At 63.0% G+C, this 111,194-nt stretch carries 108 protein-coding genes (1 of these 108 cut by a window edge); 56 read left to right on the plus strand and 52 right to left on the minus strand.

Annotated elements, in window-relative coordinates; translation table 11 throughout:
- From trmA to JOE27_RS20390, 3 genes are all read right to left on the minus strand, one after another.
- On the minus strand, positions 1–107 hold the 5' portion of the coding sequence (gene trmA, locus JOE27_RS20380; protein WP_125923831.1) for a tRNA (uridine(54)-C5)-methyltransferase TrmA. 979 nt of this gene lie to the left of the window's left edge; only the first 107 of its 1,086 coding nucleotides appear in the window; the start codon lies at positions 105–107; the stop codon falls past the left edge of the window.
- The gene (locus JOE27_RS20385) at positions 104–1,399 is read right to left on the minus strand and encodes an NCS2 family permease (protein WP_046784711.1); all 1,296 of its coding nucleotides are present in this window, start codon (positions 1,397–1,399) and stop codon (positions 104–106) included. The genes trmA and JOE27_RS20385 overlap by 4 nt, the downstream gene beginning before the upstream one ends.
- A gap of 154 nt (positions 1,400–1,553) precedes the next feature.
- Positions 1,554–2,774 carry an MFS transporter gene (locus tag JOE27_RS20390; protein WP_125923832.1) on the minus strand — a complete coding sequence of 407 codons (1,221 nt, stop codon included), beginning with the start codon at positions 2,772–2,774 and terminating at the stop codon, positions 1,554–1,556.
- A 346-nt stretch (positions 2,775–3,120) separates the two neighbouring features.
- On the opposite strand from JOE27_RS20390, the gene JOE27_RS20395 reads away from it, so the two are divergent.
- The 3 genes from JOE27_RS20395 to JOE27_RS20405 are packed head-to-tail and all read left to right on the plus strand — an operon-like array spanning position 3,121 to position 5,731.
- Positions 3,121–4,557, plus strand: a complete 1,437-nt coding sequence (locus JOE27_RS20395; RefSeq protein WP_046784713.1) for a cytochrome ubiquinol oxidase subunit I — start codon at positions 3,121–3,123, stop codon at positions 4,555–4,557.
- 3 nt (positions 4,558–4,560) lie between these two features.
- Complete coding sequence (gene cydB, locus JOE27_RS20400) at positions 4,561–5,568, plus strand: cytochrome d ubiquinol oxidase subunit II (protein ID WP_012312717.1); 1,008 nt, start codon at positions 4,561–4,563, stop codon at positions 5,566–5,568.
- Positions 5,569–5,575: 7 nt separating this feature from the next.
- Positions 5,576–5,731: a DUF2474 domain-containing protein gene (locus tag JOE27_RS20405; RefSeq protein ID WP_080765861.1), complete on the plus strand. Its 156-nt coding sequence runs from the start codon at positions 5,576–5,578 to the stop codon at positions 5,729–5,731.
- 32 nt (positions 5,732–5,763) lie between these two features.
- Here JOE27_RS20405 and JOE27_RS20410 read toward each other — a convergent pair whose 3' ends face one another.
- Positions 5,764–6,888, minus strand: coding sequence for a methyltransferase (locus tag JOE27_RS20410; RefSeq protein WP_046784714.1), 1,125 nt, complete (start codon positions 6,886–6,888; stop codon positions 5,764–5,766).
- Positions 6,889–6,980: 92 nt separating this feature from the next.
- Positions 6,981–7,691, minus strand: coding sequence for an autoinducer binding domain-containing protein (locus JOE27_RS20415; RefSeq protein WP_046784715.1), 711 nt, complete (start codon positions 7,689–7,691; stop codon positions 6,981–6,983).
- 212 nt (positions 7,692–7,903) lie between these two features.
- Between JOE27_RS20415 and JOE27_RS20420 the strand changes: the two genes are divergently transcribed.
- On the plus strand, positions 7,904–8,680 hold the full coding sequence (locus JOE27_RS20420; RefSeq protein WP_204919669.1) for a ferredoxin--NADP reductase: 777 nt from the start codon (positions 7,904–7,906) through the stop codon (positions 8,678–8,680).
- 62 nt (positions 8,681–8,742) lie between these two features.
- On the opposite strand, the gene mscL is transcribed toward JOE27_RS20420, so the two are convergent.
- Entirely contained in the window at positions 8,743–9,162 is a 420-nt protein-coding gene (mscL, locus tag JOE27_RS20425; RefSeq protein ID WP_204919671.1) for a large-conductance mechanosensitive channel protein MscL, read from the minus strand.
- Positions 9,163–9,338: 176 nt separating this feature from the next.
- Here mscL and radA point away from each other — a divergent pair, with 176 nt between their 5' ends.
- Complete coding sequence (gene radA, locus JOE27_RS20430; protein ID WP_042111159.1) at positions 9,339–10,706, plus strand: DNA repair protein RadA; 1,368 nt, start codon at positions 9,339–9,341, stop codon at positions 10,704–10,706.
- Positions 10,707–10,801: 95 nt separating this feature from the next.
- Here the strand turns inward: radA and JOE27_RS20435 are convergent, their stop codons facing one another.
- The 3 genes from JOE27_RS20435 to JOE27_RS20445 form a co-directional block, all read right to left on the minus strand.
- On the minus strand, positions 10,802–12,319 hold the full coding sequence (locus tag JOE27_RS20435; RefSeq protein WP_046784717.1) for a nucleobase:cation symporter-2 family protein: 1,518 nt from the start codon (positions 12,317–12,319) through the stop codon (positions 10,802–10,804).
- A gap of 263 nt (positions 12,320–12,582) precedes the next feature.
- Positions 12,583–12,948, minus strand: a complete 366-nt coding sequence (locus tag JOE27_RS20440) for a PilZ domain-containing protein (RefSeq protein WP_046784718.1) — start codon at positions 12,946–12,948, stop codon at positions 12,583–12,585.
- A gap of 103 nt (positions 12,949–13,051) precedes the next feature.
- Positions 13,052–13,687, minus strand: coding sequence for a lytic polysaccharide monooxygenase auxiliary activity family 9 protein (locus JOE27_RS20445; RefSeq protein ID WP_204919681.1), 636 nt, complete (start codon positions 13,685–13,687; stop codon positions 13,052–13,054).
- Between the two features lie 315 nt (positions 13,688–14,002).
- Between JOE27_RS20445 and JOE27_RS20450 the strand changes: the two genes are divergently transcribed.
- From JOE27_RS20450 to yjiA, 3 genes are all read left to right on the plus strand, one after another.
- Positions 14,003–16,069: a carbon starvation CstA family protein gene (locus JOE27_RS20450; RefSeq protein ID WP_046784720.1), complete on the plus strand. Its 2,067-nt coding sequence runs from the start codon at positions 14,003–14,005 to the stop codon at positions 16,067–16,069.
- A gap of 13 nt (positions 16,070–16,082) precedes the next feature.
- A complete protein-coding gene (locus JOE27_RS20455) occupies positions 16,083–16,280 on the plus strand; it encodes a YbdD/YjiX family protein (protein ID WP_008094130.1) in 198 nt (65 codons plus the stop codon).
- Positions 16,281–16,352: 72 nt separating this feature from the next.
- The gene (yjiA, locus tag JOE27_RS20460; RefSeq protein ID WP_204919686.1) at positions 16,353–17,330 is read left to right on the plus strand and encodes a GTPase; all 978 of its coding nucleotides are present in this window, start codon (positions 16,353–16,355) and stop codon (positions 17,328–17,330) included.
- Here yjiA and JOE27_RS20465 read toward each other — a convergent pair.
- Positions 17,266–18,777 carry a methylenetetrahydrofolate reductase C-terminal domain-containing protein gene (locus JOE27_RS20465; RefSeq protein ID WP_115273575.1) on the minus strand — a complete coding sequence of 504 codons (1,512 nt, stop codon included), beginning with the start codon at positions 18,775–18,777 and terminating at the stop codon, positions 17,266–17,268. The two genes, yjiA and JOE27_RS20465, sit on opposite strands and share 65 nt — an antisense overlap.
- 215 nt (positions 18,778–18,992) lie before the next feature.
- Here JOE27_RS20465 and metE point away from each other — a divergent pair, with 215 nt between their 5' ends.
- Positions 18,993–21,293 (plus strand): 5-methyltetrahydropteroyltriglutamate--homocysteine S-methyltransferase, encoded by a 2,301-nt coding sequence (metE, locus tag JOE27_RS20470; protein WP_204919688.1) that lies wholly within the window; start codon positions 18,993–18,995, stop codon positions 21,291–21,293.
- A 74-nt stretch (positions 21,294–21,367) separates the two neighbouring features.
- Here metE and JOE27_RS20475 read toward each other — a convergent pair whose 3' ends face one another.
- Positions 21,368–22,546, minus strand: coding sequence for an acetyl-CoA C-acetyltransferase (locus JOE27_RS20475; RefSeq protein WP_204919737.1), 1,179 nt, complete (start codon positions 22,544–22,546; stop codon positions 21,368–21,370).
- Positions 22,547–22,868: 322 nt separating this feature from the next.
- On the opposite strand from JOE27_RS20475, the gene fabV reads away from it, so the two are divergent.
- Complete coding sequence (gene fabV, locus JOE27_RS20480; RefSeq protein WP_204919739.1) at positions 22,869–24,068, plus strand: enoyl-ACP reductase FabV; 1,200 nt, start codon at positions 22,869–22,871, stop codon at positions 24,066–24,068.
- A gap of 88 nt (positions 24,069–24,156) precedes the next feature.
- A complete protein-coding gene (locus JOE27_RS20485; RefSeq protein WP_204919741.1) occupies positions 24,157–25,065 on the plus strand; it encodes an alpha/beta fold hydrolase in 909 nt (302 codons plus the stop codon).
- 24 nt (positions 25,066–25,089) lie between these two features.
- Here JOE27_RS20485 and JOE27_RS20490 read toward each other — a convergent pair whose 3' ends face one another.
- The 4 genes from JOE27_RS20490 to JOE27_RS20505 form a co-directional block, all read right to left on the minus strand.
- Positions 25,090–25,431 (minus strand): HopJ type III effector protein, encoded by a 342-nt coding sequence (locus JOE27_RS20490; RefSeq protein ID WP_204919744.1) that lies wholly within the window; start codon positions 25,429–25,431, stop codon positions 25,090–25,092.
- Positions 25,424–25,720 (minus strand): DUF1244 domain-containing protein, encoded by a 297-nt coding sequence (locus JOE27_RS20495; protein WP_012312735.1) that lies wholly within the window; start codon positions 25,718–25,720, stop codon positions 25,424–25,426. The genes JOE27_RS20490 and JOE27_RS20495 overlap by 8 nt, the downstream gene beginning before the upstream one ends.
- Before the next feature lie 9 nt (positions 25,721–25,729).
- Positions 25,730–26,422 (minus strand): dihydromonapterin reductase, encoded by a 693-nt coding sequence (folM, locus tag JOE27_RS20500; protein WP_115273580.1) that lies wholly within the window; start codon positions 26,420–26,422, stop codon positions 25,730–25,732.
- A gap of 77 nt (positions 26,423–26,499) precedes the next feature.
- On the minus strand, positions 26,500–27,060 hold the full coding sequence (locus JOE27_RS20505) for an antibiotic biosynthesis monooxygenase (protein ID WP_046784728.1): 561 nt from the start codon (positions 27,058–27,060) through the stop codon (positions 26,500–26,502).
- 220 nt (positions 27,061–27,280) lie between these two features.
- On the opposite strand from JOE27_RS20505, the gene JOE27_RS20510 reads away from it, so the two are divergent.
- Positions 27,281–28,213: a MerR family transcriptional regulator gene (locus JOE27_RS20510; RefSeq protein ID WP_119688280.1), complete on the plus strand. Its 933-nt coding sequence runs from the start codon at positions 27,281–27,283 to the stop codon at positions 28,211–28,213.
- On the opposite strand, the gene JOE27_RS20515 is transcribed toward JOE27_RS20510, so the two are convergent.
- The gene (locus JOE27_RS20515) at positions 28,198–28,815 is read right to left on the minus strand and encodes a hypothetical protein (protein WP_046784730.1); all 618 of its coding nucleotides are present in this window, start codon (positions 28,813–28,815) and stop codon (positions 28,198–28,200) included. The genes JOE27_RS20510 and JOE27_RS20515 overlap by 16 nt on opposite strands.
- Positions 28,816–28,861: 46 nt before the next feature.
- Positions 28,862–29,302, minus strand: a complete 441-nt coding sequence (locus JOE27_RS20520) for a PAS domain S-box protein (RefSeq protein WP_204920649.1) — start codon at positions 29,300–29,302, stop codon at positions 28,862–28,864.
- 102 nt (positions 29,303–29,404) lie between these two features.
- Between JOE27_RS20520 and JOE27_RS20525 the strand changes: the two genes are divergently transcribed.
- From JOE27_RS20525 to JOE27_RS20535, 3 genes are all read left to right on the plus strand, one after another.
- Positions 29,405–29,860 (plus strand): flavodoxin, encoded by a 456-nt coding sequence (locus JOE27_RS20525; RefSeq protein WP_046784732.1) that lies wholly within the window; start codon positions 29,405–29,407, stop codon positions 29,858–29,860.
- 206 nt (positions 29,861–30,066) lie between these two features.
- Complete coding sequence (locus JOE27_RS20530) at positions 30,067–30,972, plus strand: alpha/beta hydrolase (RefSeq protein ID WP_115273583.1); 906 nt, start codon at positions 30,067–30,069, stop codon at positions 30,970–30,972.
- A gap of 113 nt (positions 30,973–31,085) precedes the next feature.
- Positions 31,086–32,006, plus strand: coding sequence for an SDR family oxidoreductase (locus JOE27_RS20535; protein ID WP_204919746.1), 921 nt, complete (start codon positions 31,086–31,088; stop codon positions 32,004–32,006).
- A gap of 297 nt (positions 32,007–32,303) precedes the next feature.
- Here JOE27_RS20535 and JOE27_RS20540 read toward each other — a convergent pair whose 3' ends face one another.
- A complete protein-coding gene (locus tag JOE27_RS20540; protein ID WP_012312744.1) occupies positions 32,304–33,086 on the minus strand; it encodes an IclR family transcriptional regulator in 783 nt (260 codons plus the stop codon).
- A gap of 113 nt (positions 33,087–33,199) precedes the next feature.
- Here JOE27_RS20540 and hmgA point away from each other — a divergent pair, with 113 nt between their 5' ends.
- From hmgA to maiA, 3 genes are read left to right on the plus strand one after another with little or no spacing between them, the layout of a single operon-like run.
- Positions 33,200–34,501 carry a homogentisate 1,2-dioxygenase gene (gene hmgA, locus JOE27_RS20545; RefSeq protein ID WP_012312745.1) on the plus strand — a complete coding sequence of 434 codons (1,302 nt, stop codon included), beginning with the start codon at positions 33,200–33,202 and terminating at the stop codon, positions 34,499–34,501.
- Between the two features lie 3 nt (positions 34,502–34,504).
- The gene (gene fahA, locus JOE27_RS20550; RefSeq protein ID WP_204919754.1) at positions 34,505–35,797 is read left to right on the plus strand and encodes a fumarylacetoacetase; all 1,293 of its coding nucleotides are present in this window, start codon (positions 34,505–34,507) and stop codon (positions 35,795–35,797) included.
- Between the two features lie 12 nt (positions 35,798–35,809).
- A complete protein-coding gene (gene maiA, locus JOE27_RS20555; protein ID WP_174142302.1) occupies positions 35,810–36,442 on the plus strand; it encodes a maleylacetoacetate isomerase in 633 nt (210 codons plus the stop codon).
- Here maiA and JOE27_RS20560 read toward each other — a convergent pair.
- Complete coding sequence (locus JOE27_RS20560) at positions 36,436–37,242, minus strand: tetratricopeptide repeat protein (protein ID WP_046784738.1); 807 nt, start codon at positions 37,240–37,242, stop codon at positions 36,436–36,438. The genes maiA and JOE27_RS20560 overlap by 7 nt on opposite strands.
- A 125-nt stretch (positions 37,243–37,367) precedes the next feature.
- On the opposite strand from JOE27_RS20560, the gene JOE27_RS20565 reads away from it, so the two are divergent.
- Positions 37,368–38,387 carry a Glu/Leu/Phe/Val dehydrogenase dimerization domain-containing protein gene (locus JOE27_RS20565; RefSeq protein WP_046784739.1) on the plus strand — a complete coding sequence of 340 codons (1,020 nt, stop codon included), beginning with the start codon at positions 37,368–37,370 and terminating at the stop codon, positions 38,385–38,387.
- Positions 38,388–38,414: 27 nt separating this feature from the next.
- On the opposite strand, the gene JOE27_RS20570 is transcribed toward JOE27_RS20565, so the two are convergent.
- On the minus strand, positions 38,415–38,678 hold the full coding sequence (locus JOE27_RS20570) for a YebG family protein (RefSeq protein WP_046784740.1): 264 nt from the start codon (positions 38,676–38,678) through the stop codon (positions 38,415–38,417).
- Positions 38,679–38,906: 228 nt separating this feature from the next.
- On the opposite strand from JOE27_RS20570, the gene JOE27_RS20575 reads away from it, so the two are divergent.
- Positions 38,907–39,377, plus strand: a complete 471-nt coding sequence (locus JOE27_RS20575; protein ID WP_115273586.1) for a phosphate-starvation-inducible PsiE family protein — start codon at positions 38,907–38,909, stop codon at positions 39,375–39,377.
- Between the two features lie 3 nt (positions 39,378–39,380).
- Here the strand turns inward: JOE27_RS20575 and JOE27_RS20580 are convergent, their stop codons facing one another.
- A complete protein-coding gene (locus JOE27_RS20580; protein WP_046784955.1) occupies positions 39,381–39,671 on the minus strand; it encodes a DUF3509 domain-containing protein in 291 nt (96 codons plus the stop codon).
- A 173-nt stretch (positions 39,672–39,844) separates the two neighbouring features.
- On the opposite strand from JOE27_RS20580, the gene JOE27_RS20585 reads away from it, so the two are divergent.
- Positions 39,845–41,800 (plus strand): pilus assembly protein TadG-related protein, encoded by a 1,956-nt coding sequence (locus JOE27_RS20585; RefSeq protein WP_348632619.1) that lies wholly within the window; start codon positions 39,845–39,847, stop codon positions 41,798–41,800.
- Here JOE27_RS20585 and JOE27_RS20590 read toward each other — a convergent pair.
- Together JOE27_RS20590 and JOE27_RS20595 are read right to left on the minus strand one after the other, a co-directional pair.
- A complete protein-coding gene (locus JOE27_RS20590) occupies positions 41,785–44,430 on the minus strand; it encodes a PAS domain-containing sensor histidine kinase (protein WP_204919757.1) in 2,646 nt (881 codons plus the stop codon). The two genes, JOE27_RS20585 and JOE27_RS20590, sit on opposite strands and share 16 nt — an antisense overlap.
- Entirely contained in the window at positions 44,427–44,867 is a 441-nt protein-coding gene (locus tag JOE27_RS20595) for a TadE/TadG family type IV pilus assembly protein (protein ID WP_039603864.1), read from the minus strand. Before JOE27_RS20595 ends, JOE27_RS20590 begins: the two co-directional genes overlap by 4 nt.
- A 75-nt stretch (positions 44,868–44,942) precedes the next feature.
- Between JOE27_RS20595 and JOE27_RS20600 the strand changes: the two genes are divergently transcribed.
- Positions 44,943–45,377, plus strand: a complete 435-nt coding sequence (locus JOE27_RS20600; protein ID WP_119689119.1) for a prepilin peptidase — start codon at positions 44,943–44,945, stop codon at positions 45,375–45,377.
- Positions 45,378–45,392: 15 nt separating this feature from the next.
- Here the strand turns inward: JOE27_RS20600 and JOE27_RS20605 are convergent, their stop codons facing one another.
- From JOE27_RS20605 to cpaB, 8 genes are read right to left on the minus strand one after another with little or no spacing between them, the layout of a single operon-like run.
- A complete protein-coding gene (locus JOE27_RS20605; RefSeq protein ID WP_012312770.1) occupies positions 45,393–45,656 on the minus strand; it encodes a DUF3613 domain-containing protein in 264 nt (87 codons plus the stop codon).
- Positions 45,657–45,671: 15 nt separating this feature from the next.
- Positions 45,672–46,373, minus strand: a complete 702-nt coding sequence (locus JOE27_RS20610) for a tetratricopeptide repeat protein (RefSeq protein ID WP_046784779.1) — start codon at positions 46,371–46,373, stop codon at positions 45,672–45,674.
- A 10-nt stretch (positions 46,374–46,383) separates the two neighbouring features.
- Positions 46,384–47,271 carry a type II secretion system F family protein gene (locus JOE27_RS20615; RefSeq protein WP_115273589.1) on the minus strand — a complete coding sequence of 296 codons (888 nt, stop codon included), beginning with the start codon at positions 47,269–47,271 and terminating at the stop codon, positions 46,384–46,386.
- 2 nt (positions 47,272–47,273) lie between these two features.
- On the minus strand, positions 47,274–48,155 hold the full coding sequence (locus tag JOE27_RS20620) for a type II secretion system F family protein (protein WP_204919763.1): 882 nt from the start codon (positions 48,153–48,155) through the stop codon (positions 47,274–47,276).
- Positions 48,152–49,408: a CpaF family protein gene (locus JOE27_RS20625; RefSeq protein WP_204919765.1), complete on the minus strand. Its 1,257-nt coding sequence runs from the start codon at positions 49,406–49,408 to the stop codon at positions 48,152–48,154. The genes JOE27_RS20620 and JOE27_RS20625 overlap by 4 nt, the downstream gene beginning before the upstream one ends.
- A complete protein-coding gene (locus JOE27_RS20630) occupies positions 49,405–50,595 on the minus strand; it encodes a pilus assembly protein (RefSeq protein WP_046784783.1) in 1,191 nt (396 codons plus the stop codon). The genes JOE27_RS20625 and JOE27_RS20630 overlap by 4 nt, the downstream gene beginning before the upstream one ends.
- The gene (locus JOE27_RS20635; RefSeq protein WP_046784784.1) at positions 50,592–51,851 is read right to left on the minus strand and encodes a type II and III secretion system protein family protein; all 1,260 of its coding nucleotides are present in this window, start codon (positions 51,849–51,851) and stop codon (positions 50,592–50,594) included. Before JOE27_RS20635 ends, JOE27_RS20630 begins: the two co-directional genes overlap by 4 nt.
- A 17-nt stretch (positions 51,852–51,868) precedes the next feature.
- Positions 51,869–52,816, minus strand: a complete 948-nt coding sequence (gene cpaB, locus JOE27_RS20640; protein WP_204919767.1) for a Flp pilus assembly protein CpaB — start codon at positions 52,814–52,816, stop codon at positions 51,869–51,871.
- Between the two features lie 294 nt (positions 52,817–53,110).
- On the opposite strand from cpaB, the gene JOE27_RS20645 reads away from it, so the two are divergent.
- A complete protein-coding gene (locus JOE27_RS20645; RefSeq protein ID WP_046784786.1) occupies positions 53,111–53,290 on the plus strand; it encodes a Flp family type IVb pilin in 180 nt (59 codons plus the stop codon).
- Between the two features lie 48 nt (positions 53,291–53,338).
- Complete coding sequence (locus JOE27_RS20650; protein ID WP_115273593.1) at positions 53,339–53,749, plus strand: response regulator; 411 nt, start codon at positions 53,339–53,341, stop codon at positions 53,747–53,749.
- A 69-nt stretch (positions 53,750–53,818) separates the two neighbouring features.
- Here JOE27_RS20650 and JOE27_RS20655 read toward each other — a convergent pair whose 3' ends face one another.
- Complete coding sequence (locus JOE27_RS20655) at positions 53,819–54,166, minus strand: HPF/RaiA family ribosome-associated protein (protein ID WP_012312780.1); 348 nt, start codon at positions 54,164–54,166, stop codon at positions 53,819–53,821.
- A gap of 275 nt (positions 54,167–54,441) precedes the next feature.
- On the opposite strand from JOE27_RS20655, the gene JOE27_RS20660 reads away from it, so the two are divergent.
- The 6 genes from JOE27_RS20660 (at position 54,442) to JOE27_RS20685 (ending at position 60,682) form a co-directional block, all read left to right on the plus strand.
- The gene (locus JOE27_RS20660) at positions 54,442–54,747 is read left to right on the plus strand and encodes a DUF3649 domain-containing protein (RefSeq protein WP_046784788.1); all 306 of its coding nucleotides are present in this window, start codon (positions 54,442–54,444) and stop codon (positions 54,745–54,747) included.
- Positions 54,744–56,324: a PepSY-associated TM helix domain-containing protein gene (locus JOE27_RS20665; protein WP_204919769.1), complete on the plus strand. Its 1,581-nt coding sequence runs from the start codon at positions 54,744–54,746 to the stop codon at positions 56,322–56,324. Before JOE27_RS20660 ends, JOE27_RS20665 begins: the two co-directional genes overlap by 4 nt.
- Positions 56,318–56,644, plus strand: coding sequence for a DUF3325 domain-containing protein (locus JOE27_RS20670; protein ID WP_204919772.1), 327 nt, complete (start codon positions 56,318–56,320; stop codon positions 56,642–56,644). The genes JOE27_RS20665 and JOE27_RS20670 overlap by 7 nt, the downstream gene beginning before the upstream one ends.
- Positions 56,645–56,699: 55 nt before the next feature.
- The gene (locus tag JOE27_RS20675) at positions 56,700–57,197 is read left to right on the plus strand and encodes a sigma-70 family RNA polymerase sigma factor (protein WP_223255085.1); all 498 of its coding nucleotides are present in this window, start codon (positions 56,700–56,702) and stop codon (positions 57,195–57,197) included.
- Positions 57,194–58,174: a FecR domain-containing protein gene (locus JOE27_RS20680; protein ID WP_125923849.1), complete on the plus strand. Its 981-nt coding sequence runs from the start codon at positions 57,194–57,196 to the stop codon at positions 58,172–58,174. The genes JOE27_RS20675 and JOE27_RS20680 overlap by 4 nt, the downstream gene beginning before the upstream one ends.
- 117 nt (positions 58,175–58,291) lie before the next feature.
- Positions 58,292–60,682, plus strand: coding sequence for a TonB-dependent receptor (locus JOE27_RS20685; protein WP_204919774.1), 2,391 nt, complete (start codon positions 58,292–58,294; stop codon positions 60,680–60,682).
- Here the strand turns inward: JOE27_RS20685 and JOE27_RS20690 are convergent.
- On the minus strand, positions 60,679–61,554 hold the full coding sequence (locus JOE27_RS20690) for an AraC family transcriptional regulator (RefSeq protein ID WP_046784794.1): 876 nt from the start codon (positions 61,552–61,554) through the stop codon (positions 60,679–60,681). The two genes, JOE27_RS20685 and JOE27_RS20690, sit on opposite strands and share 4 nt — an antisense overlap.
- A 217-nt stretch (positions 61,555–61,771) precedes the next feature.
- On the opposite strand from JOE27_RS20690, the gene JOE27_RS20695 reads away from it, so the two are divergent.
- The 4 genes from JOE27_RS20695 to JOE27_RS20710 all read left to right on the plus strand — a co-directional run bounded on the left by JOE27_RS20695 (position 61,772) and on the right by JOE27_RS20710 (position 65,578).
- Entirely contained in the window at positions 61,772–62,668 is an 897-nt protein-coding gene (locus tag JOE27_RS20695) for a DMT family transporter (RefSeq protein WP_204919776.1), read from the plus strand.
- Positions 62,669–62,757: 89 nt separating this feature from the next.
- Positions 62,758–64,278 carry a glucosyltransferase domain-containing protein gene (locus JOE27_RS20700; RefSeq protein ID WP_204919777.1) on the plus strand — a complete coding sequence of 507 codons (1,521 nt, stop codon included), beginning with the start codon at positions 62,758–62,760 and terminating at the stop codon, positions 64,276–64,278.
- Positions 64,272–64,643 carry a GtrA family protein gene (locus JOE27_RS20705; RefSeq protein ID WP_046784797.1) on the plus strand — a complete coding sequence of 124 codons (372 nt, stop codon included), beginning with the start codon at positions 64,272–64,274 and terminating at the stop codon, positions 64,641–64,643. Before JOE27_RS20700 ends, JOE27_RS20705 begins: the two co-directional genes overlap by 7 nt.
- Positions 64,640–65,578, plus strand: coding sequence for a glycosyltransferase family 2 protein (locus JOE27_RS20710; protein ID WP_119688297.1), 939 nt, complete (start codon positions 64,640–64,642; stop codon positions 65,576–65,578). The genes JOE27_RS20705 and JOE27_RS20710 overlap by 4 nt, the downstream gene beginning before the upstream one ends.
- A gap of 40 nt (positions 65,579–65,618) precedes the next feature.
- On the opposite strand, the gene JOE27_RS20715 is transcribed toward JOE27_RS20710, so the two are convergent.
- Positions 65,619–66,593 carry a D-glycerate dehydrogenase gene (locus tag JOE27_RS20715; RefSeq protein WP_046784799.1) on the minus strand — a complete coding sequence of 325 codons (975 nt, stop codon included), beginning with the start codon at positions 66,591–66,593 and terminating at the stop codon, positions 65,619–65,621.
- Between the two features lie 101 nt (positions 66,594–66,694).
- Positions 66,695–67,642 (minus strand): LysR family transcriptional regulator, encoded by a 948-nt coding sequence (locus JOE27_RS20720; protein ID WP_046784800.1) that lies wholly within the window; start codon positions 67,640–67,642, stop codon positions 66,695–66,697.
- 178 nt (positions 67,643–67,820) lie between these two features.
- Between JOE27_RS20720 and JOE27_RS20725 the strand changes: the two genes are divergently transcribed.
- From JOE27_RS20725 to JOE27_RS20745, 5 genes are all read left to right on the plus strand, one after another.
- The gene (locus JOE27_RS20725) at positions 67,821–69,350 is read left to right on the plus strand and encodes an efflux transporter outer membrane subunit (RefSeq protein WP_204919795.1); all 1,530 of its coding nucleotides are present in this window, start codon (positions 67,821–67,823) and stop codon (positions 69,348–69,350) included.
- The gene (locus JOE27_RS20730; RefSeq protein ID WP_204919797.1) at positions 69,347–71,524 is read left to right on the plus strand and encodes an FUSC family protein; all 2,178 of its coding nucleotides are present in this window, start codon (positions 69,347–69,349) and stop codon (positions 71,522–71,524) included. The genes JOE27_RS20725 and JOE27_RS20730 overlap by 4 nt, the downstream gene beginning before the upstream one ends.
- 4 nt (positions 71,525–71,528) lie before the next feature.
- Positions 71,529–71,729, plus strand: coding sequence for a DUF1656 domain-containing protein (locus JOE27_RS20735; RefSeq protein ID WP_008097766.1), 201 nt, complete (start codon positions 71,529–71,531; stop codon positions 71,727–71,729).
- A 10-nt stretch (positions 71,730–71,739) separates the two neighbouring features.
- Entirely contained in the window at positions 71,740–72,597 is an 858-nt protein-coding gene (locus tag JOE27_RS20740) for an HlyD family secretion protein (RefSeq protein ID WP_115273604.1), read from the plus strand.
- A gap of 177 nt (positions 72,598–72,774) precedes the next feature.
- Positions 72,775–73,815, plus strand: coding sequence for a PDDEXK nuclease domain-containing protein (locus JOE27_RS20745; RefSeq protein WP_115273605.1), 1,041 nt, complete (start codon positions 72,775–72,777; stop codon positions 73,813–73,815).
- Between the two features lie 24 nt (positions 73,816–73,839).
- Here the strand turns inward: JOE27_RS20745 and JOE27_RS20750 are convergent, their stop codons facing one another.
- Positions 73,840–74,286 carry a universal stress protein gene (locus JOE27_RS20750; RefSeq protein ID WP_115273606.1) on the minus strand — a complete coding sequence of 149 codons (447 nt, stop codon included), beginning with the start codon at positions 74,284–74,286 and terminating at the stop codon, positions 73,840–73,842.
- Between the two features lie 267 nt (positions 74,287–74,553).
- Between JOE27_RS20750 and JOE27_RS20755 the strand changes: the two genes are divergently transcribed.
- The 5 genes from JOE27_RS20755 to JOE27_RS20775 all read left to right on the plus strand — a co-directional run bounded on the left by JOE27_RS20755 (position 74,554) and on the right by JOE27_RS20775 (position 80,103).
- A complete protein-coding gene (locus JOE27_RS20755) occupies positions 74,554–75,462 on the plus strand; it encodes a LysR family transcriptional regulator (protein WP_115273607.1) in 909 nt (302 codons plus the stop codon).
- A 135-nt stretch (positions 75,463–75,597) separates the two neighbouring features.
- A complete protein-coding gene (locus tag JOE27_RS20760) occupies positions 75,598–77,139 on the plus strand; it encodes an MFS transporter (protein ID WP_046784806.1) in 1,542 nt (513 codons plus the stop codon).
- A gap of 27 nt (positions 77,140–77,166) precedes the next feature.
- Entirely contained in the window at positions 77,167–78,228 is a 1,062-nt protein-coding gene (locus tag JOE27_RS20765) for an HlyD family secretion protein (RefSeq protein WP_115273609.1), read from the plus strand.
- Complete coding sequence (locus tag JOE27_RS20770; protein ID WP_204919799.1) at positions 78,225–79,676, plus strand: efflux transporter outer membrane subunit; 1,452 nt, start codon at positions 78,225–78,227, stop codon at positions 79,674–79,676. The genes JOE27_RS20765 and JOE27_RS20770 overlap by 4 nt, the downstream gene beginning before the upstream one ends.
- A gap of 16 nt (positions 79,677–79,692) precedes the next feature.
- The gene (locus JOE27_RS20775) at positions 79,693–80,103 is read left to right on the plus strand and encodes an SDR family NAD(P)-dependent oxidoreductase (protein ID WP_204919802.1); all 411 of its coding nucleotides are present in this window, start codon (positions 79,693–79,695) and stop codon (positions 80,101–80,103) included.
- Here JOE27_RS20775 and JOE27_RS20780 read toward each other — a convergent pair.
- From JOE27_RS20780 to JOE27_RS20845, 14 genes are all read right to left on the minus strand, one after another.
- The gene (locus tag JOE27_RS20780; protein ID WP_204919804.1) at positions 80,053–80,877 is read right to left on the minus strand and encodes an SDR family oxidoreductase; all 825 of its coding nucleotides are present in this window, start codon (positions 80,875–80,877) and stop codon (positions 80,053–80,055) included. The two genes, JOE27_RS20775 and JOE27_RS20780, sit on opposite strands and share 51 nt — an antisense overlap.
- Positions 80,878–81,026: 149 nt before the next feature.
- Positions 81,027–81,491, minus strand: coding sequence for a multidrug transporter (locus JOE27_RS20785; protein WP_204919806.1), 465 nt, complete (start codon positions 81,489–81,491; stop codon positions 81,027–81,029).
- Positions 81,492–81,643: 152 nt separating this feature from the next.
- Complete coding sequence (locus tag JOE27_RS20790) at positions 81,644–83,098, minus strand: mannose-1-phosphate guanylyltransferase/mannose-6-phosphate isomerase (RefSeq protein ID WP_204919808.1); 1,455 nt, start codon at positions 83,096–83,098, stop codon at positions 81,644–81,646.
- Positions 83,099–83,135: 37 nt separating this feature from the next.
- On the minus strand, positions 83,136–83,783 hold the full coding sequence (locus tag JOE27_RS20795; RefSeq protein ID WP_115273612.1) for an alginate O-acetyltransferase AlgF: 648 nt from the start codon (positions 83,781–83,783) through the stop codon (positions 83,136–83,138).
- A gap of 21 nt (positions 83,784–83,804) precedes the next feature.
- Positions 83,805–84,962 (minus strand): alginate O-acetyltransferase, encoded by a 1,158-nt coding sequence (locus JOE27_RS20800; RefSeq protein ID WP_046784812.1) that lies wholly within the window; start codon positions 84,960–84,962, stop codon positions 83,805–83,807.
- Positions 84,963–84,973: 11 nt separating this feature from the next.
- On the minus strand, positions 84,974–86,434 hold the full coding sequence (locus tag JOE27_RS20805) for an MBOAT family protein (RefSeq protein WP_012312809.1): 1,461 nt from the start codon (positions 86,432–86,434) through the stop codon (positions 84,974–84,976).
- A gap of 216 nt (positions 86,435–86,650) precedes the next feature.
- A complete protein-coding gene (locus JOE27_RS20810; protein ID WP_012312810.1) occupies positions 86,651–87,754 on the minus strand; it encodes a mannuronate-specific alginate lyase in 1,104 nt (367 codons plus the stop codon).
- A 7-nt stretch (positions 87,755–87,761) separates the two neighbouring features.
- A complete protein-coding gene (locus JOE27_RS20815; protein ID WP_204919810.1) occupies positions 87,762–89,201 on the minus strand; it encodes an alginate O-acetyltransferase in 1,440 nt (479 codons plus the stop codon).
- 13 nt (positions 89,202–89,214) lie between these two features.
- Entirely contained in the window at positions 89,215–90,774 is a 1,560-nt protein-coding gene (gene algG / locus JOE27_RS20820; protein ID WP_115273614.1) for a mannuronan 5-epimerase AlgG, read from the minus strand.
- 19 nt (positions 90,775–90,793) lie between these two features.
- A complete protein-coding gene (locus tag JOE27_RS20825; RefSeq protein WP_115273615.1) occupies positions 90,794–92,272 on the minus strand; it encodes an alginate export family protein in 1,479 nt (492 codons plus the stop codon).
- On the minus strand, positions 92,269–93,690 hold the full coding sequence (algK, locus tag JOE27_RS20830) for an alginate biosynthesis TPR repeat lipoprotein AlgK (RefSeq protein ID WP_204919819.1): 1,422 nt from the start codon (positions 93,688–93,690) through the stop codon (positions 92,269–92,271). The genes JOE27_RS20825 and algK overlap by 4 nt, the downstream gene beginning before the upstream one ends.
- A 12-nt stretch (positions 93,691–93,702) precedes the next feature.
- On the minus strand, positions 93,703–94,869 hold the full coding sequence (locus tag JOE27_RS20835; RefSeq protein ID WP_174142262.1) for an alginate biosynthesis protein Alg44: 1,167 nt from the start codon (positions 94,867–94,869) through the stop codon (positions 93,703–93,705).
- Positions 94,870–94,906: 37 nt separating this feature from the next.
- The gene (locus tag JOE27_RS20840) at positions 94,907–96,388 is read right to left on the minus strand and encodes a glycosyltransferase family 2 protein (protein ID WP_204919822.1); all 1,482 of its coding nucleotides are present in this window, start codon (positions 96,386–96,388) and stop codon (positions 94,907–94,909) included.
- A gap of 67 nt (positions 96,389–96,455) precedes the next feature.
- Positions 96,456–97,772 carry a UDP-glucose/GDP-mannose dehydrogenase family protein gene (locus JOE27_RS20845; RefSeq protein ID WP_204919824.1) on the minus strand — a complete coding sequence of 439 codons (1,317 nt, stop codon included), beginning with the start codon at positions 97,770–97,772 and terminating at the stop codon, positions 96,456–96,458.
- A gap of 341 nt (positions 97,773–98,113) precedes the next feature.
- On the opposite strand from JOE27_RS20845, the gene JOE27_RS20850 reads away from it, so the two are divergent.
- From JOE27_RS20850 to JOE27_RS20880, 7 genes are all read left to right on the plus strand, one after another.
- Complete coding sequence (locus tag JOE27_RS20850) at positions 98,114–98,638, plus strand: hypothetical protein (RefSeq protein ID WP_204919826.1); 525 nt, start codon at positions 98,114–98,116, stop codon at positions 98,636–98,638.
- A 60-nt stretch (positions 98,639–98,698) separates the two neighbouring features.
- Entirely contained in the window at positions 98,699–99,139 is a 441-nt protein-coding gene (locus JOE27_RS20855; protein ID WP_115273619.1) for a hypothetical protein, read from the plus strand.
- A 114-nt stretch (positions 99,140–99,253) separates the two neighbouring features.
- Entirely contained in the window at positions 99,254–100,048 is a 795-nt protein-coding gene (locus JOE27_RS20860) for a hypothetical protein (protein WP_052750401.1), read from the plus strand.
- On the plus strand, positions 100,045–100,710 hold the full coding sequence (locus tag JOE27_RS20865) for an ABC transporter ATP-binding protein (protein ID WP_119688306.1): 666 nt from the start codon (positions 100,045–100,047) through the stop codon (positions 100,708–100,710). The genes JOE27_RS20860 and JOE27_RS20865 overlap by 4 nt, the downstream gene beginning before the upstream one ends.
- Complete coding sequence (locus JOE27_RS20870) at positions 100,703–101,872, plus strand: ABC transporter permease (protein ID WP_204919828.1); 1,170 nt, start codon at positions 100,703–100,705, stop codon at positions 101,870–101,872. Before JOE27_RS20865 ends, JOE27_RS20870 begins: the two co-directional genes overlap by 8 nt.
- On the plus strand, positions 101,865–103,328 hold the full coding sequence (locus JOE27_RS20875) for a TolC family protein (protein WP_204919830.1): 1,464 nt from the start codon (positions 101,865–101,867) through the stop codon (positions 103,326–103,328). Before JOE27_RS20870 ends, JOE27_RS20875 begins: the two co-directional genes overlap by 8 nt.
- Positions 103,321–104,538: an HlyD family efflux transporter periplasmic adaptor subunit gene (locus JOE27_RS20880; RefSeq protein WP_204919832.1), complete on the plus strand. Its 1,218-nt coding sequence runs from the start codon at positions 103,321–103,323 to the stop codon at positions 104,536–104,538. The genes JOE27_RS20875 and JOE27_RS20880 overlap by 8 nt, the downstream gene beginning before the upstream one ends.
- A 68-nt stretch (positions 104,539–104,606) precedes the next feature.
- On the opposite strand, the gene yaaA is transcribed toward JOE27_RS20880, so the two are convergent.
- Positions 104,607–105,386 (minus strand): peroxide stress protein YaaA, encoded by a 780-nt coding sequence (gene yaaA, locus JOE27_RS20885; RefSeq protein WP_204919834.1) that lies wholly within the window; start codon positions 105,384–105,386, stop codon positions 104,607–104,609.
- 137 nt (positions 105,387–105,523) lie between these two features.
- Between yaaA and JOE27_RS20890 the strand changes: the two genes are divergently transcribed.
- The 5 genes from JOE27_RS20890 (at position 105,524) to moaE (ending at position 109,587) form a co-directional block, all read left to right on the plus strand.
- Positions 105,524–106,651, plus strand: coding sequence for a polysaccharide deacetylase family protein (locus tag JOE27_RS20890; protein ID WP_174142269.1), 1,128 nt, complete (start codon positions 105,524–105,526; stop codon positions 106,649–106,651).
- A 281-nt stretch (positions 106,652–106,932) separates the two neighbouring features.
- Complete coding sequence (locus tag JOE27_RS20895) at positions 106,933–108,327, plus strand: PhoH family protein (protein WP_046784825.1); 1,395 nt, start codon at positions 106,933–106,935, stop codon at positions 108,325–108,327.
- Positions 108,328–108,422: 95 nt separating this feature from the next.
- Positions 108,423–108,893 carry a cyclic pyranopterin monophosphate synthase MoaC gene (moaC, locus tag JOE27_RS20900; protein WP_012312827.1) on the plus strand — a complete coding sequence of 157 codons (471 nt, stop codon included), beginning with the start codon at positions 108,423–108,425 and terminating at the stop codon, positions 108,891–108,893.
- Complete coding sequence (moaD, locus tag JOE27_RS20905) at positions 108,893–109,138, plus strand: molybdopterin converting factor subunit 1 (RefSeq protein ID WP_012312828.1); 246 nt, start codon at positions 108,893–108,895, stop codon at positions 109,136–109,138. The genes moaC and moaD overlap by 1 nt, the downstream gene beginning before the upstream one ends.
- 2 nt (positions 109,139–109,140) lie before the next feature.
- Positions 109,141–109,587, plus strand: coding sequence for a molybdopterin synthase catalytic subunit MoaE (gene moaE / locus JOE27_RS20910; protein ID WP_046784826.1), 447 nt, complete (start codon positions 109,141–109,143; stop codon positions 109,585–109,587).
- A 136-nt stretch (positions 109,588–109,723) separates the two neighbouring features.
- Here the strand turns inward: moaE and rhlB are convergent, their stop codons facing one another.
- A complete protein-coding gene (rhlB, locus tag JOE27_RS20915) occupies positions 109,724–111,175 on the minus strand; it encodes an ATP-dependent RNA helicase RhlB (protein ID WP_125923868.1) in 1,452 nt (483 codons plus the stop codon).
- Positions 111,176–111,194 lie beyond the last annotated feature (19 nt).

Consider the following 111,194-nt stretch of genomic DNA (forward strand, 5'->3'; position numbering starts at 1 on the left):
AACACAGCGGGCTGCGGCGCACCGAAGGGGGCCAGCAGCTCGCGCAGGCGGGTAACCTTGGCCTGCAGTTGCGCGTCGTAGGCGCTAGGGTCGAAGGCAGCACTCATGCGTTGAACCAGCCCAGCTTGATGACGAACAGGATGGAAAGGATCACCAGTGCCGGGTTCAGGTCGCGGCGGCGGCCGGAAATCAGCTTGACGGCGGTCCAGCAGATGAAGCCGAAGGCGATGCCGTTGGCGATCGAGTAGGTCAGCGGCATGGCCAGGGCGGTGACCACCACCGGTGCGGCCTCGGTCACGTCGTCCCAGTTTATTTCCGCCAGGCCCGAAGCCATCAGCACGGCGACGAACAGCAGCGCCGGTGCGGTGGCAAAGGCCGGTACGCTACCGGCCAGCGGGGCGAAGAACAGCGCCAGCAGGAACAGCACGGCCACCACGATGGCGGTCAGGCCGGTGCGGCCACCGGCGCTCACGCCTGCTGCCGACTCGATGTAGCTTGTGGTGGTCGAGGTGCCCAGCAGCGAACCGGCCATGGCCGCAGTGCTGTCGGCGATCAGGGCACGGCCCATCTTCGGCATGTGGCCGTCCTTGCCCATCAGGCCGGCGCGCTTGGCCACGGCGATCAGGGTGCCGGAGTTGTCGAACAGGTCGACGAACAGGAAAGCGAAGATCACGCTGACCAGGCCTACGTCGAGTGCCCCGGCGATGTCCAGCTGCAGGAAGGTCGGTGCCAGCGAAGGGGGCATCGACACGATACCGCCGAACGGCGTGACGCCCATGGCGATCGCAGCGACCGTCACGGCGAGAATGCCAATCAGCACCGCGCCGCGCACCTTGAGCGCTTCAAGGCCCACGATCAGGAAGAAGCCCAGCGTGGCAAGGATCACCGACGGCTGCTTGAGGTCGCCCATGCCCACCAGGGTGGCCGGGTTATCGACGACGATGCCGGCGTTATGCAGGGCGATGAGCGCCAGAAACAGGCCAATGCCCGCGGCAATGGCCGAGCGCAGCGGCAGCGGGATGCTGTTTACGATCCACTCGCGGATGCGGAAGATCGACAGCAGGAAGAACATCACCGCCGAGAGGAACACCGCGCCCAACGCGACCTGCCAAGTGTGCCCCATGTGCAGGACCACGGTGTAGGTGAAGAACGCGTTCAAGCCCATGCCCGGCGCCAAGGCGATGGGGTAGTTGGCGATCAGGCCCATGGTCGCCGAGCCGATGGCGGCAGCCAGGCAGGTGGCGACGAAGATCGCGCCCTTGTCCATGCCGGTTTCGCCAAGAATGCTCGGGTTGACGAACAGGATGTAGGCCATGGCCAGGAAGGTGGTGACGCCCGCAAGAATCTCGGTGCGCACGTTGGTGTTGTGTGCTCTTAGTTGAAACAGCCTTTCCAGCATGCCCGCTCCCCGAGGCGCCCCCGGCGCCGTGAATGTATCGACCCCATCAGCAAAGCACAGACCGTAACGGCTGCCGTGGTTTTGCGTGGGGAGGAAAAAAGCCGCGCATCATACCAGCATGGCTGGCAGGGGCCTATGGCCGTTCAGGCCCCCGTCAACCATTGTGCAACCGATCCCGCGTGGCCAGTGTCGGGAACAACTTTATCCACACTCCGGTCACCACCAAGGTGCCGACGCCACCCAGCACCACCGCCGGCACCGTGCCGAACCAGTGCGCCGTGACCCCCGATTCGAATTCACCGAGCTGATTGGAGGCACCGATGAACAGGCCGTTGACTGCGCTTACCCGGCCACGCATCTCATCCGGCGTCTCCAGTTGCACGAACGCACCGCGTATCACCATGCTGATCATGTCTGCTGCACCCAGCACCACCAGTACCGCCAGCGAGAACCAGAATGAGGTCGACAGGCCAAAGGCGATAGTTGCCACGCCGAACACCCCGACTGCGGTGAACATGGTGCGGCCGACCTTGCGCTCCACCGGGAAGCGCGCCAGCCAGAACGACATCAACAGCGCGCCCACCGCTGGCGCCGACCGCAACAGGCCCAGGCCCCAAGGGCCGGTGAGCAGGATATCCTTGGCGAACACTGGTAGCAGTGCGGTGGCGCCACCCAGCAGTACGGCGAACAGGTCGAGGGAAATCGCCCCGAGAATGTCTGGCCGGCTGCGGATGAAACGCACGCCTGCCAGTAGCGACTCCAGGCTGGCGCGACCGCGTTGCGGCACTTGCTGGCGCGAATCCAGGGTCAGCATAAGCAGGCAGGCAATGGCATACAGGGCCACGGTCGGGCCATACACCCAGGTACTGCCGAAGGCATACAGGAGCCCACCCACGGCCGGGGCGACGATGGTCGCCGCCTGGGTGGCCGAGGCTGAGGCCGCTACGGCCCGAGGAAACAGCCCGGGCGGCACCACATTGGGCAGCAGCGCCTGGGTGGCGGGCATTTCGAACGAGCGGGTGGCTCCGAGCAGGAAGGCGAGGGCGAAGATCAGTTCGCGGCTGACGTTGTCGGTGGCGCTGCCCAAGGCCAGCACCAGGGCGATCAACCCCTGCAGCGTCTGGCACAGGGCCGCGACCTTGCGCCGGTCATAGCGGTCGGCGACGTGCCCGGTGTGCAGCATGAACAGCACCCGCGGCGCGAATTCGACGAGGCCAACCAGGCCCAGGTCGAGCACATTGCCGGTCAATTGGTAGAGGTGCCAGCCAATAGCAACGGTAAGCATCTGAAAACCGCTGGCGGTGAACACCCGGGCCAGCCAGAAGGCAATGAAAGGGCGGTGATGGCGCAACAACTGCGGTGCGGAATCGGACATCGGAAACCTGTGGCCTCGGCGCAGTAGAGGGGGGCGGCAGATTATCATCTGTTTGTAACAAACGGTTACTGTTTGCCGTTGTCGACACGGTTTCTTCGGCTCTGGAAGGGGGTGGGGCAACCGGTCACGCGGCAAACAACCGCACCGCCTGCCGGGCCATTCGGGACTATGCTTGCTATCAATCGTTGATCTGGATCAATCGTTCCAGAAACAACGATTTGGCCAGTGGGCTGAAATCCCTGCGATCGAACAGAACAATTCCAACGTGCCGCACTCGACACTAACGCGGGGGCAGTGGGCGACGGGCCACGAGCCCGGAAGCCGGATTACCTGAAGAGGAAGCACCATGTTCGGAATAGAAGCCCTCGAGCTCGCCCGAATTCAGTTTGCCTTTACCGTGTCGTTCCACATCCTGTTCCCGGCCATCACCATTGGCCTTGCGAGTTACCTGGCGGTTCTCGAAGGCCTTTGGCTGAGGACCCATGAGCAGGTCTACCGTGACCTTTACCATTTCTGGTCGAAGATCTTCGCCGTCAACTTCGGTATGGGGGTGGTTTCCGGCCTGGTCATGGCCTACCAGTTCGGTACCAACTGGAGTCGTTTTTCCGACTTCGCCGGCGCTGTCACGGGCCCCCTGCTCACTTATGAGGTGCTGACCGCGTTCTTCCTCGAGGCGGGCTTCCTCGGCGTCATGCTGTTTGGCTGGAACCGCGTGGGCCGCGGCCTGCATTTCTTCTCCACCGTGATGGTGGCATTGGGTACGCTGGTGTCGACCTTCTGGATCCTGGCGTCCAACAGCTGGATGCAGACCCCGCAAGGCCACGAGATCATCGACGGTCGGGTCGTCCCGGTGGACTGGCTGGCGATCATCTTCAACCCGTCGTTCCCCTACCGCCTGATGCACATGGCCACCGCCGCGTTCGTTGCCACCGCCTTCTTCGTTGGCGCCTCGGCGGCCTGGCACCTGCTGCGCGGGCGCGATAACCCGGCGGTGCGCAAGATGCTGTCGATGGCCATGTGGATGGCGCTGATCGTCGCCCCCATCCAGGCTGTGATCGGTGATTTCCACGGGCTTAACACCCTCAAGCATCAGCCGGTGAAAATTGCCGCAATCGAAGGCCACTGGGAGAACGTTCCTGGCGAGCCGACCCCGCTGATCCTGTTCGGCATCCCGGACATGGAAGCCGAAACCACCCGCTTCAAGGTTGAAATCCCGGCGCTCGGTAGCCTGATCCTTACCCACAGCCTGGATAAACAAGTGCCTGCGATGAAGGAGTTTCCGCCCGAGGACCGTCCCAATTCGACCATTGTCTTCTGGTCGTTCCGGGTCATGGTCGGGCTTGGTTTCCTGATGATCTTCGTTGGCCTGTGGAGCCTCTGGCTGCGCAAACGCGGCACCCTCTACACTTCACGCCCGTTCCTGTACCTGACACTGTGGATGGGCCCATCGGGCCTGATCGCCATTCTTGCCGGCTGGTTCACCACCGAGATCGGCCGCCAGCCGTGGGTGGTGTACGGCCTGATGCGTACCTCGGAGGGTGTCTCCAACCATAGCTACGCCCAGCTGGGCTTTACCCTGATTGCATTCGTGGTGGTGTACTTCGCGCTGTTCGGCACTGGCCTGGGCTACATGATGCGCCTTGTGCGCAAAGGGCCGAAAACGGGCGAGGGCGACGAGCACACCCCTGGCGGTCCCGGCCAGAAACGCACGCCGGCACGGCCGCTTTCCGCCGCCGATGAAGGCCGCAAGGCCACTGCCCCCAGCCTGAGCAAGGAGAACTGAGCCATGGGTATCGATCTTCCGCTGATCTGGGCCGTGATCATCATCTTCGGTGTCATGATGTACGTGGTGATGGACGGGTTCGATCTGGGCATCGGCATGCTCTTCCCGTTCGTCAAGGCTGAGCAGGACCGGGATGTGATGATGAACACCGTCGCCCCCGTATGGGACGGTAACGAAACCTGGCTGGTCCTGGGCGGCGCCGGTTTGTTCGGGGCCTTCCCGATGGCCTATTCGGTGGTGCTCGAAGCGCTTTATCTGCCGCTGATCCTCATGCTGATCGGCCTGATCTTCCGCGGAGTGGCCTTCGAGTTCCGTTTCAAGGCCAAGGATGACAAGCGCCACATCTGGGACAAGGCGTTCATCGGCGGTTCACTGGTGGCGACTTTCTTCCAGGGGGTCGCGCTGGGGGCATTCATCGAGGGCTTCAAGGTAGTGGACCGGCATTACGCCGGCGGCACGCTAGACTGGCTGACCCCGTTCAGCCTGTTCAGTGGCCTGGGCCTGATCGTCGCGTACACTTTGCTCGGGTGCACCTGGCTGATCATGAAGACCGAGGGGCCTCTGCAAGCGCAGATGCACAAGCTCGGCCGGCCGCTGGCCCTGGTGTTGCTGGTGGTGATCGGCATCGTCAGCCTGTGGACGCCGATCGCTTACCCACAGATTGCCGATCGCTGGTTCAGCATGCCCAACCTGATCTGGTTCATGCCGGTACCGCTTCTCGTGCTGGTAACGTTCTACGGTTTGTTCAAGGCAGTGGCGCGCAGTGCCAACTACACCCCGTTTTTGCTGACGTTGGTGCTGATCTTCCTTGGCTACAGCGGCCTGGGCATCAGCCTCTGGCCGTATATCATCCCGCCGTCGATCTCGATCTGGGATGCAGCTGCGCCGCCACAGAGCCAGGGCTTCATGCTGGTCGGCACATTGTTCATCCTGCCATTCATCCTGGGGTATACCTTCTGGAGCTATTACGTGTTCCGCGGCAAGGTCACCCACGAAGACGGCTATCACTAGGAGGCCCATCATGGCTGGCAAACATGGCCTTGAAGAGAAGAAACCCCTGTGGCAACGCCTGGGCTGGTTGTTGCTGATCTGGGCTTTGAGCGTGGCCGCCCTGGGCGTGGCGGCCTATGTGATGCGGCTGTTCATGAGCGCGGCGGGGCTGACCACGCATTGAGGGCCGTGGGGCTGCACTGAGCAGCCCCCGCTTCACTTGCGGGCTTTGAGGATCACGAACTTCGGTGTCGCGGCCACCTGTTCAACTCCCCGGAACAGGCGCGCCAGCTTGCTGTGATAGCCCAAGTGGCGATTACCGACGATATACAACGCACCGCCGACCACCAATGCCTCACGCGCCTGCTGGAACATGCGCCAGGCAAGGAAGTCGCCCACCACCTGCTGTTGATGGAACGGCGGGTTGCACAGCACCACATCCAGCGACTGCTTTTCCACCCCCGCCAGGCCATCGCCTGCCACTACCGTCACCGCGCGATCGCCCAGCGCAGCCTGCCAGTTTTCCTGCGCCGACTGCACCGCCATGTACGATTCATCCACCAGTGTGTAGTGCGCCTGGGGGTTGGCCAGCGCGCTGGCGATGGCCAGCACGCCGTTGCCGCAACCCAGGTCGGCGACACGTGCATTGCCCAAGTCGTGTGGCAGGTGTGGGAGGAAGGCCCGCGTGCCGATGTCCAGGCCGTCGCGGCAGAATACGTTGGCATGGTTGAGCAGTTCGAGCGCAGGTGAGTCGAGGCGGTAGCGGGTCGGGTACGGGGAGCTGGCGGCAGGGCGCTGGGCGAAGGTGGCCGTCAGCAGGCGCGCTTTTTTTTGCGCCAGCGAAGCCTGTACCGGGCCGATGTACTTCTCCAGCAGATCACCCGCAGCCCGTGGCAAGTGTTTGATCATGGCCGCAGCGATGACCTGTGCGCCGGGCGCCAGGTGGCCTTGCAACCTGATCAGTTGCTCTTCGAGCAGTGCAAGTGTTTTCGGCACGCGCACCAGTACGCGATCGAAGTGCCCCTGCCAATGCTCGCTGGCGGGCACGAAAGGTACGCTGTCGAATGCCTTGCCGTTACGCGCGAGGTTTTTTTCCAGGGCCATGTGGGCCAGGTGCGAGTCACCGCTGCTGACCACCGGCACGTGGTCGACCAGGCTGGCGGCCAGCGCGCCGAAGCTGTCATTGAGTACCAGCACCCTGCTCCCGGCCGCCAGTTGCTGAGCGTGCAACTGCTCGAGCAGGTATTCATCGGCGGCGTCAAAGGCCTGCAACGGGTCGTTGGCCTGGTCCGGCTGGCGGATCAGGTCGAGTTCGGCGTAGGGTGTGATCAACAGGGGCATGGCATCAGGCTCGGGCACGGGTCGCCCGTCACAGATCGTCACGGGCTTCGGTACGCGATTCTACAGGGCTTTGCCTCTGGTCGCAGGCCGGGTTATTGATCGATCAGGCCTCGCATCACGGCAATGGCGACGGCGCCTGCCTTGTTGGAAGCATTGGTCTTGGTAATCACGCTGCGGATATGGAAGTTCACTGTGCTTTGCGACAGTGACAGAATGCAGGCGACGTCGGCGGCGGTCTTGCCGGCGGCCGACCATTTCAGCACCTCGAGTTCCCGATCGCTCATCTTCAGCGGCGAACTCAACTTGGCCAGGTGATGCTCACAAATGGTGTCGTGCAGCGTATGGCACAGCCATTGTACTTGGCCGGCCTTGTCGTACAGCTCGTGGGTGTCGATCTTGCCACAGGGCCGTGCCACGCTGACTTGGGTCTCGTTGTGCCTGAGGTCATGCAGCGATTGTGTCCAGCCGTGGCGCAGGCCATGTTTGCAGGCCTGCTCACGAAAATCCGGCGCTTCGCGATACAACTCATCGGTCCACAGTACCGGCCCGGTCGACGTGTGACTCAATGCTGCTGCCGAGTCCTGCTTGTAGAACTCGTCGCGTTGATAACGCTCGATCCAGGCAAGCGGGTAGTTACTGTACAGGTAGAGCCTGGGTGCCTGGGCTGCAAGCTGAATGCGAAGCTTGAGCCCCATGAACTCCATGCCCAGGTCCTGTGCCAGGTGAACCGCGAGGTCGAACACCTTTTGCGGGGTACTTTCGTTGACCAAGCGGTCTAAATGCTCGTGATTCCAGTGAGGCATCAACCCTCTCCCTTGCGTCCAGAGGACCCAATCCGTTTGCATACCGGTGGGATTGTAGGAAAAGACCGAGCGTTTTGTTGGGATTTTTTTGTTAAGAATGTCTCATCATTCCAGGACAGCAGCCAGGCCGTGGCCTGTGACCCTACAATCGAACGGTTTTTATCCTGGCCGCTTTGCGCGACACTGTGCGCACGCTATTCACGGAGCCCGTCATGACCGCCAGTGCCGAAAAGTTTACCCGCCAGACCTTGCTGGACGTCCAGCCACTGACGCCTGGCCTGTTCAGCCTGCGGGTGACTCGCGATCCGGGGTTTCGCTTTCGGGCCGGGCAATTCGCCCGGCTTGGCGTGACCAAGGCCGATGGCAGCGTGGTCTGGCGTGCTTACTCGATGGTCAGTGCGCCGCATGACGAGTATTTAGACTTCTTCTCCATCGTGGTCCCGGGCGGGGAGTTCACCAGCGAGCTCAGCCGCCTTGGCGAGGGTGATTCACTGCTGATCGACCGCCAGGCATTTGGCTACCTGACCCTTGATCGCTTCGTCGGTGGCCGTGACCTGTGGCTGTTGGCGACCGGTACCGGCATTGCGCCGTTCATGTCGATCCTGCAGGACTTCGAGGCCTGGGAGCGTTTCGACAACATCAAACTGGTGTATTCGGTACGCGAGGCCAAGGAGCTGGCCTATGTGGATGAGATTGCCGGGCTTGAACAGCGTGATTACCTGGCAGAGTTTGCAGGCAAGCTGCAATTCATTCCCGTGGTTACCCGTGAGCAGTATCCGGACGCGCTGAATGCACGCATCACTACACTGATCGAGAATGGCGAGCTGGAAAAGGCGGCGGGGCTGGAACTGTCGCCTGAGCACTCACGGATCATGCTTTGCGGCAACCCGCAAATGATCGATGAGACCCGCAAGGTGCTCAAGGCGCGTGACCTGCAGTTGAGCTTGAGCAAGCGGCCTGGGCAGGTGGCGGTGGAGAACTACTGGTAGCTGCAAGCTGCAAGCTACAAGTGCTGCCCTTGAGCGGCCTTACGCTTGCAGCTTGCCACTTTTCAAGGCAGGCGATTCTGGTTCTGCGACTTGAGCAGGTCACGAATCTCGGTCAGCAGCGTTTCCTGAGGGGTCGGGGGCGGCGGGGCGCTTGGCGCAACGGCCTCTTCGCGTTTCAGGCGGTTGATCGCCTTGACACCCATGAAGATGGCGAAGGCCACGATCACGAAGTCGATCACGGTCTGGATGAACTTGCCGTAGGCCAGCACCACGGCCGGTATATCGCCCTCAGCCGCCTTCAAGGTAATGGCCAGGTCACTGAAGTCCACGCCTCCGATCAATATCCCCAGTGGCGGCATGATGATATCGCCGACGAATGAGGAGACTATCTTGCCGAATGCAGCGCCGATAATGATACCGACTGCCATGTCGACGACATTGCCCTTGACCGCGAAGGCCTTGAACTCACTGATCATTCCCATGTTCGATTCCCTTGTGACAAATGGTGATGTTTACGCAGTGTAAGCCACTGCATCGCTTCATGCGTGCCGTTCACGGGTAGTGACTGCGCTTGGAACGAATAGTTTTGTCGCATGCCGACGCGCTCGAGACACGTCTGCGTCGGCTATCATGGCGATTTTTCCAGGAGACCCTGCCCATGGCCAAGGCCAAGCGCTTGTATGGCTGCACCGAGTGCGGCGCTACCTTTCCCAAATGGGCCGGCCAGTGTGGCGAATGCGGGGCGTGGAACACCCTGGTCGAAACCATGATCGAGAGCGGCGGTGCGGCGGCACCCAGCGGTCGCGCCGGCTGGACCGGGCAACAGGCGCAGATCAAGACCCTGGCCGAAGTCAGCGTCGAGGAGATTCCGCGGTTCACCACCAGCAGCACCGAACTCGATCGTGTGCTGGGCGGCGGCCTGGTCGACGGTTCGGTGGTGTTGATTGGCGGCGACCCGGGCATCGGCAAATCGACCATTCTGCTGCAGACCTTGTGCAATATCGCCGTGGGCATGCCGGCGCTGTATGTCACCGGCGAAGAGTCGCAGCAGCAGGTGGCCATGCGCTCACGCCGCCTGGGGCTGCCCCAGGACCAGCTCAAAGTGATGACCGAGACCTGTATCGAAACGATCATCGCCACCGCGCGCCAGGAAAAGCCCCGGGTCATGGTCATCGATTCGATCCAGACCATCTTCACCGAGCAATTGCAATCAGCGCCCGGCGGTGTCGCCCAGGTGCGCGAAAGTGCGGCATTGCTGGTGCGCTATGCCAAGCAGAGTGGCACGGCGATCTTCTTGGTCGGCCATGTCACCAAGGAAGGCTCGCTGGCAGGCCCGCGGGTGCTGGAGCACATGGTCGACACCGTGTTGTATTTCGAGGGCGAGTCCGATGGCCGCTTGCGCTTGCTGCGCGCGGTGAAGAACCGCTTCGGTGCGGTCAATGAACTGGGGGTCTTCGGTATGACCGACCGTGGGCTCAAAGAGGTTTCCAACCCATCGGCGATCTTCCTCAACCGGGCTCAGGAAGAGGTACCGGGCAGCGTGGTCATGGCCACGTGGGAAGGTACCCGGCCGATGCTGGTAGAGGTACAGGCACTGGTCGATGACAGCCACCTGGCCAACCCGCGGCGTGTCACCCTGGGCCTGGACCAGAACCGGCTGGCCATGTTGCTGGCGGTGCTGCACCGCCATGGTGGTATTCCCACCCATGACCAGGACGTGTTTCTCAATGTCGTCGGCGGGGTGAAGGTCCTTGAAACCGCGTCGGACCTGGCCTTGTTGGCTGCGGTGATGTCCAGCCTGCGCAACCGGCCATTGGCCCACGGGCTGCTGGTATTTGGCGAGATTGGTTTGTCGGGCGAGGTGCGGCCGGTTCCCAGTGGCCAGGAACGCCTCAAAGAAGCGGCAAAACATGGCTTCAAGCGGGCCATCGTGCCCAAGGGCAACGCACCGAAGGAATCACCGGCGGGGTTGCAGGTGATCGCCGTAACCCGGCTGGAACAGGCTCTGGACGCCTTGTTCGAATAAGCCGCTGGTTGTGCAGGCAATCGGCCGGTGCAGGCAACAAAAAAGGGAGCCGACGATGCGCATCGGCTCCCCCTGGGTCACCGCTCAGTCAGCGGTCAGTGCTCGGCTACCGGCGTTCGCCTGGGCGCCGCATTGCCATGCTCGTCCAGCTCCAGCACCGGCACCTCATTGCCCTCGGCGTCGAACAGCTTGCCTTCCTTGAAGTAATCGCCATCACGCAGTGCAGAGATGTCCGAGTACTGGATGGTGCGCTCGTAGCCTGCCGCGAACACTGACTGCTGGTCCGAATTGCCTGCCGTGAAATGGTTGAAGATCAGGTTCAACACGATGGCCATGATCGCTGCCGAGCTGATGCCGGAGTGGAAGATGGTCTCGAACCAGTTCGGGAAGTGGTGGTAGAAGTTCGGCGCGGCAATCGGGATCATGCCAAAGCCCAGCGAGGCGGCGACGATGATCAGGTTGACGTTGTTCTTGTAGTTGACCTTGGACAGGGTGCGGATACCGCTGGCAGCCACAGTGCCGAACAGCACGATGCCTGCGCCGCCCAGTACCGGGGTTGGCACTGCTGCAATCACCCGGCCCATCACCGGCAGCAGGCCCAGCACTACCAGGATCACACCACCGGTGGCCACCACGTAGCGGCTCTTGACCCCGGTCACGGCCACCAGGCCTACGTTCTGCGCAAAGGCGCTCTGGGTGAAAGAGCCGAATACCGGTGCCAGGATGCTCGAAGCCATGTCGGCGCGCAGGCCATTGCCCAGGCGCTTGGAGTCGACCTTGGTATCGATGATCTCACCCACGGCCAGGATGTCGGCCGAGGTTTCCACCAGGGTCACCATGATCACGATGCACATCGACAGGATCGCCGCGATGTGGAAGGTCGGCATACCGAAGTGGAACGGGGTGGGGAAGGCGAACATCGGGCCTTCGGCCACCTTGCTGAAGTCGGTCATGCCCAGCGCCCAGGCGATCAGGGTGCCGAAGACCATGGCCAGCAGGATCGACAGGCGCGAAATGGTCGCGCTGCCCAGTTTGCTCAGCAGCAGCACGATGGCGAACGTCAGCGCTGCCAGGCCGATGTTGGCCATGCTGCCGAATTCCGGCGAAGCACTGTTGCCGCCCATCACCCAGCGTGCGGCCACCGGCATCAAGGTCAGGCCAATGGTCGTGATGACGATACCGGTGACCAGAGGCGGGAAGAACTTGGTGATGCGCGAGAACACCGGGGTGATCAGAAAGCCGATCAGCGATGCCGCCATGACTGCGCCCAGCACGCCTGGCAAGCCGCCACCGTCCTGGCTGCTGAGAATCGCCCCCATGGTTGCCACGCCTGCGAACGACACGCCCTGCACCAACGGCAACTGGCATCCGAAGAAGGGCAGGCCGAGCGTTTGCAGCAGCGTGGCCAGGCCACCGGCAAACAGCGAGGCCGCGATCAGCATGCCGATCTCGGCACCATTGAGGCCCGCAGCCTGCCCCAGGATCAGGGGTACTGCGACGATCCCTCCATACATGGTCAGCACATGCTGAAGGCCATAGGCCAAGTTGGCTCCAAGGCCGAGGTTTTCGTCCTCGGGGCGCTTGGCGGGAGACGTGCTAGGGGACGTAGTCATTGAGCAGGCTCACTGTTTATTGTTGTGCCGCTACTGTAGACACTTCCTACAAATAATTGCTACAAGAATTGTATACAATATTTTGATTGGAGCGCGAACAAGCAGGCTTGCAGGGTGTGCAAGAACGCAATGCAGATCGCGTACCAACTCATTGAATACGGTGTTAGAGGGGTGTGTACAACGTTGCGATACCCAGGTTGAAAGCTGTCTGGGTAGACAAGAAACACAAGTTGGGAAAGCTATTAGCTAGCTAAGAGATCCCATTATTCGATGAGTTGTCGCAGCTCGCGCATCATTTCGGTGCTGTCGGCCACGTTCAATTCCACAAGACGGTGCAAATGGCTCATCGAATCGATGTCGATGTAGAGGCAGATGAACCCCAGCCGCTTCGCCTCTTCATGGCGTAGTTCCACCTGCATCTGCACATGGGTGTGCGGGTCCAGTTGGATGATCGCATCGAAATCCTGAGTGAGGTCGGCGTTCCACGGCTCAGGGCGCTCGATCAGCAGGCCCTTGAGCGACAGATCCAGGAGTTTGACCGGCCAGCGGCGATCGCCCTGGCGCAGTTCGGTGGGGGCGTCGAAGTCAATGCGCTGGAAGCGCCGGCGATCGTCGGAAGGAGTGGTCATGGCGGGCCCTCGTCAGTAGCACTGACTATAGACCAGCCACGGGCACTCCTGCCGGATGACAGGTGACACGGGGGACATATGGCCGAGTCACCCGGCGCCACCGTTAGCTGGTGACGAAATCGAGGTCGACCACCTGATAGAAGGCCTTGTCGGTCTCGGCTATTTCCCATACGCCCAGCAGTACGTGATAGCCCTGGCGTTCAGGTAGCTCCAAGGTATGCGTGGTGGGTTGTGCCGGCCACATCTGCTCGTCGGTGAAGCCCCAGTAAGGCTGAAGTTCATTGAGGAATGTGGCGAACGGCTGCGGTTCGAACTGGGCACGGGTCAGCGGCTCCCCGGCTTTCCAGTCGGCTTTGGTGATGAAGTAGTTGAAACGGCGATATTTGTGTCGTGCGCTGAAGCTCCAGACAAAATCAAGGGATGCGCCGCTGGCAACGTCATGCTTGTCCCAGTCGACATCCGTTTTGTCCAGGTAGGCCGCGCCGGGCCGTTCGCCGCTGGCAATCTTGCCATCGGCCGGTGGTGCAATATTTTTAACGTCGTCCTTGGCGTAGGGGTCGGTCAGGCCACCGGTCGTCTCGGGGAAGAACTTGCCGCTTTCGATCCCGTTGTGAAGATTGCCTTCGATAAGGCCTTTTTCTTCAGCGAACGTGGCGCGGGACTTTGGGCTCGCAATCGAACCATGGGTGGGGGCGATGGGGGCTGAGCGTTGAGGGGGGCCGGCTTTTTCCGTGGTCATGATCGTTTCCTTTCTGCTGGCTTTTCAGATGTTCGACGCACGATTTCAGCGTGTGCAGATTCGCCAATCGCGTGTCGTCCAAGGGCAATCGGATTGCCTGATCATTGAAAGCGCGTGCCCCTTTCATGCACAACTGGCAAAAATGACAGGCCCGCCGGGGCGCGTGTTGCTTCCCAGGCATGAGGTTGTACGGGTAGCGGCGTTCTAGAGCCTGTGCTCGCCACCGGCTGTATGCCAATTCGGGATGGTAAACCCTTCAAGCAAGCCCTAGACTCAAGGGGCTGTCTATTCCAACCACTTAGCTGGAAGCATGCCATGAACAACAATAACAGCCTGCTACGCCACATCCCGTGGCTGGCGCTGGCGGTCATAGGGGCTTGTGCGCTGGGTGTGGTCGCCCTGCGTCGAGGCGAGGCGATCAATGCCTTGTGGATCGTGGTCGCGGCAGTGGCCATCTACCTGGTCGCCTACCGTTACTACAGCCTGTTCATCGCCACCAAGGTGATGCAACTCGACCCTCGCCGAGCCACCCCTGCGGTGCTCAACAACGATGGCCTGGACTACGTCCCGACCAACAAACACATTCTTTTCGGTCACCACTTCGCCGCCATCGCTGGCGCCGGCCCCCTGGTCGGTCCCGTGCTTGCGGCGCAAATGGGCTACCTGCCTGGCACGCTCTGGCTGATCGCCGGCGTGGTGCTGGCCGGCGCGGTCCAGGACTTCATGGTCCTGTTCCTGTCTACCCGCCGCAACGGCCGCTCGCTGGGCGACATGGTGCGCGAGGAGATGGGGCGCATCCCTGGCACCATCGCCCTGTTCGGCTGCTTCCTGATCATGATCATCATCCTGGCGGTGCTGGCGCTGATCGTGGTCAAGGCCCTGGCTGAAAGCCCATGGGGCATGTTCACGGTGATGGCGACCATCCCGATCGCGATGTTCATGGGCATCTACATGCGCTACATCCGCCCGGGCCGTATCGGCGAGATATCGGTCGTCGGCGTGGTACTGCTGCTGGCGTCGATCTGGCTGGGGGGCCAGATTGCCGCGGATCCGGTCTGGGGCCCGGCGTTCACCTTCACCGGCGTGCAGATCACCTGGATGCTGGTGGGTTATGGCTTCGTCGCTGCCGTGCTGCCAGTGTGGCTGGTGCTGGCGCCGCGTGACTACCTGTCGACCTTCCTCAAGATCGGCACCATCGTCGGCCTTGCCATCGGTATCCTGATCATCGCGCCAGAGCTGAAAATGCCTGCGCTGACCCAGTTCACCGACGGTACAGGCCCGGTGTGGAAGGGCACACTGTTCCCGTTCCTGTTCATCACCATCGCCTGTGGTGCGGTGTCCGGCTTCCACGCGCTGATTTCCTCGGGGACCACGCCGAAGCTGCTGGACAACGAAACCAACGCCCGCTACATCGGCTACGGCGGCATGCTGATGGAATCGTTCGTCGCCATCATGGCCATGGTCGCCGCCTCGGTCATCGAGCCAGGCGTTTATTTCGCCATGAACAGCCCGCCCGCAGTGGTCGGGGCCGACGTCGTGTCGGTGGCGCAGACGGTTAGCAGCTGGGGCTTCCTGATCACCCCCGAGCAGCTTGAGGCCGTGGCCCGCGACATCGGCGAGCACACCATCCTGGCCCGTGCCGGCGGTGCGCCGACGCTGGCGGTGGGTATTGCGCAGATCCTGCACCAGGTACTGCCGGGTGAAAACACCATGGCCTTCTGGTACCACTTCGCGATCCTGTTCGAAGCGCTGTTCATCCTGACCGCAGTGGACGCCGGTACCCGTGCCGGCCGCTTCATGCTACAGGACCTGCTGGGCAGCTTCGTGCCGGCGCTCAAGCGTACCGAGTCGTGGACGGCCAACCTGATCGGCACGGCTGGCTGCGTGGCCCTTTGGGGTTACCTGCTGTATCAGGGCGTGATCGACCCGCTGGGTGGCATCAACACCCTGTGGCCGCTGTTCGGCATCTCCAACCAGATGCTGGCCGGTATCGCCCTGATGCTGGGCACGGTGGTATTGATCAAGATGAAGCGCCAGCGCTACATGTGGGTCACCTTGCTGCCAGCGGTATGGCTGCTGATTTGCACCACCACTGCCGGGCTGATCAAACTGTTCGACCCGAACCCTGCGGTTGGCTTCCTGGCCCTGGCCGAGAAGTACAGCACTGCGCTGGACGCCGGCCAGGTGCTGGCCCCGGCCAAGGATATCGGGCAGATGCAGCACGTGATCTACAACGCCTACACCAACGCCGGGCTCACCGTGTTGTTCCTGATTGTGGTGTTCAGCGTGTTGTTCTTTGCCGTCAAGGTCGGCTACGCCGCCCTCGGCCGCAAGGAACGCACCGACAAGGAAACCCCGTTCCAGGCACTGCCTGACGCTTGAGAGGAATGCTGCGATGTTCAACGACCTGGGTCGGCTGGGTAAATACCTGGGGCAGGCAGCCCGCCTGATGGTCGGCATGCCCGACTACGACAACTATGTCGAGCACATGCAGACCAAGCACCCGGACAAGCCGGTGATGAGCTACGAGGCGTTCTTCCGGGAACGCCAGGAAGCCCGCTACGGTGGCAAGTCCGGCCCCAAGTGCTGCTGATTCGGCACACTGCGTGAACCTGTGGGAGCCTGTGGGCTCCCACAGTCATTTTCAGCTTCAGGAGATTTCTGCGTGCAGACGCCAATTCCCGTAACCGTGCTCACCGGTTTTCTCGGTGCCGGCAAAACCACGTTGCTCAAGCACATGCTAAAAGCCGAGCACGGCCTGAAAATCGCCGTGATCGAGAACGAGTTCAGTGAGGCAGGCATCGACAGCCAGCTGTTGGGTGACGAGCCGGTGCAGGTCATGACCCTGGCCAACGGCTGTGTATGCTGCAGCATTCATGGCGACCTGACCCGTGCCCTGTTCCTGCTGCTCGAGCGCCTGGACGCCGGGGAGATCGCTTTCGATCGCCTGGTGATCGAATGCACTGGCCTGGCCGACCCCGCGCCGGTGGCGCAGACCTTCTTCGTCGAAGAGCAATTGCGCGACCGCTATATCCTCGATGGCATCATTACCCTGGTCGATGCGGCCCATGCCGAGCTGCATCTGGCCCAAACCATCGCGCAGGCCCAGGTGGGCTTTGCCGACCGCCTGTTGCTGAGCAAGACCGACCTGGTCGAGCCGGCGGCGGTGGACGCCTTGCGCGAGCGCCTGGCGCGTATCAATGGCCGTGCGGCGTTGCGCGTGGTCGAGCACGGCCGTATCGACCTGGCCGAACTGCTCGACGTGCGCGGGTTCAACCTCAACCCGGATCTGGGCGCCAACCTCAAGCCAACCCTGCGCCCGGCGTTCAAACCCGCCACACCTGATCGTATCTCGACCCTGGTGTTGCGTACCGAGGTCCCCCTGGACATCGACCGCCTCAGCGGCTTCATGAACGAATTGCTCGAGACTCACGGCAAGCAACTGCTGCGCTATAAAGGTGTGCTCAACATTGCCGGAGAAGACCGTCGCCTGGTGTTCCAGGGCGTGCTCAAGCTCTATGGTTTCGATTGGGACGCCGAGTGGGCCGAAGGCGAAACGCGCGAAAGCGTGATGGTGTTCATTGCCGATGAACTGCCTGAGGCGAAGATTCGGGCGGGTTTCGAAGCGTTGGCTGCGGGCTGAACCGGGCAGGCGTCTGCACGGCGAACCACTGCGGCCATGAACTGCGGTGACGCGTTTGTACCTCGATGCAGGGGATCAGCCGTTCGGTGAGCACGGCGGTCTGTTGCACGGCTTTGGCGGTGCGGTATTTGACGCTGTGGATGCACTCGCGGTCGCCGAACTCACAGCGGTTCAGCGCAGTACCGCCACAGGGGCCGTTGGCCAGGCCCTTGGGGCAGGTTTCGGGGCAGATGTACAAGGTGTCTTCCAGGCGGCACCGGCCACAGGTGTCGCAGCCCAGCAGCGGGCGCTTCACGATGCGCTCCAGCCCGTGCAGCCAGCGGGCGCCGCTGTCGCTGGCCCACAGCGGCTGGCGCACGGCCCAGCCAAAGGTCTTGCTCAGCCAGTTGTTACGGCTGAACAACAGGGCGTGAAACCCATGCAGCAGGTGATAACGCAGTTTCTCCCTGGCGGTTGCGCTGACCCTCGACTGGCCTTGGCGCCAGTCTGCTTGTGGTGGGTGAAAGGTCACCGCCGGCAGGCCTGGCATCTGCCAGCTGCCGGCCCAGGCCGTTGTCCACTGTTCCTGTGAATGGACACGTGCTTGCCAGTCCTCGATGCGCGCCTCCAGGGCGAGCAGTTGCTTGAGTTCGTGAACACCTGAAAGGTGCACCCCGGCATACCCCATCAACTTTACGCCAATGATCTGCAGGGCCAGGCGATCAAGGCCGCGTGCCTGGGCATAGGCTTTGGATACGCCCGCTTCGGCCTCAAGCATGTCGCGCATCGACGGCGATACGGTAACGCCGGCGACATGCTCGAGCATCGCTGCACGGCCATGGCTCAGGCTCATCAGGCAGGCCAGTAGGGGCTTGGGTTCGGCCTGACGCCCCATCCACTGCATGGCCTCCAGATGCTTGCTGGCATCGAAGCCCAATTGCAGGGTGAGGAAATCGGCGCCCGCAGCGAGCTTCTTCTCTGCCTTGAAATACTGCGCACCGCCTTCCTCCTCGCGGTATTTGAATGGGTTGAGTGCAGCCCCCAGCAGCCAGTGGGGGCAGGCCTTGCGAGCAAGTTGCAGTGCGGCGACCGATTCCAGATAGCGCACCGGGCGCTCGCCTGGCTGGTGGCCTGGCAGGCGATCGCCGGTCAGTAGCAGCAATTGGTCGAGGCCGGCGGCGTCCATTCTTTTCAGCTGCGCGAGCAGATCATGGCGTTCACGGTCCTTGCCGGAAAAGTGGGGCAGGGCAGGGACGGGTTTACTGAAGCTGGACAGGGCGTCCAATGGTGAGAGGTCCAGCGGGCTGCCGACACGGTCGCCGATGGCTACGGTCATTGGCCAGCCGCACAAGTGCCCACGGGCCATGATCGCCTCCATCGCAGCGAAGCGTTCGGCCGACGGCTTGGGCACGAACTCCATGACGCAGACGAAGGTTTTTTCGCGCAGCGCCGATTTCAGCAGGCTCATGGCAATGGGGCACCTGGATTGTTCAGTGAGGCATTGTGCGACGCGTCTTGGGCGCAGGCTTGTCTGCGAGCGTACCAGGCTGCTCTGAACAAGACGTGCCCGGCCTATTCATCATGAAAGAATCTTGACTTCATCTCAAATTAAATGAGTTTGTCTCATTGTGTGGCGGGCCGGAAAATCCCCCTCATTATTTTTTGCATTCTGAGGGACAAGAGATGGCACTGGCACATAACCTGGGTTTTCCGCGTATCGGCCGCGACCGCGAACTGAAAAAAGCCCAGGAAGCCTTCTGGAAAGGTGAGTTGGACGAAGCCGGCCTGCGCAAGGTTGGCCGCGACTTGCGCGCGGCGCACTGGCAAGCCCAGAAGGATGCTGGCATCGAGCTGTTGCCCGTCGGCGATTTCGCCTGGTACGACCAGGTACTGACGCACTCGCTGACCTTCGGCGTCATCCCCGAGCGTTTCCGAGGCCATGACGGTGCCAAGCCCACCCTGCAAACCCTGTTCGCCATGGCCCGTGGCGTGGCGACCGAGCGCAGTGCCAACTGCTGCGGCGGTGCCCACGCGCAGGAAATGACCAAGTGGTTCGACACCAACTACCACTACCTGGTACCTGAGTTTACCGTCGATCAGCATTTCGCCCTGAGCTGGGAGCAGCTGTTCGAGGAAGTGGACGAAGCCACGGCATTGGGCCATGCCGCCAAACCGGTGGTGATCGGCCCGCTGACCTACCTGTGGCTGGGCAAAACCAAAGGTGGCGACTTCGACAAGCTGGAGCTGCTCGACCGCTTGCTGCCGGTGTATGACGAAATCCTCAATCGCCTGGCTGGTCAGGGTGTGGAGTGGGTGCAGATCGACGAGCCGATCCTGGTACTCGATCTGCCGCAGGAATGGAAAAACGCCTATGAGCGTGTCTACAACATCCTCCAGCGCGCCCCTTTGAAAAAACTGGTGGCCACCTATTTCGGCGGCCTGGAAGAAAACCTCGGCCTTGCCGCCAACCTACCCGTCGACGGCCTGCATATCGACCTGGTGCGGGCGCCGGAGCAGTACCCGACCATCCTCGACCGCCTGCCGGCCTACAAGATACTGTCGCTGGGCCTGGTCAACGGCCGCAATGTCTGGGCCTGCGACCTGGAAAATGCCGTTGATGTACTGCGTCACGCTGCCGAGCGTCTGGGTGACCGCCTGTGGGTCGCACCATCCTGTTCGCTGTTGCACAGCCCGGTGGACCTGAGCCGTGAAGACCAGCTCGACACCGAGCTGAAAAGCTGGCTGGCCTTCGCCGTGCAGAAATGCCAGGAAGTCGCCGTGCTGGCCAAGGCCGTCAATCAGCCGGACGCTGCCGAAGTTGCCGCCGCACTGGCGCGTAGCCGCGCCATCGAGGCTGGCCGCGCCAGCTCGCCGCGTATCCACAAGCCTGCCGTACAGGCGCGTGTCGACGCGATAAAGCCTGGCGACAGCCAACGCCTGTCGGCGTTCGGCCAGCGCATTGCCAAGCAGCGAGCCGGGCTGAACCTGCCTGCCTATCCGACCACCACCATCGGCTCTTTCCCACAGACCCCTGCCATACGCCTGGCACGCCAGGCGTTTAAACAGGGCAAGTTGACCGAAGCCGATTACGTCGAAGCCATGCACAGTGAAATTCGCCATGCCGTACAGATCCAGGAAAACCTGGGCCTGGACGTACTGGTGCACGGCGAGGCCGAGCGCAACGACATGGTGGAATACTTTGCCGAGCAACTCGACGGTTACTTGTTCACCCGTTTTGGCTGGGTGCAGAGCTATGGTTCGCGGTGCGTGAAGCCGGCGGTGATCTACGGTGACCTGAGCCGGCCTGAGGCAATGACCGTGGCCTGGACCCGCTATGCACAAGGGCTGACCGGCAAAGTGATGAAGGGCATGCTGACCGGCCCGGTGACCATGCTGATGTGGTCGTTCCCGCGTGAGGATGTCAGCCGCGAAGCCCAGGCCCGTCAACTGGCGCTGGCGATTCGCGATGAAGTGCTCGACCTTGAGGCAGCTGATATCAAGATCGTGCAGATCGACGAGGCCGCCTTCCGCGAAGGCCTGCCGCTGCGTCGCAGTGCCTGGCCGGCTTACCTCGAGTGGGCCACCGAAGCCTTCCGCCTGTGCGCTTCGGGCGTTCGTGACGAAACACAGATCCACACCCACATGTGCTACAGCGAATTCAATGATGTGATCGAGTCGATCACTGCGATGGACGCCGACGTCATCACCATCGAGACATCGCGTTCTGACATGGAATTGCTGGAGGCGTTCGAGAAGTTCGACTACCCCAACGAGATCGGCCCAGGTGTGTATGACATTCACTCGCCACGGGTACCGACCAGAGAGGAGATGGTCAAGTTGCTGCGCAAGGCGGCTTTGCGTATTCCGGCCGAGCGTCTGTGGGTCAACCCGGATTGCGGATTGAAAACCCGTTCCTGGCCTGAGACCGAGGCGGCGTTGGTGAACATGGTGGCGGCGGCTCGTGAGTTGCGCGCCACAGCCTGAGCATTTGCTGCTTGTACCGCCCTCATCGCCGGCTTGCCGGCGATGAGGGCAGTGCTGTCTGCCTTAAACCAGGATCAACGCTCGATCGCCAAAGCGACACCCTGGCCCCCGCCGATGCACAGCGTGGCCAACCCCTTCTTGGCGTCGCGCTTGATCATTTCGTGCAGCAAGGTCACCAGCACCCGGCACCCCGAAGCACCGATCGGGTGCCCAAGGGCAATTGCCCCGCCGTTGACGTTGACCCGCGCGGCATCCCACTCCAGCGCCTTGCCCACCGCCAGCGCCTGTGCGGCAAAGGCCTCGTTGGCCTCGATCAGGTCAAGCTCGGCCAATTGCCAGCCGGCCTTGTCCAGGCAACGCTGGGTGGCCGACACCGGGCCAATGCCCATGATTGCCGGGTCCACCCCCGCACTGGCGTAGCCGGCAATTTTGGCCAGTACCGGCAGGCCAAGGGCCTTGGCCTTGCCCGCACTCATCAGCAGCACCGCAGCGGCGCCGTCGTTGAGGCTGGAGGCGTTGCCAGCGGTGACGCTGCCGTCTTTCTTGAAGGCCGGGCGCAGCTTGGCCAAGGAATCAGCGGTGGTGTCCGGGCGTGGCTGCTCGTCACGGTCAAAGACCTTGGGGTCACCTTTTTTCTGCGGCATCACAATGGGCGTGATCTCGTCCTTGAAGCGGCCGGCATCGATGGCGGTCACGGCCTTGCGTTGCGATTGGGCAGCGAACGCATCCTGCTGTTCACGGCTGATGCTGTACTTCTCCACCAGGTTCTCGGCCGTAATGCCCATGTGGTAGTCGTTGAAGGCATCCCACAGGCCGTCGGTGATCATGCTGTCGACCAACTGGCCGTGGCCCATGCGCTGCCCGGTTCGCGCCGAAGGCATCACGTAGGGGGCCAGGCTCATGTTCTCCTGGCCTCCGGCGATCACCACCTCGGCATCACCGCAACGGATGGCCTGGGCCGCCAGGTGCAGGGCCTTGAGGCCAGAACCGCAGACTTTGTTCAGGGTCAGCGCCGGCACACTGTAGGGCAGGCCGGCCTTGATCGCGGCCTGGCGGGCAGGGTTCTGCCCGGCGCCGGCGGTGAGTACCTGGCCGAGAATCACCTCATCGACCTGTGCCGGGTCCAGCCCGGTCTGCTCCAGCAGGCGCTTGATCACGGCAGCGCCCAGGTCTACCGCAGGCACGTTGGCCAGGGCACCCTGGAAGCTGCCGATGGCGGTGCGGGTTGCGGCGACGATGACCACATCGTTCATCTTGTTGTTCTCCGTGTGCAGGTGGGCGCCCAGCGGGCGCAGTGCCACCAGCTTCGGCGGGTTTGGCTCATTTGTTAAGTTTGTTTTTCTTTGCCATTGATGTGAAAAACCAATCAATGGCTCCTGGGCTGGTGTCCGGTCTTTGCTCTTAACCACCGGATCTTGCCGGCGACAGAGTGTTCATCGGGGGGCGCATCGTTTTGCATCCCTTTGATCACCCCGTAATATGTGTCGGATAACCTGTGGGGGTAGTCTCACCCTCTGATCAATCGGAATCGCCCAAGGCGGCGCTTCCCTGCATAAACCTGACGAGGTACAGACATTGGCCATCATTCATCCTAAGGTTCGCGGTTTCATCTGCACCACGACTCACCCCAAGGGCTGCGAGCTGAACGTCCGTGACCAGATCGAAGCCACCCGCAAGCTGGGCGTGCGCGAGGATGGCCCGAAGAAGGTCCTGGTCATTGGTGCATCCAGCGGCTACGGCCTGGCGGCACGCATTACCGCAGCCTTCGGCTTCAAGGCCGATACCCTGGGCGTGTTCTTCGAAAAGCCAGGCACCGAGACCAAGGCTGGCACTGCCGGCTGGTACAACGCTGCTGCCTTCGACAAGTTCGCCAAGGCCGAGGGCCTGTACAGCAAGTCGATCAACGGTGACGCTTTCTCCGATGAAGCCCGTGCCAAGGTCATCGAGCTGATCAAGAACGAAATGGGCGGTCAGGTCGACCTGGTCATCTACTCCCTGGCCTCGCCGGTGCGCAAGCTGCCGCAGACCGGTGAAGTGATCCGTTCCGCGCTCAAGCCGATCGGCCAGCCGTACAAGTCGACCGCCATCGACACCAACAAGGACACCATCATCGAGGCCAGCATCGAGCCGGCCACCGAGCAGGAAATCGCTGACACCGTCACCGTCATGGGCGGCCAGGACTGGGAACTGTGGATCGACGCCCTGAACGCCGCTGGCGTGCTCGCGCCACAGGCTCGCACCGTGGCCTTCAGCTACATCGGTAGCGACATCACCTGGCCGATCTACTGGCACGGCGCCCTGGGCAAGGCCAAGCAGGACCTGGACGAAACCGCCCAGCGTCTGGCCGGTAAGGTCGGTGGCAGCGCCAACGTGGCCGTGCTCAAGTCGGTGGTCACCCAGGCCAGTTCGGCCATTCCGGTGATGCCGCTGTACCTGTCGATGGTCTTCAAGATCATGCAGGAGAAGGGCGTCCACGAAGGTACCCAGGATCAGCTGGACCGCATGTTCCGTGACCGCATGTACCGTGCTGACGGCGCCCCGGCGGAGCTGGACGAGAAGGGCCGCCTGCGCCTGGACGACTGGGAGCTGCGCGACGACGTGCAGAGCGCCTGCAAGGCCCTGTGGCCGCAAGTGACCACCGAGAACCTGTTCGAACTGACCGACTACGCCGGTTACAAGAAGCAGTTCCTCAACCTGTTCGGCTTCGAGCGCGCTGACGTCAACTACGACGAAGATGTGGCGACCGATGTGAAGTTCGACTGCGTCGAGCTGTAGGCCCTCTGGCTGTACCGGCCCCGCGAAAGGGCCGGTATAGCCCTCGCGTTTTTTGCTAGCGTTGGCGCACAACAACAGGAAGCGCGCCATGAGCAGCCTCACCCAACCGGCCACGCCTTTTCGCCAGACCACAGCCGACGGCTACAGCCTTGGTGGTTTCTACTGGCGCCACGCCCTGGCCAATCCCCAGCGCCCGCTGGTGATCATCAATGCCGCCACGTCCGTGCGCTGCCGTTACTACACCCGCTTTGCCGATTACCTGTTCGCCCAAGGCTGCGACGTGTTGACCTATGACTACCGCGGCATCGGCGAATCCCGGCCGCCTTCCTTGCGCGGTTTCCAGGCCTCCTGGAGCGACTGGGGCAGGTTGGATTTCGAAGCCATGCTGGCGTACGCCGCCCAGGCATTTCCCTGCCAGCCGGTGGATGTCGTTGGGCACAGCTTCGGCGGTTGCGCCGTAGGGCTGGCGCCGTCTGCCGAGCGGATCAGGCGGGTGGTAATGGTGGGTGCGCAGTTCGCCTACTGGCGTGACTACGCGGCCGATCAGCGTTGGCGACTGTTCGGTAAATGGCATGTGGCGATGCCGTTGCTGACCCGTGTGTTCGGTTACTTCCCTGGCAAGCGCCTGGGCTGGATGGAAGACACGCCTGCCGGTGTGGTCCAGGACTGGACTACCCGTACTGCGCGCTACGAGCAAAGGCCCAGCGGGCGCCAGTTGCAGTACTTGCCGTTTGCTCAGGTGCGGGCGGCAACGTTGGCGATTAGCCTGGCCGATGACCCGTTTGGCACGGTTGCCGCTACAGAGCGATTGCTAGGTTATCTGGAAGGCGCCGAGCGTCGGCATCTGCGGATCGCACCTGTGGATATCGCGGTCGAGGACATTGGCCACTTCGCGTTTTTCCATGACCGATTCCGCGAGAGCCTGTGGCCGATTGCGCTGGCGTGGTTGCAGCGCGGCGGGTTGCCGGCCGACGGGCCGGGGCAGATCATCAGTTGATGGGGCCTGCCCGGCCCGGCAGTATCAGGCGTTGCGCGAAAGCGGCTGGGCGGTGAACTTCACGCCTGCCAGGCCATGCGCGATCAGCGCACGGATGTTGCCATGGTCAGTGCCCTCGGGCGTGGCCATCACGTCGCGGTAGTGTTCACCGAAGGCCAGCAGCGCCTCCTGGTCGCTCAGGCCTTCCAGCAGGGCCAGGCCCAGCGTCTTGCACGAGCCTTCGTTCTGCCCGGCGGCGTTTTCCACGCCACCGTTGGTGAAGGCCTGTGGCTGGTAGCTGTAGTTGGCAGCGATGAACGCCAGGGTGTCGGCAAAGGCGTGTTCGCCACTGGCCAGGCTGGCGCGCAGGGTGTTCAGATCAGTCACGAGGTTTTCCTTTTTCAAACGCCGCTTGCTGGTCGGCGCTGGCTTCTTTCTGGTACTGGGTTTTCCATTCGGCGTAGGGCATGCCATACACCGCTTCGCGGGCGTCATCCAGGCTGATGTCGACCTGGCGTTCGTCGGCCGCGGCCTTGTACCACTTGGACAGGCAGTTACGGCAGAAGCCGGAGAGGTTCATCAGGTCGATGTTCTGCACATCGGTGCGGTTCTGCAGGTGTGCGACCAGGCGCCGGAAGGCGGCGGCCTCGAGTTCGAGTTGTTCTTGCGCAGTCATGGGCTTCTCTCAGGTCATGCGATTCTTCAGGTGGCGGCCACCGTTGATGACCACCTGGCTGCCGGTGCTGTATTGGCTGTCGAGCAGGTATTTGACCGTCTCGATCAGCGGGCCGGCGCCGGGTTCGAATTCCAGCAGGGCCTTTTTCAGGGTCTGCTGGCGATAGGCTTCGTCGCCCCCTTCCTTGAGGATCAGCAGCCCGGGCAGGATACCGTTGACGTGTACCTTGGGCGCATATTTTTCGGCGAACGACAGCACCATGTTCTGCAGCGCTGCCTTGGTGGCGGCATAGCCGATATGGCTCTTGCTGCCACGCGAGGAGGTTTCGTCGCAGATATGGATGATATCGGCCTTGTCGACCTTGTTCAGCAAATCACCCAGCGCCAGGTTCAGGTGGTAGGGCGCCTCGACGTGGAGGCGGAACATGGTCTGCAGGTTGTCCAGGCCATCGTCGAGCCACAAAGAGGCATTGTGGATGATCGCGCGCAGCCCATCGTAGTGCTGCTGCAGGTGGTCGATCAGCGCCTGACGGTCGGCCGCCAGGCAAAGGTCGGCCTGGAACTGCACGATGTTGGGGTGCGCAGGCTGGGGCTGGACACTGCGGCTGGCACTGACCACGGTATGGCCGGCCTCTGCCAGCTCAAGGGCCAAGGCCAGCCCGACGCGCTGGCTGGCTCCGGTAACGAGAATTGGGCTGTTCATGTGCGGGCGGTCAACTTGTCTTTCCTGTCGTTGCCGCCCAGCATACCCGAACTGTTTCCCTCTTGTATGGCCTGGCCTCAGCGGCTGCGCAGTGCGGCGCCTGAGGGCGGCGAGGCATGAAGCCAGCCGGCCAGCAGGCGGGTGGAGAGGGGAATGAACAGGTAGACCATCAGCGGCGTCAGGGCCAGGGTGCTGAGCATCACGCGCGGCACCAGTTCAAATTCGGTCAGCCAGTGGCCGAACAGCACGTTGAACAGCAGCGAGACGGGGAAAAATGCCAGCCAGATCGCGATTGCCTGTTTCCAGCGTGGTGGTTTTTGCACTGTGTTGGTGCCGAACCAGTCATCAATGCCACTGACGCGCCTTTCTTTGGGGCGCTCGAACAGGCCGTTGCCGCGTTGCAGCCAGGCCCGGCGCGACGCGGAATGCTCCCAGGCGTGCAGGGTGGGTTCATCGCTGAAGCGGAAAATGATCTGGAATTCATCGCTGTCGCGGGGCGGTGCGAGGATGCCTGAACCGAGATAGCCGGGGAAGTCGGTGGCCAGTTGCTCGCCTTCGTGCAGCCAGGCCAGCAGGTCCTGGTAGCGGCCATGGGCGGCGCGGCGCGACACCATCAGGGTGACGGGTGGGGTAGACATCGTGTATCTCCTGGCGACGGGGCTGGCGGGTAGCCGGCCCCTTGGCTGCGTTGCCCGGGGTGGTGGGCGACGCAGGCTTGCATGCAAGAATCGGGCGCGGATTATCGCTTATTGGACTTCGTTGGCAACTGCTCCGCTGCAAAAGGGAGGCTAACGTGAGACGTTCCCGGTCGTAGTAGACTGTACCTCCAATTTTTTGCGCACAGGTCACTAAGTGCAGATGGACAAACAGGGACTTATCGCGCAAGTCGAAGCAGGCCTGCAGCATTCGGAGCTGTACCCGATTCGTGAAGTTTCCCGGCTCACCGGGGTCAATGCCGTGACCTTGCGTGCCTGGGAGCGGCGCTATGGGCTGATCCAGCCAACACGCACCGACAGTGGCCATAGGCTCTATTCGCTGGCAGACATCGACGAAATCCGGCGCATCCTCGGGTGGCTCGAACGCGGTGTGGCGGTCAGCAAGGTCGGCAGTATTCTGGCGCGTGATCAGGCGAACGTGCATGACGCGTTTGCAGCCGATTCCGCCATCCGCTGGCAGGCGCAATTGCGCGAGGCCGTGCAACGCTTTGATGCCGCAAGCCTTGACCGCTTGTTCGACCAGGTGTTTGCCTGCATCAGTCAGGACCAGGTTTTCGCTGATGTGTTCATGCCTGTCTGGCACGACCTGGCGGCGGGGCAGGGTGCGTTCGGCCAGGCCAGCGAGTGGCTGTTCCTCGATCAGTTCTTGCGAGCCCGGGTGTTCTCGCGCCTGCAGCTCACGCGTCGGCAGCGCAGCCGCTGCGTGCTACTGGCACCGTTGCCAGGGCAGTGCCTGGAACTGGAACTGTTGGTCACCGGCCTGTTGTTGTGCAGCGATGATGTCGGAGTGACGGTGTTGACGCCTGGGCAGCCGCTGGATGAATTGGCGGTCGTCTCTGGAAAGCTCCGGCCCGATGCTTTGGTGCTGTTCTCCAACCACGCGCCGACCGCTGAGCTGAGCAAGCGCTTGAGCCGTCTGGCTGCCGGGCTTGAGTGCCCATTGCTACTGGCGGGGGAGGCTGCCGAAATGGCCCAGGAAAGCCTGGCCGGCAGCCCGGTGGCGTGCCTGGGTGCAGAGGTAAGCCTGATGCGGCGGCGCCTGCGGCAATACCTGGCCGGTCAGCTCGACAGCTGAGCGTGCAGCTCCGGGTGGGCCTGAAGGTGAGCCTGCAGAATGTATTCACGCAAGCGCTCGGTTTCTTGCGCCGGGCTGCGGCTGAGGTCGTAGGCAGCGAGATCCGAGCCAATACGCCGGCGTAGCCTGCCGTGCAGTGTGATGGCCGGGATGCCCCCTGGCGCGAAGCGCAGGTCGAAGCGCGAAGGCGCTTCGGGCAGGCCGCGAATTTCCAGCAGCGCCCCTTTGAACGAAATCTCGCGCACGAAGAGCCCGCTAACCTTCCCGTGCGCATCCAGTAGCGCAGTGGGTTGGTCCATCGACAGGCGCCAAGGGCGCAGCATCGGGCCGTCTTCGTAGATTTCCGGCGAGCCGATCTGCAGGTGCACGGCGTGGAACTCGTCTTCCACCAGGTGCAGGGGGAAGTTGATCTGCTGGTTGTTGAACTGTGCCTGCAGGGTGACTTGCTCGTTGGCCACCAGCCGAGCCAGCAACGACTGAATACGACGGTCGCCATTGACCAGCAGGCTCGACATCGGGTCGGTCTGGTTCAATTGCGGGGAATGCTGCATGTCCTGGATGAAATCCAGCTCGTCCTGGGTCAAAAGCGCATTGGCGTGCATGATCGAACTCGGAGTTGACGGCTTCTTCAACGGGATTGACTCTGCCTTAAGCGCTTGGTTCCTGGCGCTTGTCGAAATTCCGACGAACGTTCATCTCGGCCAGTTCACGTTCCAGCTCGACCTGGCGGCTGACATCCTTCTGGATGCCGATGAAATACGTGCGATGATCGGCATCGCATTTCACCGGCGTGATCGACAACTCGTTCCAGAAGGCGCTGCCGTCCTTGCGGTAGTTGCGCAGTACTTCGCGGCAGGGACGGCCTTCGGCCAGCGCCTTGCGAATGCGCGCTCGGGCAAGCTGGTCCCGGTCATCGCCCTGCAGGAAACGGCAATCCTGGTAAAGGATCTCGTCGCGGCTGTAGCCGGTCAGGCGCTCGAACGCCGGGTTGACGTAGATCAGAATGGTGTCATCGCCTTCCTGTTCGGCGACCACGATGCCGTCGTTGGACGCATCGACCACCGATTGCAGCAGTTGTGCGTTGATCATGTCCTGGCCAGTAGACAAAGGGGGCATAGGGATGGGCGGCCTTTTGCCACCGCCGGATGCTAGTATCCTACGTTTTCACTCAGTTTCGGAATCCATCTCTCGATGAAAATCGCCATTATTTCCGGCTCCGTGTACGGTACTGCCGAAGAAGTTGCCCGTCATGCCGAGTCGCTGCTCAAGGCTGCAGGCCATGATGCCTGGCACGCTGCCCGCGCCACCCAACAGGATCTCGAAGGTTTTGCGCCAGAAGCGTTGCTGGCAGTGACCTCCACCACCGGCATGGGTGAACTGCCGGACAACCTCATGGCGCTGTACAGCAGCATCCGTGACACCCTGCCCGCCGCCTGGCGTGGCTTGCCGGGGGCGGTCATTGCGTTGGGCGACTCCAGTTATGGCGATACTTACTGCGGCGGTGGCGAGCAGTTGCGTGAACTGTTTGCCGAATTGGGTGTGCGTGAACTGCAGCCGATGCTCAAGCTCGATGCCAGCGAGACAGTAACCCCGGAGACTGACGCCGAACCGTGGTTGGCAGCATTTGCCCAGGCCCTGACGGCCTGAGGTTGTAGTGGCGACCCGTGTGCGCAGTGACCGTTCGTGCCACTGACTCGCTCGGTCATCAAGCTGGCTGTCAACGCAAGTTTCACCGAGTGGGCGGCTGACTAGACTCAGCCTCGACATAGAGAGCACATGTATGTGCCGAGGTGAAATGCAATGACCGCAGCCTTGCCCTATAACCACAACCTTTGCATACCGGGACGAATCTGATGCCTTTGGCCGAGATACCATTGTGCGTCTGGCGTACCCGGAGTCAGAGTTTTTCATTCCGGGGCCAGAGCATCCGCTACTGGACCGCAGGGCAAGGAGAGCCCCTGCTGCTGTTGCATGGATTCCCGACGGCAAGTTGGGATTGGCATTACCTCTGGACGCCGCTGGCCCAGCGCTTTCGCCTCATCGCCTGCGACATGCTCGGCTTTGGCGATTCGGCCAAGCCGCTCAACCATGGCTACAGCCTGATCGAGCAAGCCGACCTGCAGCAGGCCTTGCTCGCCCACCTCAAGGTCGACCAGCCTGTGCACCTGCTGGCACACGATTACGGCGGCAGTGTGGCCCAGGAGTTGCTGGCGCGACACCATGAACAGCGTGCCGACATCGCCAGTTGCGTGTTCCTCAACAGCGGCCTGTTCCCTGAAAGCTGCCGGGTACTGTTGATACAGAAGCTGTTGCTCAGCCGCCTGGGTTGGCTGGTGGCGCGTTCGTTCGGGCGCGACGACCTGGTGCGCAACGTCAGCCAGGTCTATGGGCCGTGCACTCACCCCAGTGAAAGCGCGCTGGATGACTTCTGGAGCCTGATCGCTTCCAACGGCGGCACTCGCATCCTGCACAAGCTGGTCGGTTTCGTGACCGAGCGCAGGCTGCATCGCGAGCGCTGGGTGGGTGCGCTGCAGCGTGAGGGCGTGCCGCTGCGTTTTATCAACGGCGTGGTCGATCCGCTTAGCGGAGCGCAGATGGTCGAGCGTTACCAGCAACTGGTGCCCAACCCGGACATCGTGCAATTGCAAGGCATTGGCCATTACCCGCACACCGAAGCCCCTGCGCAGGTATTGCGCCATTATCTGGCCTTTCGCGAACAGCCGCTGAGCTACTTCCCGCAAAAAGTGGCCTGGTCCTGAGCCACTGACATCGTTGCGCGTTATCGCCTGGCATTCAGGCTGAGTGAGCTTGATTGTCCGCTGGCAGAGGCTGGTGGACACTCGAGGCCTTCAACCTGTCTGGAGCCAAGAGCATGAGCGAGCCGGTAAGTCTGCAAGACCGTGTGGTGATCGTCACGGGGGCCGGTGGTGGCCTGGGCCGCGCCCATGCACTGTTGTTCGCCGCGCGTGGCGCCAAGGTGGTGGTCAACGATCTTGGGGGTTCCACCCATGGGGAAGGCGCCAGCGCTTCGGCGGCCGATCGGGTTGTCGAGCAGATCCGCGCCGCAGGTGGTACGGCTGTGGCCAACCACGACTCCGTCAGTGACGGCGCACGCATCGTCGAACAGGCGCTGGACAGCTTTGGTCGGGTCGATGTACTGGTCAACAATGCCGGCATCCTGCGTGACAAGACGTTCCACAAGATGGACGACAGTGATTGGGATCAGGTTTACCGGGTCCATGTCGAGGGCGCCTACAAGGTCACCCGCGCTGCCTGGCCCCATTTACGCGAGCAGAACTGGGGGCGGGTGATCTTCACCGCTTCGACCTCTGGGATCTATGGCAACTTCGGCCAGGCCAATTACGGCATGGCCAAGCTTGGCTTATATGGCTTGACCCGTACCCTGGCCATCGAAGGGCGCAAACACGGCGTGTTGGTCAATGCCATCGCGCCTACCGGTGGCACGCGCATGACCGAAGGGCTGATCCCGGCACAGGTGTTCGAACGCCTCAAGCCTGAACTGGTCAGCCCCCTGGTGGTTTACCTGGGGAGCGAGCAGTGCCAGAGCAGCGGTGAGCTGTTCGAGGTGGGCGGGGGCTGGATTGGCAAGGTGCGCTGGGAGCGTAGCCTGGGTGTCGGCTTCGACCCGAGGGAAGGTTTTAGCCCTGAGCAGGTGGCTGACAGCTGGGCGCAGATTGGTGATTTCGCTGAGGCGATACACCCGCAGGACAGCTTGCAGGCGTTGCAGCAGATGATGGCGAACCTGCAGCAGTATCCGCTGCAGCGTCCTTGAGATCGAGCTCCATCGCGGTCGGCGCTCGGTCTGCTGGCCGCCAGAACAGTCAAGGCATGCGCCACCAACGCACTGTAAACAACCGACAAAAAAAAGCCGCTGCAAGCGCAGCGGCCAATCGAGACGTCAGATCAAGGAGCTTCAAAATCAACGTCGGTGAACCTCGCAGGCCTGAAAGGCGGGGGGAGTGCCCTTCATGCCGGCCAGTGATTCAAGAATAAGCGCTTGATCCGGCAGGAAAAATAGCCGCTTGCGACATTCACCTTTACGTTTCAGGCAACAGTGCCACAGCCCGTCTCAGGCCTTCGGTGCGTAACCCATGCGCCAGCTGGTATCACGCGCTGCTGCCAGCAGGCGCTGCGCCGCCGGCCCATGTTCATCGGCGTGAAAGATCGAGGTCGGCCCTACCACGGTCATCACCGCGGCGATCTGCCCCATGGCATTGAACACGGGGGCCGAGAGCGCATCCACGCCCGGCATCAGCAAACCGTGCACATGGTGCAGGCCCCGTTCGCGAATGCCTGCCAGCAGCCGGTCGTAATCGCTCGCGCTTTGCTGCAGCACGGCCAGTTCCTTGTCGCGCAGCTCCAGGGTTTCGCGCTCAGGCAAGTACGCGGCAAACACCAGCCCGGTAGAGGAACTGAGCAGCGGCAACACCGAGCCGATCTGGGTCACCACCGTCACCGCCCGTACAGCAGGCTCGATGCTGACCACCGTTGCTCCCTGATTGCCCCACACGGCGATGAAGCAGCTTTCGTTGAGCTCGTCGCGAAGCTGCGACAAGGGCAGCGCCGCCAGCTTCAGCACATCAATGCTGCCCAACGCTGCCAGCCCCACGCGCAATGCTTCACGGCCAAGCCCGTAGTGGTTGGTGGCCGCATCCTGCTCGGCAAAACCACTGGCAATGAGTGCTTGCAGGTAACGGTGCACTTTGCTCGCGGGCATCTGCACGTGCTCGGCCAACCGCGACAGGGAGGTGGACGGCGAGAGCTCGGCGAGGGCCTTGAGGATGTCGGTGCCGACTTCCGCCGAGCGGACCTTCTGCTTGCCGTTGTCGGTGGGGGAGCTGGCTTTGGCCATGGGTTGGGTTTTCCGGATTCGTCGAGTCGCGCCTTTATAGCTTGACGGGTTGCACGGAGCAAATTACGTTATTCGTAATCTGATTACGATAAAAACAAAATCCGGAGGCATCGATGAACCGCGACACGTCGCCCGACCTTCAGTACCTGAGCGGCTTCGGCAATGAGTTCGCCAGTGAAGCCCTGCCCGGGGCCCTGCCCGTCGGGCAAAATTCTCCGCAGAAGGCCCCCTACGGCCTGTATGCCGAGCTACTGTCGGGTACGGCGTTCACCATGGCGCGCAGCGAACTGCGCCGGACCTGGCTGTATCGCATTCGCCCGTCCGCCCTGCACCCGCGCTTTGAACGGCTGGCGCGTCAGCCACTGAACGGGCCGCTGGGCGGCGTCACCCCCAATCGCCTGCGTTGGAACCCTCAACCGCTCCCAACTGAACCGACTGACTTCATCGAAGGCTGGCTGCCGATGGTGGCCAATTCGGCTGCGGACAAACCGGCGGGGGTGAGTGTCTATATCTACTGCGCCAACCGCTCGATGGAACGGGTGTTCTTCAACGCTGACGGTGAACTGCTGATAGTGCCGGAGCAGGGCCGCCTGCGCATCGCCACTGAGCTGGGGCTGCTGGAGGTCGAGCCGCAGGAAATCGCCGTGGTACCGCGCGGCATGAAGTTTCGCGTCGAACTGCCTGATGGCCAGGCCCGGGGCTACATTGCCGAGAACCACGGCGCGCCGTTGCGCCTGCCGGACCTGGGCCCGATCGGCAGCAACGGGCTGGCCAACCCCCGAGACTTCCTGGCCCCGGTAGCGCACTACGAGGAGGCTGAAGGCCCGGTACAGCTGGTGCAGAAGTTCCTGGGTGAACACTGGGCCTGCGAGCTGCAGCACTCACCACTGGACGTGGTCGCCTGGCACGGCAGTAACGTGCCCTACAAGTATGACCTGCGTCGTTTCAACACCCTCGGCACGGTCAGCTTCGATCACCCCGATCCGTCGATCTTCACCGTATTGACGTCACCGACCAGCGTGCATGGTCTGGCCAACATGGACTTCGTGATCTTCCCGCCGCGCTGGATGGTGGCCGAGAACACCTTCCGTCCACCGTGGTTCCACCGCAACCTGATGAACGAATTCATGGGCCTGATCAGCGGTGCCTACGATGCCAAGGCCGAAGGTTTCCTGCCCGGTGGCGCTTCGCTGCACGGTGTGATGAGCGCCCACGGGCCCGATGCCGAGACCTGCGAAAAAGCCATTGCCGCCGACCTCGCACCGCACAAGATCGACAACACCATGGCCTTCATGTTCGAGACCAGCCAGGTGCTGCGCCCGAGCCTGCAGGCGCTCGAGTGCCCGCAGTTGCAGGCCGACTACGATAGTTGCTGGGCCACCTTGCCGAGCACCTTCAACCCGAACCGGAGATAACCCATGAACCAGTCCGCCATTGCCCGTAGCTGGGTCGAGCACGCCAACGGGCACAGCGACTTCCCGCTGCAGAACCTGCCGTTGGGCATCTTCAGCCGCCCAGGTGAAACGCTGCGCTGCGGCGTTGCCATCGGTGATGCGATTCTCGACCTGGAGGCCGTGCTGGCTGCCGGGCTGTTCGAAGGCCAGGCCAAGGCCGCCGTGGAGGCTACCCGTGGTGGCGCGCTGAACGCCTTTTTCGCCCTCGGCCGAGAGGCCCGCGTGGCGTTGCGCGAGCGGTTGTTGGCGCTGTTGGGCGAACACAGCGAGCATCAGGCTGTGCTCAAGGGCGCGCTGCATCCTGCCAGTGATTGCCAGTTGCATTTGCCAGCCAAGGTCGGCGACTACACCGATTTCTACGTAGGCATCCAGCACGCTACCAACGTCGGCAAGCTGTTCCGTCCCGATAACCCACTGCTGCCCAACTACAAGTACGTGCCGATCGGCTACCACGGCCGCGCCTCGACGCTGCGCCCGTCAGGCACCGATGTACGCCGCCCCAAGGGCCAGACGCTGCCCGCCGGGCACACCGAACCGAGCTTCGGCCCGTGTGCGCGCCTGGATTACGAACTTGAGCTGGGTATCTGGATTGCCCGGGGTAACGAGATGGGGCAGGCGATTCCGATCGCTGAAGCCGATCAGCACCTGGCAGGCCTGTGCCTGCTCAACGATTGGTCGGCGCGTGATATCCAGGCCTGGGAATACCAGCCGCTGGGGCCGTTCCTGTCCAAGAGCTTCATCACCACGCTGTCGCCCTGGGTGGTCACCGCCGAGGCTCTGGAGCCTTTCCGCTGCGCCCAACCGGCGCGTGCGCAAGGTGATCCACAACCGTTGCCCTACCTGCTTGACCCGCGTGACCAGGCCAATGGCGCCTTCGACATCGAGCTGGAAGTGCTGCTGATCACCGAGCGCATGCGTGAGCAGGGCTTGCCGGCCCACCGCCTGGCGCTGAGCAACACCCTGAACATGTACTGGACCGTGGCGCAGCTGATTGCCCATCACAGTGTCAACGGCTGCCAGTTGCAGCCAGGCGACCTGTTCGGTTCGGGCACGCTGTCCGGCGCTTCGCCCGACGCCTACGGCAGCCTGCTGGAGACCACCTTGGGTGGCAAGCAGCCGGTGGAGCTGGCCAGTGGCGAGCAGCGCAAGTTCCTCGAGGATGGCGATGAGATCATCCTGCGTGCCCGTTGCAAGCGTGATGGCGTGGCCAGCATCGGCTTTGGTGAGTGCCGCGGCAAGATCATCGCCGCCAACTGAGGGAGCAGGGCAATGGAGCTGTACACCTACTACCGTTCCACCTCTTCCTACCGGGTGCGCATTGCCCTGGCGCTCAAGGGCCTGGATTACCAGGCCCTGCCGGTCAATCTGCTCAAGGGCGAGCAGCGCGGTACCGAGTATGTAGCGGTGAATCCGCAGGGCCGGGTACCGGCTCTGCGCACCGACGATGCCCAGCTGCTGGTACAGTCGCCGGCGATCATCGAGTACCTGGAAGAGGTTTATCCACAGCCTGCGCTGTTGCCCCGTGGCGCTGCAGCACGGGCCAGGGTGCGCGGTGTGGCGGCGATCATCGGTTGCGATATCCATCCGTTGCACAACGTCAGTGTGCTCAACCAATTGCGCCAGTTGGGCCATGACGAGGCCAAGGTCAACCAGTGGATTGCCCACTGGATTGGCCAAGGCCTGGCGGCTGTAGAGCAGCTGATCGGCGATGATGGCTACTGCTTTGGTGAGGCGCCGGGGCTGGCAGACGTCTATCTGGTCCCGCAACTGTATGCCGCCGAGCGATTCAACATCGACCTTGGCAGCTATCCGCGTATCCGCCGGGTTGCGGCATTGGCCGCCAGGCATGCTGCATTCGCCAAGGCGCACCCGTCCTGCCAGCCGGATACACCGCTTCAGTGAATCGAACGGTTCGCCAGCGGTAGCTGGCCGATGCGTTCGGACAGCTTCAGGCGCTGGACCGGATCCTCGGTGAGCAGCAAGGCATGCTCCAGGTCGAAGCGTTCGGCCTGCGGGCAGTCGAGGTGTTGGTAGAGCGAGGCGCGGGTCATGTAGTCGCTGACTTGCACCGGGCCCAGTTGCATGACCCGTTCGGCGTCGACCAGCGCGGCCAGGTGGTTGTCATTGCTGATATGCAGCTGGCGCAAATTACGCGAAAGGCGCTGCAGCATCTGGGCCGGGCTGGCCGTGCGCAGGTGCTCGGCTGTCAGCGGCACATGCGGGCCAAACTGGCGGGCCAGCAACTCGCGGCAATCATTGGGGTACAGGCGCCGGCCACCGCAAGGGTCGAGCAGGTGATCGGCACCGGGTACGCGCAGCAGAAAGTGCCCTGGGAATGCCACACCCTCCAGCGCTATGGACAGGCGCCGGGCCAGCTCCAGGGTAATGATGGCCAGCGCCAGCGGTTGGCCCCGGCGGCGCAGCAAAACCTTGTCCATCAGTGCTGCCTGCGGGCGCAGTGGGTGAAATTCATCCTGCTGGAAGCCCAGCGCATTGAGTTGGCGCAGCAGTGGCTGAGCCAGCTCGCACACCGGCAGCATCGGCAGGCTGGCGCTGATTTCGGCTTGCAGGTGGTGCAGGCTGGCAAGGCTGGCTGCGGGCTCGACCTTGCGATCGTGCTCGGCGGCAATCCACAAGGCAGCTTCCAGCAAGGCGACCGGTTCGCGTTCCAGGCAGGCCAGGCAGGCTTGGCGTGGGTTCATGGGGGCATCTCCGCATACCCTTGAGTAATAGCGCTGGCGTCGTGATTCGTCCAGTGGTCCGGTCGCAGCTTGGCGTGCATGTGGATGCCTATACTGCTAGGAGCACCTCCCAGGGGAGCCCGCCGATGTTCGCGCTGATGCAAAGCACCCGCACTCAGTCACTGCACCTCTTTACCGACCCGAAAACCGGCCTCAAGGCTGTGGTGGCCATTCATAACGAGATTAGAGGCCCGGCGCTGGGAGGTTGCCGCTACCTGCCCTACGCTGACGACGAGAGCGCCATGGCCGATGCCATCCGCCTGGCGCAAGGCATGAGCTACAAGGCGGCGCTGGCCGGGCTGGCGTTGGGGGGTGGCAAGGCGGTGGTCATGCGCAACCCGCACGTGGAAAACCGCGCGGCGCTGTTCGAGGCGCTGGGGCACTTCGTCGATACCCTACAGGGGCGTTTCATCATCGCTGTGGACAGTGGCACCTCCACGCTGGACATGGATTGCATCGCCCAGAGTACGCCCCATGTGACCAGCACAACGGCCTCGGGTGATCCCTCGCCGCATGCGGCCATGGGGGTATTCGCCGGTATCCGTGCAACCTGCCTGGCCCGCCTGGGCAGCAGCGACCTCAAAGGCTTGCGCATTGCGGTGCAAGGCCTGGGCAATGTGGGTTACGCATTGGCCGAGCAATTGTACGCAGCAGGTGCCGAGTTGCTGGTGAGTGACCTGGACCCCGGTCGGGTGCGGCTGGCGGTGGAGCAGTTCAACGCCCATCCGGTGACCAACGATGCCTTGATCAGTACGCCCTGCGATATTTTTGCGCCGTGTGGCGTGGGCCCGGTGCTCAATGGCCAGACGGTGATGCAATTACGCTGTGCTGCGGTGGCAGGGGCGGCGAACAACCAGCTGACCACCTTGCAGGTTGCTGACCAGCTGGAGGCTCGCGGGATTCTTTATGCTCCGGACTACGTGATCAATGCCGGTGGTTTGATCTACGTGGCAATGAAGCACCGCGGCGAGGAGCTGGGCACCATCACCGCGCACCTGGCACGGATCCCGACGCGCCTGACCGAGGTGTTCGCTCACGCTCAGGCCGAGAAGCGTTCGCCCGCCCGTGTGGCGCAAATGCTGGCGGAGCGGTTGCTATACGGCTGAAGCCGCACGGCGGCCCGGCCGTCGACATCATTCTGCAGCGTCACCTTGCAACAACTCACCCAACGCGTCCGGCTGGCTCTTGAATGCCCGCGCGAACACGTCGCGGTTCTTCGCCATGTAAATGCCGGCTTCCTCGACCTGCTGCTCGGTCAGCGACGGCACCGCCTTGTGCAGCACCTCGGCCAGGCGCTCGGCCAGTTCGAGCATCTTGTCGTGACGATCTGCTTCGGCCTTATCCATGAACAAGCGCTCCGGGTCGCGGCTGCTGCGGTACACCACTTCGACGGCCATTCATCACCTCTGTGCCTTTTTGCGGTTGGTTTATCGATCACTGTATGTGCATACAGTAATGGCAATCGCACCTCAGGTGCAACCCTTGCCGCAAAAAAGCGTAGCCCACAGGTGCCTTGCGGCAATCTGCCGCCTTCCAAAAGCAGGGGCCTGGCCCTTTAACTGCATGGCACAAGCGTCACACGCGTGACGCATCATCCTTCATGTCGTATCGGGGAATCGCACATCGTGAACATCAAATGGGCAGAAAAGCTGCGCAAGGGCCTGCATGGCTCGGCCGACTCGCTGGGCAATCTGTGTGTAGAGGGGTTTCACTACCTTGCCCTGTTCGGCATCGGCGCCATTACCGCCTACGCGGCGGTGATGACGTTCCTGGACATGCTCGGCAAGGGCGGCATCAGCGTCGATGACATCCTGCTGCTGTTCATCTACCTGGAGCTTGGGGCGATGGTCGGGATCTATTTCAAGACCAACCACATGCCTATCCGCTTCCTGCTGTATGTGGCGATCACCGCGCTGACCCGCCTGCTGATCGGTGATGTGTCGCACCACAAGGCGCCGGATGAGGGCCTGCTGTACCTGTGCGGGGGCATCCTGCTGCTGGCGTTTTCGATCCTGGTGGTGCGCTACGCCTCGTACCGTTACCCCTCGACCAAGGTGCTGGACGCCAATGGCAAGGCAGTGGAAGAGGGCAAGTAGCCGTCAGTTGGCGATGGAGTGACCTGGCTGCTGGCGCGGGTCGCGGGTGAGGGCGGCCAGTACCTGCAAAGGGTTCTGCCCCAGTTCGATGGCCAAGCCCAGGCGAATGCTGTCGATGACCCGCTGCAGGCGCACCGGGTCGTTGCGCTGGGCCTGGGTGATCAGGCGCTTGGCGACCACCCCGGCATCATCGGACAGTGTCAGCATGATGCTGCCGTCCAGGCGCTCGATGCTCAGGTTTACGCGGTACTCGGGGGCGAAGGCGGCGCTGATCTGTTCGAATGGATTGTTCATGGTCTGGGCCTGCAATAGGTGATTGCAGGAATTGACCGGGTAGATGCCGGGTTGGTTCAGGGCATTTGATCGGTAGCCCTCGCGCCCCAGGGCAAGGCAATTAGCCACTATTGTGACTACACTCCTGTGACCAAAGCCGCGATGGCTGGCCTCTGGCCTGCAAAGGAGTGCCCGTGGTTCCCTCTTCCGCTGCCCGGCAGCGTGGCGCGATCGGCCTGATGGCGGTTACCACACTGGCCCTGGCCTTGCTTTTCATGCTGGTAGTGGTCGACAGCGGCCGTCTTTACCTTGAGCAGCGCAAGTTGCAACGCATCGCCGACATGGCCGCGCTTGAAGCTGCAGGCCAGTCTGCCGTGTGCACGGGCAGTGGCCCACAGGCCACGGCCATCGCCAGCGTAGCCGCGGCCCGCAACGGCCACACGCCTGGCAGCCCCTTGGTGGCCAGTTGCGGTTACCTGCAGACCGGTGCCAATAGCCTGCGCACGTTTACCAGCGACAATGCCCGTAACGAAGCGATACGGGTCGATGTCAGCAACACAGTCACCACCAGTTTTGCCGCCGGCATCTACATCCTGACCCAAGGTGGCGGGGCTCCCCTGACCACCACCCTGCAGGCCCATGCGGTGGCGTCCAAGGCATTGCCGCCACAGGTCATGCTGAGCATTCGCACTACGTTGGCTACGGTGGATTCGCAACAGTCGGTGTTGCTCGATGGCCTGCTCGGCGCCTTGGGAGGCAACGTGCAGCTTGGCCTCGCAGGCTGGAAAGGCATAGCCGCAACCGACCTCAACCTGCTCAACTACCTCGAGCAGTTGGCTGTCGACCTGCAATTGACCGTTGGCGACTACGAGCAACTGCTCAATGCCGACGCCACCGCCACACAATTGCTGGAAGCGGCGGTCAAGGTACTTGAGCAAAGCGGTGCCGCCGCCGATGTTGTCACCAACCTGGGCAAGGTCGCCCTGGGGGCCGGCAACAGCACGTTGCTGCAACTGAGCGACATTCTCGATATTCAGAACGGTACTGCCCAAGCGGGGCTGGACGCCAGCATCCAGCTGCTGCAACTGGTGCAGGGGGTGATCCAGCTGGCTGCGAGCGAAAGCGCAGCCACTGCCGACTTGCCGATTAGCGTGCTCGGCCTGATCAACGGTCGGGTGCGGCTGAAGGTGATCGAGCCGCAACAGGTCTCGGCGGTCGGCGATCCGCGTACGGATGAACTGAGGGTTCACACGGCTCAGGTACGGGCGATGATTTCGCTCGACCTGCCGCTGCTCAGCACGGTCTTCGGCTTGGTCAATGCGGTGCTCGACCTGGCCTCGCCACTGACCAACGTGCTCAACAACCTGCTCAGCCTGAACCTGGCTTCGACACTGGAGTCGGTGCTATGCCTGTTGGGTGTGCCGTGCACCGTGACCGATATCGTGCTCGTGCCTGACAAGCTTCAGCTGGACATTGGCCTTCAGGTCGCCGAAGCCACGGCACGCCTCGACCCGCAGTCTCCTGACACGTTCAGATGCTCGCCCAAGCGTTTGACCGTCCAGGCCCAGAGCGCTGCTGCCAAGCTGGCGGTGGGGCGCTTCGAATCCACTGACGCGTTCTTCACCACCGGCACTACCGCAGTCAAGGCGCTGCCATTGATCGATATCGGCACCAAACGCTGCACCAAGCTGCTGATACTCGGAACTTGCCAAAGCCGAATACCCTACGCCGGTGGCGGCCTTGGCCTGCGGGTCGACAGCAAGCTGCTGGGCAGTGGCCCGGTAGAGCACTCGCTGGTGTTCCAGGGCCCGGTTAGCGAACCGCCCAATATCGGGCAGCCCGCCGCCTACCTGAACATGCGCCCGGTCAATGACAACGTGGTCGGCAGCCTCAGCGACACCTTGCTGGGCGTCCAGCTCCAGGCCTTCAAACCCACCGCCAACAGTGGCCTCGGCGATGTGCTGGTGATCGCCGGCAATGTACTCGGTACGGTCAAAGGCATCATCGAACCCTTGATAAGAGGGTTGCTCAGCCCCCTGATCGACCCGTTGGTCAATGTGCTGCTGAAGGTTCTGGGAATCGACCTGGTCAATACCGACGTCGGCGCCAACCTCAGTTGCTCCACCGGCCGTGCTCAGTTGGTGTTGTAGATGGGCAGCAACACCCGGAAGCAGGCACCGTCGACGCCATTGAGCGCTTCGAGCCTGCCGCCCATGGCTTCGACGATGCCGAAGCTCACCGACAACCCCAGCCCGGTACCCACGCCCGCAGGCTTGGTGGTGAAGAACGGCTCGAAGATGCGCTCGATCAGGCGTGGGTCGATACCGCCGGCGTTATCTTCCACCTGCAGGCACAGTTGCCCTTGCTCGATACGCTGGCAGATGCCGATCCGTGGGCTGGCCACCTGGCGCTCGAGCAAAGCGTCCCGGGCGTTGACCATCAGGTTGATCAGCACCTGCTCGAGCTGGTCCTCATGCCCTTGCACCTCCGGGCAGAAATCCGGCTCTTCGACCTGCAACGCCACACCTTTGCCGCGCAGCCCTTCAGCCAGCAACGCCACTGCGCCATCCACCGCAGTCCAGGCTGCAAACACCTGGTGCTCAAGCGCGGAGCGCCGCCCATAGGTGCGCATGTGCTCCACCAGCCTGGCCACGCGCCCCACCTGTGCATCGATGCGCTGCAGCTTGCCTGTCAGGTACTCGACTTCGACCACCCCGCTTTCCACGCGCTTGAGTGTGTTGGCAATGGCCAGGCGCATCACGTTCAGCGGCTGGTTGATTTCATGCACCAGCCCTGTCGCCAACTCGCCGAGCGTGGCCATCTTGGCGCCCTGCATCAATTGTTGCTGGCTTTGCCTTACCTGCGTGTTGTCGCGCCCCACTGCCTGCACTTCCAGCAGCCGGCCTTGCTCATCGAACAGCCCACGCTCGGCCCACACCCACCAGGCATGCCTGTGCCCTGGCAGTTGCAGGCAGATCTCCGCGCTGCCCAGCGGCTGCTCCGGGGTAAGGTCGGCCAGGCGTTGCAGAAACGACAGGCGCTGGCTGTCGGACATCCATTGGCCCAGGTTCATCTCGCTCAGTTGCTCAGGTGCGCACTCCAGTTGTTCGGCGAGCGGCCGGTTGCCGAACAGCAGCTGCAGGTCCGGGGTGTAGCGGCAGATCATCGCGGGTGAATCCTCCACCAGCACCCGGTAGCGTTCCTCACTCTGGCGCACACGCTCGGCTGCCTCGGTCGCTTCGCTGACATCCAGCCACAGGCCGACCACCTCGACCGGCTGGCCAAGGTCGTCACGCAACAGCCGGGCTTCGTCCAGCACCCAGTGATAGCCACCCAAGTGGTCGCGCAGGCGATAGCGGCTGCGGACCTGGCCATCGCGCAGCAGCGTACGTGTTCGCTCAAGCCATAGCGCCCGGTCGTGCGGGTGTACCGCCTGGCCTGGATGGCGCGCCAGCTCGCTATCTTTGGGCCAGCCCAGCATCGGCGTCAGGCTGGCGCTGAAAAACTCACTGTGCAACGCGCCCTCGCAACAGCGCTGGATATAGATCACCGCAGGCGAACTGGCGATCAGGTTCTCCAGCCGGGCGCGCGCGGCGCTGGCCTGAAGCTCCTGGGCTTTCAGTGCGCTGATGTCGAGCACAAAGCCGTGCCCCTGGCCGCCGTGCAACTGCCCGACCCAGTGCAGCCAGCGAGGCGCCGCGCCACTGTCGGCTTCGAGCAGCCGCACGTTCAAGCTCAATGCCACACCGTTGCGCAGCTGCTCCAGGGCCATTTGCGCAGCCTCCCGATCAGCCGGGTGCAGGCGCGCCAGCCATTGCTCGATGCTCACCGCACTGGGCAGGCCAAGGCTGGCGGCCAGGGCCGGATCGAAATGCAGCGGCCCTTGCCCCGGCCATTGCCACCAGCCTGCGCCCAGTTGCTGTTGCAGCTCGTCCAGATGGCGCGAGCGCTGCTGCAGCTGGTGTTGCCGCAGGCGCGCGAGCAGCGGCTCGAGCAAGGCTTGCAAGAGCGCCTTGGCCGCCTCTGGTGAAGGCACCGATGGCGCGCCCGCACACAGCAACCAGGCCTGAACCTCATGGCCGTGGCTGTAAGGCACAAGGAACAGCGGCAACCCAGCGCACGTCGCCCGCCAGTGCGGCAAGTCAGGCGCGACCTGCTGAAAATGGGCGGGAAGTGCCTGCAGCCACGGCTGCAGGCGTTGGTCATCGGGCCAAGGCCAGTCGCTTTCGCTGCAGGTATGCGCCCGCCAGCCCGATGGGTCCGCCAACATCAGGCGTACCGAGCCGGCATGCCAGTGCTCGGCCAGGCGCAGCAGTTGCTCGGCGGTCGTCTGCGTCAGCCAGTCTTCGCTGCAGTCACGCACGGCCTGGCCGACGTCTGCGGCCAGCTGGCGCAAGGTCAGGCACTGCTCCTGCTGAGCGCCTTGGCGCAGCAGGTCGCTGATATCGAACAGCTGCAGCATCCAGCCGACAGCCTGGTGTTGCAGCCAGCCACGGGTCTGCAGGGCCTGGCCGTGCACGGTATGAAAATCCAGGTCCAGTGCTTGCCCTTGCCAATCGGCGGGCACACCTTCGAGGGCCAGCCAGCTGTGCCGATACAGGTAGTCGTGCACCCGCGCCTGCGCGTGGCTGGGTACGGCCAGCAGCGTGCGCAAGGGCCCGGCCAGGCGCAGCACATGCCCCTGATCGTCCAGCCACACCTGCAGGCCCACGGCATGCGACATCTGCGCGGCGGGCTCTGCGCCATGGCTGCCCAGCCAGCGATCGAACAGGCCACTCACAGTTGCAGGCTCGCTTCGGCCTGCAAGCTCTCAGGCAGGCGGGGCACTTCGCCAATCAGCGGTATCACCAGCAGCGGCAGCACCTTGTGCAGTTTGCTTTTCGGATAATTGATCGTCACCTTCAGCAGCTTGTCATCATCCACGCTCACCTGTGCATCGGCCGGCTGGAAGTCGAGTGCCTCAGGCATCCAGGCCAACTGCTCGCGGATCACTGCATGGGCAAGCGCCTGTACATCGTCGTCATAGGTCTCGCTGCTCGGGTCCAGAGCCACGCAGCGGCGCACGGCCTCGCTGCTGGCCTGGTTGAACGATTGCAGCATCAGCATTGGCAGGGTGTAGCTGACCAGGCCGTAGAACACTGTGAAAAAGATCATGAAGACGGCGACGAACTCGATGGCTGCCGCGCCTTTTTGCCGTGCTACCGGGCCTGCTTGCATGATTGCGTCTACCCTGACGAGGAGTCCTGAGTTACAGCATAGAAGCCTTCGACGAACAGGGATGGCCAATTGCCAATATCCAGTATCGCCCTGCTGCTGTGGCTTGCCTTGTGCAGCCGGCAAGATGTCCGCGAACGGCAGATTTCCAACCTTCTGACCCTGGGCGTCGCAGCCTGTGCGCTGGTGTGGCTGGCGGTTACCGGGCACAGCTGGATCGGCGCCCGGGCCAGTGATGCCGGCTGGGCACTGGCGATTGTGTTGCTGCTCACGTTGCCCGGCTACGCGATGGGGCGTTTCGGTGCCGGCGACGTCAAATTGCTCGGCGCGCTGGGGTTGGCCACCAGCCAGGACTACGTGCTCGGTACGTTCATCGGCGCCGGCGGCACCTTGCTGGTCTGGGCGCTGTTGCGACGGTGGGCGCGGCGCAGGGCAGGGCAGGGGGCTGAAAAGCAGCCTTTCGCGCCCTTTGTGCTGGTGGGTTTTTTGCTGACCAGCGTGTGCCTGCAGTGAGAGCGCCAGGCCCGGTCAGTTGTTCGACTCAGTCATCTTGGTCCAGCGATAGAAATCCGGAATGGCGTACTTGTAGGTTTCCAGCCAGCGCTGCTTGGACAGATCACGCTCGCGCGCCGTCTGCACCTGCAGGCGCGTGGACGCCTGTTCGCCACTGGACTGCACTCGCAGCAGCGCTTCGGTTGCCGTCAGCGCAGGCGGTTGCTGGCGTGGGTAATCCTCTGCCCAGGCCGTGGTAATACCGGTGCAGCAGGCCAGCAGCATCACATACCTGATCATGACCTTCTCCTTTGCTCAGTTGACCATCACACCTGCGCCACTGGCCGAAGCTATCGGCCCGCGTCCTGTGGCTTTGATCTGGCTGGCGCGTGCCTGGGCCTGGGCAAACTGCGCCGGTTTGAGCCGCAGGCGGCCGACCAGGTCGGTGGCTTGCTGCCAGTTGTCCTGCAGCAGCGCCAAGGTCACCAGGTTGACGGCGGGCAGCGGGTTGTCATCCTTGAGCTCGATGGCGGTCAGGAATTCGAACCGTGCCTGTTCATACCGGCCCATGCTCATCAGCACCACACCCAGGTCGTTGCGAACCCGCTCGTCGGTGGGGGCCAGACGCGCCGCACGCTGCAGGTTCTGCAAGGCCTGCACGTCATCGCCCCGGGCCGAGGCGAGCTGGCCCAGGCCATGTTCACCTTCGGCCGCGAGGCAGCCGCCGAGCAGGCTGCGGTACAGCGGTTCTGCTTCGCTACGCCCCAACAAGCGCGAGACCCTGGCCTTGCGCAAGCGTACCTGGTCGAGGGTGTTGGGCAACTGCTCCAGGTGCGCCAGGCTGGCATGCGGGCGGCCATCGTTGAGCATCTCGTCCGCCAGGTTCAGCGCCAGTTGCTGATCGGCGTTCGGCTTGCCGCAGCTCGAGGTGCCGAACAGGTGTCCGAACCCTTCAGGCTGCTGGCCGGCGCATCCTGTCAGCAAGAGCAGGCCGGTGAACAACAGGGTCGCTTTCATCCATTACTCCCTAGGGGCCCAAGGCCCGCGTCAAGGCGGAAAATCCCGGCCCGGCCAGGACGATGAGCAGTGCCGGGAAGAGGAATACCATCATCACCGCCGACATTTTTGCCGACATTTTCGATACCCGTTCCTGCATGCGTGTCAGGCGCCGGTCATCGAGCAGGTCCTTGAGCGCGAGCAGCGATTTCATCGCACCACTGCCCTGTACCAGCAACTGTTGAAGGATCACGCAGGTGTCGATGAACTCATCCACGGCCAGTACCCGGGCGCTCTTTTCCAGCTCCGGGCCGAGCGCCAGGCCCGAGTCCACCCGTTGCAGCACCTGGCGCAACTCTTCGCTGATTTCGGGGACCAGCGCCTGGCCTTCCTGGCTCAGCACGCGCAGTGCCTGCTCTACGGCCAGACCGGTCTCGAAGAGAATGCGCAGCAGCGGAATCATCAGGCTGACTTCCTGGGCGATACGCTGCTGGCGCCGTCTGGCGGCAACCGCCAGCAAGCGCTTGGGCAACAGGTAGCTGGCACCCAAGGCGCATAACGGCCAGACCAACCAGTGCGTGCCTTCACCGCCTAGCACGCCTTGCTGCAGGATCAGTGTCAGCACGACCGCCAGCAGCGGCAGCCCCAGTTGCATGGCAGCGAACAGCGCCCGCTGGCGGCTGCGGCGCCAGCCGACACGGTCAAGCAAGGCTTGGGTTTCCCCGTCGAGTTTCTGCAGGCGCCGCCCCAGCGGGCTACTGCCCAGCCAGTGCAGCCAGTCCCCCAGGCGCTCCTCGCGCGTCAGCCGCCCCTGCAGCCTGCGAGCGACCAGGTAGCGGGCACGCAGCTGCCGGGCGGCCTGCACGCCAAGCAAGCCGGCGGCGATGAACAGGCACACGGCGCAGAGCAACAAGGCCATGGTCAGAGGCTCCTCATCATGCGCCACAGCACCAGGCAGCCGACCACCTGCAGGGCGAAGGCGAACAGCAGCATCATCTGGCCGCTGCTGTCTTGCCACATGGTCAGCAGGTAGTGCGGATTGGCCATCAGGAAGTAGCCGACCATGCACAGCGGCAAGGCACCCAGGACCATCGCTGTGATGCGGGTTTCGCCGGTCATGGCCTTGAGCTGACGGCTGCCTTGTTCGCGCTCGCGGATCAGCTTGATCAGGTTCTCCATCAGCTCGCTGGTATTGCCGCCGTAGCGCTGGTTGATGCGCAGCCCCATGGCGAACAGACGCAGCTCGTCCTGGTTGTAAAGCTCGGCCAGTTCGTTGACCGCATCGTCCAGCGGCACGCCCAGCTGTACGTTGCGCCGTACCCGGGTCATGGTCGAGCGCAAGGGCTCGCGAGAGCCGTCGATACCACCAAGGACCGCATCATTGAGGGTGCGCCCGGCCTTGAGGCTGCGCACGCTGTAGTCCAGCAAAGCGGGCAGTTGTTCGACAAGCTGGTGCACGCGCCGTCGGCATAGCCAACTGAGGGTGAAATAGCCGAGCAGCGGCAGGCCGACCAGCACCATCAGCCCGGCCACCCACCCGGCCCCCAGCAGCGCCACCAGTGCCAGGCCGAGCCAGGCCAGCAGCCAGCGCTGCGGTTGCCAGTCGGTTGCGCCAAGCCCGGCACGTTGCAACAGCGGCTCTAGCCAGTCGCGCCGTGCATTGCCGCTGCGGACCAATTCAAAGGCCCGCCCCAGGCGCTGGAGAATGCGCTGTTCGCTGCGCTTGTACAGGCCCAGGCGAAACAGCATCAGGGAGACGCCCAGCAACAGGGGCGCCAGCGCCAGCAGCAGGGGGCCGGTCATTGCACACCTTCATGGCGCAGTTTGCTGCCCGCGGGGTTCGGCGCCTCCCGCAGAAACACGTCGCCGCCGCGGCGGTCGAGGCGGAACAGGGTATTGGTCACATACACGTCGTCACGCACGCCGACCACTTCCAGGATTTCACTGACGCAGCGGCGACCGTCGGGCAGGCGGGTCAGCTGGATCACCACGTCCAGTGCCGCGCAGATCATCTGCCGCAAGGTCTTCTCGGCGATCTGCCGCCCGCTCAGGCCAACCAGGGTTTCCAGGCGCAGCAAGGCGTCCTGCGCGGTGTTGGCGTGCACCGTACTCATCGAGCCGTCGTGGCCAGTGTTCATCGCGGTGAGCACGTCCAGCACCTCGGTGCCGCGGATCTCGCCGAGGATGATACGGTCCGGGCGCATGCGCAGGGCATTGCGGATCAGCTCGCTGGCCTTGATCTCGCCGTGCCCCTCGGCATTTGGCGGGCGGGTTTCCAGGCGTACCACGTGGGGATGGTGCAGTTGCAGTTCGGCGACGTCTTCGATGGTCACCAGGCGCTCGCGCGGGGCGATCATCTGGCTGAGGATGTTCAGCAGGGTGGTCTTGCCGGTGCCGGTGCCGCCGCTGACCAGGATGTTGCAGCGCCGACCCACGGCGCGCTCGAGGAAGTCGAAAATGTGCTGGTCGATGGCACGGGTGGCGAGCAGGTCGGCACTTTTGAGCATGTCCTGGCGGAATTTGCGGATCGACAGGCACGGCCCGTCCAGGGCCACGGGTGGAATGATCGCATTGACCCGGCTGCCGTCGGGCAGGCGCGCGTCGACCATCGGCGACGATTCGTCCAGCCTGCGCCCGAGCGGTGCAAGGATGCGCTGCATGACGCGCTCGACGTGTTGGGCATCGATGAAACGCAGGTCGGTCTGTTGCAACTGCCCGGCCCGCTCGACGAACACCCTGTGCGGCCCGTTGACCAGAATCTCGGTGACACTGGCGTCCCGCAGCAGCACCTCCAGCGGCCCGAACCCGGTCAGCTCGTCGACCAGTTCTTCGGCCAGGCGCTCCATTTCGTAGCGTGACATTGCCAGGCGCAGGCGCGCCACGTAATCGCCCACCTGCTCCAGCACAAACTGCGTCAGTGCCGGGCGCGCGCCTTCGAGCAGGTTGCGGCCGCTGTCTTCGATGGCATCGATGACAAAGCGGTGCAGTGCGCGCTTTAACGCATATGGGTCGCCAGAGGCATGGTTGGGGCCGCCGAAGGGTTGGTCGCCGTTCATTTGCTGCCCCATAGCCGACGCAGCCAGGTAAAGGCCGGTGGCGCAAGGTTTTCCGAACGCTGCGCCAAGCGCTCACCCAGGCCGCGCAGGGCTTGTGTAAGGTTTTCGCGCGGGGCCAGTTCGAACAGGCTCAGGCCCTGGTTTTTCACGTTCAGCCGCACCTCGGGGCTGTCGGGCATGACCTTGAGCAGCGGCAGCGCATAGCGCTTGGCCAGGCTCTCGGCATCCGGGGCGACATTGCCCAGGTAGCGGTCGACCAAGAGGCTGGCATGCTCCAGCTTGATGCCATGATCGCGCCACAGCTCCAGCACTTCGAGGTTGCGCCGGCAGTCGAGGATGTTCTGGTCGGTATAGATGATGAGCTTGTCGCAGTGGCTGATGATGGTGCGCAGGGCTTCGCTGTCGGCATGCCCGGTCAGGTTCACGACGATGTGCTGGAAGTGCTGGCGCAGTGCGCTGAGCAGCATGTACAGCTCGGCGGCACTGGTCTGGCGCAGCGGGTCATCGTTCTCGGCGAAGGTCAGCAGGCGCAGGCCTTTCTTGTCGCGGGTGAAAGCACTGTCGATCAGGGTGGTGTCGAGCCGGCGCAGGTGGCGCAGGGCATCGCCGAAATAGAACGACGCTTCCAGCCCCAGCAGCGCCAGGCTGTCGCCCCGTGGCATGCCCAGGTCCAGCAGCAGGGTCTGCTGGCCGCTTTCCTGTACCACCCGCGCCAGGTGCGTGGTCAGCAAAGCGCCGTCGGCACCGGTCTGCACACCGTACAGCACGGTCAGGCCGCCCAGGCTGGGGTTGTTGGTGACGGTGGGCATGCGCTTGCCCAGCCGCCGGACCAGCCCGGCCACTTCACTGGCCCGTGAGCCGTAGGCGACGAAATCGCGGGCGCCGGCACGCATGGCGTGCAGCACCAGTTGATTGTCCATGCCATCGCCCAGAGCGACGATCGCCAATAGCGGCTTGGCTTCAAGCACCCCCTCGATCAGTGCGCACTGATTGACCAGTTGCTCACGGTCCAGGCCGATGAACACCAGGGTGCTGAAGGTCGCATTGATCAGCGCCAGCAGTTCGTCGAGGCTGCCGCCACTGGCGCCGATCACCTGGCCTTGGGGTGCCAGCGCGCTCTGCAGCCACTGCAGGTCTTCTTCATTGCGGGTGATGCCCAGAAAGGTCTGGTTGAGGCTCTCGTTCATCGTGATAACCCGCTTTGGCCATCGAAGTTGCCGTTTTCCATGAAAAACAGCCGGCCCCAGCTGGGGTCGTAGGTACGCAACCCTTCGCCGGGCAGTTCCGGCAGGCGGGCATTGGCCGCCAGCGGTTGAACCAGGTGCGGGGTGACGATCATCAGCAACTCGGTCTCCTCACGTATCAGGGCCGATTGCCGGAAGAACGCGCCAAGGATCGGCAGGTTGCCCAGGCCGGGGAGCTTGTCCACGGCGGAGCGGGTGTTGTTGCCGACCAGGCCGCTGATGATGAAACTCTCGCCATCGGCCAGGGAAATGCTGGTATCGGTGCGCCGTATGCTCAGCCCCGGTACGCTTGTGCCGCCAATGGTCACCGCGTTGGTGTAATCCAGCTCGCTGACTTCAGGTGCTACCTTCAGGGTAATGCGGTCGCGGCTGATTACGGTCGGCGTCAGTGCCAGGCGCACGCCGAACTCCTTGTACTCGATCGAGAAGTTGTCACTGCCGGCGCTGGGCACCGGGATCGGTATCTCGCCACCGGCCAGGAAGCTTGCAGTCAGGCCGCTGAGCACGGTGAGGCTGGGGCGCGCCAGGGTGTAGGCGAAACCGCTGTTTTCCAGGGCATTGATGGCCGCCAGGAAGCGGCTGCTGCCGCCGCCCCAGACGATGTTGAACACACCGTCGTTGAGCGGGATCTGCGGCGAGGTGACAGGCACGGCGCCCGGTGTCACCGAAGTGCCTGGCACGGTACCCGGCGATCCGATCAGGCTGTTGTTCGAGCCGCTGAAAAACAGCCGGGCGCCGGCTTCCTTGTACTTGGTGCGGCGCACCTCGACGAAGCGGATATCGGCCTGCACCTGGCTTGGCAACTCCGGATCCAGCGACGGTGGCAGGCCCGTTTCGGCCATGGCGGCGCTGGCCTGGCCTTTGACGAACAGCATGGCCCGGTGTGGCGCCGGTGCGCAGGCTGTCCACAGCATGAGCGTGGTATTGCCCTGGCCCACGGCCGTCACCAGCACGGCGCGGTCACCGCTGGGTTGCACGTCGGCAACCTTGGGGTCGCCGACGGCGGCGCGGGTGATCGCCAGCGGCAAGCGCAATTCTTGCTGCAGGCCTTGGTCGATTTCGATCACTGAAGGCAGCTGGGCAAATGCTTCGCAGCCGTTGCTGGCGGCATGGGCCTTCGGCAGCAGCGCAACCATGAGCAGGGCAAGGCACGCGAGACTGAAGAACCGTTTTGAACTGCAACGCTCGGAACTACGCATACTGCATCCTTGCCTTGTCAGGGGGTCTTGTTGGCGTCCGCGGCCTGTGCGCCACGGATGATCTGCATGCTTGCAACGGCTGCAGCGGTTGAGGCGGTTTTGGCCAATGGCGCCTGGGAAAGCTGGCTGAACCGATAGAGTTCCCGGTTGATGCTTTCTACCTGCGGTTGGCTATCCGCTTGGGCCCAATAGCGGGCCAGCCGCTGCTCGGCGGCACTGCGCACGGCCAGGCGCAGGGTGCCGACCTGGGCTGCCAGCATCAGGCGGCTGGCCAAGACTTCAGGGACAGCCAGCACCACGGTGCGGGTGCTTGCGGGGTTGCCTGGGGTCGCCTGCTCGCGGCGCGCCTTGAGCTCCTCGGCGGTCAGTGCCGGGCGGCCGTCATTGGTAACGCCCATCTGTTCCCCGACGCTCAGCACGCGCAGGGCCGGCAGCACGACCTGGGCAGAAGACTGCGGGTTGTTGGCCTCTTCGCGCAGGTACAGCAGCACGTCGACAAAATCACCCGGGTACAGTTGCCCGGCGGCGCCGACCACGTCGTCCACGCCTACCGCAACGGCCCGCTCGTGGGCACGGATCATCCGTGCCAGCGGTCCGCCGGGCTGGAAGCTCGACTCGTCCAGCCAGCTACCTGCGGCCAGTGGCCTGGCGCTGCTGCGTCCGATCACTTGGTCCACTTGCTGGAAGGCACCGGCAGGGACTACCTGCAAGCGCTCGAGCAGCACGTCGTCTGCGGTCAAGGGCGTATTGGCCGGCAGCGCCTTGCGCAGCACGACGATTGGGAAGCGCTGCGGCTCGGGCGGTTGCGGGGTGGGCGCTGCAACCACCGCAGGCGGCTGCTCGGCGACGGGGGCTACCGGCTGGGGTGGTGCAGGGGGGCGGCTGAGCACGACCCCCCAGTATCCCGCGAGCAGTGCGCCGAGCAGGAAAAGGGCAGCCAGAATCATGGTCAAGCGACTGCTCATGGCTGGCCTCCGTGCACGCGTCGGGTGGTGGCAAAAAGTCACTATTTCGCTATTGCACGGTAGCCCACCCATCGCCATTCGCCATTAGGCGCTCGGCTTTTTTTGTAGCCAGAACGTAAACCCAATTAAAACAGTCAGTTGTTGAAATAAAAGGATCTAATGCTTTTGGATTATCACCTGATGACTAATGCTTTTTTATATTTGCAGACGGCTCCAGCTTGGCAATCCTTTGATGGCAAACAGGCGTCACTTTGACACCATTGTCGCCGGCGAGTTCGCCGCAAGGAGCTGGTCATGTTGCTGAAACAGGTCATCCTTCACTGCAAGCAATTCCTGCATCGCAAGGACGGTGCCTCGGGTATCGAGTACGCGGTCATCGCGGCGATGGTGGCGGTGGTATTGGCCGGGTTCGTTCCCGGGATCTCCGGCAACATCAGTACCATGTTCACCGCAATCCAGACGGCCCTGAACTAGACCAATAACAGGCGATGTCTCGTCGGACCGGATCAACAGGAGCCGCACATGCAGAACTCTCCCTCGCGTCAGCAGATTCTTCTGGTCGATGACGAGGAAGAGCACCTGCTTGAGTTGGCCGAACTCCTCGACAACGAGGGGTACTACTGCCACACGGCAGGCTCGGTGAAAGCTGCCCTGCAACTGCTCACCCGTTATCCGGACGTTGCCTTGGTCATCACTGATCTACGCATGCCGGAAGAAAGCGGCATCGGTTTGATCCAGCGCCTGCGCGACCATACGGCCCGGCAGCATTTGCCGGTGATCGTCATGTCGGGGCACGCCGGTGCGCAAGACCTCAGCGACCTGCTGCGTCTGCAGGTGCTGGATTTCTTCCGCAAGCCCATTTATTACGCACGGTTGCTGGAGACACTGGACAACCTGTTCCCGCAACCACTGTTGCAGGTTGCCAAGTACTGACTCAACTGGACGAAGGTGAAAACGAAAACGCCCGGCACATGGCCGGGCGTTTTTGCTTACTGGCAAGGGTCAGGCGTCGGGATCGCTCAGTTCCAGTACGCCGCGCTTGCTGCGCAGCTTGCCGTAGAAATGATCCAGCGCATTGTTCAGCTTGCTGGCGGCTCCATCCACCGCCTGGTCCAGCGAAGCGGCGGTATGGGTCACGGAAATCGGTTGATGGCCTTTGGGGCGAGCCTCCATCTGGCAGCGTTTGTCATGCGGCCCGGGCTTGGCGCCGTTCTCGTCGCGCAGGTGCACCTCGATGCGGGTGAGGTCCTCCTCGTAACGTTCGAGTGTGGTTTGCAGCGTACTGCGGACCCACTCGTTGAGACGGATGTTGCCTTCGATATGGTTGCTGCTGTTGACCTGGATTTGCATGATTCAATCCTTATTCAGCTTGCTCGCATGGAGGCGTGCCTAGGCCCTTGAGGCCCTTGGAAATTCTTCGCCTCTTGACTCTAAGGTCAGGCAACCGAAGCCTGAATTCAAGCCCTTCGTGAAAATAAATTTTCTGTTGCAATTAACCCCGCAGAGGCTACCGGGCAGCCCTTTGACGACATAAGACCGGTTAAAAACCCAAAGTCTTTCAGACTTTGCTTATGCGAATTGAAATCATTACTATTGCAGCCCCCAGAGTTTCCCGGACCTCCGCCATGAAGCGCAATGCCGCCGGACTGCCCCTCAGCTACCGCCTGGCCGTGACCTCACGCTGCCTGGCAGCGGTGCTGGGTGGGTACCTGCTGGCGTCCATGGCCAGTGTCTGCATCACCTTGCTGGTGCCGTTGGCGCAAGTCGACGCGGCCATGACCGGCATGATGCTGTCGTTCGTTTTCTACCTGTTGGCCTTCATCTGGTGCTTTGCCTGCCGCAGCGCCTGGCATGCCTGGCTCGGCGTGTTGCTGCCGAGCCTGCTGCTGGGGCTGATCAACGGGCTGGCCTATTGGATGAAGAACCCATGAAGGACGGTTTCCGCCAGGCGATGGCCTGGCTGCACACCTGGACCGGGCTGATTTTCGGCTGGCTGCTTTTCGCAATTTTCCTGACCGGCACACTGTCGTATTTCAAGGAAGAGATCAGCCACTGGGCACAGCCCGAAGTCCGCCGCCACGCGCTCGACCCGGTGGCCAGCCTGGGCCTGGCCCAGCGCTACCTGGAGGCCAACGCGGCGCACTCGGGCAACTGGATGATCCGCTTGCCCAGCGAGCGCGAAGCCGCGTTGAGCGTCGGCTGGCGTGACCCTGCCGGCGGGCGCCGTGGCTTTGTCAGCAAGCAACTCGACGCCCAGACCGGGCAGCCAGTAGAGGCCCGTGACAGCCGCGGCGGCGAGTTCTTCTACCGCTTCCACTTCCAGCTGCAGATGCCCCACCCCTGGGGGCGCTGGCTGGCGACCTTCTGCGCGTTCATCATGTTGCTCGGCCTGGTCACCGGCATCATCACCCACAAGAAGATCTTCAAGGAGTTCTTCACCTTCCGCCCCGGCAAGGGCCAGCGCTCGTGGCTGGATGGGCACAACGCAATCGGTGTGCTGGTGTTGCCGTTCCATCTGATGATCAGTTACAGCAGCCTGGTGATCTTCATGTACATGGTGATGCCGGCCAGCATCATGGCCAGCTATGGCGGCACTACCAACGGCTACTTCAACGACCTGTTCGGCCCAGAGGAGGTGCCCAAGGTGGCCAACGTCGCTGCGCCACTGGTGCCGTTGGCCGGCTTGTACGCCAAGGTTCAGGCGCAGGTCCCCGGTGCCCGCATGGGTTACATCCAGGTGCACAACCCGGGCGACCGCAACGCTCGCGTGAGCTTCGCCCAGGCTTCGGCCGACAACATCGCCTACAAGCGCAGCGCCAACTGGATGTTCGACGGCAGCACGGGCGAGCTGCTGAGCCAGGGGGCACCGGAAAGCGCTGCGATGATGACTTCGTTCAGCTTCGTCGGCCTGCACATGGGCAACTTCGCCGGGCCCTGGTTGCGCTGGCTGTACTTCGTGTTCGGGGTGGCGGGTACTGCGGTCATCGGTACGGGCCTGGTGATGTGGCTTGGCAAGCGCCAGCTCAAGCATGCCAAGCGCGAACGCATGCCCGCTGAGTTGCGCCTGGTCGAGGTGCTCAACATCGCCAGCATGAGTGGCCTGCTGCTCGCGGTGGCCGGCTTTTTCTGGGCCAACCGCTTGCTGCCTGTGGTGCTGCAAGGGCGGGCGGACTGGGAGGTGAACACGTTCTTCGTGGTCTGGCTGTTGTCGCTGGTACATGCCGTGCTGCGCCCCGGGCGCCGAGCCTGGGGCGAGCAGCTTGGGTTGGGCGCGCTGGCCTTCGCGCTGCTGCCTTTGCTCAATGCACTGACCACCGGCCAGGGGCTGAACCACAGCGTAGCCGCCGGCGACTGGGCGATGGCGGGCCTGGACCTCACGGCACTGGGCACCGGCCTGTTTTTGGCCTGGGCCGCAGGCAAGATGCTGCGTGCTCCGAAGGCTGTGGCCAAGCGTGAGCCCCGGGTGTCAAAGGCAGCGGCTGAAACGCTCGAGGTGAACGGATGCTGAGCGTCGCCCTGATCGGTTTTGCCGGGTTCGCCGCCTTGTGCCTGGCGATGGAAAAGCACTTCAGCGACCTGCTCGGGCGCAAGCCTGCTGTCGGCCAGTTGCGCAGGCTGCGTATGGCGGGTTGGTTGCTGCTGCTGGCATCGCTGTTGCTGTCGGTGCACCTGCGTGGGTGGGCCCATGGCGTGGTTGAGTGGGTCGCTGTGTTGATGGCCGGGGTGACCCTGTGGGTCTTCGCCTTGCCTTACCAGCCGCGCCTGTTGCTGGGGCTGGCGGCGACCAGCCTGGTACTGGGCCCACTGCTGGTCATATCTGGCGGGTGATGCCTTGATCGAACCTGACAGCGACAGTACGCGCGCACGTTTCGTCCAGGTCTTCATGGCCCAGCGCGCACGCATGGAAGCCCTGGTCAGCCGTCGGGTAGGCTGCCGCGCCACTGCATCGGACCTGGTGCAGGAGCTGTTCTTGCGCTTCTGGCGGCGCCCCGAGGTCAAGGTCGAGGCGCTGGATACCTACCTGCTGCGCTGCGCCGGCAACCTGGCCATCGACCATCTGCGCAGCGAAGGCAGCCGCGAACGCATCGCCGAAGCTTCGCTGCAACTGGATGAGTGCTCGGCCCAGGCACCGGAGCAGGCCCTTGAGGTAGACCATGACCTGCAGCGCATCGAAGCGGCACTGCGCGCCCTGCCCGAGCGCACCCGGCAGATCTTTTTGCTCAACCGCATACACGGCTGCAAGTACGGCGAAATCGCCAAGGCCATGCAGCTGTCCCAGAGCGCCGTGGAAAAGCATATGATGCGCGCCCTCCAAGCGTGCAAGGCCAGTGTTGCCGAACCCGCGACCCCGATGCGCAGGCCAGGGAGCGCCCGTCGATGAGCCATTCAGACTTGACCACCGCCGACCCGTCGCACGCTGCACTGCATTGGCTGGCCAGGATCAACGAGCAGCCTGAGGTAGCGCACAGTGCGGCGTTCAAGCGCTGGTTGCTGGCCGACCCCAGGCACCGTGAAGCCTATGCCCAGGCCCAGGCGCTGTGGCACAAGAGTGCGGCACCCGCGGCACGCCTGGCCGAGGAAGAACACGCAGACCTGCAACGATACCTGGATGCCATGGCCAAGGCGCCTGCCCCGCCTCGCTGGCGGCGCGCCCGCGCACTGGCCGTAGCGGCCTGCCTGGTGCTTGCCGTGGGCGTTGCCGGGGGCTGGCATCCGGGGTACTGGCTGCAGGACCTGCAGGCCGACTTCAGCAGCACAGACGCCATTCGCCAGGTGACGCTGGCTGACCAGTCGCAGGTGACGCTGGATGCGGGCAGTGCCATTGCTGTCGATTTCCAGCAGGGGCAGCGCCATGTGCGGCTGTTGCATGGTGCTGCATTCTTCAAGGTCACGCACACCGGTGACCCGTTTGTAGTAAAGGCGGCGGGGGGGCAGGTGCGGGTGCTGGGCACCGAGTTCGAAGTGCGCGAGCAGGCCGAGGGGGCACAGGTCACGGTGCGCAACGGTCGGGTGGCGGTCACGCCGGCTCAGGGGCAGGCCGCCCGTGAGCTGACGGCCAACCAGCAACTGGCCTATGCCAGAGGCCGGGCCGGTGAGACGGCGAGTGTGGACAGCGACAGCCGTCTGGCCTGGCGCCAGGGCTGGGTCAATTACTACCAGGTGCCATTGGCGCAGGTGGTCGAGGACCTGGGGCGCTATTACCCGGGGCGGATCGTGCTGCTCGACGGCGAGTTGGGGCAGCGCAAGGTCAGCGGCAGTTTCCCGGTGCGCGAGCCACTGGCGGCACTGGATTCGCTGGGCAAGGTGATGGGGTTCTCGCGGCAGACGGTTTTCGGCCGGTTGACCGTTATCCGTTAAGCGGCGGCACTGGAAAAATAATTTTCAAAAGCGGATGAGGTAACAGGACGTGACATCCGTGTAATGAGTGGAAGTGCGATTCATTCGCAGTCATCACCCTCTCACAGGTCAGCGTCCATGAAGTTCACCCACCGTTGCGTCCCTCTCTGGCTAGGTTTCTCTGCGCTTTCGGCCTTGGCTGCTGCCCCTTGTGTCCTTGCCGCCGAGCAGCTTGAACTGCACCGGTTCGCCCAGCCGAGCCAGCCCTTGCCCCAGGCGCTCAATGCCTTCAGCCGCGCCTCCGGCCAGAGCGTGGTCTACACCTTGGAACTGCCTGCCGTGCAGGCACCGGCCCTGCAGGGTACGTTCAGTGCCGAACAGGCGCTGCAGCGATTGCTGGGCAACGCTGGCCTGACGTGGCGCCGGGTCGATGCCCGCACCCTGACGCTTGAACCGATGGACACCTCCGGTGCGCTCAACCTGCAGGCCACTACGGTGACCTCGCAGATGGACACCTACAGCTACCAGCCGCCGGCCAGCGCCTCTATCATGCGTGGCCAAGGCCCGTCCCAGGACATCCCCCAAGCCATCAACGTGGTCCCTGCCCAGGTCATCCGCGACCAGGCCCCGCGCAACCTGGATGACGCCCTGGCCAATGTCAGCGGCATCACCCAGGGCAACAATTTCGGTGGCACCTCCGACACGGTGATGAAGCGCGGCTTCGGTGACAACCGCGACGGTTCGATCATGCGCGATGGCATGCCCGTCGTGCAGGGGCGCAGCCTCAATGCGAACACCGAGCGGGTCGAGGTGCTCAAGGGCCCGGCTTCGCTGCTGTATGGCATCCAGGACCCGGGCGGGGTGATCAACGTGGTCAGCAAGCGCCCGCAATTGCAGCAGTACAACGCCCTGACCGTGCGCGGCTCGACCTACGGCAGCGGCAAGAACGGCAGCGGCGGTGGGTTCGACAGCACCGGGGCACTGGGCGACAGCAACTTCGCCTACCGTTTGATCGTCGATCATGAGGACGAGGATTACTGGCGCAACTATGGCGTGCACCGCGAATCGCTGGTGGCGCCGTCGCTGGCCTGGCTGGGCGAGGACACCCAAGTGGTGCTGGCTTATGAGCACCGCGAGTTTCTCTACCCGTTCGACCGGGGCACTGCGTTCGGCAGCAACGGCCACCCGCTGGACATTCCGGCCACGCGCCGCCTGGATGAACCTTTCAACGACATGGAAGGCCGCTCCGACCTGTATCGCCTTGAGGTCGACCACCAGTTGGCCGACGATTGGAAGCTGCACGTTGGCTACAGCTTCAACCGCGAGACTTACGACGCAAGCCAAGTGCGCGTGACCGGCGTCAACGAAGCCAAGGGCACGCTCACGCGCAGCATCGATGGCACCCACAACGCCATGAGCCGCGACCAGTTCGCGACCCTCAGCCTCAATGGCAACGTCGAGCTGGCCGGAATGCAGCATGACCTGCTCATTGGCATTGATCACGAAGACCGCAAGGTATTTCGCGGCGACCTGATTCGCCAGACCGCTCAGTCCACCTTCAGTTATGTGAACCCGGTCTATGGCCAGGAAGTGGAGGGCAGTACGGTGCGCGCCAGCGACAGCGACCAGACCGACAAGCTGCGCACCGAGGCGCTGTTCCTGCAGGACGCACTGCACCTGGACCAGCACTGGATACTGGTGGCCGGCGCCCGCTTTCAGCAGTACGACCAGTACGCCGGCCGCGGCCGGCCGTTCAAGGCCAATACCGACACCAGCGGCCAGGCCTGGGTACCGCATGCCGGCATCGTCTACAAGGTCGATGAGCAGTTGTCGTTCTATGGCAGTTACAGCGAGTCGTTCAAGCCCAACTCCAGCATTGCCCCGCTGACCGGCGGTGTGGTGCTGGATTCGTCGATTGCGCCGGAAGAGGGCAAGTCGTGGGAGCTGGGTGCCAAGCTCGACATGCCTGGCAGCCTGACCGGCACCCTGGCGCTGTTCGACATCACCAAGCGCAACGTGCTGGTCTCCAACTTCGACAGCGGTACCGGCGAGACGGTCTACAGCAATGCGGGCGAGGTCAGTTCAAGGGGGGTGGAGCTTGACCTGACCGGACAGCTCAGTGAGCGTTGGAGCCTGATCGGCAGCTATGCCTTTACCGACGCCAAGGTGACCAAGGACCCGGACCTCGAGGGTAACCGCCTGCAGAACGTGGCCAGGCACAGTGGCTCATTGTCGGCGGTGTACGACTTCGGCAGCCTGTTCGGTGGCGACCGTTTGCGTTTCGGTGCCGGAGCCCGTCATGTCGGCGAGCGCCCGGGCAACTCGACCAACACCTTCGACTTGCCCAGCTACACCGTTGCCGATGCTTTCGCCACGTACGAGACCCGGCTCGACGAGCACAATGTGCGCCTGCAACTGAACGTGAAGAACCTGTTCGACAAGGTTTACTACAGCTCGGCGGTGAACCAGTACTTCGTTGCCATAGGTGATGCGCGCCAGGTGAGCCTGTCGAGTACCTTCGAGTTCTAGTGGCTGAAGGCGGCGCGATAGTCGCCAGGTGTCGCGCCGACTGCCTGGCGAAAGCGGTTGCTGAAATGGCTGGCACTGGCAAACCCGCACAGCAGTGCAATGTCTCCCAATGGAAGCTGGCCCAGGCGCAGCAGTTGGCAGGCCCGATGCAGCCGGCGGGCCAGCAGGTACTGGTGTGGCGGCAAGCCGAAGCTGGTGCGGAACATGCGTGCGAAGTGATACTCGGAGAGGTTGCAACGCACGGCCAACTCACCGAGGGTGATGGGCTGATCCAGGTGTGTCTCGATGTATTCCACCAGTTGCCGGCGCAGGTTCGGTGCCAACCCGCCTTTGAGGCGTAACCCCTGGCGCAGCCCTACCTGGCTGAGCACGGCGTGATCGACGATCTCGTGTGCCAGGCTGCTGGCCAGCAAGCGCTCGCCTGGCTCTTCCCAGGCCAGGCTGATCAACTGGCGAAAACGCACCGACTGCCGTGGGTCGTCGAGAAATGTCGCTTCCTGCAGTTGCATCTCCCGCGGTTCCCGGTCGAGCAGGCGCACGCAGCCCAGGGCGAATTGCACCTCGCTGATGTACAGGTGCGCCAGGCGGATCTGCCCATTGACCACCCAGTTGGACTCGTGGCCGGCCGGCATGATGCACAATTTGTCCGGCGCCCCTTTGTCGGCAGGGCGCTGGCGGCGAAAGGTGCCGGTGCCGTGGGCGATGTAGCACGACAGCGTGTGGTGGCTGGGCGCCTGATAGTCGCGGGCATCGTCACGGTTGCTCCATAGCGCCGCCGCCAGCCCGTCGCCCAGGTGCGCGCTCAGTTCCAGCCGCGCGTGGGGCGAGGCATGCATGGCGTTGAACACGTGCAGCTGGGTGAGTGGGGTCATGGGCGATTCCTCTGTTGCCATCGTACTGCCGATGCGCCGACGTGGCAGCTCCCTGAGCGTTGAAAAGCGCAAGTTTGTGCAAGCGCACTTCACTGGCCGCAGAGAACACTGATGGCCCTGGCGAGGGCTGCGCCCTCGATCGCCGGCAAGCCAGCTCCCACAGGTTGGCCGCATGGTGCCCCCCCGCAATGCATGGTCGTATGCCTAAGGAACCCCCATGAACCTTTCCCTGTACCTGCTCACTGTCCTGATCTGGGGTACCACCTGGATCGCCCTGAAACTGCAATTGGGTGAAGTGGCCATCCCGGTTTCGATCGTCTACCGCTTTGCCTTGGCCGGCCTGATTCTGTTCGCCATCCTGCTGCTCACCCGCCGCCTGCAGCCGATGAATCGGCGCGGTCATCTGCTGTGCCTGGCGCAGGGCGTGTGCCTGTTCTGCGTGAATTTCATGTGTTTCCTCACCGCCAGCCAGTGGATCGCCAGTGGGTTGATCGCCGTGGTGTTTTCCACTGCAACACTGTGGAATGCGCTGAACGCGCGCCTCTTTTTCGGCCAGAGGGTTGCCAGCAACGTACTCGGTGGCGGCGCGCTTGGCCTTTTGGGGTTGGGGCTGCTGTTCTGGCCGGAGCTGTCGCACCATGCGGCAAGCCGTGAAACGCTCTATGGTCTCGGCCTGGCCTTGCTCGGTACGTTGTGCTTTTCGGCAGGCAACATGCTGTCGAGCATGCAGCAGAAAGCTGGCCTCAAGCCCATGACCACCAATGCCTGGGGCATGGTCTATGGCGCCGCGATGCTGGCCGTGTATTGCCTGATCAGCGGCATTCCATTTGCGATGGAGTGGAACACGCGCTATGTCGGCTCGCTGCTGTACCTGGTGATACCGGGTTCAGTGATCGGTTTCACCGCGTACCTGACGTTGGTCGGGCGCATGGGCCCGGAGCGGGCTGCATATTGCACGGTGCTGTTCCCGCTGGTGGCGCTGAACGTGTCGGCGTTTGCCGAGGGCTATCAATGGACAGCCCCCGCTTTGCTCGGGCTGGTCGCTGTCATGGCGGGTAATGTGTTGGTGTTTCGCAAGCCCAAACCCACGTTGGCAGGTGCTCTGGCACGTTGAGCGCTGCGCAGCAACTGACATAAATGCCAGGTGTTGGCACGGGGTGGGCTGTTTAGACTTGCCCGGGAGCCATTAGCCCGGAAACGTCAATGTCACCATTGCTCCCCTGGAACAAGCGACTGTCGCATCGTCAGGTGCAGCTGCTCTGCCTGTTGGCCTTGGCGGTGCATCTATTGCCGCTGGTGCTTGCCGATTACGCCTATATCGATGATGTGTGGCGCGCCCAGAACGCTGGCCTCACGCCTACCGGCAATGAATCCTGGACGGGGCAGGGGCGCTTCCTGCTCTACCTGATGCATCGCATGCTGGGCTTCTCTGTCGGGGCTGTGAATCTGTTCCCTTTGCCTATTCTGTTGGCTGCCAGCGTGACTGCACTGGCGCTCGCCCGGCTGGTGTCACATTACTTCCCGGCCCCCACGGCGACCTCTGTGCTGGTGGTATTGCCCTTATGGTACAACCCCTTCTTTCTGCAAAACCTGTCGTACCAATACGACGCACCCGGTATGGCGTTGGCGCTGGCTGCATGCGTCTGGGCCATCACGCTGAGTGCCGAGCGCTGGCAGCAGTGCCTGCTGGGCGGCGTGCTGGTGGCATGTGCCGCGAGTTTCTACCAGGTCAGCATCAACGTCTTCGCTGGCTTGTGTTGCCTCGAAATCATGCGTCAGGTGCTCGGCCATGCCGGGTTGCGTCAGGTCTGCCGTCATCTTTTCGGCCGGCTGACACAACTGCTCGGCGGGTGCCTGCTGTACTCGCTCACGGCCCATCAGTTCATAGATGTCCCCCGCACCGCGTTGCTGCCTCTGGATGCCCAGTGGTGGCCTGAGGTGTTGCGGCGCCTGGAAGTTATCTTGGGGCACGTGGCGTTGTTGATCACGCCGGGAACGGCGTGGGTGTTCATCGGCCTTTCGGGGCTGGCGCTTGTGGCGCTGCTGATCGCCTTGCGTGAGGTGTTGGTTGATCCACGCCCTGTATGGGAACGGGGGGTGTTGACGGCTGCGCTGCTGCTGCCCATCCCGGCTGTGGCGTTGCTGGTGTACGGCCTGATGATGGTGTTCGCGCATTTTGACGGTGGCGCACGCCTGTTGATGGGGTTCGGCGTGGTCTTGATGATGCTGGCACTGCTGGCCCATCGCCTACTGTCAGGGCTTGGCGGTCGGCTGAGGTGGCTGCTGGCTATTCCTGTGTTGTTCATGTTGTCATTTTCGTTTGCTTACGGCCGAACGCTGATCGTGCAGAAGGAACTGCAACGCATGGTGACGTCTTCGCTCGCCAATGCCATCCAAAGCCGGCCGCAGTTGTACGAGACCAAGCGATTCTATGTTTTGGACATCGGTAGCAGCGCACGTTGGTTGCCTGCAGCCAGCGCCAGTTATGAACAGATGCCAGCGTTGCGTTATGTCCTGAACATCGATTTTCTGATGTTGCCTGAGATGATGCCGCGCCTCGGCCTGGTCAACTTCACTACAAATCCCCCGCTCGACCGTGAGCAGGTACTTGCGCGCAGCCATGCAGCGGTGGTGAAGAGCACGTTTTTCGACATCCACCTGGTCGACGGTAATGGCTATGTGCTGATGAAAGCACCTGCCCAGAGCGAGGCCTACCGATGGTAATGACCCTGCGTTTCTACCGTTATGGCCTCATCGGTGCTGGAAATACGCTGTTGCACTGGGCGGTTTTCTTCCTGCTGCACCAGGCTGCCGGGCTGAGCCAGGCATCGAGCAACTTGCTGGCATTCACAGTGGCTGTCAGTGCGTCCTATTACCTCAATGCTCGCTTCACGTTCGCCACCGCGCCGAGCAAGCTGCGTTACCTGGCGTTCGTATCGGGCATGGGTTGCCTGAGCCTGAGCATGGGGGCGCTATCGGACCGGGCTGGTTTGTCACCCTGGCTGACCTTGGTAGCTTTTTCAGCCGTCAGCCTGATCATCGGCTACGGCTACTCGCGGACAGTGGTGTTCAAGCGGAGGCAGCCATGAACATTACCTTGGTCGTGCCCCTGTACAACGAGCAGGACACCCTCGAACGGTTCTATCACACGGTGCGTAACGAGCCGTCTTTACAGGGCGTGGTGGTCGAGATCCTGCTGGTCAATGACGGCAGCAATGATGCCAGCGAGGCCATCTGCGCCGAGTTGGCGGCACGGGATGAATGGGTAACCGTCGTCAATTTCTCGCGTAACTTTGGCAAGGAGTCGGCGTTGTTCGCCGGCCTTGAGTACGCCGAGGGCGACGCCGTGGTGCCGATCGATGTCGACTTGCAGGACCCGGTCGAGCTTATCGCGCAGATGATCGATGTGTGGCAGCAAGGGGCGGAGGTCGTTCTGGCAAAGCGCCGTAGCCGTGCCGCTGACACACGGTTCAAACGGTGGAGCGCACGCTTGTACTACCGCCTGCACAACCGCATTGCCTCGACCCGGATCGAGGAGAACGTCGGTGATTTTCGCCTGCTGGACCGCAAAGTGGTAGCCGCCATCCGCCAGTTGCCGGAGCAGCAGTTGTTCATGAAAGGTGTGTTGTCCTGGGTAGGCTTTCGTACCGCCATCGTCGAATACGACCGGCCCGAACGTACGGCGGGCAACAGCAAGTTCAGCTTCTGGCGGCTGTGGAACCTGGCCCTGGATGGCATCACCTCGTTCAGCACTGTGCCTTTGCGGCTATGGAGTTACGTGGGCGGAGGTGTATCGCTGTCGGCTTTTGCCTTTGCGGTGTACATGGTGATCGACAAACTGCTGTTCGGAAACGATGTGCCGGGCTATCCGTCGTTGATGACGGCAGTGCTGTTCCTTGGCGGTGTGCAGTTGATCGGTATCGGAATACTGGGGGAGTACGTAGGGCGGATCTACCAGGAGACCAAACAGCGGCCCCGGTACGTGGTGCGCAAGGTGCTGAGGCGGCGCAGACAACCCACGTGAAGGTTGTCTGCGCAGGCCCCTTGGTGGGACAAACGCGTAATCAGCCCTTCCACACCTGCGGATTCACCAGGTCCTGCGGCCGCTCGCCCAGCAACGCCGCACGCAGGTTGTCCATTGCCCGGTTGGCCATGGCCTCACGGGTTTCGGCGGTGGCCGAGCCGATGTGCGGCAGCGTCAGGGCATTGGGCAATTTGAACAGCGGCGATTCGCTAAGCGGCTCTTTCTCGTAGACATCCAGACCAGCGCCGCGAATGGTGCCGTTGTGCAGGGCCTCGACCAGTGCTGCCTCGTCTACCACCGGGCCACGGGCAATGTTGATCAGGAAGGCGCTCGGCTTCATCAGCTTCAGCTCGCGAGCACCGATCAGCTTGCGGGTGGCGTCGGACAGCGGCACCACGATGCAGACGAAATCGGACTCTGCCAGCAGTTGTTCGAGGCTGCGGTATTGCGCCCCCAGTTCCTGCTCCAGCGCCGGCTTGCGGCTGTTGCCGGCATACAGCACCGACATGTTGAAGCCGAAGCGGCCACGGCGGGCGACGGCCGCGCCGATGTTGCCCAGGCCGACGATACCCAGTGTCTTGCCGTACACATCGCTGCCGAAGTGCGCCGGGCCGACGGTGGCTTGCCATTGGCCGGCCTTGGTCCAGGCATCCAGTTCGGCCGTGCGGCGGGCGCAGCCCATGATCAGCGAGAAGCCCAAGTCGGCGGTGCTTTCAGTGAGCACATCGGGGGTATTGGTCAGGGCGATGCCGCGCTCGTTGAAGTAGTCGACGTCGTAGTTGTCGTAGCCCACCGATACGCTGGACACCACTTCCAGTTTGGCTGCCCCCTCGAGCTGCGCGCGGCCGAGCTTGCGACCGGCGCCGATCAGGCCGTGGGCTTGGGGCAAAGCTTCATTGAACTGGGCACTGATGTCGCCGAGCTTGGGGTTCGGCACGATCACGTTGAAATCTTGCTGCAGGCGCTCGGCCATGGCCGGGGTGATACGGCTGAAGGCCAGGACGGTCTTTTTCATCGGGCTACTTCCAACGCAAAAGCTACAAGCTACAAGCTTCAAGCCGCAAGAAAAAGCAGCGCGTGCACCAATCTGCTTTTTCTTGCCGCTTGCAGCTGCTTTCAGTTCGCGATCAGCAACTCGTGGGTTTTCAGGTCCGCTTCATGGGCTGCGAGAATCTCTGGCAACGAGTTGCGCAGGTACTCAACCCAGGTCTTGATCTTCGCATCCAGGTACTGGCGCGACGGGTAGATCGCATACAGGTTCAGTTCCTGCAGCCGGTAGTCCGGCATCACCCGCACCAGGCTGCCATCACGCAAACCATCGATGGCCGAGTAGATCGGCAGCACGCCCATGCCCATGCCGCTGCGAATCGCGGTTTTCATCGCGTCGGCCGAGTTGACCTGGAACGGCGAGCTGGTGATGTTGACCAGCTCCTGGCCTTCCGGGCCGTCGAACAACCACTTTTCCAGCGGGATCACCGGGCTGACCATGCGCAGGCAGGCATGCTGCAGCAGGTCGACCGGCTTGTGCGCGAAGCCGTGCCTGGCCACGTACTCGGGCGAGGCGCAGACGATGCTGTAGGTGATGCCCAGGCGCTGCGACACGAAACCTGAGTCCGGCAGCTCGGTGGCCAGCACGATGGACACGTCATAGCCTTCGTCGAGCAGGTCGGGGACGCGGTTGGCCATGGTCAGGTCGAAGGTCACGTCCGGGTGCGACTCGCGGTAGCGGGCGATGGCATCGACCACGAAGTGCTGGCCGACCCCGGTCATCGAATGCACCTTCAATTGCCCGGCAGGCCGGGCATGCGCGTCGCTTGCCTCGGCTTCGGCTTCTTCGACATAGGTGAGGATCTGTTCACAGCGCATCAGGTAACGCTTGCCCGCCTCGGTCAGGGCGATGCGCCGGGTGGTGCGGTTGAGCAGCCGGGTTTGCAGATGGGCTTCCAGATTGGAGACCGCCCGCGACACGTTCGCGGTAGTCGTATCCAGTTGCGCCGCAGCGGCAGTGAAACTGCCAAGCTGGGCTACGCAACTGAAAGCACGCATGTTTTGCAGGGTGTCCATGGGTCACTCTCAAGGTAGAGGGCAAATTGTGTCACGAAGTTAGTTGCATGTGCCTTCGACCAAAGCCGGATTATCGCTGTTTTGGTAACAAAGATTCGCAGGAATCTGCGCTTATCGCCAGTGCGGCCGCCCCCTAGAATTGCCCAGCCCTCCACCTCTTCCTCGGGAAATCGCAGCTGTGCCGCGTCGCATCATCAGAACGCTTCAGGCGTTCAGTGCCTGTGCCCTTAGCCTCACCTTGAGCGGCTGTATCGGAACCTGGGGCATTGCCCCACAAAGCAAGACCCTCCAAGCCAATACCCTGACCACCGATGCGGCCATCCGCGAAGCCGCCAGCGATGCCCACTGGCCCGACCAGCAGTGGTGGCACGCCTACCGTGATCCACAGCTCGATCGTTGGCTCGACCTGGCTATGGCCGGTAGCCCGACCCTGGCCATGGCCGCAGCGCGGGTGCGCGCAGCCAAGGCCATGGCCGGTGTGGTCGAGTCGGCAGAAAAGCTGCAGGCCAACGGCCAGGCGTCGCTCAAACGCCACAACTGGCCTGAAGACCAGTTCTATGGCCCTGGCGCACTGTCGGGTGCCAACACCTGGGACAACAACGCCGCCATCGGCTTCAGCTATGCCCTGGACCTCTGGGGGCGCGAGCGCAATGCCAGCGAACAGGCCGTGGACCAGGCACACATGAGCGTGGCCGAGGCCCGCCAGGCGCAACTGGAACTGCAGAACAATGTGGTGCGTGCCTACATTCAGCTCAGCCTGCACTTCGCCCAGCGCGACATCGTCAAGGCCCAGCTGGAGCAGCAGGAGCAGATCCTGGCTTTGGCCAAGCGCCGCCTGGACGGCGGTATCGGTACCCATTTTGAGGTCAGCCAGGCCGAAGCACCGTTGCCCGAAACCCACCGCCAACTGGATAGCCTGGACGAAGAAATCGCCCTTACCCGCAACCAGCTGGCCGCGCTGGCGGGCAAGGGGCCGGGTGAGGGCGCGCAGATCCAGCGCCCCAGCCTGGCCCTCGCCGCCCCTTTGAAACTGCCGTCGGCCCTGCCGGCCGAGCTGGTCGGCCAGCGCCCCGACGTGGTCGCCAGCCGCTGGCAGGTGGCCGCGCAGGCGCGTGGTATCGACGTCGCCCACGCCGGCTTCTTCCCCAACGTCGACCTGGTCGGCAGCCTGGGCTTCATGGCCACCGGTGGCGGGCCGCTGGAATTCCTCACCGGGCGCAAGTTCAACTACAACGTCGGGCCGGCCATCAGCCTGCCGGTCTTCGACGGCGGCCGCTTGCGCTCGCAGCTGGGTGTGGCCTCGGCGGGCTATGACGTGGCCGTGGCGCACTACAACCAGACGGTCATCGGCGCGCTGAAGAACATTTCCGACCAGTTGATCCGCCGTGAGTCGATGAAGGAGCAGGCCCACTTCGCCGCCGAATCCGTGGCCGCTGCACAGAAAACCTACGATATTGCCATGGTCGCCTTCCAGCGCGGCCTGACCGACTACCTCAACGTGCTCAATGCCCAGACCTTGCTGCTGCGTCAGCAGCAGGTGCAACAGCAGGTGCAGGCCGCGCGCCTGATCGCCCATGCCGAGCTGGTGACAGCGCTGGGCGGTGGCCTGCAGGCCGGCAACGACGTACCTGAGCAGGAGCGCCAGGCGGTGCCGAAAACCCCAGCCACCCTGGCTGTTTTCGACCGCAAACCGGACCACGCCGAATGAGTACATCGAGCCTGCCCCTGCGCTGGCTGCACAGCCTGCAGTGGCGCCGGGGCTTCTTTGCCTGGGCGCGTACCGACGGGGTGACCTGGGTCTACATCTTCAAGGTGCTGGCCGCTGCGTTCATCACCCTGTGGCTGGCCATGCGCCTGGAGTTGCCGCAGCCGCGCACGGCGATGATCACCGTGTTCATCGTCATGCAGCCGCAGAGCGGCCATGTCTTTGCCAAGAGCTTCTACCGGGTGCTCGGCACTCTGGCTGGCTCGGCGATGATGGTGGCGCTGATCGCCCTGTTCCCGCAGAACACAGAGCTGTTCCTGCCCAGCCTGGCGCTGTGGGTGGGCCTATGTTCAGCGGGCGCCATGCGCTACCGCACCTTCCGCGCCTATGGCTTCGTGCTGGCCGGTTACACCGCTGCCATGATCGGCCTGCCGGTGCTGGAGCACCCTGACCAGGCGTTCATGGCTGCGGTGTGGCGGGTGCTGGAGATTGCCCTGGGCATTCTGGTCTCGACCTTCGTCAGTGCCGCGATCTTGCCGCAATCGGCCAGCGCCGCCATGCGCAATGCGTTGTACCAGCGTTTTGGTGTGTTCGCCGGGGTGGTGGTCGAGGCCTTGCGCGGTGACAGCCAGCGTGACCGTTTCGAAACCAGCAACGTACGTTTCGTCGCCGAGGCGGTCGGCCTGGAAAGCCTGCGCAACGTCACCGCCTTCGAAGACCCGCACATGCGCAGGCGCTCTGGCCGGCTGGTGCGCATGAACAGTGAGTTCATGGCCATCACCACGCGCTTCAACGCCCTGCACCGGTTGCTTGAGCGCCTGCGCGCCCGCGGCCCGCTGCAGATCGTCGGGGCCATCGAGCCGGGCCTGAACACCTTGGTCGAGCTGCTTGAGCCCTATGTAGGGCGTGCGCTGACCGATGCCGATGCGCTGCGCCTGACGCTGGAACTGGCTGCCTACAAAGAGGGCCTGCAGGCTCAGGTACGCGGCCTGCGCGCCGAGTACCTGTTGACCGACCCCAGCGGGTCCGACCTGCTGGATTTTCATACCGCTTTCGAGCTGCTCTATCGCTTCGTCGACGAGATGTACAGCTATGCCGAAACCCATGCCTCCCTGGCCGCGCACACGCACGAGCGCGAGCAGTGGGACGAGCCTTACGTGGCCCGGACCAGCTGGCTGGTGTCGCTGGCCGCTGGCGTGCGCGCCTCGGCGGTACTGTTGCTGCTGGGTAGCTACTGGCTGCTCAGCGACTGGCCCAGTGGGGCCATGATGACCTTGATCGCCACCGTCACCGTAGGCCTGTCGGCGGCTTCGCCGAACCCCAAGCGCATGTCGTTCCAAATGGCCTGCGGCACGGCGATCGGCGCGTTCGTCGGCTTCTTCGAAACCTTTTTCGTGTTCCCCTGGATCGACGGTTACCCGCTGCTGTGCATGGTCCTGGCGCCGGTGTTCATGCTTGGCGCGTTCCTGTCTTCGCGGCCGGCTTACGCGGGTTACGGCATAGGCCTGCTGGTGTTCTTCGCCATCGGTTCGGTGCCGAACAACCTGACCGTGTACGACCCTTACACCTTCATCAACGACTACATCGGCATGGTCATCGGCATGTTCGTCTGCGCTGCGGCCGGGGCGATCATCCTGCCGCCCAACAGCCGCTGGTTGTGGAGCCGCCTGGAGCAGGAGCTGCGCGAGCAGGTGCTGTTCGCCATCAGCGGTCGCCTGCGCGGTCTGGGCTCGGCTTTCGAAAGCCGCACTCGTGACCTGTTGCACCAGGCCTATGGCCTGGCTGCCGGCAAGCCGCAGGTCCAAAGCCAGCTGATGGGCTGGATGTTCACCGTGCTGGAAATCGGCCACGCGGTCATCGAGCTGCGCAAGGAGCAGGCCCGCGCACCAATCCACCCGGCGTATGCCGAGTCGCAGCCGTGGCGCCAGGCCATCCGTGTCATGGGCCGGGCTCTGGCGCGGCTGTTCCTGCAGCCCAGCGCCAGCAACCACGAGCGCGCGCTGGTGGCGGTGGACCACGCCATCAGCCGCGTGCAGGCCACCGACGAACCCTTCGCCCGGCACTTCGACACCTCGGTGTTACGCCGCGCGCAGAGCTACCTGCACTTCATCCGTTCCTCCCTGCTCGACCCACAGTCGCCGTTGGCTACGACGAAAGGATTGCACGATGTTCCGTGAAATCATGCCCCGTGAGATCGCTTTTCATGGCGTGTACATGCCCACCATGACCTTGATGTTCCTGTTCGCCCTGGGCCTGGCCTGGGGCCTGGACCGCTTCATTGCCAGCCATGATGGCTACCGCTTCTTCTGGCACCCGGCGCTGTTGCGCCTGAGCCTGTTCGTCTGCCTGTTCGGCGCCCTGGCGCTGTCGCTCTACTGGTGAGAATCCTTCGATGAAAAAGTTCTTCAGCCTGATCGCTACCTTGCTGGTGCTGACCGCTGCCGTGGTGATCGGTCGCCAGTTGTGGCTGCACTACATGACCACGCCCTGGACCCGTGACGGCCGCGTGCGGGCCGACATCATCAATGTCGCCGCCGACGTGCCCGGTTATGTAGTGGACGTACCGGTCAAGGATAACCAGCGGGTGAAGAAGGGCGACCTGCTGATCCGCATCGACCCCGAGCACTACCAGCTGGCTGTCGACCAGGCCAAGGCGCTGGTCGCCTCGCGCAAGGCCACCTGGGAGATGCGCAAGGTCAACGCCCGGCGCCGTGCCGACATGGACAACCTGGTGATCTCCAAGGAAAACCGCGACGACGCCAGCAACATCGCCAACGCCGCCCTGGCCGACTATCAACAGGCCCAGGCAGCACTGGCAGCGGCCGAGCTGAACCTCAAGCGCACCCGTATCGTTGCCACGGTCGATGGTTACGTGACCAACCTGAATATCCACAAAGGTGACTATGCGCGGACCGGTGAGGCGGTGATGGCAGTGGTCGATGAAAACTCGTTCTGGGTTTACGGCTTCTTTGAGGAAACCAAGCTGCCGCACGTGAAGGTGGGTGACCAGGCTGAGCTGCAGATGATGAGCGGCGAACGGCTCAAGGGCCATGTGCAGAGCATCGCCCGCGGTATCTACGACCGCGACAACCCGCAGAGCCGCGAGCTGATTGCCGATGTGAACCCGACCTTCAACTGGGTGCGCCTGGCCCAGCGCGTGCCGGTGCGGATTCACATTGATGAAGTGCCGGACGGGTTTCTGCTGGCGGCGGGGACGACGTGTACGGTGGTGGTGAAGAGGGAGGAATGAAACTGTTATCGCGGGATGCCGTAAGAACGTTAGTTTTGAGCTCAGGGAGGGATTGGGAAATATCCTACTTGATTTAGGGAGAAATCGCCTGCTGGAGCTCTTGGCGGTGCTTTTCCATCGGAGCAGCCTGGGTTGTCACGAAAGCAACCCATCGATTGTTCGAGGAACTCTGATCCCATGCCCGAAAAAACGCTATCCCTGATCGACACCCCTCAGGGCTACAGCGCTTGGCTAGCTGACCTGAAAGGTCGTATTCAAAAAGCCCAGCAAAGGGCCAGCCTTGCCGTGAATCGGGAGCTGGTGGGTCTTTATTGGCATCTTGGGCGAGATATTGTCGAACGCCAAGCGGCTCAAGGTTGGGGAGCGAAAGTCATAGAGCGGCTGGCTCATGACCTCAAAACTGCGTTCCCCGCGATGAAGGGGTTCTCACGAGCCAATCTGATGTATATGCGAGCATTTGCTGAGGCTTGGCCAGAGGAAGCAATTGTCCAACAGGCTGTTGGACAATTGCCATGGGGCCATAATCTGGTGTTGCTGACCAAGTTAAAAAAGCCACAAGAGCGGCTTGCTTATGCAGTGCGGGCATCGGAGTGCGGTTGGTCACGGTCGACCTTGCAGATGCATATCGAGTCCAGGTTGCTGGAGCGCGAGGGTAATGGTGTTTCAAATTTTTCGGCGCTCTTGCAACCGCCAGGGACTGACCTGGCTCGCCAGTTTCTAAAGGATCCTTATCTTTTCGACTTCCTGAATGTAACCCAAGAGGCGAGTGAACGAGAGATCGAGGCAGCGTTGGTGGAGCACATCACCCAATTTCTGCTTGAGCTAGGGGCAGGTTTTGCCTTCGTCGGCCGCCAAGTGCATATGGAAGTCGGAGGTGATGACTTCTATATCGATCTTCTGTTTTACCACCTGAAGCTGCGTTGTTATGTAGTCATTGAGTTGAAGGCAGAAAAGTTCAAGCCGGAGCATCTGGGTCAGCTGAGCTTCTACCTCACTGCAGTTGATTTACAGATGAAGCTAGAGCAAGACAACCCCACGATTGGCTTGCTGCTGTGCAAAGGCAAGAACAAGGTGGTGGCCGAGTACGCGTTACGCGGCAAGTCTCAACCCATTGGTGTCGCTGAATTTCAGTTGATCAATACCTTGCCGGAAGAGCTGCAGGCAAGCTTGCCCACTGTCGAGCAGATCGAGCGGGAGCTGGCTATTCGTCAAGAGTGAGCCATGGCTTTTGAAAATGTCCCCTCAAGCCGCTCCCACCAGCACTGGCACCTCAACCCGATCGATCACTTTAGTGCTGATCGACGGATCCAGCATCCGCCCCAGCCGCGACAGGTGCCGGTGGCCCATGATGATCAGCTCGCATTGCAGTTCCCGTGCCTTGGCGACAATGGCCTCGACCGGTTGCCCGGCGACCATGCAGCCGTGGCTGGTGAAGCCGGCCTGCTTTAGCCATGCAACAGCCTCGGCCACGGCGCGGTCGCCGAGGCGTTGTTCCTCACAGGCGGCAGGGTATTGCTCCAGTTCCTCGGCGGTGTAGGGCGCAGGCTTGTCGTGCACCGCGAAAGTCGAGTCGATGGCCAGCAGTACATGCAGTTCGTGTTCGTCGGGCCGGCAGTAGCGGCGGGCGAGGGTGAGCAGGGCGGTCGAGGCAGGGGACGCGTCGATGGCGATCAGGACGGGGCTGGGCATGGAGGTTCCTTGCTGAAAAACTGGCTGGTCGGTTGCCTGTACCGCCCCATCGCCGGCAAGCCGGCCCACAAGTAATGCACCGATCGCAGGGCAGTGGGGCACCTGTAGGAGCCGGCTTGCCGGCGATAGGGCCGGTACAGCCACAGCATTATTAATGGCTCATCTCGCCCTCGAGATAAATGCCCCTCCACGCACGAACGCATTGCGTCTGGTGCAATCATGCGACCTGTTAACATCGCGTTCCCACAACTGCCACGGAAATCGGCCATGCCACTCCCGGACATGAACCTGCTCGTCGCCCTTGACGCCCTGCTTGATGAAGGCAGTGTGGTCGGTGCGGCGCAGCGCATGAACCTCAGCCCGGCGGCAATGAGCCGGACCCTCGGGCGTATCCGCGATGCCTTGGGCGACCCGATCCTGGTACGCGCGGGTCGTGGCCTGGTACCGACACCTCGGGCGCTGGCCCTGCGCGAGCAGGTGGCGGCGCTGGTGGAGCAGGCCGGTGAGGTGTTCCGCAGTGCTGCAGAGGTGGATTTGCCCAAGCTCGACCGAGCCTTCAACATCCGCACCAATGACCTGTTCATTGCCCTGTATGGCGCCATGCTGTTGCGCCGCATGCATGAGCAGGCCCCGCGCACGGTCCTGCGCTTCGTGCCCGAGAGCCCCGGCGGTGATGACGATAGCGTGCTGCGCGACGGGCGCACCGACCTGATCATCAGCTCGACCGTCGACCTGGGCCCGGAGATCAAGGTGCAGAGCCTGTTCCAGACCTACTACGTGGGTTTGGCGCGGCGCGACCATCCCATATTCGACCAGCCGATCACACCGCAGAGCTTTGCCAGTTATCCACAGATCAGCGTATCCAGGCGTGGCCGCGCCAATGGGCCGATTGACGTCGAACTGGCCAACTTCAAGGTGCAGCGGCGCGTGGCGCTGATCACGCCGAGCTTCCACTCGGCGTTGTTCTCGCTGCCGGATTCGGACCTGATCCTGCCGATGCCCGCCAATATCCTCAACAGTGTGCACAAGCTCGGCTTACCGTTGCGCTCGTTCGAGATTCCGGTGCCGCTGGAGCGGGTAACCGTGCTGCAGGCCTGGCACCCGCGTTATCACAACGATCCGGCCCACCGCTGGTTGCGGCAGATCCTGAAAACCTGCTGCAGTGTCGATCCATAAACCCGCTTCGCCCTACGGCGGCTGGGGCGGATTGCGTCAAACGCAATATAAAGCTGCCGATAAGTCAGTTTTCGTAAGCATTCGACTTTCTTAGACTTGCCCCAGCCATAAAATTGTTGCTGGAGTTGTCTACCCATGAGTTCCCTGTCCGCCCCTGCCACCGCGATCGCCGCCGCCCCCGCGCCGGCTGCGCCCGTGCAGTCGGCGTTCGGCCTGCGCGTGGTGGTCGGGCTGTTCGGCGTGTTGCTGGCCGTGCTGTGCGCCGGCCTCAACGAGTCGGTGACCAAGATTTCCCTGGCCGATATCCGCGGGGGCATGGGCATCGGCGCCGACGAGGGCGCCTGGCTGCTGGCGGTGTACAGCGCCGCGTCGGTTTCGGCCATGGCCTTCGCGCCGTGGCTGGCCACTACCTTCTCCTTGCGCCGCTTCACCATGAGCGCGGTCGGGCTGTTTGCGCTGCTGGGGTTGCTGCAGCCGTTGGCCCCCAACCTGCACAGCCTCATGCTGCTGCGCATCCTTCAGGGTTTTGCAGCGGGCGCCTTGCCACCGATGCTCATGAGCGTGGCGCTGCGTTTTCTGCCGCCGGGCATCAAGGTCTACGGCCTGGCCTGCTATGCCCTGACGGCCACCTTCGGGCCCAACCTCGGCACGCCGCTGGCCGGGTTGTGGACCGAATACGTCGGTTGGCAGTGGGCGTTCTGGCAGATCATCCTGCCCTCGGCCCTGGCCATGTGCTGTGTCGGCTGGGGCTTGCCGCAGGACCCGCTGCGCCTGGAGCGCTTCAAGCAGTTCGACTGGCGCGGCGTGTTGCTGGGCCTGCCGGCCATCAGCTGCATTGTCCTGGGCCTGTCGCTAGGGGACCGCTGGGGCTGGTTCGATTCGCCGCTGATCTGCTGGCTGCTGGGCGGGGGCGTGCTGTTGCTGGTGCTGTTCCTGTACAACGAATGGTCCGAGCCGCTGCCGTTCTTCCAGTTGCGCATGCTGTCGCGCCGCAACCTGAGCTTCGCGCTGGTCACCCTGGCCGGCGTGTTGGTGGTGCTTTCCGGTGTGGGCAGCATTCCCTCTGCCTACCTTGCGCAAATCCAAGGGTATCGCCCGGCGCAAACCAGCCCGCTGATGATGCTGGTGGCCATGCCGCAACTGATTGCCCTGCCGTTGACGGCGGCACTGTGCAACCTGCGTGCGGTGGACTGCCGCTGGGTGCTGGCCACGGGGCTGGCGATGCTGGCGCTGTCGTGCATCGGCAGCAGCCTGCTGACCTCCGAGTGGATCCGTGGTGATTTCTACCCTTTCTACCTGCTTCAGGTGTTCGGCCAACCGATGGCGGTACTGCCGCTGCTGATGCTCTCCACCAATGGCATGAGCCCGCAGGAAGGCCCATTCGCCTCCAGCTGGTTCAACACCGTCAAGGGGCTCGCCGCAGTGATCGCCGGTGGCCTGCTGGATGCCCTCGGCACGCTGCGCCGACACTTTCATTCCAACCACCTGGTGGACAGCCTGGGCAACGCCCCGCTGATCGATGACAACGCTGCGGGCCTTGCCAAGCGTATCCATGACCAGGCGCTGGTGCTGACTTCGGCTGACCTTTACCTTGTCATGGCCGGTATCGCCGTGGCGCTGATCTGCCTGATTCCTTTCGTGCCTACCCGGGTCTACCCACCGCGCGCGGTGGCCTGAGCCCGGATGAATTCGAGACCGCTGAAAATGACCAACAAGCGCAAGACAATCGTGATCGGCTCGGTACTCGCCGTGGCCGTGCTGGCGGGTATCGTCGGCCCCTGGCTGCTCGGCAGTGACCACCGGCAAAGCACCAACGACGCCTACGTGATCGCCGATTACACCGTAGTGGCGCCCAAGGTGGCCGGCTTCGTCAAGCAAGTGCTAGTCGAAGACAACCAGCAGGTGCAGGCCGGCCAGTTGCTGGCGACCATCGATGCGCGTGACTACCAGGCCGCCCTGGATGCCGCGCAGGCCCAGTTGCTGGTGGCCAAGGCGCAAAGCGCCGATGCCCGTGCCACCCTGGAACGCCAGGCGGCATTGATTGCCCAGGCCGAGGCGGCGGTGAAGGCAGCGCAGGCCGAAGCATCGTTCGCCGACCATGAGGTCAACCGCTACAGCCGCCTCGCCCAGCAGGGGGCCGGCACCGTGCAGAATGCCCAGCAGGCGCGCAGCCGGGTCGACCAGGCCCGCGCACGGCTGGCCAATACCCAGGCTGCATTGGTTGCCGCGCGCAAGCAGGTGGACATCCTCAGCGCTCAGGTCGCCAGCGCCGATGGGCAGTTCAAGCGTGCCGAAGCGGGCGTTGAAAAAGCTCAGCTGGACCTGTCCTACACGCGCATTACCGCCCCGGTGGATGGCATGGTCGGTGAGCGTGCCCTGCGCGTTGGCGCCTTCGTCAACCCGGGCGCACGCCTGCTGTCGGTGGTGCCCTTGCAGCATGCCTATGTGGTCGGCAATTTCCAGGAAACCCAGCTGACCCATGTGCAGCCGGGGCAGCCTGTCAGTATCAGCGTCGATACCTTTTCCGGTGAAACCCTCAAGGGCCATGTCCAAAGCATTGCGCCCGCCACTGGCGTGACCTTCGCGGCAGTAAAACCCGACAACGCCACCGGCAACTTCACCAAGGTCGTGCAGCGCATCCCGGTGAAAATCGTCTTCGATGACGGCCAGCCGTTGCTTGCGCGCCTGCGTGTGGGCATGTCGGTGGAAGCGACCATCGACACCCGTGGTGACACGTTCAGTGGCAAAGAGGTGAGTGCACGATGAAACCGGCAGTACGCTTGAGCCCCTTGCTGCTGGCCGTGCTGATGGCCGGCTGCACCCTGGGCCCCGACTTCAAACGCCCGGACAGCCAGGCCCCGCAGCAATGGGCACCGCTGCAGGGCCAGGCGGCACCCAGCCAGCCGCAAGCAGAACCGCTTGAACTGCGTTGGTGGGAGACCTTCCACGATGCGCGCCTGAGTGCGCTGATCCAGCAGGTGGCCGAGCGTAACCTCGACCTGCAGATCGCCAGTGCGCGGCTGCTGCAAAGCCGCGCCTTGCGCAGCACGGTGGCTGCCGACCAGGCGCCGTCGGTCGATGTGGATGGCGGCTACAGCCGCGCCCGTAACAGTGCCGAAGGCCTCAGCGACCCGTCTGGCAAAGCAGGCAAGTCGGCGTTCAACCTGTGGCAGGGCGACCTGGTCGCCGGTTGGGAGCTGGACCTCTGGGGCCGGGTGCGCCGGCAGGTGGAGGCTGCCGACGCCACGGTGGAAGTGGCCGAGAATGACCGGCGCGGTGTGCTCTTGGCGCTGTTGTCGGAAACCGCAGGCAACTACATCCAGTTGCGTGCCGTGCAGCACACGCTCGATGTCACGCGCGACAACCTGAAGGTCGCCCGGCACAGCCTGAAGCTGTCCCAGGATCGCCAGGCCGAGGGTGTCGCCACCCGGCTCGACGTGGCCCAGGCCAGTGCCCAGGTTGCCTCGATCCAGGCCCGTCTACCGAGCCTGGAGGCCCGGCGCGACGACCTGATCAACGCGCTCAGCCTGCTGGCGGCCGAGCCGCCACGCAGTTTGCAGGCACAGTTGCTTGAGGGCGGGGAGTTGCCCGCGCCGCAGCAGCAATTTGCGATCGGCTTGCCGTCCGAGCTGGCCGAGCGCCGTCCGGACATCCGCCAGGCCGAGGCGCGGCTGCATGCGGCCACTGCCAGCATTGGCGTGGCCAAGGCGGATTTCTACCCCAGCATCCGGCTGTCCGGCAGCGTCGGCTTCCAGTCCATGCAACTGTCGGATTTCGGCGCCTGGGACTCGCGCCGCTTTGCCTTCGGCCCACAGCTGTCGTTGCCGATCTTCGAGGGTGGCCGGCTCAAGGGCACCCTGGCGCTGCGTGAGGCGCAGCAGCAGGAGGCGGCGCTCAACTACCGCAAGGTGGTGCTCGGTGCCTGGCACGAGATCGACGATGTGTTGCGCCTTTACAACGCCAGCCAGCTGCGCCGTGATCATTTGGCCGAAGCGGTGCGGCAGAACCGCATCGCCCTGGAAACCGCCCAGCGTCAGTACGTGGAAGGGGCAGTGGACTTTCTCAACGTGCTGACCGTACAGAGTGCGTTGCTGGCCAGCGAAGAGCAGTGGATCGACAGTTCGGCGGCGGTATCGCAGGCATTGGTCGGGCTGTACAAGGCTTTGGGTGGTGGCTGGCAGGCGTTCGACGGGCAGCCGACGACAAAGGTGTGATCAAGCGGAGGCAGCCATGCACCTCTCCCTCAATGGAAAGCGCGCACTCATCAGTGGCTCCATGGCAGGGCAGGGCCTGTCTACCGCCATAGACCTTGCCGCCGCCGGCGCCGAGGTCGTGCTCAACGACCGCTCCCAGGCGTTGGTCGACGCTGCGCTGAAAGCGATACGTGAGCGCTTGCCCAAGGCACGGATCATTGGCGTTGCCGCTGACCTGGGCACCGAACAGGGCGTACAGGCGTTGCTGGAGCAGGTGCCGCATACCGATATCCTGGTCAACAACGGCACGCGGGACGTTGCCCGGCGCCTGCAGCGTCATTACGCCCGCGGCATGGCCGAGCGCAAATGGGGGCAGGTGATCCACCTGGGCGGTGAATCAGAGCGGTCGCAGCAGCCCGAAGCGTTTGCGCAGTACCCAGTCCAGTAACCGGCGTGGCAGCCAGCGTGCCAGTAGCGGCAACGCCGTACTGCCATTGCCCAGCCGCACCACCGCTGGCACAGGCGATTTGCGCGTGGCCGCCAGCAGCCATTGGGCAAATTGCGCCGCGGATGTGGGCCGGTCTTGCGAGGCGCGGGCCCGCGCCTGGATATGCTCGCGCAGCGGCCACCACGGCGACTGCGCCGCTACCACCTGATCGGCCTGGCGCAGGGCATTGCTGGCGAATTGTGAGGCGATCGCCCCCGGTTGCACTTCCATCACCTGAATGCCGAAAGGCGCCAGCTCCAGGCGCAGGGCGTCGCTCAGTGCGTGCACGGCAGCCTTGGAGGCGCAGTAGGCGCCGGCGAACGGCGTGACCAGTACGCCCGATACACTGCCGATGTTGACCACCAGCCCACGCGCACGGCGCAGCAGCGGGAACAGTGCACCGGTTACACCGATCACGGCGAACACATTGGTTTCGAACTGTTGGCGCAGGGCGTCCACGCCGCCATCGAGCAGGGGGCCCATGGCACCGTAACCTGCGTTGTTGACCAGGATGTCGAGCCGGCCGTGGCGTGCTTCCAGCTCCTCGGCCAGGTGCTTCAGGCCCTCGGCGTCGTTGACGTCAAGCTGCCGGGCGGTGAAACCGGCGCCGGCCAGGTGTTCGACGTCTTCGGCTTTACGGGCGGTGGCCCAAACGTCGTGGCCGGCATCGCGAAAGGCTTCGGCCAGGGCGCGGCCGATGCCGCTGGAACAACCGGTGATCAGGACGGTGGGCATTGGGCAGGCCTGTGCTCAAAGTAAGTTATGTATAGGCTGGGCTGGCCCTATCGCCGGCAAGGCAGCTCCCAGAAGTACCCCGAATCTGCGGGCAGCGGTGAACCTGTGGCAGCCGGCTTGCCGGCGATAGGGCCAGAGCAGGCACCGTATCAGTTGGCGAATGTACCCTGTAGATGCTCGGCACGAAACTCCAGTGTCTGCGGCCGGTAGCCGGCGCGCAGTGGCGGCAGTGGCAGGCAACCGGTCCATTCTGCCCCAGGCTGCAGTTCGCCCGGCCCACGATAGCGTGGTGCGCTGTAGGTGTTTTCGGCCAGGTTGATGGTATCGCCCGGGGCGTAGGCACCGACCCGCCAGCGCAGTTCTGTCAGCGGAGCCTTGTTGCCGTTTTTCATGTGTACCTTCAAGGCACGGTCGGCGGGGCATTGATCCGGGGCATAGGTCAGGCGCAGGTCAAGACGCGCCAGTTGCGAAGCTTCGCGTGTGTCCTGCCAGACGACGAACAGCGCGACCAGCCCGAGGCCGCAGACAGCGGCCAGCGAGATCGGCAGGGCCTTGGCCGGGTAACGCAGCAGCAGTACCAGCCAGGTGAGGATGAGGAAGGCGCCGATGATCATGTGGTCCGATTCCCGTTCGAGTCTTCGGACATCTTGGAGCGGCCAGCTGCAAGCTGCAAGCGGCAAGCTGCAAGAGAAAAGCGGGTCGGCGGTGGCCCCACATCTGTAGGTACACCGCCGACCCGCTGTGCTTGTAGCTTGCAGCTCGTAGCTTACTGCGCGATGGTCTTCACCGATACGCCACGTTCGACGGGAGTGGCCGTGCGCCCATACACATCCTCGAAGCGCTCGATATCATCCTCGCCCAGGTAGCTGCCGGACTGCACTTCGATGATCTCCAGCGGGATCTTGCCCGGGTTGCGCAGGCGGTGGACCGAGGCGATCGGGATATAGGTCGACTGGTTTTCGGTGAGCAGGAACACGTTTTCATCGCACGTCACCTCGGCGGTGCCCGATACCACGATCCAGTGCTCGGCACGGTGGTGGTGCATCTGCAGCGACAGGCTGGCGCCCGGCTTGACGGTGATGTGCTTGACCTGGAAGCGGCCGCCCATGTCCACCGAATCGTAAGAGCCCCACGGGCGGTACACCTCAAGGTGGTTCTGGGTTTCGCTGCGGCCTTGCTCGTCGAGGGTCTTGACCATCTGCTTGACGCCCTGGACCTTGTCCTTGTGGGCAATCATCATCGCGTCCTTGGTCTCGACCACAACGATGTTTTCCAGGCCGATCACCGACACCAGCTTGCCATTGCCATGGATCATGCAGTTGCGGCTGTCCTGCACCACCACATCACCCTTGGTGACGTTGCCATTGGCGTCCTTGTCATGCACTTCCCACAGCGACGACCAGCAGCCGACGTCGCTCCAGCCAGCCGACATCGGCACTACGCAGGCGCGCTGGGTCTTTTCCATCACCGCGTAGTCGATGGAGTTGTCCGGGCAGCAGGCGAAGGTCGCTTCGTCGATGCTCAGCACATCATCTGTTTCGTCGCTGCGCTCCAGGGCCAGCACGCAAGTGTCATAGATGTCGGGCTCGTGCTTTTTCAGCTCTTCAAGGAAGCGGCTGGCGCGGAACAGGAACATGCCGCTGTTCCAGAAGTAGCCACCGGACTGAACGAACTCGGCGGCGCGCTTTTCGTCGGGTTTTTCGACGAACTGCGCCACCCGGGCCACACCTTCGGGCAGCAGGGCGTCTTGGCTGGAGCGGATGTAGCCATAGCCGGTCTCGGGCTTGGTCGCCGGGACGCCGAACAGCACCATCTCGCCACGCTCGGCGGCCACGGTGGCCAGGGCCAGGGCACGTTGCAGGGCCTTCTGGTCGTCGATCACGTGGTCGGCCGGCAGCACCAGCATCAAGTCATCGCGCCCCTCGTTGGCCAGCTTCATGGCGGCCATCGCCACCGCAGGGGCCGTGTTGCGGCCGAAGGGTTCCATCAGGATGCCCTGGGTCTGCAGTTTCAGCGCCGCGAGCTGTTCCTGGACGATGAACTTGTGGTCCTTGTTGCAGACCACGATCGGGGCGTCCATGCCTTCGAACACCAGGCGCTCGAGGGTTTGCTGGAACAGCGTGTGCTCACCGGTCAGGGCGAGGAACTGCTTGGGGAACTGCTTGCGCGACAAAGGCCACAGACGCGAACCGCTACCACCAGAAAGAATTACCGGGATCATGTTGTTTCTCCAATAAGGTCGTTAAAGAGGCAGAGGATCAGTTGGTGGACACTGGGCGGGTGACCCATACCGGCGACAGGCTGCTGCCCGAGCCGGTGACGTACAGCACGGCGGCTTCGCCGCGCTCCAGGGCGACGGGTTTGACGTCGCTGACTTTCTTGTCTCCTGCAAACAGGGCCAGGTTCACCTTGACCGGGTTGATCTCACGCTCGCCACGGCCTTTGGCAGCCACCGGAGTAACCACCTCGGTCTTGCCGTCAGCGGTCTTCAGGGCCAGCGCCTGATCGCTCAGGTTCTGTACACGCACCAGGGCTTTCTGCTTGTTCTTGAAAGGCGGTTCTTCGATCAGCTGCGGGTTGCCGCTGCCGTTGTTGACCAGGGTGTAGTACTTGTCTGCGGCGAGCTTGACCGGGACACTCTTGCCGGCGACCTGCGCGGTGTAGTCACCGCCCGGGAGGAAGCTGAAGTCGCTGCTGGCCTGGGCGCCGACCTGTTTGATCTGGGTGTTGCCGACGCTGGCGGCAGCCGGTGCAGGGGAGGCGTTGTACAGGCGCACGAAGGTCGAGCCTTTCGGTGCGGTCGGGCCATACAGGGCAGCGTCGGCGCCGGCGAATGCCTGCATCGAAGCCAACGACAGGCCTGCTGCGAGGGTGAGGGCTTTGGCAATGGAAGTCTTGGTAGTCATGTGCGTGTTCCTCTCTATCTATCAGTGGTCCGTCCGGTTGGACGACAGGGCCAGGTTTTCTTCGGATTTGCGGGTGTTCTTCAGTTGCGCGATCCACTGTGGATCGAAGCTGCTGAGGTCGTTTTTCATTGGCAGATAACGTTCGGGGAATTCCCACACCACAACCTGTGGCGCGGCGTTCTTGAAAGCATCGCTTTGCAGGTACTTGAGCATTGGCAGCAGGGGGCCGTGGCCGTCTTCGGCATAGTTGGCGACGTCGCTGCGCAGGGCCTGCTGCAGCGCGCCGAGGAAGTTCCAGTGCGGGTTGGCGCTGTAGCTGGTGCCGACCAGGGCGACCGGGATCTGGCTGTCGGCGAACAGGGCATCGCCCGCATCACCTTCGGCCTCGACCGGGCGCGTGCTGCGTTGCTGCAGGGTGTCCGGGCTGGGCAAGAGGTTGCTGAACAGCGGGTCCAGTGGCAGGAAGTTGGTCAGGTCGCCCTTGTACGGGGCGGTGTTGCCGGCCTCGGTGATGAACGTCTGTGGGTCGCCGTTGAGCAGGCTCTGGCGCCCGACCGCCTCGGCCACAGCCTGTGCGGCGACTTCAGCGCCCATCGGCGTCCAGTGGGTATCGGTGCGCAGGAAGACCTGGCCGCGGGCCTTGGCCTGTTCCATCGGGGCCATCAGGTCAGGGGCGAACACGTTGGCCTGACGGACCTGGGCATGGAACTGGTTGTACAGGTCGTCATGCAGGCTGGCTGGTGCCTCCTTGCCCACATACTCCGAGTAGACCCGCGCCTTGGCCGGCACGATCGCCAGCACCAGCTGGCTGCCGTGCTGTTGCAGGGTGTCGCGCACACCGCGGATCAGCGCCAGGTTTTCCTGCATGAGCTGGTCGGCACCGGCAGTCGGTTTGAACTCTTCGTCGCTGAACAGCCACTGGTCACGGCCCAGCACCACGCCCGGGCGGCCTTCGTTGAACAGCTTGTAATCCAGCGCGGCCCAGAGGTTGGTGCCCAGGCGCTTGATCGGGAACTCGTCGTCGTAGTGCGTCTCGGCGGCCTTGGCCAGCTTGCCGTTGAGCACGGTCATCTGTTCGGTGCGCTGGAAGCTTTGCAGGCCACCGGTGGACCAGGCGCCCATGCCTACCAGCAGGCCGATGAACGACAGGGAATAGGTGATGCGTAATGTCCGGGTCATGGTCATCAACCTCAGAACTGGAAGTAAAGGAACGGCGAGTAGCTCTGCGCCGAAAGCTTGAGGATCGAGGCCACGAACAGCAGCAGGATCAGGGCGCGGGTCATCACCCGGGTCCAGTCCAGGCCAAGCGAGCCGTCGGCATTGACCTGCGCCGGGGTGCGCATGGCTGCCGGCGGGGTGGCATTGCGGTAGAAGTCACGCAGGCCGAAGAACGCCAGGGTGATGTAGGCGATGACCAGCGTCGCCACCTGCAGCCCGGTGAGCTGGGCGCGGTTGAGTTCGGACAGCTGCCACTCGCCGAAGCTGAACATGGCGCCGTACATGCGGCCGGCCACTTCCAGGTTTTCGGCGCGGAAGATCACCCAGCCGACCACCACCAGCAGGAAGGTGAACGCCCACTTGACCGGGTTGAAGCGCTGCGGGTTGGTGTCCAGGCCCAGTGCGCGCTCGATTGCCAGCCACATGCCGTGCCAGGCGCCCCAGATGATGTAGGTGAAGTTGGCGCCGTGCCACAGCCCGCCCAGCAGCATGGTCAGGAACAGGTTGCGGTAGGTGTTGAAGGTGCCTTTGCGGTTGCCGCCCAGGGTGATGTACAGGTAGTCGCGCAGCCAGGTCGACAGGCTGATGTGCCAGCGGCGCCAGAACTCGGTGATCGACTGGCTGATGTAAGGCTGCTTGAAGTTCTCCATGAAGCGGAAGCCCATCATCAGCCCCAGGCCGATGGCCATGTCGCTGTAGCCGGAGAAGTCGAAGTACAGCTGCGCGGTGTAGGCCAGCGCACCGAGCCAGGCGTCACCGGTGGTCGGGTTCTGCAGGGCGAAGCAATGGTCGGCGACCACCGCCAGGGTGTCGGCGATGAACACTTTCTTGATGAAGCCCTGCATGAAGCGGGTGCAGCCTTCGGAGAACTTGTCCAGGGTGTGGGTGCGGTTGTTGAACTGGTCGACCAGGTCCTTGAAGCGCAGCACCGGGCCGGCGATCAGGTGCGGGAAGATCGCCACGAACGCTGCGAAGTCGATCAGGTTGCGGGTGGCCGGGGTGTCGCCGCGGTACACATCGATGATGTAGCTGATCGACTCGAAGATGTAGAACGAGATACCGATCGGCAACAGCACGTGGGTGAGGATGAAGGGCTCAAGGCCGAACGAGCTGATGATCGCGTTGAGGCTGTCGACGCCGAAATTGGCGTACTTGAAGTAGCCGAGGATCGCCAGGTCCACGCCTACGCCCAGCAACAGCCAGCGCTGTGCAGGCTTGGTGCGCACGCCAGCGGCGCCGACTTTCAGGCCGATCCAGTAGTTCCACAGGGTGACACCGGCGAACAGGGCGAGGAAGTCCACCCGCCACCAGGCGTAGAAGATGTAGCTGGCGACCAGCAGCAGCAGGTTGCGATAGCGTTGCCCGCTCAGGTAGTACAGGCCGAGGAATATCGGCAAGAACAGGAACAGGAACACGTTGGACGAGAAGACCATCCCGGTTCTCCTAAATTGTTCACAGCATCCAGGGCAAAGCGCCCCCCAAACCCCCCAGTGAGAAACTGGAGGAAACCTTTGTTGCTTCAATACCGCTGGCGAGGGGCTTGGCCCTCGTTTCGCGACGCGAGGCCGCTCCTACAGATTCAGCGCCGTCCTTGTAGGAGCGGCCTTGCGTCGCGATGGGCCGCAAAGCGGCCCCCATTCAGGCAACGCTCATTTCTTGGATTGCGCGCTCGGGTCATAGACCCGGGTCAGGTTGCCGCCCAGGCGGAAGCTGTCGAACGGCTGCATCCGGTGTTTGCGCTCAAGCGTGTCGCCCACGCACTGGTACAGCGCGCACCAAGGCTCGAGCCAGGCGTACTTGCCGTCGACCTTGAGGTCCTTCATGTCCTGTTTCTCACCTGCGCGCTCGGCGAAGTGGCGCGGGTCGCGGGCGCCGTACAGCACGCCTTCACCCAGGCGCTGCAGGGCAAAGTTGTTTTCGCTGCGCAGGTCCACGCCATTGGCCTTGGCAAAGCTTGCGATCATCGCCAGTGGCGGCAGGGCGTAGTTGTGGTAAGCCAGGGCACGCTGCTTGCGCTTGATTTCGTTGGGCAGGAAGCCTTGGTCGTCGATCTGGTTGGCGCCGACCTTGTATTCCTTCACCGCCCAGTCGAACAGGTCACGGCGGTCGGTGGCCACGGCGGTAGCCATCACCGACCAGGCCGCCCAGTAGCTGTGGTTGTTGATCTTCTCCAGCGGCAGGTTGCTCCAGTCGCGCACGGTCTGCTCGGCGAGGCGGGCGAACCACTTCTCGATCAGCTCGGCCTCGGCCTGGTGTGCTGCCAGTGGCTGCGAATTGGAGAACTTCAGGCGCAGCCACGAGCCGCTCATGCTGCCCAGCGCCCATTTGCGCATGGACTTGCCGGTGTGGTTGTAGTTGGTGGACATCAGCGCATCGGCGCGCGCCCAGGTGCCCAGCCAGGTCAGGGTGCAGTCCAGTTGTGCCGGGCGGCCGTCACGCATGTACTGGTTGACCATCTTGGCGACACCACGCTCAAGGGTTGTGATGTCTTTGGTGGAGTCGCGGAAGGCTTGTTCCGAGTCCCGGTTCAGGGTCGCCCGAGCCTTGTCCGAGCCTTCGTACTTGCTGCGAAATTGCAGCGCGCCGGTGAAAGGTTTGGGCGCAGATTCGCAGCGGAAGTTGCCGTCGCTGGTCTTGATTTTTTCAATCCCCTCGTAATAACCCTGGGGGGGGACCAGCGCGGCATGCGCGGCACCTCCGTACAGGGCCAGAACGAGCAGGGCGGGGCTGAAGATTCGCTTGAATGCAGTCATGGTCGCCTCACTGGCCGGCCTGCGCGGTTTGCGCGGGCACGGCGTAGTTGTTGCGTTTGCAGAGCTTGGCCTCGACCTTCTGGGTGCCGCTTTCTGGCCCCTGGACTTCCAGGGCCAGCAAGTTCTGGCTGGCCCAGTCCTCGTCTTCACGCATCTGGAAGACGAAGCGGCCATTGGTGTCGGAGGTTTCCGGCTTCTCGATCTTGATGTCCTCGTGGCGCCCGTTGAGGTACCAGAGGGTGGCTTGCAGCACCTTCACCGAAGGGTCTTCGAACTTGATGTCCATCTGCAGGTTGCGGTTGACCAGGTCTTTGATCACCCCGCCCTTGCCGTTGACCATCAACTCGTTCTTGCCGGGCTTGAGGGTGCTGCTGGCGCTCATCAGTGCCGGGCGCGCGTCACAGCCATCGTCGAGCAGACCGAGGATCTGCCGCCAGATGGTTTCCTGGTCCAGGCGATACAGCGGCGAGAATTCCCAGATAAGGATCTTCGGTGGATTGTTCTGGAATTCCTCACTGCCCAGGTACTCGATCATCGAGCCTTCCAGGCCGCCGCCAGGGAAGGCGACGTTGAGCACGTCGGCACCGATGTACTGCTCAAGGAAGCCCGAGAAGTTGTAGTTCTTGCCGCTGTGGCTGGTGCCGACCAAGGTGATCTGGGCGTTACCGCTGTCACCGAACAGATCGTCGCCGCCGCTGGCGCCTTTCGGTTCGGTGGCGAACTGGTCCATGTACTGTACGGCGTAGCTGGTGCCGCACAGCTGCCCGGCAACGTTGTGCAGGGTGCCGGTCTTGCCCATGCGCCCGGACTTGTGGGTCTCGAATTCCTTGCGCGGGATACCTTCGAAGGCCGGCATCTTGTGTACGGTGTCGGCCACGATCCTGGCTGCACGCTCAGCACCGTAAGGTGTCCAGTGCTGGTCACCACGGAAGTAGAAGTCCTTGCCCTGCTCGGCGGCTGCCAACTGTTCGTTGGTCAGCGGCGACAGGTCCGGCACGTTGTAGCCCATGCTGGCAAAGCGCTTGAGCATGGCCTGGTAGTTGCCCAGGGCCTTCTGGTAATCGAAGGCGGCTTTCTCGGCCGGGTTGAGCATGTTGCGATTCACCAGGCCTCGGGTTGGCTGGTACACCACCACCAGTTCCACACCACGCTTCTTGAACGCGTCGTGCACTTGCTGCAGGCGCTTGTAGCCTGCAGGTGTGGTGCTGAACTCGGTACGCAGGTCTTCGCGGGTACGGAACAGCCAGTCGCCCTTGGCTTGTACCAGCGTGGTGAAGTTCTGCTGGTAGCGTGTGGTGTAGCGGCTGGCGTCGTGTGCCTCGGGGCACAGCTGGCAGCAAGGCTCGGCAGTGAAGGTCGGCGCCTTGACCTCGTCGGCGCGCACGCCCTGGCTGATGGCCAGGAGGGCGGCGGACAGGCCCAGCAGTTTCATCAAGTGTGGGGTCATGGTCTGGGCTTCCTTAATCGATCATTTCGGTCTGGCGTTCGACCGGGTCGATCAGCACGGCCTTCTGCTGGCGCACCAGCAGGTCGAGGATTTCGTCCTGGCGCTCGCCCAGGATGCCGTTGAGGCTGATGCCGTTGGATTTGCGCGGGGCGAGCATGGAGACTTTGTACAGCTCCACCGACAGCGGCGAATCGATCGAAAGAGGCCCCGAGCCGTTGGCCGCCAGCTCACCGCCGACCACGATCAGCGAGACCTTGGTGTCGAACGGGTCGAGGGCGATGTCACGGTCGGTGTCGGACAGGTCCTTGATGTGCCCGTACACGCCAACCAGGCCATTGGCCATGGCGACGTTCTCGTACAGGCGGATGTTGACGCTGTTGCGCACGCGGATGCCGTGGCGACGGTTGTTGATCAGCTTGTTGCCCCAGATCAGGTTGTCACCGCTTTCGTACAAAGTGATGCCGTCGGTGTGGTTACGGTAAATTTCGTTGTAGGCGATCAGGTTGTTGACGCTGTTACGGTCGATCACCACGCCCGAGAGCTTGTTGTCGTAGCTCTTGTTGTTGATGATCCAGCTGTCGTTGACCTCACGCGAGACGATGATCCCGTGCTTTTTCTTGGTGCCATACACCGTGTTGCCGGCGATGATCAGGCGGTGCGAACGGTCGTGCGGGTCGATGCCGTAGACGATGTTGTCGCGGTAGGTGCTGTCCTTGACCACGAAGTCCTGGGTCTCGTAGCAGTAGAACCCGTACCACATGTCACTGAATTCCGAGCCGATGATCCAGCCGGTGGGCTCCGGGCGGCCCATGCGCTTGGCCATGTTCGGGGTGTACTGCGAGATGCTCACACCGTACGACTTGGACTTGGCATAGCCAAAACTGGCCATCTTGGTGTTGACGATGTACGTCTCGGTGCCGCCCCACGACAGCAGGAACGGGCGGAATTCATTGGGCGAGCGGAAGGTCGCCGGGCCGTTGTCCTTCTCGCGCCAGCCAGTGACCTGGGTGTCGCTGACGAACAGTTTGCCGTCATTGACCAGGAACGCGCCGCCCTCCTGGGACAGGCGCAGTTGCTTGACCTTGCCGTCGATCTCGAGGATGCCCTTGTGCCCGACCACGATCGGCAGACGCGCCAGGTAAACACCTGGCTCGACTTCGCTGAGGTACTGCTTGGGCACCTTCTTGCTCAGTTCGACCAGGTCGACATGGCCGTCATCGACGAAGATCGCCTGGGGGATGCCGTGCTGGCGTTGTACCCACTCGGCAGCCTTGTTGTCGCCGCCGATGAATTCCTTGAGCGATTCTTCCTGCAGCATGCGGCGCACGCTGACCTTGCCCTTGTGGCTGCGGTCGATCTTTTTCTGCACAGCGGCGGCGGTGTAACCGCTCAGATCGGGCAGCTTGGGCGGGTCCATGTGCAACGGCTCGGTCGGTGCGCTGGACACGGTGTAGGTCTTGGCATGCTGCAGTTCCTTGGCGATCACCGCAGGTTCTGCGGCGACGGCCAGCCCTGAGGCCAGCAGCAGAGCGCTGGCCAGAAGGCTGTGACGTAAGTGCGGGTGAAGGTTCATTGCAGGTCCTCTACCGGCCTTAGAAGCGCCAGATCACGTCGACGAAGGCGCGGTGCATGTAGGAGTCCGCTTCCTTGCCATAGGCATCGCCGGGCTTGAACACACCGGCGCGCAGGCGCACCAGCGCGGACGGCTCGTCGATCGCCTGGCTCATCGAAGCAGGCAGCAGGCCCTGCTTGAAGTACTTGGTGACGACCACGTCCATTTCCTGGCCCAGGTCTTTCTCGCCGTTGACCAGCGGGCGGCTCACGCCGTTGTCGTTGACTGCAGCGTTGATGCCGCTGGAGCCGATGTTCTGCGAACCGTCGACACGCCAGAACTTGTGGTAGATGAAGCTGGCGTCGTAGTCCTCGCGCAGTTGCCAGGAGGCGAACAGGGTGGCCGCCTGCAGGTTGCCCAGCTCGCCGCGGAAGGCCTCGCCGAAGCGGTGCACGCGCGAACGGGTACCGGTGAAGTTGGAGCGGTTGCTCTCAAGGCCGGTCTGCTCGAAGTTGCTCGAACCGTCGTCGCCACCACCGCCGCTGCCGCGGGCATAGGCCGCGCCAACCTGCCAGTTCGGGTCCAGGCGCAGGCGGATGCCCAGGTCGGTGGCCCAGGCGTTGACGTCGCCGCTCTGCTTGCCGACGACGACCTGGTCGTCACCGACCAGCTGGCTGTTGAGCTTGTCGCGATCACCGGTCAGCCAGGTCAGGCTGCCCCAGTAGTTGACGGTGTGGTCGTTGCGCCAGTTGTAGGCGTCGCTGTTGGCTTCCAGGCCCAGCCAGGTGAGGTCGCCGGTGCGAGTCTTGTCCAGTGCGTCGATGGTTTCGCCCGGGCTTTTCAGGCTGCCGCTGTCATGGGTGTGGTGGGCGCGCAGGCCGACCCAGTGGCCGGGTGTCCACTGCGTGGCGACGTTACCGTAGATGTGCGTACGGTCTTCGTCTTCCGGGGCCAGCTCGGTCAGGTCGGTGCGGTATTCGCTGAAGCGTTGGGCCACACCCAGGTCAGCCTTGAGCAAGGTGGTGTCGAAGGTCCAGTTCAACGCTTCGATGTTGGTGTCGCGCCACATGCCGTCGTCGCTGCGCAGGCGTTGGCGACCAAGGCGCAGCTGCTCGCCCGGGTAAGCCGTGAGGCCGCTGTAGCCGACCCAGAACTCGCGCATGGCCAGGTAGCTTTTGTCGGGTTGGCGGCTGTCGTCACCGGTGTCGGTGGTGGTGCCGTCATCGTTCTGGCGCAGGGTGTCGGTTTCGATGGTGTCTGTGGCAGCAACGGCCTGGCCCATGGCGAAGGCACTCCAGTTGCCGCGCTCGCCGTATACCCAAGGGCGCAGGTCAAGGCCCAGGCCGTTGACGTCACCGCCGGAGCGGGTGCCCAGGTCGCGATCGTCTTCCGACTGGCCGGTGATCTTCACATCCAGGCCGAAGTTTTTCTGGGCGGTCATGTCGGCCAGGGTCGGGCAGGACCACAGCAGGGCGAAGCTCAGGCCGATGCCGGCTTTCACGAAGGGATTGAGCGTCATAGCGAGTCCTCACCGTCTACTTCTTTTTCGTCGTCTTGCAGGGCCTCGAGGGCCAGGGTGCCGCCTTGGGCCATGCTGCCGCGAGCCTGCTTTTCCTGCGTCAGCAGGCTTTGTGCCTGGCTGCGCTGGTCAGGCGTGAGCTGCTGGTCGAGTTGCTGCAGCAGCTCGGTGGACTGCGGCGTCGGGTTGGCCTGCGAAAGCTGGGCGAATACCCAGGCGTTGCCAGGTTGTGGGCGAATGCCATGGCCTTCGCTGAACAGCTGGGCAAGGGCATAGTCGGCACTGTTCTGGCCACCGCGGGCTGCGCTGAGCAGGTGATCGACGGCCTTTTGCGGCTCGACGTTGCCCAGGTAGCCACGGCGATACAGCTGGCCAAGGTAGTAGTGGGCGCTGACTTCGCCGGCCTCGGCAGCTGCCTGCAGGTGGTGTTCGGCCTTTTCGGCATCGGCGGGCAAGGTCTTGCCTTCGTAGTACAGGCGGCCCAGCAACAGTTCGGCACGCGGCTGTTCGGCTTCGCGGCCCTTGTCGATGTAGGCCATCAGCTGGTCGGTGTCGCCCAGTTCCGGGAAGTCGTAGACCAGTTGCGCCAGGCTCACCCAGGAAGCCGGATTGGCCGGGGCGACCTGCTCCAGCAGCGCTTTGGCGGTTTTTTCGTCGGTCTGGCCCAGGCTACGGTCGGCCAGTACACGGGCAACGCTGTCGACCCGAGTGGCAGGCACCGCACCGCGGGCATAAGCGGATTTGAGCTGGCCGAGCAGGGCGGCTTGCTGGTCGGCCTGGCCGCGTTTCTGGTACACGGTGGCCAGCTCGACGTAGCAGATGTCGCTGGTGTTCAGCGCAGCCTTGCAGATCTTCTCGACTTCACCCAGGTGCTGGTCGTAGGTGCCCTGGGTGCGATACAGCAGCACCTGGGCCAGGCCCGCTTCCGGGTTGCCGGCAGCGCGCCACTGGTCGATCTGCTGCTGGGCATTGATGTTGGGGAAACTCTGCGGGTAGGTCAGGTAGAGCATCGCCAGCGGGATCAGGGTATTGCCTTGGCCCTGCTTGGCGGCGAGCTTGAGCAGGGTCTGAGCTTCTTCGCGTTCGGCCTGGGTGCTGTCGGGCTTGGCCACCAGCAGGCGGCCGAGGCGTGCCTGGGCGCGTGGCGAGGTTGCCGCCGCAGCGCGATAAGTGGCCTCAGCTTCCTTGAGCTGCGAAGGGTCGCGGGTAGCGACTTTGATATCGGCCAGGCCTACTTGTGCGTCGCTGTAGCCCAGGTCAGCCAGGGCCTTGTAGTTGCGCTCGGCCAGCGCGGTGTCACCGCGCTTGAGGGCTTCGTTGGCCAGGCGCTGGTCAGGCAGGCCCGCACAGCCTGCCAGGGCGATCGCCGCGGCCAGGGCACAGAGGCCCAGGCTTGCGCTTTTCTTGTGGGGAATCATCGTTTGATCCTCTTACAGCCCACGGGCCACGGCTTTGTCGATCAGCCAGTTGAGCGAAGGGCCACGGTCGCTGCTGACCGATGCCGGGCGCCCGGCCAGCTCGGCAGGCAGGCCGCCGTCTGGTTTGATCTGCACGCGGATGTCGGACGCCAGGTTTTCGCTGTCGAGGCTGGCGCTGCTGACGATCTGGCCGGTGCGCACTTCGGTTTCGCCCGCCACCTGGAAGTTGACGCGGGTACCTGGCTTGACTTCGTCGAACTGGCGGTAGCTGAAGCGTGCCTCGACCATCGGGTTGCTGGTACGCGGGACCAGTTGGAAGATCGGCTGGCCCTTGGCGGCGTACTGGCCATCGTCCACCAGCTGGCGGGCGACTACGCAATCGCAGGGGCTGGTGAGGGTGCCGGAGAGTTGCTTGCCGAACAGTTCCTCGACCTTGGCCGGTTCCAGCTGCGAGTCGTCCAGGTGGCCTTTGAGCATGTCCAGCATGCTGGTGCTGAAGCTTGCCAGCGGCGCGCCCTTGACCACCATGCCACCGGGCTCGACCAGGCTGTTGACGGTGCCGTCACGCGGCATGGTGATGTTGGTGGTCGGCACTGCGACCACGCCGGCTTCGGCGTGGCTGACGAAGTACATGCCGTACAGCGATTTGGCGACGAAGCCGAAGGCGGCCACACCAACGACGAACACCCCGAGGGTCACGGTCACTGCCTTGAGGCGGCCGAAAGCGGACAGGCCAGAGCCGCCGTCCTTCTGTTTGCGCGCCTTGGTGAAGTTGTCGCGCTGCAGGGTGCTGAGCACGTCGCCGACGCTGATCAGTTCACCAGAAAGGTGGCTGGTGATGATGTGGCGCAGGGTGGCGATGTCGCGGGGTTCGAGGTTCTGGAACTGCGCACCGGTACGGCCATCGCTCGGGTTGCAGGAGCGCACCTGAAACTCGATGTCCATCGACAGGCCCAGGTTGTCGACCACGAACTGCAAGCGCCCGCGCAGTACCTGACCGACCTTCAGCGGCTGCTTGGCGTAAAAACTCAAGCCGCCAGCGGACAGGTCTTCGACCTTGACCTCCTGGGTCTGGCGTTCGCCATCCAGATAGCGCAGCTTGGCCGGGATGCGCACCCGGGCGTGCTGGCGCTGGGCTTCGGACTCATGCACGACATTGACGTTCACGGCGGTATTCATGGTGGTTTGTTCCTGTTAGTTCCGATCCGGGTTGGGCTCACACGACCATGAACAGCACAGCGACGAAGATGCTGGCAGCCGAGAAGGTCATGGTCCGCGAGGACCAGGTGTTGAACCATTGTTGAAAACTGGCGAGGTCACGTTTCAGGGCAGTCGGTTGACGGGTCCAGGACTGCTTGTCGAGGCGGAAGAACACGTAGATCTTCATCAGCGCGCCGACGATCTGGTTGTAATAAAGGATCAGCGGATAGGCCGGGCCGACATTGTGCCCCGAGCACAGCAGCATGATGGTGAGGATCAGGCGGGTGATGCCGATCCACAGCAGGTACACCAGCAGGAAGCCGAGGCCGAACTTGAGGCTGGCGATCACGGCCACGGTCAGGCCCAAGAGGCTGGTCCACATCGACACGCGCTGGTCGAACAGCACGATGCTGGTGAACAGCCCCAGGCGGCGCATGCCCAAGCCCAGCGCGCGGGAGTTCTGCCGCAGGTTGTTACCGTACCAGCGGTACATCAGTTTGCGGCTGGCCTTGAGGAAGCTCTTCTCCGGCGGGTGCTCGACCGTGTTGATGGCGGCGTCCGGCACGTAGAAGGTGTCGTAGCCAAGGCGCATCAGGCTGAACCAGCTGGACTTGTCGTCACCGGTGAGGAACTTGAAGCGGCCCAGGCGCCAGTGCATCAGCGAGTCGCTTTCGACGTCGGCGATGAACTCGGGGTTGGTCACCACGCTGGCACGGAACATCGACATGCGCCCGGTCATGGTCAGCACGCGCTTGCTCAGGGCCATCGAACACATGTTGATGTGGCGCTGGGCGAAGCGCAGCTTGTGCCACTCGCTCATGATGTAGCCACCGCGCACTTCGCAGAACTCGTTGGTGGTCAGGCCACCGACGTTCGGGTACAGCTTGAACCAGGGTACGGTCTTGCGAACCACGCCTTCGGCCAGCACGGTGTCGCCGTCGATCACCGCGACAACAGCGTTCTCATCCGGCAGCATCCGCGAGATGGCGCGAAAACCGTACGCCAGGCCATCACGCTTGCCGGTCCCGGCGATGCGCACGATGTCCAGCTTCACGTGGGCGGGCGGGTTGTATTTGGCCCACAGGCTCTTTACCAGCAGCTCATCGGACATTTCCACCAGCGAGCAGACAACGGTGGTGGGGAAGCCGCAATCGATCGCTTCACGGATTACCGAGCTGTATACCTGAGCAGTGGTCAACGCTTCGATGCGAAAGCTGGTGACCATCAGGTACACGTGCGACGGGTCGGCCGCGCGGCCCATCTTCTGCACCTTGCGGCGCAGGTAGGGGTACACGCCGTAAAGGAAGATCATGCCGCGAATGAAATGGGTGGCGCCCATGGAGTAGCGCCAGATGCCGACTGCGCCGACCAGGAAGATGAAGTGCTTGGACTGCGAGTCGAAGATTTCGGCCGGCAAGGCCAGGGCGATCAACATGAGCAGGCTCATGTAGAGCAGCCAACCGGCGCACTGCAGCAGCACTGTCTGTAGCCTTTGCATGTTCAGCATCCGTCGAGAATTCTGGGAAAAGGGCAGCGCAGGAGGCCTGCGCTGCCTGGCTGCTGGCTTACCAGCAGATGCCTTCGGTACGGCTGGTGTTGCAGGTCGGTTTGTTCATGAAACCGACCAGGTCGATCACTTGCTTGCCTTCTGGCGCTTGTTCGGCCAGGGCGCGGAACTGCTCGTCACGGTTGCCCAGGACGATGATGTCGGCGTTGTCGATGACCTTCTGGAAGTTGGCGTTGAGCAGCGACGAGACGTGCGGGATCTTCGACTCGATGTACTCTTTGTTCGCGCCGTGAACACGGGCGTACTCGACGTTCTCGTCGTAGATGTCCAGTTGGTAGCCTTTGCCGATCAGGCGCTCGGCCAACTCCACCAGCGGGCTTTCACGCAGGTCGTCGGTACCGGCCTTGAAGCTCAGGCCCAGCAAGGCGACCTTGCGCTTGTCGTGGGCTTCGATCAGTTCAAAGGCGTTCTGCACCTGCGATTCGTTGCTGCGCATCAGCGAGTCGAGCAGTGGCGCCCGTACGTCGAGGCTGGCGGCACGGTAGGTGAGGGCGCGCACGTCCTTGGGCAGGCACGAGCCGCCGAAGGCGAAGCCAGGGCGCATGTAGTACTGCGACAGGTTCAGCACCTTGTCCTGGCAGACCACGTCCATCACGTCGCGGCCATCGACGCCGACCGCCTTGGCGATGTTGCCGATTTCGTTGGCGAAGGTGACCTTGGTGGCGTGCCAGACGTTGCAGGTGTACTTGATCATCTCGGCGACTTCGATCGGCTTGCGGATGATCGGTGCATCGAGTTCTTCGTACAGGCTTTGCAGGACGTCGCCGCTGGCGCTGTCCAGTTCGCCGATGACAGTCATCGGCGGGTGGTCGTAGTCCTTGATCGCGGTGCTTTCACGCAGGAACTCGGGGTTGACCGCGACGCCGAAGTCGACGCCGGCCTTCTTGCCCGAGCAGTCTTCGAGAATCGGGATGACCACGTTCTTGACCGTGCCTGGCAGCACGGTGCTGCGCACCACGATGGTGTGGCGGCGGGTGGTGTCACGCAGAACGTAGCCGATTTCGCGGCAGACCGACTCGATGTATTCCAGGCCCAGGTCGCCATTTTTCTTGCTTGGGGTACCGACGCAGATCATCGACACGTCGCTGGCGCGGATGGCCTCGGCGAAGTCGGTGGTGCCACGCAGGCGGCCGTTGGCGATGCCCTGCTGCAGCAGTGCTTCCAAGCCAGGTTCGACGATGGGCGACTTGCCCTGGTTGATCAGGTCGATCTTGGTGCTGGACACGTCCACACCAATCACGTCATGGCCTCGCGCCGTCAGGCAACCTGCACAGACCGCACCCACATAACCCAAACCAAAGATGCTGATACGCATCGCTATCACCTCATGTGTTTATCACGCCAGCTCTTCCGGGAAGAGCCGGACCGGGTTGATTAACAACAGTTTTAGGGCGCACGGATCCCATGGCGAATGCACACTTCACCGAGCGCAGGCATGAATAAATCCGGAGCGCACAACGTTGTGCACTCAAAGTTGGCAGTCAAAGGCCAGTAATTAATAGGCGTGCCCTGAAATGCAGCCGTCTTTATTGCAAAGCGCTACTTGGCGCGTTGCTGTGCTTGTTCTTTCAAGTGGAAAAATCCTTTGAAATCAACCACTAGGACGATTCTTTAGGGGCGCGTCTCTCCTGCTGGGCAGGGCCTACGGGAGTACCCGTGGCATCTGTTAAAAGTTTCGGAGCCGCTATTGGTTCGCGGCTGCTTGTCATCTGTAAGTCATCTCTCACACCGCACAGGCATGAAATTCGTTACGGCACTATGAGCGATGCGTCACAGAAGAAGTTCCTGGGTGGGTTTCGCCTCGATGAAAGATTTCTAAATAATTCTTCAGTGGCGAATACTTTCAAACTGATAGCACGCCTCAGGCGCACCCCTGTATATAAAGGGCGAAATCCGTGTGAGATATTTTTGTGCCAGCACCGAAAAATTTTTTTCAAAATTCGTCAAAAAACTACGAATGGGCTTATGACGGTTTGCGATAACGGCTCGTATGACGATTTTCTGGCGCTGGTTTGTTGGCATGGTGGCTGCGTGATCCCTGCTTCAGTGTGGTGCGGGTTCACATTCAGAAATATTCAAAGCCATGCGAAAGCTAAGGTTTTTCCGGGGCTGGTCGTTAACACCCTTGGACGCCCCTATTCGGAGCTGTCCATGAACGACGGAGCGTCTTGGGCAGCCTGAGGCCACTGGCCATCAGGGGCGTCTCATCCTTAATCACATGGAAGAGACGAGATCACGCTAATGAAAAAGACATCGCAGATTGTGCTTGCCACCGTATCGCTGCTTGCCGCCGGCCTGGCGCAGGCGGGGCCGCCGGTTGAGGTGACCATCAAAAATCTCGGCGCTCAGCCCGCAGTCATGAAACTGGTGACCTCAAATGAGACCAGTAGCTATCAGATCGCCAACCCTAAACCCTCCAATACGATTCCAGCCTCATCTTCCACCTTCATGCGCGTGCAGCGGTTGGTAAGCCCGGACGTAAATGGTGCGATGGTGCGCTACACCATTGGCAGCAAGACGTGTGCTTTTGGCACCACATTTCAGATGCGTATGTTACCGGGGGGAATCAAGCAGCCCCAGTGGACCAAAACCGCAACGCCAAGTGGCGGGGCAACGTGCACGGCGACTATTACGAGTACATCCGCTGACTTCGCATGGAAAGTTGAATTCACGATGAGGTGAGTGGCGTTTCAGTCTTCTTCTCAACGTCTGCACTTTGCCGGTATGCGCCGGCGAAGTGTAATTGAAGTATTTGTGCGAAAGGCGGGTGCTGCATCAGCAGCAGGAGTTATGTATATGGATGGAGTCAATGGTCGTGGGGTATATAAAAGCCAGGTTGGCACGGCTCTAACTGTCAGGCGTGTAGAGGAGTCTGACCTTGTAGACGCGCAGAAAATAGACAGCAAAACGGGGAATGGCGAAGAAAAAATTTCGAGCCTGGCTAAACAGTTGAGCGCTGCTGCCGAGCGTGCGGCGTTGCGTGATAGCCAGCTCTCCCGTAGTGAGCTGGCAGACCTTGCAGCCAGCATTCTTGACCGGTTGGGAGGGCTTTCATATTCCTTGGCGAAAGACTTTTATGATTCACAGCTACCGGATACGGATAATGCCGAGTTGCTGGCGCGTGCGCGCCAAGCCAATGATTTTGCAAGTGGCAAAGGTAGCAACCCATTCAAGGGTTTTAGTCGCGAGCAGCTAAGCCTGATCATTTACGATGAAAGCGGGGCTTTCACGGTGAGTGAGCGGCGTGCTGCAATGTTCGAAAAAACAGACCAGCATAACCAGTGGGCACAATCAATAAGCGGCAAGATGAATGCTGAATATCAGCGAACGGGCCGAATTGATGAAGGGTTGCATGAGATTCTGGACTTTTATAATGCTCTACCGCCCATTGAAGTTGCCGAATATGGGAACTATGAGGCCGATATCATGATGCAGTTGTCGCAGCATGAAGTGCCGCAGCCGGAGTTTGATACTTCGTTGATCGACATGCTGGCAAAGGAGTGGAAATCGGCACGAAGCGATCAAGCGAAAGCACTCGACTCGCAGAGCGACGCTGCATTTCAGGGTGAGAATGGGGGGGGCAAGGCATGAACCCGATAGTCTGCGTGAACGGTATCGCGCGCATTCTGGGCTGCCAGCCAGTCCTGCAAGATGTCTCTTTGTCCATCCCCCGCGGCCAGACCTGCGCCATCATCGGCCCTTCCGGCTCGGGCAAAAGTACCTTGCTCAACCTGATCGGCCTGCTCGACCAGCCTTGCCGTGGCCAGATAGTGCTGGCTGGCCGGGACATGACCGCCGCCACCGCCGACCAGCGCGCAATCATGCGTAATCGCCTGCTGGGTTTCATCTTCCAGAGCTTCAACCTGCTGCCGCGCCTGACTGCGCTGGACAACGTCGCTTTGCCGTTGAGTTACCGAGGCATCGGGCGGGTAGCGGCACGCCAGGCGGCACAGCAGCAACTGGAGGCGGTCGGGCTAGGTCAGTGGGCGCAGCACCTGCCTGCCGACTTGTCCGGTGGCCAGCGGCAGCGGGTCGCCATCGCCCGGGCGCTGGTGACGGAGCCTGCGTTGCTGCTGGCCGATGAGCCGACCGGTAATCTCGATGGCGCCACGGCCGAGGGTATCGCAGCGCTGTTACTGGCGCTCAATCGTGAGCGGGGCGTGACCTTGCTGATGGTCACCCACGACCCTGCCATGGCGCGGCGCATGGACCGTTGCATCGAGGTGCGCAACGGTGGGGCCTTTGATGCCTGAGGCCTATGGCCCTTCGTGGCCGCAGCGCTTGAGCGAGGCGTTGGCCAGCTTGCGTCAGGCAGGCCCCCGCGCCTGGCTGGCGCTGATCGGCATCGCTGTGGGGTGCGCTGCGCTGGTCGCCCTGCTCAATATTGGCCACAGCGCCACGCAGCATGCTCGGCAGCTGTATCGAGGCATGGGCAGTGAGCTGCTGGTCGCCAATCTGCAGCGCCCCGCTGAAGTTGCAGCACCCGTGGCACTTGACCTGTCAGTACTGCCAGCGTCCATTAGCGCCGCTGCGCCATTGCTGGTTTCTGTGGCCACAGTGCAATTGGCAAGCAAGCGCCATGAGACCCTGGTCGGCGCAAGCACGCTGCAACTGGCGCAAGTGCTGGACCTGCAAGCCAGCCATGGCCGCTTGTTGTCCGCCTACGACGATGACACCACGCATGTATTGCTGGGGGCCACGCTGGCCCGGCAACTGGGTGCGCGTGTGGGCGATCGTCTGCAGTCGGGCCGCTACCTGTTCGAGGTGGTTGGCGTGCTTGCGCAGCGGGGTTACAACCCGATGCTGCCAATACAGGTCGACGATGTTCTGCTGATGCCCTTGCCGGGTATGCGTCGCCTGGGCGCTGCGCCCGAGGTGGGGACGGTGCTTGCACGCGGGCATGATGTCGCGGTGTTGACGGGCACAGCGCAGGCGCTGACTGACTACCTGGCTGCACGACTGCCAGGGTATGAGGTCGACGTGCAACTGCCACAGCAGCTGCTGGAAGGGATGGCCAACCAGTCACGGATGTTCACGTGGGTGCTCGCCGGGTTCGCCGGTATCGCATTGCTGTTGGGTGGGGTCGGGGTGATGAATGTGATGCTGATGAGCGTTGCGCAGCGCCGTCGCGAGATCGGCGTGCGCTTGGCGCTGGGCGCACGCACCCGCGATATTGCCTGGTTGTTCCTGCTCGAAGCGCTGTTGCTGGCGGTTGGCGGAGCGTTGCTCGGAACACTGGTGGGGCTAGCAGCGAGCTGGGGCTTTGCCCTGGTGTCAGGCTGGCGCTATGCGCTGGATGCGTCATCGATAGCGCTGGGCATGGGCAGCGCGTTGGCGCTCGGCCTTTTCTTCGGCTTGCAACCGGCACTGGCTGCGGCGCACCTGCAACCTGTATTGGCGTTGCGCGATGACTAGATGGCTCGTTTTTCTGTGCTCGGCGCTGCTGGGCGGTGCCGTACTGGCTGCTGACCCGCTGCAGCTGCCGCGTTCGGACCACGGCTTTGCGGTGTCGGCCACTGCCTGGGCGGCCAGCGGGGGCGCCGAGGTATCGCTGGAGCTGGCCGATGCCGTTGCCTTGGCCCTGCGCGACAACCGCGCCGTCCGCAGTGCTTATCTTGAGCGCATCGCGCAGAAATTCGACCTGCGCGTGGCGCGTGATCACTATGCCCCGCAGCTGTCATTCAAGGCACGCTACCTTGGCAATCGCAACAGTGATGACCACTACCGCGAAGTCCAGCTCGCTCCGGCGGCGAGCCTGCTCACGCCCTACGGCACACGGCTGAGCCTGGACTGGGCGTACGGCCAGACACGCGCCGACAGGGCTGGCGTACATTACCGTGATGGCGCCAACCTGATGGTGATTCAGCCGCTGCTGCGCGGTGCCGGGCGCGAGGTGGCCAGTGCACCGCTACGCCAGGCGCTGCTGGCCGAGCAACTAAACCGGCTGGTGCTCAAAGACCGCGTGGCTGAAGTGATCACGCGTACCATCCTGCACTATCGCGAACTGCTTCACGCCCAGGAGCAGTTGCACATTGCCCAGCAGGCGCTGGCCCGGGCGCAGCAGTTGGTAGAGGTGAACCAGGCGCTGATCGCTGCCGGGCGCATGGCCGCATTCGACAAGGTTCAGGCCGAAGCCGAGGTGGCTGGGCAGGAGTTGGCGCTCGAAAGCAGCCGTAATCAGCTCCACGCAAGCCGGCTGGCGTTGGCCCAGGTGTTGGCAGTGGACCTGGCCACCCCTTTGCGAGCAGTGGAAAAGGTCCACGTCCAGCGCTTGCAGGTCGATACTGCGCAGGCACTGACCCAAGCCGAAGCGCTGCAGCCTGCGTATCTGATGCAGGTGATCACGGGTGAGCAGGCGTTGATTGAGCTGCAGGTGGCACGCAATGAGCAATGGTGGGACGTGTCGCTGGTCGGCGGGGCCAGCCAGACGCGCCAGCGCCCTGGCAACCAGGCCGGCTGGGAGCACTATGTAGGGCTGGAGCTGGAAATACCGCTTGGAGACCTGAGCCGGCGTCAGGCCGAGGTACGTGCCCGCGTGGCTGTCGAAAGGCAGCAGGTCAGCCTGGCCGAGGCGCGCCAGCAACTCCAGCGCGATGTGTTGACTGCAGTGCGCGATTCCCAGGTGCGTTGGCGCCAGCTGGAAATTGCCGCACGGGCGCTGGCGCTATCGCGGCGCAAGCTGGAGATAGAACAGGAGAAACTCGCCGTCGGACGCTCGAGCAATTTCCAGGTGCTCAGCTTCGAGAGCGATTTGCGCCATGCACAGAGCGTCGAACTGGATGCCAGAATTGCCTACCTCAATGGCCAGGCTGAACTCGACCGGACACTGGGTACCACGCTGGAAAGCTGGGCTGTGGCGCTCAATGATTAGATGGCGGTTGCTGTTGTGGCTGCTGGCGTGGCCGGCAGCGTGGCTCCTGTGGCAAGCCTGGCCTGCTAGCCAGGGGCAGGATGTCGCGGCGCGCTGGTTGTGGGTTGAGCCGCAGCGGCTGGAAAGCCGGGTGGGCCTGGTCGGCAGGGTGCAGGCGGTCCGCCAGCAGATCCAGGCTGCGCCATTCGACGGGGTGGTCGCCGAAGTGGAGGTGGAGCCAGGGCAGCGGGTGGCTCCAGGCCAGCCACTGTTCAGGCTCGATACCGCACAACTGGATGTGCAGATACGCCAGGCCGAGGCCGAGTGGCTCAAGGCGCGGACAAGCGTGCGCCTGCTGCAGGGTTGGCAAACCGGGCCGCAGGTGGCCCGTGCGCGCCGCGCGATGTTCGGCGCCCGGGGGGCTTTGGCAGCCAGCGAGGGCGCGCTGGCAGACACACGACGCCTGTTCGAGCGGGGGATCGTCGCCCGCATCGAGGTCGACAGCCTGGCGCAGCAGGTAGTCGCTCAGCGCGAGGCACTGCAAGATGCCGAACAGGAGCTGAGCCTGGTGCGCGAACGCGGGCGAGGCGATGAGCTGCGCATTGCACAGATGGCGCTGGCTAATACCCACGCCCGCTGGCAGGCGATGCTGGCCCAGCGTGAGCGCAGGGTGGTCAGGGCGCCTTTTGCGGCCTTGGTGGTGCGTGCCGACAACGCCGGTGGCGGTGCCTCACGGCACCTGCAACCGGGCCAGCAGGTGAGCCAGGGGGCGCCTTTGCTGACGTTGGTCGACCTGAGCCAGCTGCAGGTGCTTGCCGCAGTCCAGGAGCATGATCTGGACAGGCTGCGCGAAGGGCTGGAGGTCGAGGTCATCATCGCCGGTCAGCCACTTGCCGGCCAGGTGCAACGCGTTGCCCTTCAGGCCAGGAACGATGAAGGGCAGGGGGCCTGGTACGACGTACGGGTGGCCTTGGAGATGCCGAGGGAGCCGTCGACACCGTTGTTGCGCCTTGGGATGACGGCGCAGTTGACAGTGATCGCGCACAGAACGGAGCAGGGCATTGCGGTACCGGCAGAGGCGCTGCAGGTGGATGAGGCGGGGCAGGCTTACGTGGTCTACCGGGCTACGGGCGATCGACAGGGGCGCAAGGTACCGGTCACGGCAGGTGTCGCGGTAGCGCAGGGGGTCGAGGTGGTGGGGCTGTCGGCGGGTTATGTACGAATTCCGTAAAGGGCCGCTGTGCGGCCCGGTCGGTTGTCACAGATCCAGGGACCAGGGCTTGGCGGTGGTGCAGGCACTCACTCGGCCGGATGATCGCGCAAGAACACCAGGTGATCAGGCTTGGACTGTTCGGCGCTGTAGTAGTAGCCCTGTACATCGAACTGCTTGAGCTGCTGCGGGTCATTGACCCGTTCCTGGATCACGAAGCGGCTCATCATGCCGCGGGCTTTCTTGGCGTAGAAACTGATGATCTTGTACTGGCCGTTCTTCAGGTCCTTGAAGTCGACGTTGATTACCCGGCCTTTCAGGGCGCTGCGTTTCACCGCGCTGAAATACTCGTTGCTGGCCAGGTTCAACAGCAGGTCATCGCCCTGCTCGGTCAGCGCCTGGTTCAGCCATTGGCTGATACGCGTGCCCCAGAAGGCGTACAGGTCCTTGCCACGGGCATTGGCCAGCTTGGTACCCATTTCCAGGCGGTAGGGCTGCATCAGGTCGAGCGGGCGCAGCAGGCCGTACAGGCCGGAAAGCATGCGCAGGTGCTGCTGGGCGTAGGTGAAGTCGTCTTCGCTCAGGGTTTCGGCGTCCAGCCCGGTATACACGTCACCCTTGAAGGCCAGCAGGGCCTGCTTGGCGTTTGCCGGCGTGAAGTCTGGCGTCCAGCTGCCAAAGCGGGCGGCGTTGAGGCCGGCGAGTTTGTCCGACAGGTGCATCAGCTCGCTGATCTGCGCCGGTGACAGCTCACGCAGTTGCACGATCAGCTCCTGGGAGTCGTCCAGGTACTGGGGCATGGTAAAACGCTCGGTCACCGGTGGGGTGTCGTAATCGAGGGTCTTGGCGGGGGAAATCACCGTCAGCATCGGGTCGGCTCCTGGAATCGTTGCCGGGGATTCTACGGACTGAAGGGGGGGAACGCCAAACTATGGCGACAATAGTCACAGACCATCGGATGAGCAGGCGCTATAGTGCGCGTTTCGCTGTGACGGAGAGACCGATCGTGCGCATTGCCGGTGTCTTGCTGGCCTCACTCCTGAGCCTGGCCGCCCAAGCCGCCCCTATCCCCCCCGCCAGCCTGGACCGCAGCCTGTGGCCCGAACAGTTGGACAGCCCTGCATTGTTCGATGTCGCCTCGCGCGCAGAGATCCTGTCGTTTGCCCAGGTACTGCACGAAAGTGAGCTGCTCGACGATGGGGCGCTGGCTGCGCGCCTGGGCTTGCGGCAGATCAACCTGCAGAAGGTCCGGGCGCTGCGGGCGCGCATGTGGCAGCGTTTGTGGCAGGGCTACCAGCAGGCCCAGCGCAGCTGCGAGCAGGATGCCTCGTTCTGCTACGTGGTGGAGTCCATGGCCGATTTGCGCACAAGGGCTGCGACGTTCGCTACCGATGTCGGCACCTTCTATACCGGCTGGGTCGAACCAAGCCGCCAGTTCCATGTGCGCTACCTGGATGAGCAACTGCGCAAGGCGGCGCTGTTGCCGCAGATCACCAGCGAGGTCGAACGCCTGTCCAATCGTGAGCGCAGCGGCGATGAGCTGAATGACCGCATGTTCCTGCTGACCTTCGTGGGCGGCCCCGGCCCCCAGGGCAGCACGACCGACACGCTGACCGCTTACCTGCGCAAACAGAAGATGCAGGGCACCTTCTTTGTACTGGGCAACCGCTTGCAGCAGCGCCGTGACGCTGGAGCGGCCGGTGCGCTGGGGCAGCTCTATGATGGCCAGTGCGTGGGGCTTCAGGGGTGGGAGTATCGCTCGCATGCGCAGTGGAATGGCTGGCAGGATTCGCTCAGGCGCAGCCAGGCGCGGGTCCAGGCCGACCTGCCTGAGCAGTATGTGCCGTTGTTCCGCCCGCCCTATGGCCAGCGCCGGGCCGATGGCGAGGCATTCATGGCCAGCCAGCAGCTGCGGGTGTCGCTGTGGGATATCGACGCACAGGATGACGGCCCGTTGACAGCCCAAGCCTCGGCCCAGCGGGTGGTGACCTTGATGCTGCTGTGGCGCAAGGGCGTGATCCAGTTCCATGACAGCCTGCCCAAGGCGCAGCCGGCGGTGCAATGGTTGCTGGAACATACCGCGCAAAGCGGCATTGGCTGGGAGGATTGCCGTGAATACGGCTATCAGGAATAACGGGTCTGACTTCTGACTGTAGTCCCGTCTGGGTCCATCGCCAAGTCCTGTTCGTCAATCGGAAAAATAAACTTCACCAACACGTAAAAATGCTTTTTTTAGTAATGCTTTTTGCGGTATGAAGAAACCAGACAGCCGATTCCTGCAGCACAGGTGGCGTCATCCGAGCCCACCTTGCCAGGTTCACTTCCCGCCCGTAGCAACGCGGATACGGGGAGAACGGCAGTCACTCTGCGGCGCAGCAGACCGCGCCGTGTGGCTTCGACATAAGGTGACCGAGTATGGATGACCAAGGACGCAACCCTTCCTCCAGCAAGCCAATCCTCTATGTGCTCGATACCAACGTCCTGATTCACGACCCCAACGCACTTCTCAACTTCGAGGAGCACCACGTCGCCCTTCCGATGACGGTGCTGGAGGAACTCGACAAGCTCAAGACCGGTAAACAGTCCATCGCCGCCGAATGTCGCCAGGCCATCCGCCTGATCGACCAGACCCTCGGTGACGCCTCGCCCAGCGATGTCGAGCAGGGCGTACCCATACAGCGTGGCAAGAGCGGGCCCAAGGGCTTCCTTTCGATCCTGATGAGCCCACGCAACGAACCCAACCGGCTGCTGCCGGAGAACCTCAACGACAACATCATCATCAACCAGCTGCTGGAACTTCGGGCCAAACGTGCCGACCTGGACGTGGTGCTGGTAACCAAAGACATCAACATGCGCCTGAAGGCGCGGGCCTGCGGTATCGCGGCCGAAGATTACAGCACCGACCAGCTGGTCGATGACGTCTCGCTGCTTTCCAAGGGCTACCACTCGGTCACCGGTTCGTTCTGGGACCGTGTCAGCAAGGTCGATACCCGTCAGGAGCGGGGCCGAACCTGGCACCGGGTGCAACTGATCGACAACCTGCCGGCAGTGCATGTCAACGAGTTCATCATCGATGAGCAAGGGTTCGTCGGCTGGATCAAGGGCATCCGCGAAGATGAACTGCTGCTGCTCGACCTGCACCAGGAGCCACTGCTGCACCAGGAGGCCTGGGGCCTCAAACCGCGGGATATCCATCAAAGCCTGGCGCTGTTCGCGTTGCTCGACCCGGATATCCACCTGGTCAACCTGACCGGCGCCGCCGGCTCCGGCAAGACTATCCTGGCGCTGGCAGCGGCTATCGAGCAGACCATGGTCAGCAAGCGTTACCGCCGTATCATCGCGACCCGCAGCGTGCAGGGGCTGGACCAGGAAATCGGTTTCCTGCCGGGGACCGAAGCCGAGAAAATGGAGCCTTGGCTGGGTGCGATCACCGACAACCTCGAAGCGTTGCACATGGATGACGAGAGCACCCACGGCAGTGTCGAGTACATCCTCGAGCGGGTCCCGCTGCAGTTCAAATCGCTGAACTACATCCGGGGCCGCAGCTTCCAGCAGAGCCTGATCCTGATCGACGAGTGCCAGAACCTGACGCCGCACCAGATGAAAACCATCATCACCCGTGCCGGCTCTGGTTCCAAGGTGGTCTGCCTGGGCAACCTGGCGCAGATCGACACCCCCTACCTGTCCGCGACCAGTTCGGGCCTGACCTACCTGACCGAACGCTTCAAGGACTTCCCCCATGGCGTGCACATCACCTTGCAAGGCGTGCCACGCTCGGTGCTGGCCGAGTACGCCGAGTCGCACCTGTAACCTCTCGAACCGGGCGGTGCGCCGCCCGGTTTTTTCCACTGCTCAAACCTGACCCACAGGTTTACACTCTGTGTTCCCTTCACAGGAGCAGAGCAGTGCTGACACATCTTGATTCCCAGGGGCGGGCCAACATGGTCGACGTCACTGAAAAGGCCGTGACCGAGCGCGAGGCCACCGCTGAGGCGCGCGTGCGGATGTTGCCGCAGACCTTGCAGATGATCGTCGAGGGTGAGCACCCCAAGGGCGATGTGTTCGCCGTGGCGCGTATCGCCGGCATTCAGGCAGCGAAGAAGACCAGCGACCTGATCCCGTTGTGCCACCCTTTGATGCTCACCAGCGTCAAGGTCGAACTCAGCGCAGAAGGCACGGATGCGGTGCGCATCGTCGCGCGCTGCAAGCTGGCCGGACAGACCGGTGTGGAGATGGAAGCATTGACCGCTGCCAGCGTCGCGGCGCTGACGATCTATGACATGTGCAAGGCCGTGGACAAGGGTATGGTCATCGAGCAGGTGCGCCTGCTGGAAAAGCTCGGTGGCAAAAGCGGCCACTACAAGGTGGATGCGTGATGAACGTGAAAGTGATGTATTTCGCCCGTTACCGTGAGTTGCTTGGTGTGGATGCCGAGCGCCTGGAGGGCGACTTCAAGGTGCTTGACGATGTACGCCAGGCCCTGGTGGCCAAGGGTGGGCAGTACCAGGTGCTGGCCGAGCAGAACCTGATGTGCGCGCGCAACGAAGAGCTGTGCAGGCTCGATGAGCCGCTGGAAGCGGGCGATGAGGTGGCGTTCTTCCCACCGGTGACCGGAGGCTGAGCATGGCAGTGCGAGTGCAGGATGGCGCGTTCGACCCCGGGGTCGAGGTCAATGCCATGCATGCCGCCAATGTTGGCGTGGGCGCGGTGGTCGGGTTCGTTGGTTACGTGCGCGATTTCAATGATGGCCGGGACGTGGCCGGGATGTTCCTGGAGCATTACCCTGGCATGACCGAGAAGGCTTTGGCGAAGATCGTGGTCGAGGCCGAGCAGCGCTGGCCGTTGCTGAAGGTTGAAGTGCTGCATCGCATTGGTGCGCTGGAGCCTGGGGAGCCGATCGTGTTCGTCGGTGTGGCCAGTGCCCATCGGCAGGCGGCTTTCGATGCCTGCAATTTCATCATGGATTACCTGAAAACTCGTGCGCCGTTCTGGAAGAAGGAAAATACCCAGGAGGGCCCGCGCTGGGTCGAAGGCAGGCAGAGTGATCAGGATGCGGCGGGGCGCTGGTAAGGTCTGATCGATTGGCCGGGGCTTTGCCCCGGATCGCCGGCAAGCCGGCTCCGCAGGCACCCCGCTGCTCTCCAACTCAGCGCAAAACCCAGTGGGAGCCGGCTTGCCGGCGATTGGGCTGCAAAGCAGCCCCGCATCAATGGTGTTTGCGCGGCACCGGTGTAAGCAGCTCATCCGGTGGCATCTCGCACTTGATCTTGCGCCCCAGCAACTCTTCGATCGCCGGCAACTGGTAGGAGTCATCCTCGCCGGCAAAGCTGATCGACACGCCACTGGTGCCGGCACGGCCCGTGCGGCCGATGCGGTGCACGTAGTCATCCGGGTCTTCCGGCAGAGTGAAGTTGATCACATGGCTGATGCCGTCGATGTGAATGCCTCGCCCCGCCACGTCGGTGGCCACCAGCACGGTAATCCGGCCCTCGCGGAAGCTTTCCAGGGTACGTATGCGCTTGTGCTGCGGCACATCGCCCGACAGCTGGGCGGCATTGATACCGTCGCGCACCAGTTTTTCCTCGATACGCCGCACTTCGTCCTTGCGGTTGGCGAACACCATCACCCGTTCCCACTTGTTCTGGGTCACCAGGTTGTACAGCAGCTTGTACTTGTCGCTGCCCGCCACTGCGAACACGTGCTGTTCGACGGTTTCGCTGGCGACATTCTCCGGCTCGATCTCGACGATCGCAGGGTCGGTGGTCCACTGCTTGGCCAGGTTCATCACGTCGTCGGTGAAGGTGGCAGAGAACAGCAGGGTCTGGCGCTCGCTCTTGGGCGGGGTCTGGCGAATGATCTGCCGTACCTGCGGGATGAAGCCCATGTCCAGCATGCGGTCGGCTTCGTCCAGCACCATCACCTCGACCATGTCCAGGTGCACATCGCCGCGCTGGTTGAAGTCCAGCAGGCGGCCAGGGGTAGCCACCAGGATGTCACAATGGCGCGCTTCGAGCGCCTTGAGCTGCTTGTCGAAGTCCATGCCGCCGACGAAGGTCATGACGTTCAGGCCGGTGTATTTGGTCAGGGCGGCGGCGTCCTTGGCGATCTGTACCACCAGCTCGCGGGTTGGCGCGATGATCAGTGCACGCGGCTCGCCCATGTAGCGCTCTTTGGGCGGCGGCGTCTGCTGCAACTGAGAGATGATCGAGATGAGGAACGCGGCGGTCTTGCCGGTGCCGGTCTGCGCGCGCCCGATGGCGTCCTGGCCACGCAGGGTGTGGCCCAGCACCTGGGCCTGAATCGGCGTGCAGTACGGGAAGCCCAGGTCATGGATGGCGTGCATCAGCTCGTTGGAGAGCTTGAAGTCGTGGAAGCGGGTCTTGCCTTCCTGCGGTTCGACCACGAAGTCTTCCGGCTTCCACAGGCTGGCCTGGGGTTTGGGCTTGCGTTCGCGGCGCGGCTTGTCCATGGCCGGTTGCTCGGCAACGGGCGCGGCTGCAGGCATCTGGGCCTTGGCGGCGGGTTTGGTGCGCGGCGTGGAGGGCTGCGGCTCGGGCTGAGCCATGGGGGCCGCAGGCGGGGTGATGCTGGCAGCAGGAGCGGCGGCCTGAGGTGCCGGGTCTCCCTTGCCGAATATTTTCTTGAGTGCCTTGAGCACGATCGTCTCATCAACTGAT

Source organism: Pseudomonas sp. M5, from assembly GCF_016907075.1.
Classification (GTDB): domain Bacteria; phylum Pseudomonadota; class Gammaproteobacteria; order Pseudomonadales; family Pseudomonadaceae; genus Aquipseudomonas; species Aquipseudomonas putida_E.

What these genes read in the sequence shown, in the direction of transcription:
- JOE27_RS20635 (WP_046784784.1), bottom strand. Translation starts at nt 51,851, where the DNA reads ATGCGTAGTTCCGAGCGTTGCAGTTCAAAACGGTTCTTCAGTCTCGCG.
- algK (WP_204919819.1), bottom strand. Translation starts at nt 93,690, where the DNA reads ATGATTCCCCACAAGAAAAGCGCAAGCCTGGGCCTCTGTGCCCTGGCC.
- JOE27_RS20615 (WP_115273589.1), bottom strand. Translation starts at nt 47,271, where the DNA reads ATGGCCTTGTTGCTCTGCGCCGTGTGCCTGTTCATCGCCGCCGGCTTG.
- JOE27_RS20610 (WP_046784779.1), bottom strand. Translation starts at nt 46,373, where the DNA reads ATGAAAGCGACCCTGTTGTTCACCGGCCTGCTCTTGCTGACAGGATGC.
- JOE27_RS20760 (WP_046784806.1), top strand. Translation starts at nt 75,598, where the DNA reads ATGAGTTCCCTGTCCGCCCCTGCCACCGCGATCGCCGCCGCCCCCGCG.
- JOE27_RS20770 (WP_204919799.1), top strand. Translation starts at nt 78,225, where the DNA reads ATGAAACCGGCAGTACGCTTGAGCCCCTTGCTGCTGGCCGTGCTGATG.
- JOE27_RS20775 (WP_204919802.1), top strand. Translation starts at nt 79,693, where the DNA reads ATGCACCTCTCCCTCAATGGAAAGCGCGCACTCATCAGTGGCTCCATG.
- JOE27_RS20660 (WP_046784788.1), top strand. Translation starts at nt 54,442, where the DNA reads ATGAAGCGCAATGCCGCCGGACTGCCCCTCAGCTACCGCCTGGCCGTG.
- JOE27_RS20540 (WP_012312744.1), bottom strand. Translation starts at nt 33,086, where the DNA reads ATGGCCAAAGCCAGCTCCCCCACCGACAACGGCAAGCAGAAGGTCCGC.
- JOE27_RS20410 (WP_046784714.1), bottom strand. Translation starts at nt 6,888, where the DNA reads ATGCCCCTGTTGATCACACCCTACGCCGAACTCGACCTGATCCGCCAG.
- radA (WP_042111159.1), top strand. Translation starts at nt 9,339, where the DNA reads ATGGCCAAGGCCAAGCGCTTGTATGGCTGCACCGAGTGCGGCGCTACC.
- cydB (WP_012312717.1), top strand. Translation starts at nt 4,561, where the DNA reads ATGGGTATCGATCTTCCGCTGATCTGGGCCGTGATCATCATCTTCGGT.
- JOE27_RS20785 (WP_204919806.1), bottom strand. Translation starts at nt 81,491, where the DNA reads ATGATCATCGGCGCCTTCCTCATCCTCACCTGGCTGGTACTGCTGCTG.
- JOE27_RS20710 (WP_119688297.1), top strand. Translation starts at nt 64,640, where the DNA reads ATGAACATTACCTTGGTCGTGCCCCTGTACAACGAGCAGGACACCCTC.
- JOE27_RS20800 (WP_046784812.1), bottom strand. Translation starts at nt 84,962, where the DNA reads ATGACCCGGACATTACGCATCACCTATTCCCTGTCGTTCATCGGCCTG.
- mscL (WP_204919671.1), bottom strand. Translation starts at nt 9,162, where the DNA reads ATGGGAATGATCAGTGAGTTCAAGGCCTTCGCGGTCAAGGGCAATGTC.
- yaaA (WP_204919834.1), bottom strand. Translation starts at nt 105,386, where the DNA reads ATGCTGACGGTGATTTCCCCCGCCAAGACCCTCGATTACGACACCCCA.
- JOE27_RS20385 (WP_046784711.1), bottom strand. Translation starts at nt 1,399, where the DNA reads ATGCTGGAAAGGCTGTTTCAACTAAGAGCACACAACACCAACGTGCGC.
- JOE27_RS20740 (WP_115273604.1), top strand. Translation starts at nt 71,740, where the DNA reads ATGAAAAAGTTCTTCAGCCTGATCGCTACCTTGCTGGTGCTGACCGCT.
- JOE27_RS20705 (WP_046784797.1), top strand. Translation starts at nt 64,272, where the DNA reads ATGGTAATGACCCTGCGTTTCTACCGTTATGGCCTCATCGGTGCTGGA.
- algG (WP_115273614.1), bottom strand. Translation starts at nt 90,774, where the DNA reads ATGAACCTTCACCCGCACTTACGTCACAGCCTTCTGGCCAGCGCTCTG.
- hmgA (WP_012312745.1), top strand. Translation starts at nt 33,200, where the DNA reads ATGAACCGCGACACGTCGCCCGACCTTCAGTACCTGAGCGGCTTCGGC.
- JOE27_RS20455 (WP_008094130.1), top strand. Translation starts at nt 16,083, where the DNA reads ATGTTCAACGACCTGGGTCGGCTGGGTAAATACCTGGGGCAGGCAGCC.
- JOE27_RS20645 (WP_046784786.1), top strand. Translation starts at nt 53,111, where the DNA reads ATGTTGCTGAAACAGGTCATCCTTCACTGCAAGCAATTCCTGCATCGC.
- JOE27_RS20395 (WP_046784713.1), top strand. Translation starts at nt 3,121, where the DNA reads ATGTTCGGAATAGAAGCCCTCGAGCTCGCCCGAATTCAGTTTGCCTTT.
- JOE27_RS20855 (WP_115273619.1), top strand. Translation starts at nt 98,699, where the DNA reads ATGAAAAAGACATCGCAGATTGTGCTTGCCACCGTATCGCTGCTTGCC.
- JOE27_RS20625 (WP_204919765.1), bottom strand. Translation starts at nt 49,408, where the DNA reads ATGAACGGCGACCAACCCTTCGGCGGCCCCAACCATGCCTCTGGCGAC.
- JOE27_RS20895 (WP_046784825.1), top strand. Translation starts at nt 106,933, where the DNA reads ATGGATGACCAAGGACGCAACCCTTCCTCCAGCAAGCCAATCCTCTAT.
- JOE27_RS20525 (WP_046784732.1), top strand. Translation starts at nt 29,405, where the DNA reads ATGAAAATCGCCATTATTTCCGGCTCCGTGTACGGTACTGCCGAAGAA.
- cpaB (WP_204919767.1), bottom strand. Translation starts at nt 52,816, where the DNA reads ATGAGCAGTCGCTTGACCATGATTCTGGCTGCCCTTTTCCTGCTCGGC.
- JOE27_RS20810 (WP_012312810.1), bottom strand. Translation starts at nt 87,754, where the DNA reads ATGACTGCATTCAAGCGAATCTTCAGCCCCGCCCTGCTCGTTCTGGCC.
- JOE27_RS20840 (WP_204919822.1), bottom strand. Translation starts at nt 96,388, where the DNA reads ATGCAAAGGCTACAGACAGTGCTGCTGCAGTGCGCCGGTTGGCTGCTC.
- moaE (WP_046784826.1), top strand. Translation starts at nt 109,141, where the DNA reads ATGGCAGTGCGAGTGCAGGATGGCGCGTTCGACCCCGGGGTCGAGGTC.
- JOE27_RS20735 (WP_008097766.1), top strand. Translation starts at nt 71,529, where the DNA reads ATGCCCCGTGAGATCGCTTTTCATGGCGTGTACATGCCCACCATGACC.
- JOE27_RS20690 (WP_046784794.1), bottom strand. Translation starts at nt 61,554, where the DNA reads ATGACCCCACTCACCCAGCTGCACGTGTTCAACGCCATGCATGCCTCG.
- JOE27_RS20605 (WP_012312770.1), bottom strand. Translation starts at nt 45,656, where the DNA reads ATGATCAGGTATGTGATGCTGCTGGCCTGCTGCACCGGTATTACCACG.
- JOE27_RS20870 (WP_204919828.1), top strand. Translation starts at nt 100,703, where the DNA reads ATGCCTGAGGCCTATGGCCCTTCGTGGCCGCAGCGCTTGAGCGAGGCG.
- JOE27_RS20515 (WP_046784730.1), bottom strand. Translation starts at nt 28,815, where the DNA reads ATGCACGCCAATGCGCTTTTGACCCAGGACGAGCTGGATTTCATCCAG.
- metE (WP_204919688.1), top strand. Translation starts at nt 18,993, where the DNA reads ATGGCACTGGCACATAACCTGGGTTTTCCGCGTATCGGCCGCGACCGC.
- JOE27_RS20565 (WP_046784739.1), top strand. Translation starts at nt 37,368, where the DNA reads ATGTTCGCGCTGATGCAAAGCACCCGCACTCAGTCACTGCACCTCTTT.
- JOE27_RS20805 (WP_012312809.1), bottom strand. Translation starts at nt 86,434, where the DNA reads ATGGTCTTCTCGTCCAACGTGTTCCTGTTCCTGTTCTTGCCGATATTC.
- JOE27_RS20440 (WP_046784718.1), bottom strand. Translation starts at nt 12,948, where the DNA reads ATGACCACTCCTTCCGACGATCGCCGGCGCTTCCAGCGCATTGACTTC.
- JOE27_RS20485 (WP_204919741.1), top strand. Translation starts at nt 24,157, where the DNA reads ATGAGCAGCCTCACCCAACCGGCCACGCCTTTTCGCCAGACCACAGCC.
- JOE27_RS20445 (WP_204919681.1), bottom strand. Translation starts at nt 13,687, where the DNA reads ATGACCACGGAAAAAGCCGGCCCCCCTCAACGCTCAGCCCCCATCGCC.
- JOE27_RS20745 (WP_115273605.1), top strand. Translation starts at nt 72,775, where the DNA reads ATGCCCGAAAAAACGCTATCCCTGATCGACACCCCTCAGGGCTACAGC.
- JOE27_RS20715 (WP_046784799.1), bottom strand. Translation starts at nt 66,593, where the DNA reads ATGAAAAAGACCGTCCTGGCCTTCAGCCGTATCACCCCGGCCATGGCC.
- JOE27_RS20435 (WP_046784717.1), bottom strand. Translation starts at nt 12,319, where the DNA reads ATGACTACGTCCCCTAGCACGTCTCCCGCCAAGCGCCCCGAGGACGAA.
- JOE27_RS20860 (WP_052750401.1), top strand. Translation starts at nt 99,254, where the DNA reads ATGGATGGAGTCAATGGTCGTGGGGTATATAAAAGCCAGGTTGGCACG.
- JOE27_RS20650 (WP_115273593.1), top strand. Translation starts at nt 53,339, where the DNA reads ATGCAGAACTCTCCCTCGCGTCAGCAGATTCTTCTGGTCGATGACGAG.
- JOE27_RS20665 (WP_204919769.1), top strand. Translation starts at nt 54,744, where the DNA reads ATGAAGGACGGTTTCCGCCAGGCGATGGCCTGGCTGCACACCTGGACC.
- JOE27_RS20420 (WP_204919669.1), top strand. Translation starts at nt 7,904, where the DNA reads ATGACCGCCAGTGCCGAAAAGTTTACCCGCCAGACCTTGCTGGACGTC.
- JOE27_RS20845 (WP_204919824.1), bottom strand. Translation starts at nt 97,772, where the DNA reads ATGCGTATCAGCATCTTTGGTTTGGGTTATGTGGGTGCGGTCTGTGCA.
- JOE27_RS20670 (WP_204919772.1), top strand. Translation starts at nt 56,318, where the DNA reads ATGCTGAGCGTCGCCCTGATCGGTTTTGCCGGGTTCGCCGCCTTGTGC.
- moaD (WP_012312828.1), top strand. Translation starts at nt 108,893, where the DNA reads ATGAACGTGAAAGTGATGTATTTCGCCCGTTACCGTGAGTTGCTTGGT.
- JOE27_RS20680 (WP_125923849.1), top strand. Translation starts at nt 57,194, where the DNA reads ATGAGCCATTCAGACTTGACCACCGCCGACCCGTCGCACGCTGCACTG.
- JOE27_RS20390 (WP_125923832.1), bottom strand. Translation starts at nt 2,774, where the DNA reads ATGTCCGATTCCGCACCGCAGTTGTTGCGCCATCACCGCCCTTTCATT.
- JOE27_RS20560 (WP_046784738.1), bottom strand. Translation starts at nt 37,242, where the DNA reads ATGAACCCACGCCAAGCCTGCCTGGCCTGCCTGGAACGCGAACCGGTC.
- JOE27_RS20795 (WP_115273612.1), bottom strand. Translation starts at nt 83,783, where the DNA reads ATGACTACCAAGACTTCCATTGCCAAAGCCCTCACCCTCGCAGCAGGC.
- JOE27_RS20520 (WP_204920649.1), bottom strand. Translation starts at nt 29,302, where the DNA reads ATGATCAACGCACAACTGCTGCAATCGGTGGTCGATGCGTCCAACGAC.
- JOE27_RS20880 (WP_204919832.1), top strand. Translation starts at nt 103,321, where the DNA reads ATGATTAGATGGCGGTTGCTGTTGTGGCTGCTGGCGTGGCCGGCAGCG.
- JOE27_RS20450 (WP_046784720.1), top strand. Translation starts at nt 14,003, where the DNA reads ATGAACAACAATAACAGCCTGCTACGCCACATCCCGTGGCTGGCGCTG.
- folM (WP_115273580.1), bottom strand. Translation starts at nt 26,422, where the DNA reads ATGAACAGCCCAATTCTCGTTACCGGAGCCAGCCAGCGCGTCGGGCTG.
- JOE27_RS20750 (WP_115273606.1), bottom strand. Translation starts at nt 74,286, where the DNA reads ATGCCCAGCCCCGTCCTGATCGCCATCGACGCGTCCCCTGCCTCGACC.
- JOE27_RS20730 (WP_204919797.1), top strand. Translation starts at nt 69,347, where the DNA reads ATGAGTACATCGAGCCTGCCCCTGCGCTGGCTGCACAGCCTGCAGTGG.
- JOE27_RS20825 (WP_115273615.1), bottom strand. Translation starts at nt 92,272, where the DNA reads ATGACGCTCAATCCCTTCGTGAAAGCCGGCATCGGCCTGAGCTTCGCC.
- JOE27_RS20415 (WP_046784715.1), bottom strand. Translation starts at nt 7,691, where the DNA reads ATGCCTCACTGGAATCACGAGCATTTAGACCGCTTGGTCAACGAAAGT.
- JOE27_RS20580 (WP_046784955.1), bottom strand. Translation starts at nt 39,671, where the DNA reads ATGAACAATCCATTCGAACAGATCAGCGCCGCCTTCGCCCCCGAGTAC.
- JOE27_RS20720 (WP_046784800.1), bottom strand. Translation starts at nt 67,642, where the DNA reads ATGGACACCCTGCAAAACATGCGTGCTTTCAGTTGCGTAGCCCAGCTT.
- JOE27_RS20675 (WP_223255085.1), top strand. Translation starts at nt 56,700, where the DNA reads ATGGCCCAGCGCGCACGCATGGAAGCCCTGGTCAGCCGTCGGGTAGGC.
- JOE27_RS20655 (WP_012312780.1), bottom strand. Translation starts at nt 54,166, where the DNA reads ATGCAAATCCAGGTCAACAGCAGCAACCATATCGAAGGCAACATCCGT.
- JOE27_RS20630 (WP_046784783.1), bottom strand. Translation starts at nt 50,595, where the DNA reads ATGAACGAGAGCCTCAACCAGACCTTTCTGGGCATCACCCGCAATGAA.
- JOE27_RS20790 (WP_204919808.1), bottom strand. Translation starts at nt 83,098, where the DNA reads ATGATCCCGGTAATTCTTTCTGGTGGTAGCGGTTCGCGTCTGTGGCCT.
- JOE27_RS20755 (WP_115273607.1), top strand. Translation starts at nt 74,554, where the DNA reads ATGCCACTCCCGGACATGAACCTGCTCGTCGCCCTTGACGCCCTGCTT.
- JOE27_RS20780 (WP_204919804.1), bottom strand. Translation starts at nt 80,877, where the DNA reads ATGCCCACCGTCCTGATCACCGGTTGTTCCAGCGGCATCGGCCGCGCC.
- JOE27_RS20815 (WP_204919810.1), bottom strand. Translation starts at nt 89,201, where the DNA reads ATGACCCCACACTTGATGAAACTGCTGGGCCTGTCCGCCGCCCTCCTG.
- JOE27_RS20620 (WP_204919763.1), bottom strand. Translation starts at nt 48,155, where the DNA reads ATGACCGGCCCCCTGCTGCTGGCGCTGGCGCCCCTGTTGCTGGGCGTC.
- JOE27_RS20475 (WP_204919737.1), bottom strand. Translation starts at nt 22,546, where the DNA reads ATGAACGATGTGGTCATCGTCGCCGCAACCCGCACCGCCATCGGCAGC.
- JOE27_RS20510 (WP_119688280.1), top strand. Translation starts at nt 27,281, where the DNA reads ATGGACAAACAGGGACTTATCGCGCAAGTCGAAGCAGGCCTGCAGCAT.
- JOE27_RS20765 (WP_115273609.1), top strand. Translation starts at nt 77,167, where the DNA reads ATGACCAACAAGCGCAAGACAATCGTGATCGGCTCGGTACTCGCCGTG.
- JOE27_RS20595 (WP_039603864.1), bottom strand. Translation starts at nt 44,867, where the DNA reads ATGCAAGCAGGCCCGGTAGCACGGCAAAAAGGCGCGGCAGCCATCGAG.
- JOE27_RS20465 (WP_115273575.1), bottom strand. Translation starts at nt 18,777, where the DNA reads ATGAGCCTGCTGAAATCGGCGCTGCGCGAAAAAACCTTCGTCTGCGTC.
- JOE27_RS20530 (WP_115273583.1), top strand. Translation starts at nt 30,067, where the DNA reads ATGCCTTTGGCCGAGATACCATTGTGCGTCTGGCGTACCCGGAGTCAG.
- maiA (WP_174142302.1), top strand. Translation starts at nt 35,810, where the DNA reads ATGGAGCTGTACACCTACTACCGTTCCACCTCTTCCTACCGGGTGCGC.
- JOE27_RS20865 (WP_119688306.1), top strand. Translation starts at nt 100,045, where the DNA reads ATGAACCCGATAGTCTGCGTGAACGGTATCGCGCGCATTCTGGGCTGC.
- JOE27_RS20685 (WP_204919774.1), top strand. Translation starts at nt 58,292, where the DNA reads ATGAAGTTCACCCACCGTTGCGTCCCTCTCTGGCTAGGTTTCTCTGCG.
- JOE27_RS20505 (WP_046784728.1), bottom strand. Translation starts at nt 27,060, where the DNA reads ATGTCTACCCCACCCGTCACCCTGATGGTGTCGCGCCGCGCCGCCCAT.
- JOE27_RS20535 (WP_204919746.1), top strand. Translation starts at nt 31,086, where the DNA reads ATGAGCGAGCCGGTAAGTCTGCAAGACCGTGTGGTGATCGTCACGGGG.
- JOE27_RS20875 (WP_204919830.1), top strand. Translation starts at nt 101,865, where the DNA reads ATGACTAGATGGCTCGTTTTTCTGTGCTCGGCGCTGCTGGGCGGTGCC.
- fahA (WP_204919754.1), top strand. Translation starts at nt 34,505, where the DNA reads ATGAACCAGTCCGCCATTGCCCGTAGCTGGGTCGAGCACGCCAACGGG.
- JOE27_RS20495 (WP_012312735.1), bottom strand. Translation starts at nt 25,720, where the DNA reads ATGACTGCGCAAGAACAACTCGAACTCGAGGCCGCCGCCTTCCGGCGC.
- JOE27_RS20570 (WP_046784740.1), bottom strand. Translation starts at nt 38,678, where the DNA reads ATGGCCGTCGAAGTGGTGTACCGCAGCAGCCGCGACCCGGAGCGCTTG.
- JOE27_RS20695 (WP_204919776.1), top strand. Translation starts at nt 61,772, where the DNA reads ATGAACCTTTCCCTGTACCTGCTCACTGTCCTGATCTGGGGTACCACC.
- JOE27_RS20700 (WP_204919777.1), top strand. Translation starts at nt 62,758, where the DNA reads ATGTCACCATTGCTCCCCTGGAACAAGCGACTGTCGCATCGTCAGGTG.
- JOE27_RS20835 (WP_174142262.1), bottom strand. Translation starts at nt 94,869, where the DNA reads ATGAATACCGCCGTGAACGTCAATGTCGTGCATGAGTCCGAAGCCCAG.